Here is a 115,343-nt window from a genome sequence, read left to right as displayed (position 1 = left end):
ACGTTCGTCTTTTGAAACGGCATTTTTGAGTTTTTTTTCGATGAAAAAATGAATATTGTAAAGTAGCTGAGCAGAGAACTTTTTTTGCTCTATATATGTTTGAAAATCAATAATATAAAATCTTTGATAAAATTTTATCCACTAAATATTTTGTACATTAAAACAGACTCCTTACCTTTGTTCAATCAAACGAACGTTTTTTGAAACAACACCTATATCTTAAGATAAATAACTAATAACAAGATCCTTACACTTTAAGATTCTCCCTTTAAGCTAAAAAAACTCCGGTATTCTTTTATATTTATATTTTTTTATACAAACTTTGCCTTTTCATAAATTCATTTAATAACTAACATTATGGAAGAAAAAAAGTAGTTATCTCATTGAATGATAACTTAGTAACCATCGAAGTAAATGGAAAAGTAATCTTTGCGGGTAAAGCCGACTTGCAATTCAGCCTCAATCAAAAGGTTAGAGAACCACTACACATCACAAAAGGCAAAGGAAAGCTAATGGAGGCACTTACCGAAAGCTTTATCAAAGGCGGAATCAACAGTATGGAAAACAGACCCATTGAAGAACTACAGGAAATAATAAAAGAATATCTCACCTTTGAATATCAGCGCAAAGGTATTGCTACAGAGCCTAATAAACGTTCTTTTCTATCAGAGCTGAAAAAATATGCCAGAGCATTCCGGAAAAAGCGAGATGAAGGCAAATAACCGATTGTTAAAATCCTGTAAAAGTCCCTTTCTAAAGTACTTTTACAGGATTAGTCTATTCAAAACTTATTACCGTACTTTGCCATGGGTAAAAATAAAAGCCCGACAATAACTCATTAATAAACTTAAAAAAATCAATTATGAAAAAGAACAGGAAAGCAGTATCGAAAAACGAAATGATGAAAGGAAAATGGAAAAGACAAATCATGCTCGAAAAGGACTACACAGAACAGTGCTCCGAATGGATGGCAGAACGACTGGAAGCCCTCATAGAATATATGCAATATGGACATGCAGCCGTAGCTTATATGAAACAGGACGGAACATTCAAACTGGTGAAAGGAACATTGGTGGGATACGAAAAAGATTTCGGAAAGCAGTATGATCCGATGGAAATAAAAAACACAGTGGTCTACCGGGATGTGGAACAACAAAGGTGGATGACCTTCAAAATAGAGAATTTCATGGAATGGAGAGCGATCGTATAGGAGAATCTTTCAGTGACCAATTAATCAGCAACATAACAACTTAACAATTATGGCAACAACATACGATGGAATAAATTACTTTCCAATAGCTGTAAATTTTATGGAAGAGAACGCAATGGAGGTAATAGAAGCAAAATATGGCATGAAAGGACTCGCGATTGTACTGAAACTCCTATGCAAGATATATAAAGAAGGATATTATATTCCGTGGGGTGAGGAACAATGCCTTATTTTCGCCAACAAGACGGGAAAAGAGGCAGACGCAGAAGAGGTGCAGGGAATTATCGAGATAATGATCGAGAAAGGAATGATGGACAGGGGAAGTTATGCGGAACATAAAGTACTGACCTCTGAAGCAATACAAAAAGTATGGATAGAGGCAACCAAGCGAAGAAAGAGGAACTGGACAGCCATGCCTTATCTACTGATAAAGCCGAAAGAGACATGTAATGAAGAAAAGACCGTCTGCACGCAAAATGTAGAGCAGGATGCAGGCTCTGATGCAAGAAATGCATGCAATACCGAACAAAGTAAAGTAAAGCAAAGTAAAGAATTTCCCCCCTCAGCTCCCCCAAGGGGGAAGGAAGAGGAAGTCAATGCTACGCCGGTCAGTATGCCCGGATACGCATTTAATACGATGACACACAACTACGTGGGATTAATGGGAAACCTGGAACGATTCGGAATAACAGACGAAAAAGAGATCGAAGCAATCCTGAGACTGTCGGATTACGGGAGAAAAGGAACCCCTGTATGGAAACTGATTTGCAGCACGAACTGGAGTAACATCGGAGCAAAAGGAAAATACATGATCGCAGCATTGAACCGGGCAAAGAAAAGAAGCGGAACCTAAAAAAGAACTTTTCTGACAAACAGTACGTTTTTATATTCTGGAAAATGCTGTTTGCTTGCAATCAATTAAAGAATGTAGCTGTTTTCCTCCGGAAACGAGCACTGATTCTCAAGGGGTTGAAAAGCGATCACAAAAGCACTAATACGAAGTTAAAATCGTGACTTCAGGAAGTTAACTTCCCAGAGATACGATTTTAACTTCATAATGTTATGATATTAACTTCGTAAACGACAAGATGTTAACTTCGTAAACGGCATCATCCGGACATCAAAGCTATCAAAAAAGATTGTCAGACTATAGTATTTCAGGCAGTTGCCAGACTTGTATGTGACGAATCCCTTCTTTGGAGGGCAATGTGGTATCGTCCATAGAAACGACCCACTTTTCATAATTGTCTTGTATCATCTCCAGCGTGTTGTACATTTGCTCTACTTGAAAATCATCATTGAGCAGAGGTGCACATTGCAAATATACAATGCGGTCTTTCTTCCTGCCAACAAAATCGACCAGTTTACCCCCACGAAGCACACCTACAAAAACGGTATATCCGGCACGCCGCAGTTCCAGATAAACCTGGTTCTCAAAGCAGGATTTTCGGGAACCGGCAAAAAAAGGATACAGATGGCGCATGAATGCCCAATCGTTAATATAGTATTTGCAGCTACCCAGAAGAATCTCTTTGCTGCGGATCTGATAACGTTCCACGCGATGAATCAGAGAGGTGTCTTCCAGATAGCAGATATAATTGGCGACCGTATCATAACTCGTCTTCCGGTTCTGGGTAGCAAAGTGACTGACCAGCTGACCGATGGTAATCAACTCAGCGAGATGGGTGCACAAATAGACGAACACATCTTCGAGCAGGCGGGCATCCTTAATCCGATATCGACGGATGATATCACGAAACAGAATCGTATCGCGAAGAGCGGAAATGGCTTTCCATCCGGCCTCCGCATCCGGAAGATTGAAAAGAATGGGTAGTGCCCCCTTACCCATATATTCCGCGTAATTTTTGCCGGTAGCCTCTACCCTCTCCAATATCCTGTGCTCGGAAAAGCTAAAGGGAAATATCTCAAAACTGACGTAATGTCTGGCCAAAAGCTTCTCGGCTTCACCCGAAAGCATATCCTGGTTGGAACCACTGATAAACAACTCGCAAGTATCTACAAAGTCCTGTGAATGGGAATGGACAAAATGTTCCCAGCCCTCCACTTTTTGTATTTCTTCAATAAAAATATAGACTTTACCTACCGGATGGATTTTCTCACGATAGATAAAAAGCAAGTCGTCCAGATCACGATAGCCGGAAAGTACGCCCGAATCTGTGAACTTCTTACTTATATATAGAATGTTCCGTGATGAAACACCATCGGCAATCAACTGATAGATGATCTGCCGCAACAGGCATCCTTTACCTACCCCTCTCTGTCCGGTCAGGACCTTTACAAGGCGGTTACCTACATACCCGAATATACGGTTTGTGTAACTTTTACGGGCAAATTCCACTTTCGGCAGTTTTCCATTCCAGTAGTTGGATGATACCAATTCATCAAATATATCATTCATATATGAATTTATTTAAAATAAAATCCATTATATAAAATAGAATAGATATTTCAATATTAAAAAGCATAATATTCATTTCTATTTTAATAAATTACAGCAAAGATAAGTTTTTTCCGTTGAAAAAAGAAAATAATTCAGCAGATAGATTGCCCGTTCTTATGAAAATACCGAATATTGCATCGTCAAAAAGATTATAAACTCAAAACAATAGACATGAAAAAAGCTCTTATTTCAGGTATTACCGGACAGGATGGTTCATTCCTCGCCGAGTTTCTTCTTCAGAAAGGTTACGAAGTACACGGCATCCTGCGCCGTTCATCTTCTTTCAATACAGGCCGGATCGAACACTTGTACTTTGATGAATGGGTGCGCGATATGAAACAGAAACGTACAGTCAACCTGCACTACGGAGATATGACCGACTCAAGTTCACTGATCCGCATCATCCAGCAAGTACAACCCGACGAGATATACAACCTGGCGGCACAAAGCCACGTAAAAGTATCGTTCGACGTACCGGAATATACCGCCGAGGCGGATGCACTCGGTACATTGCGTATGCTTGAAGCTGTCCGCATCCTGGGACTGGAAAAACAGACACGCATCTACCAGGCTTCCACTTCCGAACTCTACGGAAAAGTACAGGAAGTGCCGCAAAGCGAAACGACTCCGTTCTATCCGCGTTCTCCGTATGGAGTAGCCAAGCAATACGGTTTCTGGATCACTAAGAACTATCGTGAAAGTTACGGAATGTTTGCCGTAAACGGTATCTTATTCAATCACGAGAGTGAACGCCGTGGCGAGACTTTCGTAACCCGTAAGATCACGCTGGCAGCAGCACGCATCGCACAAGGCGAACAGGATAAATTATATTTGGGTAACCTGGATGCCAAGCGTGACTGGGGCTATGCCAAAGATTACGTAGAATGTATGTGGCTGATCCTGCAACATGACGTACCCGAAGATTTCGTAATCGCTACCGGCGAAATGCATACCGTCCGCGAATTCTGTACACTGGCATTTGCCGAAATAGGCATCAACCTGCGTTGGGAAGGCGAAGGCGTAAATGAAAAAGGAATTGACGCAGCCACCGGTAAAGTACTGGTAGAAGTCGACCCGAGATATTTCCGCCCTGCCGAAGTGGAACAATTGCTCGGTAACCCGACCAAAGCCAGAACCGTATTGGGATGGAATCCATGCAAAACACCATTCCCGGAACTGGTAAAAATCATGGTACGCCATGATATGGCCAAAGTGAAAAGAATGATTGCGACTAAACATGATTGACAGAATGGATAAAAACGCAAAAATTTATGTAGCCGGACACCACGGACTGGTGGGTTCGGCTATATGGAAAAACCTGCAGGAAAAGGGATATACGAATCTGGTGGGACGCACACATAAGGAACTGGACTTATTGGACGGTGCGGCCGTAAAGCAGTTTTTTGATGAGGAAATGCCGGAGTACGTATTTCTGGCTGCCGCTTTTGTAGGAGGGATCATGGCCAATAGTATTTACCGTGCAGATTTTATCTACAAGAACTTACAGATACAGCAGAACGTGATCGGAGAAAGTTTCCGCCATCAAGTGAAAAAGCTGCTTTTTCTGGGAAGTACCTGCATCTATCCACGGGATGCCGAACAGCCGATGAAAGAGGACGTGTTGCTCACTTCTCCGCTGGAATATACCAACGAACCTTATGCCATAGCCAAAATAGCCGGACTGAAAATGTGCGAAAGCTTCAACCTGCAATATGGAACGAATTACATCGCCGTGATGCCGACCAACCTGTATGGGCCGAACGATAACTTTGACTTGGAACGCAGTCATGTGCTGCCTGCCATGATCCGTAAAATTCACTTGGCACATTGCCTGAAAAAAGGAGATTGGGAAGCTGTGCGTAAAGACATGAACCTGCGTCCGGTGGAAGGCATCAGTGGTGCCAACTCTAACGAAGAGATCCTGCAAATCCTCCGGAAATATGGTATTACTGAAAAAGAAGTGACACTCTGGGGAACCGGGACACCGCTACGCGAGTTCCTTTGGAGTGAAGAAATGGCCGATGCCAGCGTATTCGTAATGGAACATGTAGACTTCAAGGATACCTACAAAGCCGGAACAAAAGATATCCGCAACTGCCACATCAATATAGGTACCGGAAAAGAAATAACGATCCGCGAACTGGCAGAACTAATTGTAAGCACAGTCGGCTATCAGGGTAAACTGACTTTTGACAGCAGTAAACCGGACGGAACCATGCGAAAACTTACCGACCCGTCGAAATTGCACAACCTCGGATGGCATCATAAGATCGATATTGAAGAGGGAGTACAGAGAATGTACGAGTGGTATCTAAGATAATTATTCACCACACAGAGAGCACAGAGGACACAGAGTTTTAAAATAGGAAAGAAAATAGAACTTTATGTCCTCCGTGTTATCCCGTGATGAATACAATGAAAGCTGCAAAAGAAAAATTTAAATAGCCTCTAAGTTTTCAAATCTCAATTAAATAGCTATATTTGCACAATTTATCATTAAATGTGCAAAAAACAATGGAACAAAGTTTTATAGCTTACATTGAAAATAGTATTAAGAATAATTGGGATTTGGACGCCCTGACAGATTATAAAGGTGCCACCCTACAGTATAAAGACGTAGCCCGCAAAATAGAAAAGCTCCACATCATCTTTGAAGAAAGCGGAATCCGCAAAGGAGACAAAATAGCCGTTTGCGGGAGAAATAGTTCCCACTGGGGAGTTACTTTCCTCGCGACTCTCACTTATGGAGCGGTTATCGTCCCCATCTTACACGAATTCAAAGCTGATAACGTACACAACATCGTCAATCACTCGGAAGCCAAACTCCTGTTTGTAGGAGACGTGGTCTGGGAAAACCTCAATGAGTCTGCCATGCCGTTGCTCGAGGGTATCCTGATGATGAACGATTTTACGTTACTGGTATCACGTAGCGAACGACTGACTCACGCACGTGAACACCTCAACGAAATGTTCGGGAAGAAATTCCCCAAAAATTTCCGTAAGGAACATATCGAATATCATAAGGATCAGCCTGAAGAACTGGCTGTTATCAACTATACCTCGGGAACCACCAGCTATTCAAAAGGTGTAATGCTCCCCTATCGTAGCTTATGGTCGAATACGACTTTCGCTTTCGAGGTACTTCCACTGAAAGCAGGTGATAAGATCGTATCCATGCTGCCGATGGCACACATGTACGGACTGGCCTTCGAGTTCCTGTATGAATTTGCGGTAGGGTGTCAGATCTACTTCCTCACCCGTATGCCAAGCCCAAAGATTATCTTCCAGGCGTTTGCCGAGGTAAAACCCAACCTGATTGTGGCTGTTCCGCTGATTATCGAAAAAATCATCAAGAAGAGCGTACTTCCGAAGTTGGAGACTCCTACCATGAAGCTGCTGCTTAAAGTGCCGATTATCAATGATAAGATTAAAGCAACGGTACGCGAAGAGATGATAAAAGGCTTTGGCGGCAATTTTGAAGCTGTCATTGTAGGTGGAGCCGCCTTCAACCAGGAGGTGGAACAATTCCTAAGAATGATTGACTTCCCTTATACAGTGGGCTATGGTATGACCGAGTGTGGTCCTATTATTTGTTACGAAGACTGGAAACGCTTCAAACCGGGTTCATGTGGAAAAGCTGCACTCAACATGGAAGTGAAAGTCCTTTCGCCCGACCCGGAGAATGTGGTAGGCGAAATTGTCTGCAAAGGTCCGAACGTAATGTTAGGCTACTATAAGAATGAAGAGGCTACCGCCCAGGTGATCGATAAAGACGGATGGTTGCATACCGGTGACCTTGCTTTAGAAGATGCTGAAGGCAACATCACAATTAAGGGACGCAGCAAGAATATGTTATTGAGTGCCAGCGGACAGAATATCTATCCGGAAGAAATAGAAGATAAGCTGAACAATTTGCCGTACGTCGCCGAAAGTATTATCGTACAACAAAATGACAAACTGGTAGGACTGGTTTATCCGGATTTTGACGAAGCCTTTGCGCATGGGTTGAAAAATGAAGACATGGAACGGGTGATGGAAGAAAACCGGGTTACCTTGAACGAAATGCTTCCTGCCTACAGCCAGATCTCGAAAATGAAAATCTATCCGGAAGAGTTTGAAAAGACTCCGAAAAAGAGTATCAAACGCTTCTTATATCAAGAGGCAAAAGGATAAAAGCAGTCTCTATTTTTCATAAAAAGACATCGATTACGCAGATTTGCATAGATTTTAATAGGATAATCCGTGCAAATCTGCGTAATTTGCGTTCTAAAAACTTAGCTTATGAAGAAAATAATTCTTGTAGCAGCTCTTCTTTCGGCTGCAGTCTGTCTGCCTGCACAGAATAAAGGCGGAAACAAAAGTGGGGGAATCAATCTTTCTTTATGGAAAAAAGCATGTACGCAGCCACTTGACAGTACACAGACTACGTATGTCAACCTGGGACTTTTCTCGGCAATGCATAAGTTGCACGGTGTGGGCTTCAATGCCTTCGGAAGTATGGTGCAAAGCGATATGAACGGTGTGCAGATCTCCGGATTGGCTAATCTTGCGGGAGGAAGCATGCATGGAGTGCAGATTGGAGGTATCAGTAACGTAAATGGTAACAACCTGGCAGGATTGTCCGTTTCGGGACTCGTAAATATTACGGGAAATAAAGCAAAAGGTGTACTGATTACGGGGTTAAGCAACATTGCCGGAGACAATATGCGCGGACTGATGATGAGTGGTATCATGAATATCACAGGCGATAAAGCCGCAGGTGTACAATTGGCAGGTCTTGCCAACGTAACCGGTGAGGAATATGACGGACTTATGATGTCGGGATTGCTCAACGTGGTAGGAGAAGAGATGAACGGACTGCAATTTTCCGGACTTGCCAATGTAACCGGAGGACAAATGAACGGAGTGCAATTGGGACTGTTCAATTTTGCCTCTAAGGCAAAAGGTTTGCAGATCGGACTGTTCAACTATCACAAGGAAGATATGAAAGGGCTTCAGCTGGGACTGGTCAATGCCAACCCTCAAACCAAGGTACAGTTAATGGTATTCGGAGGAAACAGAACCAAAATCAATGTAGGTGCACGTTTCAAGAATAAACTCTTCTACACTATCCTCGGTGGAGGTACACACTATCTTGATTTTGACGATAAATTCTCTGCAGCATTATTCTATCGGGCGGGTCTTGAACTTCCACTCTACAAAAACTTGTTTGTAAGCGGTGATTTAGGCTATCAGCACATCGAAACATTCCGGAATAAAAAGGTGGAAGGCATTCCGGCACGTCTTTATGCCTTGCAGGCACGCCTCAACCTGGAGTATCGGTTTACGGATAAATTCGGTTTGTTCGTCACAGGCGGATACGGTGGCAGCCGTTACTATAACAAAGCCAAGACCTATGACAAGGGACTGATCGCTGAAGCGGGAGTGGTTCTGTTCTAATTGATTCACAGCCAAACGACACAGCGTCTCACAGAGGAATAATTTTAATATAAACTCTGTGAGACGCTGTGTTATTCTGTGGTGAACCTGATCAGACCTTCTCCTTTATCAAACCGATCCGGTATGCTACCAACAACTTCTTTAAATCCAGAATTTGCGTTACGAGTTCTTTTCCCTTATCGGTATCTTTCACCATCATTCGTTGTGAATTGAACTCGATGACAAAGGTAGTCGACTTAATGTCCTGTCCCTCTTCAATGGCTTTCTGTGTGGACTGAAAAGGATCATGCTGCACCAGCTGCAAGCCATGTGAATGATATACCAGCGTATATCCGGCAATACCGGTCTCCGGCTGGTAAGCTTTCGAAAAACCACCGTCGATGACCAGCAATTTTCCACCGGCTTTCATCGGCTGCTCGCCTTTAATGGTCTTTACCGGCACATGACCGTTGATGATATGAGTATGCTGCCCTGTCACTCCGAATTCTTCAAGAATCCGGTCACAGATTTCTTCTTTGTTACGCAAAGCATAATAATATCCTTTCGTCTCTTTATGCAGGCTCTTATCCGCAATGAAATAACGTTCGAACGTAGCCATCTTGTCTTTGTCGAACGAAGGGGCATCCGGTCCGCACCACAGATACCAGATGTAATCCATGGCAAAGCGTTTCTCTTCTTCATCATCTTCATCAAAATAAGCCGTACGAATCAATTGGTCTATCTTGTCCAACAAGTTCTTCCCCCAATACTCTTTACCGCAGATATTCACGTGCTTGAAACTTCCATCCTCGTTGAGAGGCACAGAGGCATGATAAAGCAAATTGGAATTGCACACCAGATACATACCTCCATAGGTAAAGAGGCAACGCATGTGTTTTTTGAGTTTCTCGCTGTTCATAAACGAGTAATGTATCTTTTCTATCAATTCCTGCTCTTCATCAGTCAGACGATAAGGATCTGCAGGATCTACCGTAGGGAAGTTGGTATCGCGCAACGGATATTCTTTGCCTTCATAGACAAATACTCCCCGTTCAAAGTCGATTTTCTCAAGCAACTTGCGACCACCCATTCCAAACTCCGGACGACGATTAATAATGTTTGCCTCCAGCTTAAACTGAATGATGGTAATAGCTTTATGCATCTGGGTTATCAGCCTCAAGGTCTTCTCGTTATAAGTAGAGTCGGCAAAGTTGGTCTTAGGTGCAAAGATGGTACAGGGATCATCCGCATAAGTATCCATCGCAAAAGTGGCAAGGGGCAAAAGATTGATGCCATACCCATCTTCCAATGTCCCCAGATTGCCGTAACGCATCGAGAGACGGATCACGTTGGCCATACAGGCTTCATTACCCGATGCTGCACCCATCCATAGGATATCGTGATTTCCCCATTGGATATCGAAATTGTGATAATCACACAAAGTATCCATTATGATATGGGCACCCGGACCACGATCGTAGATATCGCCCACGATATGGAGTGAATCGATCGTAAGACGCTGTATCAGATTACACATGGCAATGATAAAGTCGTCAGCGCGGCGAGTGGAAATAATGGTACTGATAATCACATTGATATAAGCATGTTTATTGGGCTCGATGGTCGATTCGTGAAGTAACTCCTGGATGATATAGGAGAACTCGGCCGGCAATGATTTGCGAACCTTCGAACGGGTATATTTGGATGATACGTTCTGGCAGACCTTTACCAGCTGATTGAGAGTGATCAGGTACCAATCGTCGATATCGGTTTCGGTTGCTTTAATCAATTGGAGTTTCTCTTCCGGATAATAAATAAGCGTACAGAGCTCTTTCTTCTCGATCTCACGGAGAGTATGACCGAATATTTCGTTCACTTTCCGCTTTACCGCTCCCGAAGCATTTTTCAGTACATGCTGAAAAGCTTCATACTCGCCATGTATATCGGTCAGAAAGTGTTCGGTCCCTTTCGGAAGATTCAGGATGGCTTCAAGATTGATGATCTCTGTACTGGCGGCGGCAATGGTAGGGAAACTACGTGAAAGCAGTTGCAGATAACGCAGATCGGCAACGATACTTTCGGGGGTTATATTACTTTGAGCAGTCATATAATTTACGATTTTACGATTTACAATTTATAAATTTCGCCTGAATGGCTATAGAAGAAACATGAGCAGCACCTGGGCTATAATGACGCGAAGGAACATACTCAACGGATAGACCGTAGCATAAGCTACTGACGGATTATCTCCGGGGATGGTATCATTGGCGTAATTCAATGCCATCGGATTGGCCATACTGCCACACAACATACCGGAAACGCTGCCGAAATCGATCTTCATAATCTTAAAAGCAAAGAAACCCACAAGTACAGTAGGCACAACGGTCAGACCGAAGCCAAGGCCGATCCACAAAAGACCTTCGGGACGAAATACCGTATCGAAGAAATGGGCACCTGCATCTAAACCAAGGCAGGCAAGATAAAGGGACAGCCCCAAGGCACGGAGCATCAGATTGGCACTGCGAGTGGTATAGGTAATCATGTGCAAACGGGGGCCGAAAGTTCCGATCAGGATACCTACAATGATAGGGCCGCCTGCAAGTCCGAGCCGGACAGGAGTACTGATACCGGGAATTGAAAAAGGTACGGCTCCCAGAGCCAATCCCAGGATAATACCTACAAACACAGCCACAAGATTGGGTTCTTTCAAGCTTTTGATGGCATTTCCAAGTACCTTCTCCACATTCTGGATGGCAGCCGCTTCGCCGACCACTGTCAGACGGTCACCCAACTGCAAGGTAAGTTCGGGAGTAGCCAACAATTGTACCCCGGAACGATAGACACGACTAATATTGATTCCGTAATGATTGCGCAGACGAAGAGCTCCCAACTTCTTCCCGTTCAACTCCGGACGAGTGACAACGATGCGTTGTGAAATCAACTGGCTATCGATAGCATTCCAGTCGATATCTTCTTTATTCCAGTCCGTATTCTCTTGCTCGCCAAACAACACGGTAAGGGCCAATGCATCTTTTTCGGATGTAACAACCAATAAGCGGTCACCTTCTTTTATAATCTTTTCGGAAGTGGGAATACTGACATTGCCGTCTCTCCACAAACGGGAAATGACGAATTTAGGATAGCTCATATGAGCGATATCCTTAATACTTTTATTAAAAATAGCAGGGTTGTGTACCTGAAAAGCGGCAATATAGGTTTTGTTGGCATCGTCTTTCTCCTTTACTTCGAGATCTTCCCGACGTACCAGCAATTTACGGATAAACAGAACCGCCAGAATCACCCCGATCACTCCGAGAGGATAGGCCACGGCACATCCCAAAGCAGGTGTACTGCTTTCGAGCCCCATCTGTTTCAATGTCTGCTGGGCTGCTCCCAAAGCCGGAGTGTTGGTGGTGGCACCACATAGAATACCTACCATATTGGGTAAGGAAACCCCTGTCGTGTAGCTGCAAACAACGGTAAGAAATGTGCCCAGGATCACCACTGCAATGGCAAGCATATTCAACGTAACTCCTCCCTTACGAAATGAACTGAAAAAGCCCGGACCAACCTGTAGCCCCAAAGCATATACAAAGATAATAAGTCCGAAACTCTCGGCGTAATTCAGCATCTGCGGATCAATGGACAATCCGAAATGCCCGGCCAGAATGCCGGCAAAAAAGACAAAGGTAACACCAAGCGAAATGCCACAAACATGAATTTTGCCCAATCCGAGCCCAATGGCGGAAATCAGGGAAAGAACGACAACTGCCTGCAAAGCAGAATGTTCGATAAAGAGACTATATAACCACTCCATGTGAATAATTTACCAATGTATCCATAAGCCAATGTATCCGTAAAACGCATAAGGATGCATTAGCGTCGGCAAAGATAGCAACTATTTACGACCTCACAAAGCTTTTATTCACCCACTTCATCCCATACCAACGACGAACAAAGATAATTCCGCGAATGTTTTCATCGAGAGCAAAGGCAACCCACATACCGCAAATGCCCCAAGCCCAATAAATTCCAAATAAATAACCTATACCGACAGCCACACTCCACATCACAACCAACCCTACATAGAAAGGATAATTCACGTCGCCTGCCGCACGAAGGGCATTCGTCGCAAAAATATTAATGGGACGTCCTATCTCAAGTACCACATCAATCAGCAATACAATCACTCCCATACGGATGATTTCAGGATTGGAGGTCAGCCAGCCCAGTATAGCGTGTCCGGAAGCGGCAATAATACCGGAAAGAATCAGTGTAATCATTACAGACTTCTTCATGACGTACTTACCGAGCAGAAAGGCTGCATGAGGTTTCTTCTCCCCTATTAAATGCCCGATACAGATAGCTCCTCCCTGAGCCATGGAGATACTGAATAAATAGACGAACATGATGATGTTGACACAATAAGTACGGGTAGCCAGTGCCTCGACTCCAAGCATATTGATAAAAAAAGTAATGACCACCTGCGATGAACTGTACGAAAGCTGCTCTCCGGCAGAAGGCAGACCGACCCGCATCAGATTCTTCAATTCGATAAAAGGAAACGGACGGAAGTAGGCTAACGGGAAACGATGAATGTGTTTGCGGAACAGAATGATAAACAAAATCACCATAGATACTCCACGACTGAAAGCTGTAGAAATAGCCGCCCCTTCCACCCCGAGTTCGGGAAAGCCGAACTTACCGAAAATCAGCGAATAATTACCGATAATATTAAGAATATTGACTACTACCGTCACCAACATCGGATATACGGCTTTATTGGCACTGCGCAATGAAGCGGAAAGAGTGAGAGAAATAGCCTGAAAAAAAGCGAATGCACCCACGATACGCATGTAATCCATACCGTCGGCCATTAGTTCCGGCCCCAAGCCCATCCATTGCAGGATAGTCCGGGCCATTGTAAACAGAAAAAGACTGATTATCCCGCCGACCAACAAATTGACAAGCAACGACACCACCACTACCTGTACCACCTTCTTTTCAAGCCTTGCCCCGAGGTATTGCGAGCAAAGTACGGATGTCCCCAGATTGATCACCTCAAACACCAAAAAAGTCAGCATAATAATCTGGTTGACAACTCCGACAGCGGCTACACTATTGTCAGAGTGACGGCTCAACATAATGGTGTCCACCGCTCCCAGCATCATAATCAGTAATGTCTCAATAAAAATAGGAGCAGCCAGTTTTGCCAGACGTCTCTTTATGCTTTCCTGTTGAATTCTGTGTGTCATTTTACCTTATCCGTTTCGGGCTGCAAAGGTATCTAAAAACACTGAAAAAGCGGATTGACATATATCAAGAATATATCAATCCGCCTGCAATTATCTATATAAAAGTTTAGGTTATCTCACTCCGGTAAAGTCAACATAATTATCGTGTCCATCCAAGTACCCGCTTAGCACATTACCCCGAATCCAGACATCGTCGAGATAAGAGACATCGCCGGGACCATAGACCATCCGAAGGGAGTATTGTGAACGATCCTCCCAATTCCAGGTAAAGGAGTACACCGATTCGGAATAACGTCCGTTGGGATATTCCACCCGGATATAATCTTCTCCATGACGATCGAGATAAAAATTCAGCTCCTGATAGCAATAGTTCCCATCGACATCATAAAACGTATCCGCCCAGGCACGACTGCAAAGATCAAGGGATTTATTATAATACGAACCTCCGATGTTGTCATCATCATAAAAGTCATCTATCTCAACCTCACACGAAGTAAGATTTATCATTGCCACTGCCAGCAGAAACAATTTTAAGTACTTAAAAGCTAAAGTCTTCATATCGTATAGTTTTTTAGTTATATCAGTTTGATATGAACAAAAGTAGGGAAAGAAATGATTCGCATGAAAAGAAAAAACCTACATCTGCGGAGGGAATCACCTAAATAAAAGAGGGAAACAGGAAAAAGAAGGCAGAAAGTTCTAAAAAGGACATAGCAAATGTTAACAGAAAACAACAATTCGCTAAATAACGTTACAAAACGGAGATTTATATCCGAATAATTTGCAGATATAATCCAAATTCGTACATTTGCAATGTGTTTTTCATAGTATTAGATTTAAGGTTAACAAAGATTGGTTGCTCGTGAGAGTAGCCTTTTTTTATATCCGATAATCTGCACTCCCATCCTTTATATATAATTCCGGTTACATACATTGAGAACTATGACTCATAAATCTGATTATTATACCTAATAAAAGGTATTGAACGCAAACCTGAAACTCGCTAATTTTGCAACCATTCATACTAAACATACGAAATGGACGTGCGTAAAACCTGTATCTTATTGCTTTTAATTTCCGGAATGGCTATTGAGCTATATGCCCAACAGCCCCAAAGAGTCAGCGGACAAATATGGAGCATGGCAGCAGACGCAAAAGAAAAAGAGTCCTTACCTTACGCCAGCGTTCTCGTCATCAACGAAAAAGATTCTACGCTTGTTAAAGGCACGACAAGCAACGCAAATGGGAAGTTTGACCTCCGGTATCCTGCGTACAAAGGTAAACGCTATTTATTGAAAGTTTCTTATACAGGAATGCAACCAGTATTCCATAAGTTAACAGAAAATGTTCCTGACATTCATCTGGAAAACATTGTACTGAAAGAGGGTATCGAACTGGATGAAGTAACAGTTACCGCACAAGTACGTGAAATAGAGCAGATAGGCGATACTACCATAATCAATGCGTCTGCTTATAAAACACCGGAAGGTAGTTATCTGGAAGATCTCGTAAAACGTATTCCCGGGTTGGAATACAACAGCAAAGATAAAACTCTGGTCTATAATGGTCTGCCCATTACTGAAATCAACGTTAACGGTGAAGCCTTTTTTTCCGGAAATAACAGTCTGGCATTGGAAAATTTACCGGTAGAACTGATCAATAAAATAAAGGTATACGATAAAAAAAATGATCTGGAAAAAACGACAGGAGTCAGTAGCGGAAAAGAAAATTATGTCTTAGACCTGCAAACCAAAAAAGAATTCAACAGCACTTTGCTGGCATCGGGTAAAGCCGGACTGGGCAACTATAATAAGAAGGACCTTGAATTATTAGGTAACTACTTTAAAAAAGGCGGCGAGAACCTTTCACTGATCGTCCGTTCGGGTAACCGTAACATGACAACCAGTTACAAGGACAATATACAGGATAACATAGCACTTAACTTTGTGAAAAGATTCGGCAAAAATTTGACCATTAATGGTAATACGACTTATAATCATAACAATAACGGTAATAAATCGGCCGGATATTATGAACAATACCTGAGTACAGGAAATAAATACCAATATTCTGCCGGTGAAAGTACAAACCGAAACCATACCATAAACTCTATGCTTGCCCTGCGTTGGCAAATAAACGAAAAGACCTTTGTGAGCTTCTCCGGCAATCTGAACTCAGGCAGAGGGAACAACACCAATAACAACCGGCAAGCCGCATTCGACGAGAATCCCAATCTCGAAACGTCAGACCCTTTCGGCAATATCGGTAATATCCCCGATGATATGCGACTCAACGATATAACAATGAATTCATTATCTACAGACAAGCGCCTCCAATATACTTTCAATGCCAACATCACGCGCCAAATAAACCGAAAAGGAAGCAGCCTCAGCCTGATGGCACAATATAGTGACAGCAAAGGTAAAAATGAAAGTTTCACTATTTCGTCAACCACCTATTACCAATTGGAAAATAGCTTAGGGAATGACTCGGTTCTCTATCGGAATCAATATCAGCGAAGCCCTAACGGAAACCGGAATCAGAATATCGGACTGATATTCACTCACCCTTTTACAAAAAAAATTCAAATGCAGCTCTCTTACAATTTGAACTATAGCAAACAGCAGAGCGACCGTAACACTTATAACCTATCCGGTGTGACGGATGAAACAACAGATCCTCCCGGCTATCTGCCTCCGCAGTATGAAACCGGGTATACCGACAGCCTTAGTAACCGAAGCCACAGTCGCACACTCGGACACGAAGTCTCTTTCCATATAAACTACTCCACCCGGGTATGGAACATTGTTACCGGACTATCGATTCAGCCTGAGCAACGCAGTCTGGATCAGAAGACAGGGCTGAGACAAGCTGATACTACCATGTATTCAGTCGGATTCCGACCGACATTCACCATTCTGTGGAAAAAAGGGAAAAGTCTGATACGCTTGAACTATCGGGGAGATACCCGACAACCTTCCCTACCCGACTTGCTTTCACTGACCGACAATAGCGATCCGCTAAATATCACACGCGGCAATCCTGACCTGAAGCCCTCATATAGCCAATCAGTCCGTTTGGAAGCACAAAACATCCGAAAAGGTATATTCGCTACATTGAACTGGCAAAACGAAATAAACAGCCAGACCCGTACCATTACTTATAACCGGCAAACGGGAGGGCGAGAGAGTTATCCGGTAAACATAAATGGTAACTGGAACATCCATGGAACACTACGTTACCAGAAACGCATCCGTAGTTTTAATATTTCGGCCGTCGGAGGAGGATCTTTTATCCAAAATGTCGGTCTCATCAATGAAGGGGAAAGTGAACAACCAGACCACAGTACTACCCATAACACCGGACTGAACGCAAATTTACGACTGGGATACTTCCCTAAATGGGGAAGTATCGACCTGAATGGGAACTGGCGCTTTCAACACTCTTCCAATTCATTACGGCAGACAAATACGTACACCCGTAACTATTCTCTGGGATTCAATGCCTATGCCGATTTACCCGGCAACATACAATTAAAAACCGACGCGACCTATACTTTTCGTAATGGTACAAATATCCGGCAGGGAGAAGACGACCAGATAGTATGGAGTACAGGTATCACCTGGCGCTTCCTGAAAAAAAAGCAGGCCGAATTATCAGTCTATTGGGCAGACATGCTGAATCAAAAGAAAAACTACAGCCGAAGTACGACATCGAGTGGTTTTTCCGAACACCACACCCAACAAATAGGAAGTTATTTTATAATCTCGATGAAATACCGCTTTAACCGTCCTCTACACAAGCAGTAATAGCACGATTCTTTTTAACATAAATATCTTATATAAAAAGTCATCTTATAAAATACAAACTACAACAACCGATAAAATATATTTATATTAAAAAGTTTACTATTAAACTTCAACAGCAGAATACCCATAAATGGGTATTGTACATATTTTAAACCGCATATAACTTTGTAACCGGATTAAAACAAATATTAATTATCAAAAAACCCATCATTAAACAATGAACAAAATTCGAATGTATATTAGCACGTTTATAGCAGTTTCCGGTATATGTTTCACTTCATGTACTAACGATAACAACATTGATTGGAATGGAGTGGAAGTGACAAATACTGAACTAAGAACTGTCTTGCAACAAAAAGGATATACCTTTAATGCAGAAGGCAAACTGGTACAGGATGATAAAGTAAAAAGTACAACTTCGCTTGATCTATCGGGTACCCAAATTGCTAATCTATCGGGACTGGAAGTATTGCCTAACCTTGCTGAAATTAATCTATCGAACAATGAGTATGGCCCCGTTTTCGACTTCTCCGCATTGCCCAAAAACATTACTGCGATTGATTTATCAGGTAATAAAATATATGATTTTAAAGGTTTGGTAGATGTAAAAATGGTAAATGATGAAATGAGCACTACTGTCTTACATCCACTCACCAAATTTTATTTACCGGAAACGGCCAAATACAATATAGAGGATCTGGTTCCATTCCATGCGGCCAGTGCAGCCACCGACATGCAGATGCAAAATGCAAACGGAATCCTGCAAGCCTATACCACCTTGCGTGATATTCCCGATGAATACTTCCGCACTTATCTGAAATCGAAGTTTGCAAGCCTGTTTACAAAAGATGGAAACCAGATTGACATTAGTAAGCCAATGGCCCTGACCGAACAAGGCAGCGGCATTAACATAGATGCCTGGTATGCGGATAATGAAAATATACATTCAATTGAAGGATTAGAATATTTTATCAATAATCCTTTCTACAAACCATTCTATGTGCAAGTTGAGTGCATGAATCATTGTTCGGTTGCCTATCTTATGCCTCGTGACAACCTTAAAGCCCTTTTCATTCTGAATGCAGATACCCCTGAGGGCATTGATCTTTCACAATCTGCCAAGTTGGCAAGTTTCGGTTCAAGCAACAACAAATATTTGACAGAACTGGATCTATCAAAAACACTTGTCACCAATCAGAAAGCAACCGACTTTGATAAAACAATCTCTAATGTACTACATGTATTCGATTGTGAGAATTTAAAAGAAATCAAATTTCCGGAACAGAGCAAAGGGCTTGTCTCTCAATTAGAACTGGCCAGCCTGCCTTCATTGAAAAAAATGGATTTAAGCTTTCTCCGCGGTTTTCAGGCTGTCATATTATTGCAACTCGAGAATTGTACCATCACTTATCCCAATTTCCAGTATGTCTATAGTGCAGCGTACGAAACACTAAAGCCACTGGCTGACGCACAGAAAGCCACAATCCTTATTTCAGAAAATGAATTTAAGCAAGAGGCATGTAAAACATTCCTTAGTACTTACAAAAAAAATCTAAATGACTCCGGATACAGAGACTACAGTGATTATGGTGCTTTCCGTTGGACAAAGAAGATTTAACAGCTAACAAGCATATATATATGTGTTATTTTTTATTTTAATTTTAAAACCAATCTTATGTTGAAAAAAGTTTTTATCTGGGGAATAGCTTTATTCGGAATGACAGCTATTTCAAGTAATGTTTCTGCAAGTGCAGCAAGTGACGTATATTCAGTAGCAACTGTTGCCGAAAGTCTGGAAGGTAACTATCAGGGTAACCTGATCCGAGTTTACATGAATGGAGAAAAAAATCCGGTTTATGGAAAGGTTGCCAATGTAACCGATAATGGGGACGGAACGGTCAATATTCATATTGATTCATTCAAAATAGGTTCGATGCCGGGATCGATTACGGTCGACGCGATGGACATCACTGTCCCTGCATCCGGAGGAAACTTCAGCCAGACCTGTGAAAGTGCCGTAAAACTCAAGATCGGTATACTCCCCCTATCCTATGATGCTTTAGTGGAAGGAGAAATTACCGGAAACTACCTGAAGTTTACAGTTACCGTAAATACTCAATATTCAGGTTCACTATTCGAAGCAATTGTTACATTTGAAGGAACAAAGTGAATTTTAGTGGAGCATAGAGTTTTTTATAATATTCTCCACAAAATGAACTAATGTACCATAGGTTGTTTTCTTGTTGTTGTGACAAGAAAACAACCTTTCATTCATATAAAAAAACAATAACCGAATATTCATTATATAAACCATAAAAAACTATTTTTCAAGATGAAAACAATAAAATTATCCTATATCATTCTTTGCAGTATCTGTTTATTTTTGGCATCCTGTTCATCCGACGAAGAAATAACCAAAGGAGGAGCTTCGGAAGAGCTCGTAAAGAAAGCAAAAGATTTTCTGACCGGAGAAATCGTATTGAATACCCATGCCACCCTGAATGGTGTCAATAAAACATTGCTTGAAAAAGGATGCCCCACCAAATTTAAGTTTGACTGGAGCAATACAGATACAAATACTTTCAGTGTGTCTCTTCTTAATTTCACCGTAGGCAAAATGGGGATGATCATCAACTTTAAATGTGACGTACAAACCATGCAACTCAACACATGGGAAAAAGACGAATATCCGGGTGCAGGCTGGATCAAATTCTATGGTGAGGACGGCTCTACTTGGGGAGAAGAAAAAGATGGCACTCCGGCCAATGCTAAAGGAAGTAGTGTAAAAGGCTATTATAATACCGACACTCACCAGATTAATTTTATTGTGGACTACAACATGATGAACGTTCGCTCGGAGTGTTTCCTGCAAACAATAGACAAGACGCGCATCAACAACTATGAAAAGGAGTTCGCACAATTTGAAAAAGACTTGGAAGAGTATAAGAAGAAACATGGGTTATCATAAACTGTGAATCACACACCCTTTTAGAAAAATGAAAAAAAGAGAATTTGTAACGATCACATGCCTGCTTCTGTTTATATGTACCGCCTCTATGGCCCAAACAAAAGTGCAACTCACAATACTGGAAGCAAAGACCGAGCAACCGATAATAGCGGCAAATATAGAATTTGCAGAAAATGATAATCCGGAAAAGACGTTGTATGCCATCACTGACCTGAATGGCAATGCCATCTTGAAGCTCCCTCGTCCCGGTACATACCATTACCACATCACTTCGGTAGGCTACATACCCCTGAAAGGAAAAATAACACAAGCAACCCGAAACCTGACCCTTCACATGACGGAAGATGTAATGGGACTGAACGAAGTAGTGATAACGGGTTCACGCACGGCACGTCCCATCAAACTTTCTCCGGTGACCACGCAGGTGTTGGGAGGAAAAGCACTGGTAGACGCCGGATATGGAAACTTGCAGCAGGCTCTGCAACAGGAAACACCGGGATTGAACATACAGAAAGTAGGCTTTGGCAATGAAATAAGCATGCAGGGACTGGATGCACGCCATGTGTTATTCCTGATGGATGGAGAACGACTGACCGGAGACATGGCGGGAAACCTGGATTACGAACGTTTCAATCTGCATGCCATAGACCGCATCGAGATTGTGAAAGGTGCCAGTAGTACTCTGTATGGTTCGCGTGCGGCAGGAGCCGTTATCAATCTGATAACTAAAAAGACGAACAAACCTCTTAGTATCGATGCCGGAGTGCGTTACGGGCAAATGAACGAACGTAATTATAAAAATCCATCAAAGAGTGACTTCCTCTACATGTTCGAAAAGAATGCTGACCGGCCAAATCTGCAAAGTTGGGTCTCCGCAGGTTTTAAGCAGGGAGCATTTACCTCGCAAACAGATGTATGGTACAGCGAAAGTGATGCTTTCTATCTTTATCAAGCGGAAAATGACAAGAAGATATATACACAGGAAGCCAATCCCTTCCTACCTCACGATATCATTGTAACCAGCGCTACAGCGCGTCCTCCTATGGGAATCGAAGGTACCGAGCATATTTCAGCTTCACAAAAGGTTTATTACGATCCGAACAAAGATTTATCGGTTTTGCTCTATGGCAGCGCATTCTTCATGAATACATACGACCTGATACAAGATCTGACTTTTAGCCAGGCACGTGACTGGACGGGAGGAGTCAAAGCCACTTACCATGTGAAGGACTGGTTTTCTGTAACCGGAAGTTTACATAGCGATTTTTATGACCGCTTTAAACGACACGAACGCCGGAATGAACGGCAGAAGGTATATGAAAGCCGAATCTTGCAACCACGACTGACCATCACCAGCAATTACTTTAAAGCCCACCATCTGATCTTTGGAGTGGAACATATTTCGGATGACCTGACAAGTGACCGTTTTGTGAATCGCAAAATGACTACACGGTCACTGAAAGAAACGGAATATTTTCTGCAGGACGAATGGGAAGTGTCTAAACAATGGATGATTTCCGCCGGGTTGCGTACCAACTTTTCCCATGCTTTCGGATTCATGGGAATGCCCAAAATCGCAGCCAAGTTTTCACCCAACGACCAATGGAGTTTCCGTGCCAACTATTCAATGGGTTACCGCTCACCCAGTATCAAAGAGCTTTTCTTCAACTGGGACCATCTGGGCATGTTTCAGATAAAAGGCAACGAATACCTGCAACCGGAGAAAAACAACTACATGTCAGTTGGAGCCGAATACACCAACGACCGACTATTCTTGTCCGGTACGGTTTACGGAAACTACTTTAAAGATAAAATAGAAGGAGTCTGGAGAATCTATGACATGCAATACAATTTTGAATACACTAATCTCAGCAAACAGCGCTTACTGGGCCTGGAGGCACTGGGACGTTGGCGCATGTTTGACTTCCTGACGCTGAATGCCACCTACAGTTTTGTCAATGTGAGCAAACTTAAAGGTGTACAGGTTAACACCACCTCTCCTCACGCAGCTACAGCCAGTTTGGACTATAAGTACAATCGCAAAAACTATCGGTTGGGTGCCATATTCAGCACATCATTTATGGGTAACAAGAAATTCGATGTGCAGGATCGTGTATGGATTGAGGAGGAGAATACCAGCAAGGATGCCTACTTCCGTTGCGATCTTCCGGCATATGTGCTGTGTAATCTGTCCGTTTCACAAACCTTCTACAATAAAGTAAAAGTGACACTGGGCGTAGACAACCTTTTAAACTATAAGCCCAAAACATTGGGTTCGGGAGTGACCATGTTCAATGTACCCGCCACCCCCGGTGCCCGCGGACACGTACAGATTGAGTTTATGATAGACGACGTAATAAATGCATTAAAGAAAAAGAAATGAGAGAAATGAATGTTTTTAAAGCTTTATGCTTGTCATTCTGCTGCATTATAATAACTTCGTGTGTAAAATATGATGCCGAACCGTTTACCGGTAAGACACTGTCCCGCACATGCGGTTATTCCACCGGTGTTACGAACGATTGGATTTATTTCAACTTACGTACCGGAGAGCGGTTTAATACCCTTTCACCCAATCAGGATATTACTGAAGGAGAACAGAAAGAGCGCACAGATTGGGATCTCGCATTCTGCGGATATCGCCTGCGCACCAACAGTGGTACCAGTGGCATCGGTCAGGGTGCTGCCGCTGATCTGGGATATGGGAGCTATGACAAATGGAAAACTGTTTCGCAACTACCCGCTGATTTGAAATGGACGGTAGACAATGATACTGAAGTATACGTCACAATGTCGCAAAACGACTGGAACAAATATCTGATAGAGCATGGGCTGGATTTTAATGAGAATCCGTGGTTCGACCCCAATACCGGTCCGGCTAAAACATTGACCAGCGCCAATCCGATATTGGCTGAAGCCATGAGTTTTGCCGGCCCCCCTCCGGTTTACACGCCCTCTTATCACACCTACGTGATACGTACCGCCGATGGTAAACGATATTTCAAGATACAAATCATCAGTTGGTATAATGCCGATTCGGAGATAGGCGACAGTGGCGGACAAATCAGTTACTATTGTGATGAATTAAATTAAGTATAACCCAAAATGAGACAAACAACAATGAAAAATCAAACCAGATATTGGTGGAAAACAATTGCTTCTTTTCTTTTAGTTCTATTTACCATGCCTTTGGGACATGCCCTAATGATTATGATGGAGCATCTGATCATTCCTACTGCACTCCATTATACGGCATTTGCCATGGGAGGAGTAGGATTGCTTATGGTTATCATCGGTGTCTTCGCACGAAACGACACGAAACAAACGCTTTGGGGACTGTTCGGTGGCCTGCTTTTTTGGACAGGCTGGGTAGAGTTTTTATTTATGTACTATGCCAACCGATACGGAGTACAGCCCGAAATGCTAAATGGAGAAGTAGTAACACGACCGGAATATCTGATTATGCCGACCTCATTCGGATTCTGGGCTATGTTCATGGTGCTCTATCTATTTAGTGTAAAAACAGGCTGTAACTTTATCAATTGGTGTCAGGCGGCATTGTTCCGAAGTAAGAAAAGTGAAATCGTGGCACGCCCCATGACCCGTCATACATCTATCGTTACCTTCATGGAACTTAACATGATGTTATGGAGTTGCTACCTATTACTAATGTTCTGTTACGACAGTAACTTCCTTGGGGACCATCATCCGGTGACTATGTTGATAGGTATGGGTTGCCTGGTCGGTTCAGTGTTCATGTTTCGCCGACAGTTACGACTTGCCTCTTGGGGAGCAAACATCCGCATGGCAATAGCCACGGTAATCGTATTCTGGACACCGGTGGAAATATTGGGACGAATGGATTTCTTCAGCGAAATATGGGTTGATCCGTTAGGGCATCCAACAGAGATGATCACGATTCTGGCTGTTTTTGTCATATTGGCTATCTATTTATGGTATATAGCCTCTAAGAAAAAACAAAAAGCGGCACATCAACCCTCTCGGTAATCAACGCATCGCCAATTTATTCATAATCTTCGGGAACTGAACAGCGAAGATGGCTGTGCAACAAATAGCTGCCGTAGCATCCGATATGCCTTCGGCAGCATAAACTCCTACCACGCCCATCAGATGCGGAAGTATCAGAGCCAACGGAACCAACAAAATCACCTTACGGAGCAATGCTATGAAAATGGAAACTTTTGCCTGCCCCAGTGCGACAAACATATTCTGGCATGCCCGCTGCAATCCGAAAATCGTCATTCCTGCCAGAAATACGGGCATCACCCGCACTACGGTTTCTATCAGTTTTTCATCGGACGTAAAGGCTGAAGCAATGACAGACGGAAACAGGATCATCAACAGAATCAAAATAAAATTGAACAAGAACATAAAGGTCATCACTATCTTAAAGCATTCTTTAACCCTCTCCCGGTTTCCATGCCCGTAATTATAACTCACAATAGGTACAAATCCCAATGCAAATCCGGAAAGCGGAACGCTGACAAAAAGCATGGCACTCTGCATGATCGTCAATGCGCTCACGTAGATATCACCAAATGTTTTCAGAGACCCGTTCAAGACAAAGCCAACCAGACTTTCGGTACTCGCCATAATAAACGGTGAAGCGCCCAGTGCCAGTATAGCACCCACTACTTTCCTATCCAATTTCATATATCGGGATTCAAGTCGCAAAGAAGCACGGCCGGATGTCAGAAAAACCAATACCCAAGCAGCACTGCAAGCTTGCGAAATGATAGTAGCAAGTGCCGCCCCTTTCACTCCCCATCCAAAAACAAAAATAAACAGAGGATCGAGTAGGATATTGAGTAGCGCTCCGATAACGATCGACAACATAGCGATACCGGGACGGCCCTGAGTATTAATAAAGGTATTCAACCCTACAGAAACCTCTACAAACAGAGTACCGATCAAGTAGATCGAAAGATAATCCGTAGCATATCCGAGAGTCTGATTGGACGCACCTGTAAACAAAAGTATCGGCTCCATAAAAAAATAAGATAAGGCAGATGTCAGGAGCGTAAAAAGTAATAATAGCACAAAACCATTCCCCAATATTTTTCCTGCATGTGAGCGATTGCCCTGCCCTAAAGCTATGGCTGCAAGGGGTGCACCTCCCCCCGCCACAATAGCAGAGAAGGCGGAAATCAAAATAATTAGAGAACCTGCCACACCGATACCAGCAAGCGCCTGTGTACCAATTCCGGGAATGTGTCCGATATAGACTCGGTCTACAATATTGTAGAGTAGATTTACAATTTGTGCAATTACTGCAGGAAGTGCCATCCTGAATACAAGCGGCAACATACGGTCAGTACCAAGCCTCTCTTCATATTTATCATTCATAACCCAAAAGCAATAAAAAAGCCCTTTACGTTATCGTAAAAGGCTGATTATAATTTGTAGTGGGTACGAGAATCGAACTCGTATTACATGCGTGAGAGGCATGTGTCCTAACCGTTAGACGAACCCACCGACTGAAAATTAGATTCAAAAAGAGCCAAGCAATAAACTCGGCTCTTCCCTTGTCATCTTAAAGTTGAGATTTGGTGCGGAAGCTGGGGGATTCGAACCCCCGGTACGGTTACCCGTACGTCAGTTTAGCAAACTGGTGGTTTCAGCCACTCACCCAAACTTCCTTTTTAACCGCATTTCCTCTCAAATGCGATGCAAAGATAGAGGGAACTTTTGAACTACGCAAATCTTTCTACAACATTTTTTTCAAGGATTTTATGCGAAATAAGTTAACCGGCTAAGTTTCAAATGTTAAAGGAGAGAACTTTTTTTTCATACACTTCTTCCTCCAGCCGGACATCGGAGTAAAACGAATCTTTTTACTTTGAAAAATTGATTTATATCAACCGATTTTCGTACTTTTGCCCCGCAATCTATAATAACTTATCAATATAATAACATAATGGAAAACCTGAAAGAGACAGTGGATATTGTTGTAAACTCCAGATATCCGGAGATGAACAGAGAGGGACGAGAACTACTGGCACAGGTCTTGATACGCAAAGAGCTGGAAAAGGGTGAAATGTTGTTGAACGAAGGACAAATAAGCCGCCACATGGTTTTCGTCGGTAAAGGGATGTTGCGGCAATTTTATTATAAAAACGGAAAAGATGTCACCGAGCACTTCTCATACGAAGGATGTATCCTGATGTGCATCGAAAGCCTGTTAAAACAAGAACCTACCCACCTCATGGCTGAAGCATTGGAACCGGCGGTAGTATATATGCTCCCTTATGACGTCCTGCAAAAGTTGCTGGAACAATCCAAAGAAATCAATGCTTTCTATCGTAAGGTACTGGAATACTCACTCATCGTATCGCAAATAAAGGCCGATTCATGGCGTTTCGAAACAGCACGCGAACGCTACAACCTGCTCTTGCACCATCATCCGGAGATCATCAAACGAGCTCCGTTATCACATATTGCATCCTACCTGCTGATGACCCCGGAAACACTCAGTCGTGTTCGTTCGGGAGTACTGTAAAAAACATTTTTTGATTTATATCAAAACGTAATTCAACTACATGCTGTATTTTTGCAGCAGTTAATAAATAGGTTGTTGTTTATAGGAATAAAGATTAGTTTTTAGGTAACAATTAAAAAAACAGGCAGCGTCAAATAGTTGACGCTGCCTGTTTTTTATCAGACACTTTCCATCATTCATATAGATCATGCTGTGCCATTTCTTCAAAAAGTCCGGCGAGTTTCTCTACGATCGGTTTCACATAACGCTCTCCTTTTTCCGCTGTTGCTTTTTTCGGGTTTCCTACTCCACTGTCTACCGTTGCTTTGTCCCAATGGCGAGGTACCCAAGCTACTTTTTCGTTCAGCGAAGCAATGGCAAACGGTTTCGATTCACCATCACCGGCCTCAGCCAGATTCACCAGTTCCGGATGATAGTGCATCATCACGGAAGTTTCCGATTCTCCCGCATGGTCGTCAATCTCCGCTTCAAAATAGCCTTTGGACGACACCACTTCAAACCAGTTTGCGGCAGCAATCAGAAAGTCGGGATATTCAAAAGCAAGGTCACGAATCATCCCTTTGAAATTATTTCCTCCGTGTCCACTCAAAATCAACAGCTTACGAAATCCTTGTACATGAAGGGACGATACGATGTCTTCCAGAATAGCCTGCTGGGTGGCATATCGGGTATGGATACAGAACGGCAATTCACGCTGCCCGGGATTATGCGCTCCGAAAGGTACCGGCGGCATCACCATGCAACGGACACCCGAACGGCTAAGTGCCAGTTCGGCTGCCTCCACGGCAATATCATGGGGAAGAATGCAATCGGTAAGATACGGCAAATGTAAATTATGGGGTTCCGTAGCTCCCCACGGCAAAATAATAACATCATATTTCAGCCCTTTCACCTTACCAAGGCAGGATACTGAAAGATCTACTTCTTTATTCATGGTCTTCTGTTTTTAGAATTCAAATGTGATATCACAAAGATATGAATAAAATCAGAAACTTAATTCATAATCTTTATCCCCACAAAATAAGTCCTCGGCTGAGTCGGTCCGTAGAAGTAACCTGCATCCCGGAATTCTCCCTTATCCAGATCCTTCTGGAAGCTATTAAATATATTCTGTACTCCTCCGTTTACCTGCATTTTGATATGATCTTTCAGCACAAAAGTATAATTCAGTTTCAGGTTGAGATCCATGAATTGCGGGGTGTGCTCCATGCGTGACTTCTCGATGTATCCGGCCATGTGCGGCACAATCATCTTACCGGTATAAGTACCCGAAAGCGAGAAATCAAAATTCTTCAGCGGCGCCGAAGTAAAAGTGAAGTAACCGTAGTAGTCCGGCGTACGGGGCATGCGTTTCGTTGTCTGTTCTTCTTCTCCTTCACTGGTCCATATCTCTGCCCGGTTGTATCTGCTGCGTTGCACTGTAAATCCCAATTGCAACTGTGCCTCACGCCCGTGAGCTACCTTCGCATCCAGATTGACACCATATACTTTCGCCCCGCTACCATTCCGGCGCTCCTTTATCTTATCTCCATTCTCGTCCAGACCGATATCCTCGAGCACAAATACATGATGCAGATCAGTATAAAAACCTTCCAGAAGAATATTAGACTGCCAGTGTCCCATTGGGAACGACCAATCCACCGAACCACTAAAGCTGTTGGAACGTTCTTCACGTAACCCCTCAGCCAGTCGGATCTGCACCCCTTCACCTCCCACAGCTGTCACATGCAGGTCTTCATCGTAAGCCTGCGGGGCCCGGAAGCCGGTAGAGTATGTCAGACGTGCCTGCAAATTATCGCTCGGCTTATATAGAAAATTCACACGCGGGCTAAAGATCGGATGATCGATCAGGTTATGCTTGTCCAGACGTGCTCCCACGAGCATGGTCCAGCGGTTCAAGCGCCATTCGTTCTGTACAAATCCTCCGGCAATACGGACATCCTGCTGCATGTCACGATGATACCCGGTCATCACATCGTGCAGAGAGTTATTCTGATACTCTACACCACCTGTAAATGTAGCAGGGGCAAAAAGACAACGGTCCATATTTCCCACATACATACCTCCCACTACCCAAGTCAGATCGTTTGTTTTACCATACGCATTCATATCCTGTTGAGCACCGTAATAGCTGTTGCGATCCGTATGCTGGATAGATCCATATACAGACATCTTATGCTTCTCTCCCCAATAACGGTCATAACTTAATCCTCCGCTATTGATAATATGTTTTGTTTGTTCGGTAATATCCGATTCGTGAGGTTGTAAATTGAATTTATTGCCACCCCGGCGAAATTCATTTGTTGTGTGATACTCCACATTGATGCGGCTGAAATAGTTGGGACGATAGTATGCACGCATCCCGAAAGTATTCATATTCAATTTGCCCAGTTCCGAAAAACCATCCCCGTCCGCATCATAAGGATTACGATTTCGGTATGTCTCATACAAAGCGATACCGTACGAATTATCTTTCGCAACCAGAGAAACGTTTCCTCCCATATATTGCTCCCACGACTTACCATTCATATTAGACATCGTGCTTGCCACCTGAAAAGAATTGTTTATCGGATCTTTTGTAATAATATTGATTGTACCTCCCACAGCATTGGCCCCAAACAGAGCCGATCCACCTCCGCGCACCACTTCCACACGTTCGATCATATTTACCGGAATCTGTTCCAGCCCATACACTCCCGACAATGCGCTGATGATAGGACGGCTATTAATCAGAATTTGCGAGTAAGGACCTTCCAATCCATTGATACGTACTTGCGGAAAACCGCAGTTCTGACAATTGTTCTCTACCCGCAGCCCTGATTGAAAATTAAGCGACTTCGCCAGGTCGGTAGAATTCACCGTTTCAAAAAGCTTGGCGCTCATCACGTTCACCACCACCGGCGCCGCCTTCCGGCTCACCTCATTCCGGTTGGCCGAGACAACCACTTCATCTGTCGTAAAACTTACTTCTTCCATCTGGAAATGAACCACGGACGTAGCCTCTGCACTGACCGTAATTGTTTTTTCCTGTGTTTTATATCCCATCACCTGTACACGAAGCGTATATTTACCGGCAGCCAGTTTACGAAACTCAAATTGTCCTTCCTCATTGGATACCGCACCACGGTTGGTTCCCAAAATCATCACTGTTGCAAACGGAATACTCTCTTCAGTGCCTTTCACAATAACGTGTCCGGCAATCATATTACCTTCTTTAATCGGATTGACCGCATACGAACTCATGCCTACACAAGCAAGCACAAGCATAACTATATAATGTTTCATTATTTTTTGTTAGCCATAAAAGACGGATCAGCAGTACCACATGTAACACACTTACATGCAGCACCTGTTCTTTGGAAAGCATGACGTTCATACCCAAAGACTGATTCGCATTAATATATTAATATGTAAATGAGTAATAGAAAAAAGGGGGATTCCCCATTTTTAAGCTAACTCTGCCGGAGGAGCCCGCAGAGAAATCACCTGTAGATGTGTCCCGGCTGTCACCGGTATACTCTCCGGTATCTCCACAGTGAACAGAATCGGCCGTTCGGGTGTAAAATCATATTGCACATGGGCTTCCAGCGAATGGAATGTAGCAAAATGGGCAATAACAACAATATTAGATGTAGAATGTGAGTGAGTACCTTTATAGGGGTGAGAGTGCGCAATCATTACACCGTTTACGTAATGCACATGGGTAAACATCGTAATGCTCACCTGGTACGTCACGAACAGCGTCAACAACAGAAACGATAATAGAACTCTTTTGATGTATCCCACCTACTATACTCTTATTTTAAGGCGGCAAAGATAGTCATTATTTCGATAAATAGCCGCACATTTCTTCCAGATATTTCCGGTCGGTTTCATCAAAGAAATTCAGGAGATCACTGTCTATGTCTAACACTCCCCATACCCTACCTTCCTTTATCAGTGGAACCACAATTTCCGATCTGGAAAGCGAGCTGCAAGCAATATGTCCCGGGAAAGCTTCCACATCCGGAACCAATTGGGTTTTAGCTTCCTCCCAGGCCGTGCCGCAAACTCCTTTACCTTTTCGAATGCGCGTACAGGCCACCGGTCCCTGAAATGGTCCCAGTACCAGCCGGTCCTGCTTCACCAGATAAAAACCTACCCAGAAAAAGTCAAAAGCCTCCTTCAGGACAGCAGCTACATTAGCCAAATTGGCAACCAGGTCCTCTTCCCCCTCTATCAGAGCCTTTACCTGAGGCAACAAAGAGAGATATTGTTCCTCTTTGCTGCCCGATATAAATGTAAGTTCTTCAGCCATATTCTATTATTTAGTTCCAAACAGATATTCATAATCCCTCTCTGCAGCGGGCTTCACCCACTCTTCGGGAATAAATTTCCACTGGTTCAGCGCACGGGGATTCAGTGTGCCTTTCTTTTCGATATACTGCATTAGATAAAAACGGAGATCTTTATCCGTTGAGAATATGATACGCTCTTTCAGCTTTTCTTGTGGAATTCCCGATCCCTTTGTCAGTAGTTCTCCACCGCCGTTGCCACGGTAAGAGTTCAGTGCTACCTTATATATATGATCCATTCGGAACGGAGCACCGTCTGCCATGCTGACGATGGTCACTTTCTCTCCTTTCGGTTTAGTCACATCCACTGTATAAATGATTCCGGCAGCCGAATCGAAGTTAAAGCTGAAATTCTGGAACGAGGCCCGGTCTTCGGCACCCGCCGTACGTTTCTCCTTCAACCACAGCAAATGATCTTCCGGCGACTTCATCTGATTCGTCCACATATAATAGGATTCCTCCAGAAAATCTTTAATCTCTTTTCCCGATAGCTTCATTACATAAAGCATATTTTCATATTTATACAGGTTGAACATATCGCTCACGCAGATATCTCCTTTCTTTATCTGAGCATCAAACGATAGCGGAGCGGCAAACGAAATGTCTGCCCCCGAGATGTCGAGTTGCAGCGAATGGATAAAATCGATAAACGCCGACGAACCGAAATAGGCCGGACGAGTAGACAGGTCTTCCGTAAACACACCGATTTTCTTCGAAACAAACTTCTCTACCGCACCATATTGCACTGCAAAATGTCTCATAAAGGATTCACTTACACCATATTCTTTTGTATCCGTCAATACCCCGTCTATCTGTTTGCTCACCACTCTACCGTCTTTCAGTTTCAGTGTCACATCAATGTCCGACACTACGATCCCGTTGCTTGCCGGATCAATCACCAGCACGGAGTCACCCGCAACGTTCACTATCTTTTTGCACTCCTTGGCATGGTCATGCCCCATCAGTACCATATCGAATCCCGGCACATTCTTCGCCACATTCAACGATGCATTCTCGTTATACTTACCCGACATCACAAAAGCATCCTGCCCTGCATGAAACAGCCCGATCACCAAATCCGGTTTTTCCTTCTCACGGATCACTTTCATCCACTTCCGTGCTGTCTCCTCCATATCGTCAAATCGCAACCCCTGCCACAGGTTCTCCGACAACCAAGCGGGAATAGCCGGCGTAATCATGCCCAATATCACAATTTTCACCCCGTCACGTTCCAACACTTGATAGGGAGGAAGATGGGTCTTGCCCGTAGCCGTTTCGATAATATTAGCCCCCAGCACCGGAAAGTTACACTCACCGATCCAACGGTCGAATACAGGGCGTCCCGTTTCTACATCATGATTTCCCATGTTTCCGGCATCGTATCCCATAAAGTTCATCATTTCGGCACAGACATGTGGTGTCACTGTATCTATATAATTATAGTAGTAAGCCGAAGGCTGTCCTTGCAGAATATCTCCGTTATCCAGCAAAATAAGGTTCTCTTTATAAACTTCCCTATTCTTCTGCACCAACGCATACACGCGTGCAAGGCTTCCGCCCCACTCTTGCTGAGTGATAAAATTATAAGGGAAGTAATTACCATGTACATCGCTGGTCTGCACAATCTTGAGTTTCACCTCTCTCTCTTGTGCCGGCAATACACATACCAGGCAAAGCAAGAAAGCATAAATACAAATCAATCTTTTCATCATAATAATGTTTTAAATTTGATTCACCACAGAGTCACACAGAGTCTCACTGAGAGGATTTAAATAGAGAATAAACTCTGTGTGACCCTGTGACAGTCTCTTTTTCTTACAACGGATGCGAAACTACAAACCTCGCCCCTCTTTCATAGTCAGGATCAATCCAGATACTGCCACCCCACTTATCTACTGTCAGCTTACAGATAGAGAGTCCCAGTCCGGTACCTTGTGCATACTCGTTCAGCTTCTCAAACCGTTCGAACACCTGTTTCTGTTTCTCCTTCGGAATGCCGCATCCGGTATCCGCCACCGCAAACAACACCCGGTTCTTCTCCTTCTCCACCTCAAACTGCAATGTAATCGTACCATTTTTGGTAAACTTCGCTGCATTCGTCAGCAGATTGATAAGTACCTGCTGCAAACGCTGGATATCCACCTGTAAAACAAAAGATTCGGTTTGGGTTTCAAAAACAAACCGATTACCCGATTCCCGACGCGACATCTCTACCGATGACAACGCCTGCCTGCACAGTTGAACCACGTCACAGTCTTCCGGAGTCAATGTCACTTTGTCCGCCTCAAGCCTCGAAAGGTCAAGTATATCATTAATCAGCCGTAACAACAAATCGGAGTTCGACTGGATAATTCTGAAATAATTCCGCTGATCCTCTTCTGAACTTCCGCCCGAAGCCAGTACATCCGAAAAGCCCACAATCGCGTTCAGTGGTGTCCGTATCTCATGACTCATATTAGCGAGGAAAGCACTTTTCAACCGATTCGATTCTTCCGCCCGATCCTTCGCCTCATACAAATCCGCCTGCGAACGCTCCAGATCGTCTTTCAACCGCTTTGTCCGCAGATAGAAATAGATAGAAACCAGCAATCCCATAACCAAAAGGCACAGAACACCCACTCCACCCCAAATCTGATACCGATATTGCTGATAAAAAGAAGGTGATTCATTGACCAATTTCACTTTCATCGGCAAAGCAGCCACATCAATCTTCTGCTCCTTCACTTTTTTACTATCCAGAAGTGCTTCCGTGCCTACCAACTCCACCTGTAGCGTCGTATCTCCGGGGTTTTCCAAAAACTTGACCGTTTCCCCTGCCAGTTCTTTCCCAAATGTCCGGAAAGCAGGAACTACCCCTCCGACAGCCCAATAGCCCAAACCGATCGAACTTGCTGTAAATGCCGGTATGTCCGGAACTGCTTCCATCATCGAGTACGTGGCATTCCGCATAAAATAACCTTCGTTCTTATCCACCCTCCACGTACCTATCAGTACAACTGTGTGTTTAGGCAGTTTCCGAAGTTCGTCCACAATGGTATAAATAGTGTGTTCGCGTCCATCCAGTAGAATCAGATTTATATCAGGAAACTTTTTCATCTCCCTCCGCACATGCGCCTGCAAAGTGACGCCTCCATAAGTATTGTCCGATATAAAAGCGATATTCTTTGTGTCCGGATAAATGGCCCGGATCATGCGGATATTCGACGCGATATCATAATCATACATAAATCCACCACGAACCTGCCGTTTCAGGTTATCTTCATAAAAATCGGATGATTCCGGCATCCAGTGCACCAGATCTTTTTCATCATCCGGCAGTAACACCACATTCCGGCTGGTCAGTGCGCACATAACGGGTGCCTCTCCTGTTACCGAGTCGTTCAGAGACAAATAAGATGCCCATGCCTCTTGTCCGAACAGAATAATTAGCGCCGGTTCCTGATCTCCCCGATATTTATTTAAAATATCCTTCATCACTCCCTTCCAACGAGGAAAATCGGAGAAGCTTTTACAGTTCATATTTTCAATGACCACTCCCCTTTTACCCCCCAGCCTATCATATTCATCCATAAAGTCGGAAACATTGGCCGAAGTTGGATACGCTCCCGGATTGTATGAACAGATCATAAGGATTGGTTTCTCTCCGGTAGCGGCATATCCCGTCAAGGGACGGCAACAGCTAATAACTATCAGGAGCAAAAAAAGAGTATATTTAAATGATACCGGCATATTCATCTGTTTTAGAGTGTGTGTATCCGTTTTTTATGCCTGCAAAGATACTAAAAGTTGATGGTTATAGTAGATTTATTGCGTACATTTGTCGCTCAATGTCCTAAAAATAGTTTATGGAAATCTTTCACAAAATGATTTCGGCAGCACTCAACCTGCCGGAAAAGCAAATCAGCAATACCCTCAGGTTATTGACCGAGGGGGCTACAATCCCTTTCATCAGCCGCTACCGTAAGGAAATCACCGGCGGACTGGACGAAGTGCAGATAGAAGCCATCAAAACACAGTATGATAAACTCTCCGATCTCGCCAAGCGTAAAGAAACCATTCTTGGCACCATCGGCGAACAGGGCAAACTGACACCCGAATTACAGCAACGCATCGATGCGACCTGGGATGCCACCGCCCTTGAAGACATCTATCTGCCCTACAAGCCTAAACGCAAGACCCGTGCGGAAGCTGCCCGTCAGAAGGGGCTCGAACCCCTTGCCCTACTGATAATGATGCAGCGGGAGAACAACCTCAATACCCGGGTTTCCGCCTTCGTGAAAGGCGATGTCAAAGATGCCGATGATGCCCTGAAAGGCGCCCGCGACATCATTGCCGAGCAGGTTAGCGAAGACGAACGTGCCCGCAATACCGTGCGTAACCTCTTTGCCCGCCAGGCAGTTATCACCGCCAAAGTAGTAAAGGGAAAAGACGAAGAGGCTGCCAAATACCGCGACTATTTCGACTTCTCTTCTCTCTTGAAACGCTGTACTTCACATCGCCTGCTTGCCATCCGCCGTGCCGAAGCCGAAGGACTACTGAAGGTCAGCATTACTCCCGATGACGATGAATGCCTCGAACGGCTTGAACGTCAGTTTGTCCGCAACGCCAACGAATGCGGACGCCATGTATCCGAAGCCGTGCAGGATGCCTACCGCCGCCTGCTGAAACCTTCTATAGAAACCGAGTTTGCCGGTATCAGCAAAGAGCGGGCAGACGATGAGGCCATCCGTGTCTTTGCCGAAAACCTGCGCCAACTGCTTCTTGCTCCACCCTTGGGACAAAAGCGTGTCATGGGTATCGACCCCGGATTCCGTACCGGCTGCAAAGTGGTCTGCCTCGATGCGCAAGGTAATCTGGTACACAACGAAAATATCTACCCGCATCCCCCGGTAGACAAAAAAGCCGAAGCCGCATCCAAACTCCGGAAAATGATAGAAGCCTACAAGATAGAAGCTATCGCCATCGGCAATGGGACTGCCAGCCGTGAGACAGAAGCCTTTGTCACCCACCAGCAGTTCGACCGCCCCGTACAGGTATTTGTTGTCAGCGAGCAGGGTGCTTCCATCTACTCCGCTTCCAAGATAGCCCGCGACGAGTTCCCCGATTATGATGTCACCGTCCGCGGCGCCGTATCCATTGCCCGCCGCCTGATGGACCCGTTGGCAGAATTGGTCAAAATCGATCCCAAATCCATCGGTGTAGGTCAGTACCAACACGACGTAGACCAGACGAAACTAAAGAAATCGCTCGACCAGACTGTGGAGAACTGTGTCAACCAGGTAGGTGTCAACCTCAATACCGCCAGTAGCCATCTGCTCACTTACATCTCCGGACTGGGTCCGCAACTGGCACAAAACATCGTCTCCTACCGTGCCGCCAACGGCGCTTTCTCTTCTCGCAAAGAGCTGATGAAAGTACCCCGGATGGGAGCCAAAGCCTTTGAACAGTGTGCAGGATTTCTTCGCATCGCCGGTGGCGAGAACCCACTGGACAACACTGCGGTACACCCCGAAAGTTATGGTATTGTCAATCAGATGGCAAAGGATCTATCATGTACCGTACCCCAATTAATTGCCGACAAAGCCCTGCGCAACCGTATCGAAATAGAAAAGTATATCACCCCCACCGTAGGGCTCCCCACTCTGAAAGATATTCTCCAAGAGCTCGATAAACCGGGACGTGACCCGCGTGACACAATACAGGTTTTTGAATTCGACCGGAATGTCCGCACCATCAATGACCTCCGCGAAGGCATGGTGCTTCCCGGTATCGTCAGCAATATCACCAATTTCGGCGCTTTCGTGGACATAGGTATCAAGGAAAACGGGCTTGTCCATCTCTCCCAGCTTGCCGACCGATTCATCACCGATCCCACCGAAGTGGTCTCCATCCATCAACATGTCACGGTGAAAGTACTGAGCATTGACTTCGAGCGGAAACGGATACAGTTGACGATGAATATCGAATAATGGCTTCAAATAAAGATTTCACCACAGAGATCACAGAGGACACGGAGTAAATTTAATTCTAACTCTGTGAACACTTTGTCCTCTGTGATGAATAAAACCCCGGTACCTCCTCCAATTAGTTCCTAACAAGAATAAACGACAACCACTGTTGTACATGCCCCTATAGGAAGAGGTAACCGGGGTCAGACAAATTTTCAATATCCTTATTTCTTCTTTTCGTCCCGTGTTGCCAGATAACCGACCAACTGGTCCATCGATGCATCTTTCAGAATCACCCGCTTCCGATGATCCAGCAGATAAAGGCTCGGTGTGGCACGAATATCATAGAGCTGCCGATTACGAATATCCCCCACCTTGTTCCAGCCCACAATCCATCCTTGCGGCATGTGCGATGCCCCAACCAGCCACTCTTCCTCGTTCTCGTCCGGATAAACAGCCAGCACGCACAGCGTACCCTGCTTTACCATTTCCACAAAAGCGGGCATCTCTGCGAGGAGCTTCTCATACTCCTGACAGTTCGAACAGTCCGGATCATAGAAGAATAGTAATGTATACTCCGCCTTCAATCCACTCATCCGCCCGCCCTTGCCCTTCGGGGTAACGTATGCAAAGTCCGCCGCCTTCATCCCCGGACGGTTTTTGTGCGCCTGTTTCAATCGGTCCGCCGGGCGAGCTTTCTCTAACTCGGTCAATTGTCCGGACCCCACCATCTGCTTCAGCACAGCAATGTAATAATCTTCATTGCGCATCGGCGAGTTCGGCTCATAGAGGTACTTCTCACCCAGCAAGCAGAAACGCCGGTACGCTGTGCTATCGGCCTCCATCCTCACCATCATGGCATGCAACGCTCCCAAACTCGCCTCCGGCGCAGCATACTTCAGCGCATCGATGAAGTCGACATATAGTTGCTCCGTATCCTCGCTGTTCACCCATGTCGTGTCACCCGTCAGGTAGCTGTCCCAATAATGCTTCACGTAATAAGCCGCCCGATCCGCCGGCTCAGTCATCATCTGCGGTATCTCCGGTCGCGTGTAATGTATCGTATGCACTGAGTCCTTCACCGCAGATCCGATTACAGACTCTATTCTCGCCTCTTCCTGTTCTTCCGTCTCCGAGCAAGCTTTCACCAACACCACGCCAAGACAAACCACCACCAGCGCCATCAGCACCACCGTCGAGACAAACGCCGCCAGATTCTTCCTTATATTCATTTTGCTTATGTTTATCGTTCTTCATTTTTTCCATCTTCCCCTCACCATCCACAGCGCAGGCAGCACATACACCTCTCCTTTGCCCTCCTTCAGCCGCACCGCAGGCCGATACTTCCCCGGCTTTAGTTCCGGGATGGCCACAATCACCTTCTTATCCGAATATGTATACACAAGTTTGATTTCGATCACCTCCACCGGTTTCTTCTGCGCCACCAGGCACAATCTGCAATCCTCCTGATAGCGACTGAAATTAGATCCCAAAACCACCACCGGTGCCATCGGTGTGATCGTTCCGTCTCTCTTCCCGCTCAGCGGATCATATATCGCTGTAATCTCCGGAATATCCACGCCCCTCCGTATCTCTTCAATCTTCCTTATTTCTATCATACTCTTCAAAGTTTATCATTAATCATTCATCGTTCATCATTGAAAATGCTTCTCACCGGAAACCCATACTTCTTCATATCGTGCATCAAGTACATCTGCCGGCTGGGTTCTACGCAAAGCGAATAGCCATATACCGGACTTTGACTACTCCCCGTCCAGTAACGATGACCGTGCGGAACCACAATCCGGCAGCCGTTGATATGGCTCCGGTGTCCGCACAGCGGCAGGTATACTGGTACTCCGTCGTCACTTAGAAGGCAGATATTCGTCCGGTCCTCCTCCCGTTGAAGCTCCATCGGAGCAGCGGGACTGTTCATCAGTGCCTCCATTTCAATACGCGATGGTAGCCTCCACCCCTCAGGTGAAGGGTCCAACTCATTAATCCGTGCAGGACTCTCTGCCGTGCCATCGTACCAACTGCCGCGACAGGGCATAAAATTCTCATCCCATCGATCGGTAGGACAGCCAAACTGAAAATACGTACCCTGATTAAGTGTGGTATCCACTTCCAACCCCAACGGGATGGCTACCTGTGCTAATTTCCCGCCTGCCGCCAGATTACGGTCCAGCCAATATTTACCCCGAATACGTACGTATCCACCTTGATAAATAAGGATATCGCGTACCACGCCCGTATCATTCACCAACGAGAGCACCGTGTGACGCGCTGCCGGAAATCCACCACGTACCCGGTATCCTGCATTAGAATGTACCTTCACCGTGAACCGTCCGTCATAATGTCCCTGCAACAGTTCAGGTTCGCTCACCTCCACCCAGGCCGCCGCCTCATCGCTCACGATACGCCACGACTGGTTACTGTCCACACACACACTATATGTCCTCACCTCCTCCCTGTAACCCGGTGGCATCTCTATCACCCCGCTATGTCGTGCACAAGGATCTTCCGGCGGATACTCTATATAATAATCAAAGCAGACACCCTGCATCAATAACAGATCTGTCGTCTGGCTGAAAGGATATGTCCCCGTCTCGAGTGTCAGTACCAGCGAGCGCGAACGCACACTGGCAGGTTTCGCTTCAAGGTGCACTTTCAAGTTCTGGCTTCCTTTCTGTTGCAGGCCTACGGGCGGATAGACCGAATACCAACATCCACCGTCGTTAGCGTTAACACTCTTCACGCACCAGCATGCCTGTTCGTTGTCAGGGATAACGGTTAGTGTCACCGCCTCGTTCTTCCGCCCGGTACTGACGTAGAGCCGGCGGCTGACCGTCAACGTGGGATGAATGCCCATCACTTGCTGACGCACCTTGAGCAAATGTACTCTCTCATCGTTCCCTATCTCAATGGCTGCCTCCCGTTCCACGGCAGAAAAGTTTGTACGAAACTGCATCAACAGCCGGTCCCCCTCACGGCGCACGGCAAGCCAGTTGTCCGGTTCACCTTCTGCATAATGCACGCTTCCCGTATGCCATGGTTCGCTACACCCCTTCAACTCCACCGGGAGATCCTTTGCCATTGCGTCCGTAATCACTTCTGCCGGAAGCAATGCATTCAGTGTGGCAGAATCGACCTTTTCATTTTCCTCGTCTGTTTCCGTACCGGCAACTATCAACTCCAACGATGCGCCATGAATAATCTCCTGCAGTCCCGTTTCAGCAATACAGATGCCGGCATGACCGGCAAACAGGCGGGACACATCATCACGATGATGTATTCCGCTCAGACAGAGCGCATGGGGTGTAAACAGCACACAGAAGTTCAGCATTCCTTCCTGTACAGTGCAACGCAGCCGCCATCTTTTTCTCCGTTTCAGTACATCCGCCTCAGGATACTTGCGCACCAGATATCCTCGTCGGTCAAAGACCAACAAGACCGCTCTCCGAGACTCTTCCGACAAATAATCCATTCGCTTCAGAATCAGATTCACCGGCCATTCACGAGCGAGATGCACTTTTCGGTTCACCCGCCAATACTTCACGGCATTGTATGTCATCCCCGAAGCGATAAACGCCATTGTTGCTATTTCCGCTATATCCATAACTTTCGTCAGTTTGTGTTTTCCATTTTTCTTTTCACCACAGATTACACAGATTTTCATAGATTCTTTATTCATACTTTACTAAACGAAACCACACGAAGAGAAAAAAACGACTCCGTGTGAATCTGTATATTCTGTGGTGAGCCTTTACTTACTTTGCACGAAGCGCAGTGCCCTCCCTGCCGACACGCTTCCTCCTGCCTGTGCCAGGCTCAGGTAAACTTCCGCCTTTCCCCGGTCACCTTCAAGCAGACAAAGAATACCCATGTTACACCCGGCTTCAGGCAGGGTGGCAAAGCGTTGCAGATATCTCCGGGCACGCTCCGTATCGCGACGCAACAAGGCTACTCCGGCAGCGTTGATGCACGCCACCGGACTGTCCGGATAAAGACGTCCCGCCAAGTCCATCAAGTCATTGAATTCAGCCGAACCTACGGCATGTGCTTCTGCCAAGCGGCAGAAGTCCGCCACCGAGAATGCTTCCGGTTTGCCCGAAGTAACAACCGACACCCCTTCTGTCATGCCTATCAATGGCTGTGCCGCCAAACTTCTGTCTACGTAGCTTACCTCGTAGTCGATGCGACGTAACTTCCCGAAGAAAGCTGACGACAAATAGTGATAGGCAGTCCCACCCGCCAAATCCATCAGCATTCGTTCGCGCCCGTCCACCACATCCACTGTACGGATAATGTCGAGTACAGACTCTTTGAATGCCATCTCCGACCCAACTATCAGATCGGTCAGTCCTTTCCAATCCTCCGCTATCCAGTTCACCTCAAAAGGCACTGTTCCGAAGCTTTTCTCCCGCCGTATATAATCTTTCAATGCCAGTGCGCGTTGTAAGCCCAGACGTTCGTTTGCCCGATAGTCACCGTCCGGAGCCGTATAACCTGTCAAACGAATACCTTCCAGACTCACACCCGGTGTTTCTTTAAGCGGACGTGTCACAGCCAAAAGTTTGTAAACAGCTTCTACAAAGTTACGCTCATCATACTTCGTCTTCTGCCCACGACTGTAATCCAGCACGATGCTGCCACGCACTGTCTGCCGTACCTCCTCAACCTTCGGTGCCTCCGTAGCCGAAGGCGACAAAAAGCCTACCCACGAGAGCAGCATGCTGTCCGTAGGCAGATCAACCTTCACCTCGCATACGGACAAAGGGCGTACCGAGGTGGACTTTCGAGTACCTACCGGGGTTATTTTCTGTCGTACCTTTTGTTTGTTATTCACTGCCGACACCGTTTTTTTTTCCGGCGAGTCGGCACCGGCCTTCGCTCCTGCCATTCCCGGAAGCAACAGCAGACACAAGACCATGCTCAGTTCTCTTTTCATCTTATCTATCTAAAATCAATTTATTAAAAGGTGTGGATAGCCCGTATAAACCTCACACTTAGCGAGCCTCTCCCATCATTTATTATCAGTCATTTTAAACCACACTTGGAGTATTATTCTGAATGGTAGTATTATCCGTCGCATACCCATTGTCGATTACATTCGCACTCGGAACAATCTGCACATCATTGATTGTCAATGTAACATGATAGTATCCTCCTGCATTCAATGCACTGCCAAACGCAGTAACCGTAACCGTACGGACTTCACCATCTACCGTTACCGAAATGGTCAATTTACTATCGGTCAAAGGTTGCGGAGGAAGTAAATATTCATAAACCCGGTTCCCGGATGCAATTTCTACATTCGGATTGTATACATATCCCCCCACCACAGGAGTCCCTCCGGTAATCGCGCCGGTAGTTATATCGACTTGCCGCTGAAGATAAAAATTGGTTGAATTATTCTTCAACACTATGTTTTCGATTTTACATTTACGGCCTGACATCACATTCGTCCCTCGGACAAACGTAAGTTTCAACCGGGCATACGCATGTTTCATATTAATAAATTGCACTGCTTTATGATCATTATTTATCACCGATGATCCATCAATAGCCGCAGCGGTACCGTAACACACATCTTTAGCTACGTCATAAATCTGGGTAACCAAAGTCGCAGTCGTCGTGTTATCGACAAATGATACAGACTGATAAGGATAATATGCGTACAGCCCCACCGGACGGTGATCCACCAGTATCTCTGTGAATGCGGTCCAACCAGCCGCACTGTAAGTATAGGGGGCATCATACTGAGGTGGATATCCGTTAGCGTTCGTACGGAAAAGACCCAATTTATAAGTAGCAGTACTGATGACTCCGCGTGTGGACACTCTCGTACTCAAAGAAGCTTCCGTGACCCCGATAGGCACTTGTCTATCGGTTGGGATAGGTCCTTCTTCCTCCTTCCCGCAGGAGAAAAAGAGAAATAGACTCAATGAAAGCAAACAACATTCTAATACTTGTTTCATAGAACATACAATTTATCGTTTAACACATCTTACACACAATCCGCACATGGCAATAAAAAACATATTATTAATTTTCATGACCAAAAACAGTTTAAAACAGAATTTGTATGTATAGTAGCCTCACCTATCAAGTCTCCCGAAGCAGTGGTTGGCGCAGCAGGCCAGTCAACAGTAGAAACTCCATTCGCCCCAATGACGATTCCATGCGCCCCCTGTACGGTGATCTCAATCGAGTATTTTTTCCCGGCTTCCAATCGAGACAAATTAGTAAGCGGAATCCCCAATGTATATACGTCACCATCTACTGTAAGGTCTACTTTCATGCCACAGTCAGCTACTCCCAGAATGGTTCCGATCGATTTTAATGTGCAAGGCGCGATAAGAAAGCCCACCTCTACATAATTAGTTTCCAGTTCCGGAATCGTTTCGTTCACCTTCTCAGCGATTCCCGGCTCCGGAGTGGCTTCAGAGGCGGCATAAGTTCCGTTTGTAATATTCAGAGTAGTGTATGTCAACACATTGGATACTTTTATTTTAGACAGCTTAGCATCTTTGGTGTACTTATGTCTGTTGACCCGAAAAACGACCCAACTATAAGCATGCTCCATATTTAAAAAAGAAATATCTACAGGAGTTTTACTTCCTACAGGCTGTGCAAAACTGGTCTCATTGATTGTCCCGGTTCCCCGCCCATAGCACAAATCTTTCTCAGCCGAATACAGTTTTGACTTTAGAGGGATGGCTGTCCGATCCGTATAGTCCAATCCGTTTTCCTTATCGGCATGATAAGGATAGATTGCCCAAAGATTTGCATATACTCCTTCAGCCAGTGACACTGTGTTTTCATCGTCAATCGGGGTCCACGTTCCTGATCGCTTGGTATATTTACAATTATTCCTATCCGAATATTTCCGGCTGTTACCTGCATTCTTCACCACATCATCGGTCAGAAAAACCCCGATGGAGTCTCCGTCACTTAATGCGGCACGAGTATTGACCTTATGCGGTTCGACTACACTCACGCTATTGATAGTGCAAGATACGGTGGCATCATCGGGTATACCATCCATACTGTCATCCTGGCTGCAGGCGACCAAAACCAGTAGCAAACACCAAATCCTGATCAGATCATTTAAATTATCCATTATTCTTTTTTTTACAACATTACACTTCAGCATTTTCTAAATTTTCATCTTTTGACGCATCTTATCGGGAACGCATCCCAATACCAATAATAGTTATTCTTAACAGCATAGCTCTGATTAAACTCCAGATAATAGCAACGCTGATTATTGGCACCCGTACTGCTTCTGTAATACCCCGTTTCAGTCCAATAGTTTACATTATTTTTACCTCTGTTTCCCATTGCAGGCAGAAAAACCTTATCACCGCCAAAAAATCCTCCCTTCTTACCATCCATATTTCCAGACCTATATCCACTATTTCCCAGATTCTGTAACTGGTTGGCAGTCGGAGTACACCATGTTCCTCGGGGAGCTACCTGATAGCAAGGATCATTATTGGAAGAAAAAGAGCTTCCTCCATACGTATTATTACTGGAAGAGAGAGTATTCCAGCCAAAAAAAGATCCACCTTCTGTACCACCGTGATAACCACTTTGTGAAGACTCAAAATAAAAATTACTCCCACTCCTGTAAACATTCCCTTTCGCCCACGTAGCTCCTCCCACAGTAATACCGTTACCGGTTATCCTAACAGTTATCTTATAATTACCTCCTGCCGCAAATTGACGCCCGGAGACATTAACCGTCACTCGGTTGTTGTATTGTATATTACCAATTCTCAAAGTCGTGAGCTTAATGGTTAACGTACGGCTGCTCTGAGGCAGCACCTTATATACATTGCTATGAACCGTAGCCGCATTCAAGCTGCTCCACGAAAAGTTTACAGCCCCCCCTGTACCGCCTGTTGAAAGGGCTGTCTGACCGGCATTCCAGGTTATGTTATTGCTATTCAGGTTGGATACAGTAGCTGCACATTGTTGAACCGTATTATTAGAAAAGTCATTGGCCGTGACAGCCAGTTGGAGCAAAGCGCACTGACGCGTAAAGTTGATTCCTCCCAATGTAAACTCTCCTTTATTATCGGGAGCTACTACAACTCCTTCTTTCCGCCAAAGCATAAAATCCTGATTGTGCGAAACGGTTGTAGACCAATTACCGGACAGCATCGCCGGTGCACTATTCAGTCCATAAGAATAGCACACAAAAGTATATGTGCCCGGCCCCAATATCCATTGTCCGGCACTATTGACAGGAGTAGCTGTCTTGGCTACAATAGCCGCGACTCCCGAACCATTTGTCTTGTAAACAGCTGTCCCCGCATAATTAGCGGCAGACGAAGCATTTGTTCTGTAAGCCACTACACGAAACTGTACATTACCCAAGTTGGCACGGGTCGACACAATATTCTCTAATGGAATTGATTCCACTGTTGTCTCCACATCATATCCGGTATCATAAGTAGAATCCAAAGGCTGTACCAAGCGAGCAACAGTTTCTCCTGAACGCGTCACCACCCCTCCGTAAAATTGATCAACCCCGTCCACACTCAACTGTATCGGAATCATCCGGCTTTCATCCACAGCGGGTTGTTCTTCATCCGGAACCGATGGATAAAACGTATCACTATCCTGGCTGCACCCCATTGCGAAAATAGAAAGCGACAGGCTCAAACAAACCGTTTCCATGTACCGTCTTGTTCCGCCATTTACTTTTAGTTTATCTTTCAGTTGTATCATCTTTATTCTCCGTTTATGTTATAATTCCGTATCTACCTCAGTATTTCCTTGTCCGCCAAAATCATTGACAGTAACAGCCGCCGATGACAAGATGATTCCCACATCCGTAAATGTCAGTGATACTCCATAATATTTCCCCGAATCCAAAGAACTGCCTAACGTTGAAATGTCACAACTCCGAGTCACCCCGTCGACAGTGACAAGAATAGTCAATTTACTACCGGCAAGTGGTTGCGGAGGAAACATATACTCGTATGTCACGCTTTTACCGGCGGCAATATTAACGTTAGGATCATAAACATATCCGGCAGCCACAGCGCTTCCTCCGGTAGCTCCGGCAGCTGAAGCAATATCGAGGCTACGTGTCAGGTAAAAATTAGCATTATTCGATTTGAAAGTAATATTCCGTATATTACATTTCTTAGTCTTATCAAATTTTTCCCCGCGGGTCAGTGTCAACCTCAATCTGGCATACGCATGTTTCATATTCAGAAACTCAACAAACGGATTGTATACACTAACCGGACCTCCCTTCAAGGCTTCACCCGCTCCATAGCAAATATCCTCTCCGGCATTGAACAGCTGCGCTTGCAGGGTCAAGGTAGTGCCACTTGCCAGTCCGGCATAATTTCCGGTTGCTGTATGATAAGGATAATAGGCAAAAAAAGAGGCATTCCGATAATCTACCTTGATTACATTATCAGATCCCCACTCTCCTCCTGAATAAATATGCTTCACATTGAATAAAGGCGTATAAGTACCGGCAGTGGTCCGAAAAACCCCTAAAGCGTATGTATCATCGTTTATAATTCCGCGTGTTGAGGGCCTATCGTCAGAAGAAGCGGACACTACAGCCAGTGCCTTTTCTCCGGATACCTTGTCTTCTTGTTCACAAGAGACTAATGCAAATAGGATGCAAATAAAAAATAATAGGTTTGTCTTCATACGTTTAATATTAAATTACAGTGCCCCTGATCCATTTTGTGTAGGATCCGATGCCCAATCTTCTGTTCCCACTTTACCACCATCAATAATGATCTCTGTTTCATCTTTAATAGTAGTGGCATCACCACCGTCAAAGCTTATTGGTTGCCAGTCTTTCGTGGTAACCTCCACTATATTAATCGGTATTCCCCCTCTGATATCCAACCGGACTACGTGGCGCTTTCCTGCTACCAGTCCGGCAAGATCCGCCTGTGGCACAATCACACTGAAATCACGTTCATCGATGGTCAAAGTCAGTTTCAAGTCAGACGCAAAAGTCTGCGGAACAAACAGATAGTTACAAGTGGTATCTCTCGCCGCTTCTCCTACCCCCAATCCCGTGTCATGCATAGGTCCGGAGGTTGGATATGAATAAGAAGCAACATTTGTTGTGTTTTGCAGACTCCCGTCTTTTATATCGAACGTCCCGGTGTCAACCATCGGGTCTCCGTTGTCCAATTCTATACGTACATTGGTTATTTTACACTGCAACGGATACCTTCCGTTACGAATCATCTCCAAAGAGAGTTGAGAATAAGGTTTCTCCAATAAAAAATTGATCTGTGGTGACAGATTATTGACTGTGACATCCGCATTGTCTTTGGCATACCACCAATCCGCATCCTCCGTGTAAGCCTGGGTCTTTAATGTGGTCTGTGTAACTGCAGAAAAAGCAACTTTTCCATATGGATAATAAGCACACAGACCGGCTCTTGCCCCGCCCACCCAAACAGAGGTCTCTGACGTCCATTCGTCATCAGGCTGGTAAGTGTATTTCACATTACTCTGAGGGGTAACATAGTTAGCATCCGCTATCAAAAAAACTCCGATACTGCTCCCTTCAGGCAACGGTTGAGCGGTAGCTCTTGTAGTCACATCCGCCTTGAACGAAGTGAATACGCTTAAAGGCACACTGTCCGTTTTTTCTGTCGGAAATAAATTCCTTTCCTGCGAACAGGCAACCAATAATAACATCATTGCATATATGGCAGCCACAGAAGTATTTATATTCATATTGAGTTTCATAATCATGCTGTTCATTTTTGTATAATCATTAAGGTTGGGGAAGCGGTTCGTAATCTATACCTTCATTCAGTATTTTCTCATCCCAGTCAGTAGTGGTTACGGTCACCGATTTAATTGCGATCCCTCTCAATTTCAAAGAGACAACGTATTTTTTACCACTCTCGAAATCAGAGAGATCGCTTATCGGAATGATCACCGTTGCCGGAAATCCGCTTACATTCACTATAATGCTAAGCCCTTTAGTCGGTTCAAAAGGGTCAGGCAATAATTTTGTAGGAATCATAAGCAGATCAGCCTGGTATTTTTTAGTAGGACCGTCCAAAACATAAGGAAGGTCTTTTGTGATGTTATATCCTCCTCTGAATTGTTTCTGCGTATCATCCGGATGGATGCCAACAGTACCACTCGTAATATCTATCACCGCTTTTCGAAACAATGAGTCGTTTGCCAAAGCCACCGAATTAATACTACATGTAGCCGGATAAGCATCTTCGACCCCTATATTCAATACTAAACGTGAATAAGCATGCTTAAAACGCATATTTACAAAATATTCCTTAGCATCAACTACCTGGTTAGTCACATAATACAGTTCTTTTAAAACGTCATAGTTTTGTGTCTCCATAGGAATTTTAGTACGGTCCTTATAAAGCTTATCCACTGTTTCTTCCGTATAGGGATAATACCCGCACACATCCGCCTTCTCGCTACCTAAATAAATGGTACTCGCCTCCGACTCGGCTGTCCATTGACTCTCACCGGCATTTAGCGTATATTTTCTGTTATTCACAGGCGTATAACTCGTTTCGGCAGCCTGCCCATGACAAAACAAAGCAATGGAACTTCCGGGCGTAAAAACTGCATCGGCACGGGTCTGTAGATTGCCTTCCACAATGGAAGCAGACGCTATTTCCAACTCAGTACGGGCTGTTTTGTCTTTTTCCCAATCCGGTAAGCTATCACCATCGCTGCACCCCAGTAACATGCAAACTAAAAAACTTATGTATAGTACTCCTTTCATAGTAGCTCATTTTTTAATATGATTTTATTCAACAGGATATTTATTCCCGCCATTAACCTTATCATCTTCCCATTCCAATGCGCTAACGGTAGGCACGATTTCTGTTCCTTTGATCTTTAATCCGATAACATACTTCTCTCCCTGCCTGAACTCTCCAAGTTCGGAATACGGGATCTCCACGAGCATCTGTTGTCCATCTACCACAAGGCTGACAGACAGCCCGAATTGTCCTCCTTCCGCATCTGTCCGCTCAATGTTAAGCGGAACCGGAATCATCAGTACACGGCGTACATAAGATTCGCCAACAGCCAATGTATGAGGTGAAGTCGCAGTTACTGTTGTCAAATCATAATTCCCTGTTTCCAAGTCCTGTATACTTCCGTCAACGGCAATGTTAATAGTGCCTTTTTTTATTAAAGCAGAATTCATCAAGGTTATTTGACTAATTTTACAAGGCATAAAGTAGTTCTCACGACTGATCTTTAACTCCACTAAAGAATAAGCATGCACCATACTAAAAGTAATCGCAGGAGTAAAACCATTTATCATTGTATTCAATGCATAATAGATATCTTCAGTTTCCACATAATCCTGTGATTGCAATGGAATGACCGTCTTGTCCGTATACGCATCTTTATAAGGATAGTAAGCGCAGACATCAGCATCGTTACCCACTAAATAAATTGTATCATTAGCCGTCGGAGGCCCCCAATCACTGCCGTTATAAACATATTTACGATTGTCAATAACTTTATATCCGCTTCCAGCTTCTGTACCCGACAGAAAAATCCCTATGGCCCCTTTCGTCAAAGCTACCGGATCGGGAGCTAGACGTGTAACCACCTCCTGCTTAATGACTGCCGAAGATACCTCGAGCGGTACTCGAAATGCAGATGCTTTCCATCTCCCGTCATCCATCTCACGGTCATCAGAACAGCTACTCAATAAAATACCTCCCACCAAGATCCATAATAAATGTTTCATAATCTTCATACGCTAATTAAAACTGGTATCATAATCATCGCCACTGCCTCCGGTTCCTGTCTGCACCTCTGCCCAATCCTTGTCAATCAGGATTTTATCACTCATCAAAGTTAACTTTCCACCTTTGACAGCCAATGACACAATATATTTAGTACCTCTTACAAATGTACTCAGTTTATCGGCCGGAATGGTGACGGAATAATCCATGCCGTCTACCGTAAGTGTCAAGACTACGCCTCCGGAAAAAGTTTGTTGGGGCAGCAGCCAGTCAAAACTCGTATCATCTGGAACCCCTATTGCAAATCCGTCTTTTAAACCGGTCGTCACAGTATGAATATATTGAGGTGTTTGTGTTCCGCTTCCTTCGGTTCCGGTACTGATGTCAACCGTATTGGCTGTGATTATATTTCCGGTAGAGGCCTCTATTTTTGCTTTCGTTATCTTACACGTGTTCGGATACGTGGCATCCCGTACCACAGACAATACCAAACGGGCATAAGCACGCTTCAACTCAAAATTCGCAGTAGGAGTCTTTTTCCAGACCTCATCCCCTCCACTGACAGCAAAACGCATATCTTTCTCCTCCGCATAGGTCTGCATTGTCAGGCCGGCTTCTGTTTTCAACGAACTATTTTTAAATTCTACAGAGTTATAGGGAGCATAAGCACATAGCCTGGCGTAAGTGCCGCCTACATATATCACAGTAGAAGCCGGCTTCCAGTTTTCTCCCGCAACACGGTTATAACGAATATTTTCCAATGCCGTATAATCCGTCTCGGGTAAACGGAAAATTCCTAATGTTCCTTCAGTCATTTCTACAGCAGTAACAGCACGAGTGTCGACCTCTGCACCGGTTGTAGCCCGGATTTCAAGAGGTATCTCTCCGTTCTCACCCCCTACAGAGTCTGCAACCTCTACTTGTGAACAAGAGCTCCAGCCTACTATTAAAAGCCACATCAGCCACAAGCGTCTTGCCAAGTGAGAATCCAGATTATGCGTATAAGTTCGTTTCATGATTCATCCTTCCTTTTTATGGTTCCGGATTATATTCACCATCTACCTGTTGATTATCCCACGGAGTATCTTTCACACTCAGTTCAAGTGCAGTACCTTTCAGTTTCAGGCTGACCTGATGAATAACACCTTTGGTCAACGCACCCAGTTTGGCATACGTAATCGGAACTGTCATCAGTTTACCGTCCACTGTCAGTTCCAGTGTCACTCCCGTACTGCCACTGTTGGCCAATGTACAGGGAATCATCAACACATTACTTTTCACAGTCCCCGATTTAGGAACCACAATACCATCCGCCTGCTTTGTCGCATTTGTCCAGTAACTGAAAGCAGCATTGATCTTAGTTGATGTATAAACTGCCGTTGCCAGGTTCAGTGTAGCATTCTCAATTATATTTGCGTTCTTTATGGCGATTTTAGTTACTCTACATGTATTAGGATAATCCTCCTGGCTAAAGACAAATTCGATTTGCGAATAAGCATGTCCCATGATAAACTCAACGCTCTTACCGGCAGAAGTACCATTCACTATTTTCTTACCTGCATATACCAGATCAAGTTCGGTGTCAAAAATCTGAGAAGTCAAAGGGACAGCCTCTTTAGTTGACAGATTTAATTTCGTTGTTTTCTTATAAGCACACACACCGGCATTCTCTCCACCCAGATAGATTGTTTCCGTGTTGGGTTTCCAGCCGGAGCTATAGTCATACTGTATATTGTCTTTTTTTACATAACTGGTTCCGGATTCGCCTTCCAGAAAAACTCCGATCGAACCAGATGTGAGCAATTGTGGCGTGACGGCACGTGTCTGCACGTCACCTGTTACAAACGCAGAAGCAATCTCTAAAGGAACTTTTTGTTCTTCTTCCGGAAAATCATCATTACCACAGCCCGCCAGTAAAATCAGCGATAAAGTGGCTATTATAAATGGTTTCATATCAGACTTGGTTTTCATTACTATCCTTTCTGTTACAATCAGTTATTAATCTAAAGTCGCATCGTTATCACCGGGTACAACAGAGGTATCCCATGGATATACTTTCACTCCCGAAATATCTACTCCCGTACCCTTGACCTCCAGGAAAATGGTAGATAAATACCCGGCTTTCAGAGCTTTCAAAGTCCCATACGGAATCGTTACCGAATACTCACTTCCATCAATTGTCAATATCAGTTGGGTATCGTCCTCAAAATCCTGCGGAGGAAACAATTTGCTGATACTTACATCCGTACTCCCCTTGGCTATCCCTGTTGTCCCCATAACAAGCGCAGATGTATCCAGCGTCCAACCGGAAGCTGTGCTCCCTCCCAACTGCCCCGCATCCCCGGCGGATTTACTGATATCCATGCTACGTTCCACATAAAACGTCTTTCCGCTCGTTGCGGGTTTCATCACAATCTTGGTTAACTTGCACTTCAACGGATAAGTCGAATGACAAGCAATGCTGAACTTCACACCGGCATAAGCATGCTTCAGCAAAAAGGAAGCAACCGGATTGCAATTATTGACTGCCGCAATAGGAGCATCGGCATAACAAAAATCATTATCCGCCGTATTATCTTTCACTGTCAAAACAGTAACCGTACTATTATCACCATTAAAAGTGACCTTACCATACGGATAATAGACATGCAAAGAGGCATTCGTACCGCCAACATATAATTTATCTGCCAAACTCCATCCGGTTCCGTCGTGAGTGCACCGCACATTATACTGCTGCGGAAACGTAGCAGTGTAAGGTGCCGTGCGAAATATTCCTATGCTGGCATTTGACAAAGTAACCGCACGTGTTTCAACGCCATTGTCCGCAACAGTTTCCACTCTGACAGGAACATACTCGTCTTCCCCGCCGGCATCCACCGGATCCATCCCTCCGTTGCTACAGGCAATCAATACTATTGCCATCCCGGTATTTGCCAGAATGTGTTTCATCTTTCTCTGCTTTCTTAAAAACATATTTATTCCTTTCTGTCTCTTTATTGCGGCACAAACGGATTACCGGAGTCTTTGACTGCCTCATCTACCCATTCTTCCACATCCACAGTTCCTATCTCTACTTCAGTGGGACGAATAATGACATCTATCTCATACTTTGTCCCTTCCACCATTTTCTTGTTCGTACCACAAAGCTCGGCAGCGCCAATCTTACCTTTCATCTCCTTTCCATCTATCATTAGTGTAAAAGAAAGATCCCCGGTAAAGTCAGCAGGCACTACCATATAATCCAGAACGGCAGGAACAGCAGCGGTTCCGATAGTAATCGGAGCGGAATAGCTGAACATTACCCCCTGCACTCCTCCTTCAACGATCCCGGTAAACAGATCCAAAGTTCCGGTAATCCGTAATGTCGCAGAAAATGTAAATAAACTGATCTCACCGTTCCCGGTATACTCTCCTTTGTTCAGAGCCCCATCCGTTATTCCTCTGATAAAGTTGAATCTCAGGAGCGAATATGCTCTACGCAAATTCAGCGTTACGGCACCTGTTGTATTCGAAGCCTCAAAAGGACAATAATAGATCTCTTTTGAAGCCTCATAGAGCTCACTGTTCATCAGTACACTACTTGTCCGATCCTCTTTATAAGGATAGTAAGCCGTCAGTTTCGCCGGTCCATCGATCAATACCAATTCCTCCCCATCCGTCTTCCAGTATGGAGTTCCATATGTATATTTTCTGTTATGAATGGCCTCGTAGCCATTCGTGATATCTTTTTTCTGAAAAACCCCGATGGCATCGGTCGCTGTAGTAAGCTCAGCAGCCGAACGCGTAAGTACCTCTAACCGTCCTGTTGAAACTCCGCCTATGCATAAAGAAGTGCGCTCTCCTTCTCCTGTCTTTCCGTCACCCGGAACAACGCAGTCATACTGCGAACAGGAGAAGAGCGCAACACACAGAAGAATGCAGGACTTCTGAAAACAATCTATTTTACACTTCCTTATTATCATCGTTCTTATTATATTTTATGAAATCATTCAATTCACTTCTACATCCGGTGGAGTTATCCCATCGGGGACTTTCCAATCGGTAGGTATAGTGACCGTTTTTATACCAAAACTACCCGCTCCGTATGCCTCATCGGGAGTATCGGCTCCCTGGCTCAAAACATCTTTAATAACCACTGTATAAGCATTATTGCGTCGTAAATACTGCACATCATTTTTATCGATATTGATATTCACCCGATACCATCCCTTATAAGGAGACTTTTCACATTGCAACAGCAGACACACCGCCTGCGTTTGTAGCAGATAGGGAGTATGGAGAGTACGCAACACCTCAGTGGCATACAAACCGCCTATGATACTGAATTGCTCCGGCGCATTTTTTTCATTTGCATAAGTCAACGGCAGGAAAGCCATATCCTGCGGATCATTAAATACAGGTATTACCGGTGAAACATTACGAAGCATAGCCGATTTCAAGAGAACCGTTCCTCTTTTATCCTCAACCACCCGAACATCTATGCGTACGGCGGCACGCAGTAGCTGTACACTCATATCTTTCCCTGCTTCCTTGAATGTTGTTCCGCTCATAAGTAAACTGTTATCCGTAACGGTATATGTTCTGTCCGTTATTGACTGCAACGGCATATCTCCCCGAAGTTGCACCCGCACCGCGTTTTCAGTCTGTCCGGAACAATAAGCATCAAAATCCATTCCGGGAAAATAAGCAGAAGCATTGGCAAGCACCAATACATTATAATCCGTATGATTGTCGATGCTTCCGCCTTCCGGTATAATTACCGATATTTTCCCTGTCTTAGCCAGATGATTGCCATCGACGGTTCCCTGCAGGGAACCGGCATACAACCCGTTGCCATGTTCATCGTAAATGAAAAATAAGAGCTTTACATCATTTATCACACTTTCCTCCGGACGGGCCACAGGTATTTTCCCTCCTGTATCGGATGCCCTTGTTTCCGGATTATCAGCATCGGGGATGGTATAGTTCAGCGTGAAAGCGACAGGCTTGACAGGTTGCACATCACGTCCCTCTTCACCCGAACAGGCTGTAACCCCCATCAAGCAAAATACGCTTAGAAGCATACATCCTTGCCGTATATTTCTTTTAAATCGTTTCATAAGCCAACTAATCTATGTTTAATTATGCAGTTCATCTTCCTGGCTTCCTCCGTTTCCCCAGTCATCGGGAGAACGGTCTACCTGAGTCAGTTTATAATGCACTGTCAAATTCTTTACTTTTATATAAAAGTCATCGTCATAAGCCTCACCGGCGGCAAGGTCCCCATAAGACTTTTTGGCCTTTACGGTAAGCGTACCAGCAGTAACGGTTATCTCATAGCGTTCATTAGAGATTACGGCCGACACTGCACCGTCAGATACCTTTACAGGTGCAACCGTCGCATTACCGTTAACCGGGCTCGACGCATCAAAACTCAACTGCCAGAAAGGACCGAACGCAACATCACTTTCTATGGGAATGGATTTCAGCGAACCTGCGTAGCCGGATAAAACGAGCTTCTTTGTACCCGAAGAGAACCAGTTCTCACGGTCAAAATCAATTTCCGTATTCACGTCTATCCAGTCAATCACTTTCACATAGATATTCATCGGTACCCCCGTAGCCGCATCGTCAGGATTGTCATACCCCGAACCCGAGACATTCATTATTTGAAAAGTGTACTTATGATTCCGCAATAGTTCAACCAGTTTTTTCGGATCGTCCGGATCCGTCAGATCAATCCGGTAATAAGTGACATCCGCGTCGTCTCCATAAATTCCGCCTACCACCAAACGAGTGGTAGCCACTTTGTCATTGCCGGCAATATATCCGGGCTGATCAAAGCCGTTATCCGAGTAATAAGTGTTTTCGTATAGATAGAGCGGTCCGACAAGGGGCAAAGAAGACTCACTCTTCTGAAAAAGCTTGTCACCTATCGGGCGAACCCCTAATTTGGCGGGTAAAGTCGTTTTAACCACATTACGGGTCTTTTTCTCGTCTTCTGAACCTGCGGTAACCACTTCATAGGCCTCCTTCACCGGAGCCAACCTACCGCTATCCGCCGGGAAATAAGCATAAAACTCACGCAACTTAAAAATCACCTTACCGTCGCTATCTAACAACTCACCCGGATTTCCCGTATGCGCGTCATCCACTTTTGCCTGTACAGCGGCTACCGAACGCAGCACCGGTACACTAAGCGTTTGTCCTACCGACTCTTTCGAGACAGTCACTCCTGACAAAAAACCATGCATAGGCAAACAATCTATCCCGGACGGATTATTCTCCACCTTGGATACCATTTTTTCCAATAATGCATTCATCTCCATCCCTAAACCTTTATAGGCACCGCTACGCACCAACTCTGCATGGCAATTCGTAAATACATGCACTTCCAATCCTTCTCCCACAGGCATAGTCACCTGAAACGTATTTTTACCGGCAACCGGAGTTCCTTCGGATGCTGATTTCAGATACAGCCGGTTCCGGTCGGACACTCCCGGAGCAAATACCAATACGTCAATGCCATTGATCACCGTCTCTTTGTTATCCGTCCCATCGGCTCCGGAAGCATACGTGCGGGGAACATTCACACGGAGGTACATGTCTTTATCCGGGTTCTGAGGGATACTTTCGGAAGTATCATCCGAACACGAAACCAAGACCACGGCCAGAAATACCATCAGTTGACATATCAGAATTCTTTTCATGCTATACTCTCCTTTTATCAGCTTACTTACATATTACTTTCTATTGCCGCCACTTTCCATCCATTGACACGAACTTGCATAACGGGCTTCACATAATGTCCGTCAATCACCAAGTCAATATAGTTGCCCGGAACAGAAGTCAACTCAATAGGAGCACAATCAAACGAAGCGACCTTTTCATCACGAATAAACACATCTACCTTCAGGAACTTTCCTTCCGATGAAAAAGAACCGAACCAGGGAGTCAGTACATTTCCGGTACTTTCTTCGTAATAACATTCAGGTTCAAGTATCACTTCGTCCGCATTTGCTTTATTATTATAATCGACACCGCTACGCGTACCGTAAAGGTGGAATTTAAAATCTTCGGGGGAAGGAATAATACTGCTCGCGGCACGTGTTGTTCCTCCTTCTTCAACGACCTTATCCTCTACTGTCTGAGGAATCATTGTTATACGCGTACGGCATACGGCACGAACAAACGGAATGGTCACAATATTGCGGTTTTCACGCAGACCGGCATCTATGGCAATGCGTCCGTACAACAGATCGTCTACAGGCCGGCAGATTCCGCTGCCGTCGGTAATTTCTTTTAATTTCACATACCCCTCTCCTATGGGAGTATCAGGAGTATCTACATAATCAATTGCCTCATCATGTGTCCAGGCTATCAGTTCCAGACTGTCTATATCATCAAAGGTTTTCAAGAATCGATAAGGTTCGGTCAATCCTACTTCATCCAAACCGATTTCCAGTTCCCGATATTTATGCTTCTGTTTATAAAAATGAAGTTGCGTAGGAGTAGAAACCGTTTCAAAAAAACGATTGGCTCCACCATAAATATAGCTGAAATAGATGTGCATATATCCGGCACAAGCATCCATATCATCTTTAATACATGAATTCAGCAATAGGGCAACACCCAGAAGTATCGGTAGCAGTTTCTTCATTTTAGTTTTGTATTCTTCTCTTTCCGAAAAAGAAAGGGATATAAACCGGAGCGGATTTTCTGCCCGCCCCGGATCATATAAAAAAGAGATTCTGATTACATATTTATATTGTTAACAACATATTTCCATGGCTTAACAACTACCTGTACAAGCATGTCAATATTATCCGAATTGATAGCATCTTCAATAGTCTTGGCACCCAAAGTGGTAATAGTACCCGTTATATGATAGAATGTGTTGCGTTCGGTAATCTTCATTGAGGTTGTTTCGTCATCGCTATAGTTGGCAACATCAGCACGATAGTAACGTTTGTCGTTAGGTTTAATCGTAATAGCAGCTTCTTTCTTAGCTGGGTCTGTTTCACCTCTCAACGCAAGTTTATATGTATCATTATTTTCCAGGAACGTAACCAATGCTGTTACATTCGTAGGAGTATTCCAAAAATCAGCAGCCAATTTATCATAGGTGGTACCTGCAGGAACAGAAGTAGCAGTTTTGAAATCGGTATCTTCCAAAGCCTTTTTCAGCATTTCTTCCGTAATAGTCGGTTCAAGCAGGGTATTTGCACCGATATAAGTAGCCTGAGTAACTACGACAGTAGCACAACCGGCATTATTAGCATAGTTAGGAGTTACATAAAAATAAGGAGAATATAACTTGTCACTCTTAACGTATACCATCGTACCAGATGTAGGAGTCTGTCCATCAGTCAGCGCCTTCTCACCAACAACCCATGTCAGACGATATTCTTTCGCGTCCGCATTGTATTCTCCCTTATTCAATGCAGGAGTCGTTCCAACAACTTCTGCAGTACCGGGTGCAGATTCTTTCTCACCTGCAAATGCTTTCAACCAGCCTTCCACATCCCAGTCTTTAGCAGTTGCATCCGCACTCTGCGGGAAATACCAGTCACGAGTCTGTGCTGTGAACGGAGAAACACGTCTCGGGATACGTACTACGACAATACCATCGGGGTCTTTAGTACTTACCGGATTTTCCCACTCTGAATCTTTGATTGCCATCTTACCACAAGCCTCGTATACGGGATTGGTAGTAACGGAAGCATTAAAGAACACTTTCGCTAATTCACGATTCAGAGGAATCGAAACTTTAACGGTAGATCCGTTCGGGATATTCGGGTTGGTAGGAATAGCCGATACACCTGCCATGATATACTTCTTACTCTGCGCTCCGTCTTTAGCAACGATCAGATCATTCAGATAGCTCTTAGACAGATTAGAAATATAGGCACGGATAGCGGCTTCCGATTTATCGGCCTGGTGTGCCAGTGTCTGAGCGGTAGCAAGGGTCATCTGAGGATCATTCACAATGACATAAACGCTATCTCCCTGACGTACGCCGTTAAACGTACACATATTTTTCTTCGTTCCGGGAGTCGCAACATCGCCCTCACCGATTGGGGTTGCCACATTAGCGTCTTCCGCCTGACTCTCACCTGCCACACGCTTCACAGTCCAGTCACCTACTTTCGCGCCTTCATGCTGCGGATCATTTTCTTTGGCAAACAGATAGGCCACATACACGCTATTTTCAGTGCCTACTCCTTCTATTTCACCTTTATCCGCACGGGTAGCAGGAGCTGTAGAATTGGTAAAAGCAATGTTGATGGCATCAATAATCTCACCTTTTTGGCCGCCACCGCCAATTCCCGGTTCATCATCATTACTACATGCAGCCATTGCAAGGGCCGCCAATGTAAATGTAAATAATTTGTTTAATTTCATGTTACTAAAAAATTTAATTATAAATATGAGTTTGAAATATTTAATGTGCTCATCCGCTTTGGTTATTCCTTTCTCCCTTCCAGGCTGCGAAGGGTGAAAGGCAGAGAGAAAAATACGGATACTCCCTGTTCCATCGTTCTGTTAACTGTCACTGTCTGTTTCGTTAATCAAAGATTCCTTTCCATCACTTTTTTAATTCTATTATTGCCATTCACTAATTAATTTGAACTATGTATATTATTGCATTAACTTCAATTTCTTTCTTTCGGTCAGCAATGCGGGAGCGGTGGCATCAGGTATATACAGCGTCATACCACAATGATCGCTAATCGAAAATCCGCCCCGGCTCTGTGACATAAAGTTCTCCGTAGCCGCTTTATAGATTATCGCTTTCTCCAAAGCCTCATCAAAAGCGGCAGATTCTTCAACGCTCCCAATCCTTTCTACATAGGCCGAAGCGTCATAAAAGAGATGTTGTCCATCCGGCAAACGATCAAAACTCTGTAAGCCGCTACGGTCTATCCACTCCCAACGTTCCACCCGACTCTCGGCTGCACGAAGTTGCGACTTCAACATTTCCAAACCGTTAGTCCGGATCACACTGATGGTAGCCGAACGATAATCCCCTTCCAGATCGTTATAATAATCATAATAGGCGGCAGCCACTGCCGACAGATCCGCTTCCTTTTTATAAAGCAACGGAAACATTTGTTTGTATACCGGAGTGAAGCCCGGTGAAAGCATCTCGGCCGATGACCCGACCACATATTGTGTTTTATCTTTCAGTTCGTATGCTACCTCAAGTCCGGCCATGAAACAACCTTCGAAAAGGATGAAATTGAACTGGCCGTCCGGGATGGCTGATGCAAAATCCTGTAAAGTCATTTCAGAATGATTATCCTTGACAACCGAACGGGTCGTACCGGCCGGAACCACTGTCGTACCTACCGGCAGCCATCCGCTGGTATGAGAGAACACGATCAATCCCGGATCAACGGAAGGATACCGGGCCATAGCCTCATTGACAACCCGTGCAAATACGGAGGCACTGGCTGAATTCTCCTGTTTATACTTAGCCAATATTTTTGTTACCTTTTCTCCCTGTTCATCAAAACAAACCTCTAACAAGCGGGTACTATCCGCTCCTTTTTTATCCTGATAAATCAATAAATGCCCCGGAAACCTGTCCCACGCCTCTGTTAACGCTGACAATTTTTCGTCGGTCTCGTCGGCTAAATCATTATCCCCTCCCATATAAACCAAAAGGGTACGATCAGACAGACGTTGCTCCAACAGGCCGTCCGCTTTCTCACCGACTACACAACCGGCAAGCAACAAGCAGAGCATATATCCTATGTAATACATTCTTTTCATATTCTTATTTTACGTATCTAATACGACATGACACTCGCCGGAGCTTCGGAAAATATTCCCGCAGCAAGACTTCGAATGTTTTCCCTTTATTCAGCGTTTTCAAAGATTTTTTCCGCTGATTGTTATCTTTCACGGTACGCAGGATTGAAAGAATTTCATCACGCTCCGGAAGGTCGGAAAGTTCTATATCTTTCTCAAACTGTTCCCAATCTTCGCCTACCCACTCAACCGCGATCTCCATGCGTTCGCCATATTTATTTTCAAGAAACTCCTGAAGAGCTTTGGCACGCTTCTCGGCCAGACGTTCGTTATTCAAGGCATATCCTTCGGGAGAAGAGTAGCCGGTAACAGTAACTCCTGATATGGAATTCCGGTTATCCCGCTCAATAGAATCCACCTGATTAACGAAATGCATCCAAGAGGCACGGTTCAACTCATGATCGGGAAGAATGCGCATTTCGTTAGTAGGAAAATAAATATCAGCTTCATAGCCCGCCTGAATAGGGACCGCCTTCCTATAGGAAGAGGCATCCGCAACCACAGGTAGCCGCTCAGATACATCCGGAACTACCCGGACGGTGTCACGAATCACAATAGTATCCACCCGTTCTACAATCAATGGCGGTATCTGCTCTGTCTGCATGGCAAAAGGTACCAGGCGGGCATCGCAATTGCAATTGGTATCCCGCATCCACACTTTCACATCTTCCATCCATGCCGCATAAGGAACTTCGATTCGATAATGAATGTGGGGCAAGGCATGATCTCCCTCACGAAGCACAGTATAAGGAGGAATCTTCTCCAATCCAGAAGTAGTGCCCAAGGCCCGGCGACGGCGATACATCAAATCGCTTTGAGGACCATTGAGCACAATGGGAGGCAGCGACAATGAATCGACGGCATTGCCCGAAGAGAGTAGCGGAAACAGATAGACCGTGCAGTCCGGCGCCAGACGGACGCTGGTCAGGTCGACAGCCAGATCGACCAACAAGACAGAGTCCCGGCGTTCCAAACGATACACCTCTGTACGGACAGGCTGCGTAGATCTATCTGCCGCTAACACTGATAGAGAGATGAAAAATGAGAAACTTATGAAAAAAACTTGCCTGATATTCATGTTTTATCCCTCCCCTACTTTAAAAGATAGATAATGGACACACCAACCTTGGTAGGGCCTACGTAACCGGTCCGGTAATGATCGACACGCTCACCGCAGGTAGGACAATAAAACTTATCATAATCAACTTGAAGGTATCCCAAACCGATATCGACTCCAATATTCACCCGGTTGCTGATAATCCACTGATAACCATAAGTAAGCCCCCCACCGTACAACTGGCCTTCAAGCCGATAGTCCTTCAGAATGCCAAAAGGAAGGTTACCGAAGTTGAAGATACCTCCCGTGGCATGCACACCCAGATAATGACCTTTGAAAACATCACTCAGCCAGTAACGGTATTCTACCTGCCCGACCAAATGTTTCATTTTCCGGTTTTTAGCGTACGTAAAAGGATTATATTGAATAAGACCGGCTACACTCATCTTTGAACTAAAAGCATATTCGACTCCTACATTCGGAGTAGCCGTGGCCCAGTAAAGACCATTGGCAGTCAAGCCCCACTGCTGAGCGCTCCCCATACAAGGAAACGATAAAAGTAAAGCAACAATCACCCCCAATGTGCATAGTACCTTTTTCATATTTATGGTTTGTTTGATAATTAGGGACTCTTTCTTATAATGAAAGGGGAAGCCTCAGAATTACCAACATAACCACCTGTAAGACAGAAAAATAAAAGAGTACCGATCCGGAAATGTTTCTGATTTTTTTTATTTTCAGAAACAATTGCAGGAAGTATGAAAGTAAAACACTGATTCATAGAATATTGCTTGATGTTGACTCAGAAACGATTTCAGAAACATGGACGGAATGGGCCGTAAAAGAGCGACACAAAGGATGGCATACGACCTGCATACATCTGATTATAAACAGATTAATCATCCTTGTGAATAGATAACGGCATGTGCCTGAAGCAGTGGGGACGGGCAGATGAAAACCGTTGGAAAAGAAATAGCGAGAAACCGGTGTATGCTTTCTTAGAAGAGTCTGTAGACAAAAAGAAGGTGTATAGGAGGATGTTTTTTTCTATATGGAAAGAGAAAATAAATAATTGACAGCAAAAACAAAAAAAACTAAAAAAAGATTTGCTTTATTAATAATTTAATATGTATCTTTGCAAAAGTTATTTGAGATCAGAGAGTATCTCACGGTTGGCTCTTTCATTATAAGAAAGAGTTTTTTTTGCCCTTTTCCCCCCTCTTTACCGAAGACAGTTTATCACTAACCGATTGGCCTTGTCGAGCCGTGTAGTATCTATACGATCCAAATAGATGCGCGTGGTCTTCTCCGATGTGTGTCCCATGCAGTCACTGATGACCGAGACAGGCACATCATTCGCATGAGCAAGGGTCGCCCAGGAGTGACGAGCCACATAAAACGTGAGCGGCACCTCCAACCGAAGCCTGTCACCCAATTCGCGGATCTGTTTATTAAGTTTGCGTTGCTGTCGCCGGTAATCCTGATAGCTGTCACCACGGCGGAGCATCGGGAGCAGATAATCCGATGAAGAATCGGCATAGCGGTCAATCAACTCACTCAAACCGTTTTCAATTCGTATCCGCAACTCTTGTCCCGTCTTCTGCCGTTTGTAGCAAAGGTAGTCTCCTTGCAGATTTTCCTTATTTATATAGCACATATCTACAAAAGACATTCCACGCGTATAGAAACTGAACAGGAACAGATCACGAGCCAACTGCATATCGGCACGGGAAGCAGTCAAATCGACTTGCTCGATCCGTGCAATCTTCTCGCGGGAAATGGCACGCTTGGCAGTCACCTCTTCTTTAAGGTTCAGCCTCCGGAAAGGTTTCTGATCAGTATAAACCACGTGGTCGACACAGGCACGATTGTAGATGGCACGCCACTGGCGGAGGTAAAAAGAAATGGTGTTTGGCTGATTGCCCCGGTTGCGGAGGAAATCGGCAAAGCGGTCGATCACTTCGGGGGTCAGTTCTTCGAACGAGAAAGGACGGTCACCTACAAACAACTCGAACGCCCGGCGGGCACTACGGTAATTGGCGGCGGTACCCTGGCGCCCTTTGTTTTCTAGACCGGCTATCACGGAGTCGGCGTAGACCAGCACCTGGGTCAAATCATTGTGATAGTTGTAGACGCGTACAATGTCGTCCACCGTATAAGCACTCCCCTTCTCCGCCTCCAGCGATTCGCAAATAGCCGTCAACTCTTTCCTTATATATATAAGGTATTCGTTGGCTTCGCGAACAGTGAGCAGGCGACGGCGATTGCCACCGGTATTCTCTACCATTTCTAAACGGGTGTTGAACTCTGCCTCCCAAAATCGGTAAGGCGTATAAATCTCTCTTTTCTTTCGATGGCGTATGATCTGTATCACGAGTGGATAGCTGCCATCACGACCCTCGCGCGAGCGATTGAGCCGTGGAGTGATGGAGGTCATCTTCTTTTTTACTTTTGAAAATTTTGCAAAAGTATAACAACGTCCACTATCAATATGTTGGCAGCTTTTTGACTTCACTATCTTAAAAAATCTTATACATTTTGTTTGTACCCCCTCCATAAAGAGAGGAGCAAATGTAGCCCACCCCCCGGAAACGACCTAAAAATAGCCGTTGCATTTTTGCAACACCTCTCTTTTTCAAGGTGTCGCAAATATGCAACACCGGATTTCCATCGATGAAATGGGCTATTTTTGAACTACCATCCCCTCTTTCTTTTCTCTCGTCAAAGGCAAAAACGCCCTATTCGGCCCCCTCAAGGAGGCATGGATACCATTGAATATCGTATAACCAAGTCTCTGAATAGCCCGAACAGTATGAAAAACGCCCCTATGCCTCACGTGACATCTAAAAAAAATATATACATATCAGGGAAACATGAAAAGAACGCGGACTTATGCTTTCTCAAGAATATAAGAGTACACAATCAAAAAGGGATTGATTTGTGCTTTCGATAAACGAACGTCCGGAGCAAGAATCCGACAATTGTCAAATTGTATATCTTACGTGCGATAGAATTTGTTTTTTCCGTCCGACCGGCAAGAGAGTGGAAAAAAGACCCGTAAATCAGCGTTAGGAAAATACAGAAAGAAATAAAAACAAAGCATATACCACAACAAAGACAGTAAAAAAATGTACAACAAAGACAACACGAAAGAAATTAGCACAAAAAACAAACATTTTCACAGATTTACAACAATCAAAATCGAGAAGTAATCAGAGAAAATCCGGTACTTTCAGCCGCTTTTTCGAGAGAAAAAAGACTGTTACCGATCATCTGCCGCCTTGGCTTTGGCAAGAAGTTAACTTCGTATAAACAAAGAATTAACTTTCTGCCAACAAAGAACGAACTCTTTGTAACTACGTTATTAACTTCCTATAGACAGAAAAGTGAATAACGTATCACTCGGACCCTCGAAAACATTTTTCTTTTGCATATATATACAATAAGTAGCTTCTATTACAAAAGAAAAAAACAGGGTATGCGTCACGAAAAAGAAAGTTTTGTGAGCAAATAGAAAGCAATATCAAGTAGAGACTATCCATCCTGATCAGACACACTTATCATCAACAGAAAGGCATATTGTTATTTAATCTTAATTTCGATGGTTATAGTACTACGTCGATGATACCAAGACGTTTGAAAACAGGGGCTATTACTTTGTTGCGTGCATCGCTCTGACGGCTTTCCATTGCAGCATAGTCGATTGATGGTGGTAGAAGTCCCGGACTGGTTATCTCTACCATATCATCATAGATCGCAATCTTAACGTCTTTTCCTGTGAGAGAATAATCCCGATGAACCACCGCATTACGAATCGCCTCACGAATTTCCTTAACAGGATACTCCCAACGAGAGACTGTATACACTCCCTCAACCGAAGCACCTTTATTGATATGGCGTAACACAAAGTTGTATGCTTCCTCTGCTTGTGTGGCAATATTGGTCGTAATACTCTTTTGGTCTATGAAATCATCGATACTAACACCTTTAAAACGAGCACACTCCACCTTCGCATAGTGAAACAACGAGTTTCGCAACGGGTCGTCCGAGAATAGAATCAACGCATTGGTCGGATATTCTGCTCCTTGCATATCTTTAACCAAGTCTAATTTCCTTAATGCTTGGTCGGATAATTCTTCCCCCGTTTTCTCCTTGAATATAGCCTTAAAACCATCTATGCTCAAATCATTTACAGGCTTATCTGGTATAACTTCGCTATCAAAAGAGATGTTTCGTCTCCGACGTTCCAATTCCGAGATGATAGCTTCATCCGCAAGTCGATTGGTCGAGCCTACACGAATAAATGTCCCTTGTAACTTACCTTTCTCTTTGAGATAATAAGGTGGCGTGCTACCTCTGAAAACAGTCACCTGAATCAAGTGTTTGTTTTCTTCGCTTATAAATTTTATCTCCGGCAATATCGCAGGATAGCAACGGTCAAAAATAATATTACTTATTTTCTCCTCGATAGTCATCAACTTGTCCTCATCCAATCCTACCACTTCACGAGGATCATCTGCCACACCAATATACAGGTCTCCACCTGCATCATTGGCAAATGCCACAACCGTCTTAGCCAAATCGGAATGCTCCGGCAACTCTGCCTTAAATTCCAATCTACGCCCTTCGGGTTGGTTTAAATACTGCCTTAAAATACTGTATTCCAAGTCCGAGTACAGTTCTTTCATGGAAGAGATTATATGATATTTCTGGCAGTGCCGGACTATACAGTAATCATAAAATGTGGAGTGAAACTATGTAAACAATTAAAACCAAGCAAAAAAATGAAAAACAAAAAGAGGCATCGTCTGTGCAAAATAAGAGTCTTCAGAAGGAGATCGAATACCTTAGAGCCTGTTTAAATTTTATTCACTAACATCCTAATAGATGCGATTTTTACCATTTCCTCTGCCGAATCGAATGTCAATTCATAGTTTCGGCAGAGTCTTCTATAATTATCAAACCACGCAAATGTCCTTTCTACACCCCATCTTTTTCCAATTGGTTTAAAGCCATTTACCTTATCTTTACTGACCACAACTTCAAGAATATATCCAAAAGCGTTTTTTATCTTGTCCGCTATTTCCCCACGATAACCAGCGTCAGCTAATATGATTTTGATGTTGCAACAAAGTTCCCTAAGGTGCCTTGTTAATAAATAAGCCGCTTTACTATCGTGTACGCAAGCAATTGTTACCATCACAGCCAGTAGGAAACCATTCTTATCAACTACCACATGACGCTTAACTCCTTTTACTTTCTTATTCCCATCAATGCCATTGAGAGAACGATTATTACCCCAACGTACACTTTGACTATCCATAATCCCCAGGCCAGCTTCTGATTTTTGTCCCATTTTGACACGTACTTTTTCTCGTAAGTTATTCAATAACAAATCAAATTCACCCAAAGAGCACCATTTGCGATAATAATAGTAGACCAACTCCCAAGGAGCAAAATTGGAAGGAAGCATACGCTACTGGCACCCTGTTCTCACCAGGTAGAAGATAGCATTCCATATTTCACGCAAATCATATTTTCGTTTCCTTTCTTGCAAGTTCAAGATTTTCTTGATAACTTGCCACTGTGTTTCTTCTAAATCCGTACAATACATAATTATTTGAAGCTGGGTAACTAAAAATAATCGTTTTGTAGGAAAGAGGAAACACTCTTTTTATTTCAAGCTACAAAATTTAAACAGGCTCTAAAATAAATTTCGATTTGATTGATAGAAATAATGGTTTCGAATTAATAAGTGAACAGGACGAATCATTGTTTGCAGATGCTTTTAGAATTTTTGCAGAATTGTCGTGGGCTGATATTTATAATTCTGAAGGATTAGACTATAAGGAATATACTAATAAACAGAAAGATTCATTCGCCATCTTTCGGTCTAAAAAGATATTTAAGTTCAGGATTACTCAGAAATATCGTTGTTTTGGAGAAGTTGTAAATGGAGTATTTCATGTCTTGATGTTTGATTTAACGCATAAGTTAAGTGATTGATCATCCGATAAAGCAGGTATATGATGAGCCTTGATGACACGTATGACGAACTCAGTACATTTTTTCAAGATCTTCACCCTCCCTCCGTTATATTTTCATTCATATTTATATTTATTATGGGATAAAAAAGCCGTTTCGAAAGTCTTTCCGTCAGAGTATATACCCCCTACATGGGTTCGTTTTATAAATATTACATATTAAAACCTAAAAGAAATATGAATTCAAAACACCTGTCTTTGCCAAGAATCAAAAAGTACATCCAAAAGAAATATCTACAGTTCAAAGAAATAAGAAGTCCGAAGCGACAAACAATTTATTTCGTCTATTACGGCACAGTGGGCTGCTTTAGTATCGGAATCATCGCAGACCTTTGCGTCTACCTCATCAGAAAAAATCTGTTACTGGCTTTATGTAACATATTATCCCTGGGATTATTCTTACTGTTCACTTACCTGCTGATTCGAAAAAAGAAACAGATAACTTTCTTGTTGAAATGCACTTTTTATACCATACAAAGCAATATCCTAATATCAATGTACAGCCGTATCTATTTCCCACCGGAAGAGACCGGCTTCTTTTTGTCACAAGATTTGATGATCGGTATGGTTACTTGTGGTCTGGCTTCTATCTCTGTGAGTCGACACACCGTAGTGATATTATCTTTCGCCCCGATTCTTTTGTATATGTTCATCGGGGTCTATACATCATCCGAACTTTATTTGATGAGTCTGCCCAGCTTGGCAGTGGCATATATCTTTCCTCCCATAATGCTTGCAAGATTGCAGGAAATACTACGAACCATGCAACGACAAAAGGCAAAAATGACATCCGAACTAAAACTATGGGCAGCTTTCAATGCTTTGCACCTGCAAGCCAGCTGCAAGGAGATACAATTCTGCTGCCTGATATTGGAAAACAAAACAACCGAAGAGATAGCAGAACTTCAATACATAGCCCCTTCGACCGTGAGAAGCAACCGGAGCCGGCTCCGACAAAAATTACAGATAGGGCAAGAGACTGATTTACAGGAATATTTATTGGAACTTATAAAAAAAGATTTCGATTAGTTGAAAAATGTAAATTAAAACCTCTATATTTGCAACCAACAAGAATAAACGACAGCACGCTTTAGACAGAAGTGAGCGCGTTTATGAATACATTTAATTTAAAACTAAATTTCCCCAACTTGTTGTGGGAGATAGCCGGATATAATTTCCCGTCTCTATTCGGGAAACGGGCTATACTTTTTATTTTCATAGCAATATCTTTTCAAGTATCCGCCCAACGTATGGCCATCAAGACTAATACGCTGGAATGGTTAGCGGCATCTCCCAATCTGGGAGTGGAATTCCCGCTAAACGATTGGATGACAGCCGAAATTTCGGCATCGGCTAATCCCTGGAAGATTACAGATAAACTTTTCTACCGTCATGGGCGCGTACAAGCTGAAGCTAAATATTGGCTTCGGAACCTGCTGGCGCGCCATTACATCGGTATCACAGGATTCTATTCCATGTTCGACGTAGGAATAACCCCCAGAGCATATTATGGAGATGCCGTAGCTGCAGGTGTCACGTATGGATACAACTGGATTCTGTCACGCCGCTGGAACCTTGAGGTTTCAGGCGGTGTGGGTGTGGCACGCTACAGGTTGGTGCGCTACCAACCTGGAAGCACTCACGGTGAACCGAATGAATCGGGATGGGCCCCCATACCGGTTAAACTAAGTGTATCTTTTATCTATATAGCCAAATAAAATAACCCTAATGAATATCAAAAGATTTTTGCTATTGGGGATAGTGGCCCTATACGCCATTATTCCGGCATGGGGACAAGCCCAGAAAGTAGAAATACGCGGAAGCGTAATCGATGATGAGGGAGAACCTGCCATCTCTATCGTAATCAGAGACCAGAATGAAAAGGGAGATGTATACGGCATCACAGACCTGGACGGAAAGTTCAAGATCATGGCAGATCCCAGTACGACCCTTCATTTCTCGGGCTTTGCCTACGCATCAAAAACAGTAAAACTTAAAGGAAAGACAACGATAAACGTAGTGATCTCGTACGAAGCATCGATGATTGACGAAGTGGTGATCACCGCCAAAAAAGTGGTGGACAAACTGCTACCTGAACCAACCGACATCGAGATCGTCGGAAATCAATACATCATCCACCCTAAAGTAAAAATTCCCAAAGAAATGTATAAGCCGAATACACGTATCGTAGTGCAACCGATGTTGGTGAATATTACCCGTAAAACACAGAGCCTGTTCCGCCCGGCAGTGGTGACCGGAAAGGAGTATGCCATCACATTGGAACGAATGATGGAATTCGACCTGAGTAGAGACCCGTTAGCACCTTTTCAGGAGAAAACGCAAAAGATTGATAAAAATGAAGTGATTGCCTACGTAGACTCCCTCTATATGGATAACCCGGACGATGAATGCCGGTGTGACATCTACATGTATCTGGTAGAATATAAAAAACTGGCATACAAAGATACAGTAGTGATAGCCAAAGGTACGGTAAATCCGATGCGTTTCTTTACGTACCAGGCGGATGGCATGAAAATCAGAGATGAAAAATACATCCCTAAACCTCAAAAACAACAAAGAGGCGACAGAGGAGAAGTGAAGCTGAACTTCCTGATCAACTCGGCAACGATAGACGAAAAGGATCCGAACAACCAAAGAGAACTGGAGAAAATGCGCTTGCGCCTGCAGGAAATAGAAAACGATCCGAACTCGGAATTCCTGTCGTTTTCGGTCAAAGGAGTATCGTCGCCAGAAGGTCCGTATCAATCGAATCTGAAACTGGCACAAAAACGCACGGACAGTACGCTGAAACGTATCTTTGGTTTTCTGAACGGAGGCACTATAAACGCAATAAAAGACAGTACATATACAGAAGGAGTGGTAGCCTCTTGGGAAGAGGTAGCAGAATTGATGGAACACGACTCACTGCCTACAGACAAGTTACGGGAAATCATCAATTGCTATCCGGACAACATGGCCTCGCAATACAGCCGGATCCTACGACTACCGGAATACCGGAATGTCATTCTAACGACTTACTTACCACGGCTGCGCCGGGTGGAATATAGTTTCAACTATTCGGTGATGAGATTGCTGAACGATGAAGAAATACGCATAATGTATAAACAGGACTATAAAAAATTGGTACCCTATGAATTTTGGCGGATATACCTGAATGCCGATAATGACTCTACACGCGAAGTGATCTGCCGACAGGCACTGGAACAATATCCTAAATTTATGATTATGGCCAACGAATTGGCTGCGTTGCTGATAGAACAAAAGAAAGCGGACAGCAAATTGCTGGAACCGTTTGTCAGCAGATCGGCTCCTACAGAACTACTCTGTAATCAGGTAATCGCCTTAATGGACGAAAGAGCTTATAACCGGGCGGACTCGATTATAGACTTTTTGCCGGACAACGACATGACACAAGACGTAAGAGCCATCGTTGGAGCTTATAACGGGCATTTTGAGGATGCTTATGAACGGTTCGGAACGCAAGGCGGTATAAATGAAGTGGTATTATTAATGGCCATGAAGCAGAATGAAGAAGCGTGGGAAAAGGCACAAGAACTACCGGATGAACCACTCAGCTATTATCTAAGGGCGGCATGTGCCAACAGGTTGGACAAAGTGAGCGAAGCATACGCTTTCATTAAACGGGCCCTGAACGAAGATCCGTCACTGAAAGAGATCGCGCAGATAGACGGAGACGTAACCGACCTGCTGCAACAGTTGGAAGAGGAAAAGAAAGAACTGAAGGAAAAAGCGGAGAAAACAAAAGAAAAAACCGAAACAGAAGAAACTGCAACGGAAGACACCGAAACGGAAGAGAGCGGCTTGAATGAAGAAAGAACGATAAAGCAATGAAGAATATGAGAAAGAGTTATAAAAGAATCCTGCTGTTAGGAGTCGGTTTCGGCTTATGCGGAACTCTGACAGCACAAGAGCAAAAGCAAGATTCAACAGCAGGAAAAAACAATATAAAGGCCTCAGAATATTTGATACCCCAAAGAAAGGGAGCGGAAAAGTTCCATTCGAAGAGAGGATCGGAACATCTGTTTTTCTCTGTCGGATCGGGTATCGGTTATCTGTTTAACGTAGGAGGCGGACAAACCGCTCACGGACCACGGGCATCATTCATGGCAGGCAATTGGCTGACCCCCGTCATAGGATTACGGGCCGGAGGGGAATATACACAATGGAAACAGGGAAATACGGATATGCACCTGGCAGGAGCCAATGTAGACTACCTGATCAATATCAGTGCATTTGCCGCCAGATACAATCCGAAGCGGGTATTTGAGGTGATCGGTGTCCTCGGACTCAGCTATCAGGCCACTATCGTAAAAGATCAAAAAGCGATCCATTCATACGGATTGAGGGCAGGATTACAAGGAAAACTGAATGTATCGTCTGCTTTTAACCTGTTTATCGAGCCGCAACTGGCACTTTATCCGGACCGGGTGGACAACCAGCCATCGTGGAAAAGATATAACCTGGCAGGATCACTAATGGCAGGTATTACTTACAAACCGGCAGGATACACTACCCTGACCTTCCTTAAAGGAGGTTTTGCCTCGCTGGCAGCCGGTACCGGAAATACCGGAAATGTATTGTTCGACACGGAATTCGCTTTAGGTAAATGGTTCGACAAATTTAACGGGATGCGGATCAGTGCCGGTAGTAGTACCGCCTTTTTGGATAATGAAGATAGCGGTAGCAACCGCGATTTTAATATCAGCCTCAACATTGACTATCTGTGCAGCCTCACAAGGCTTTTTTCCGATCGGGACAGCCACGTGTTCAACCTGATCGTGGCAGGTGGCATCGGGAGCTATTTTCCCGGAGCGGAATCATCGTCTTCAATCATTTTGAACGGACGCATCGGACTACAGGGAGAAATCAGGCTGTCAGCCCATACCGGGCTTTGGCTGGAACCCCGGATCAATATATTTAAAGACAGAAGTTATCGGGCTGACCTTCAGGAACCCATACGGGGAACAGTGGGGTTAATGGTGGGAACGACGTATAAATTTTAGAATAAGATTCACCCCCACATACTTTATGCCCCTTGTTATGGAAAAATCAATATAAACATACATTGATGCAAGTGTTATAATGGCTGTTGTACAGCTTTTATTTTGTTTTGTTTGTGTTTAAATAGTGCGCAACGAACTTACTGCGAAGTAAATGCGTTCTTGCTTTTCCACTCTAACTTACTGTGAAGTAAATGTGGTGTTTGTTTTATCAATGTCCCAGAGTTCAGCGGAACATGGGACATTTTTGTGTTATTCGAACCACCAGATAATGAACAGTGTAAAGAGCGTTGCCAATACGGTACAAACCAGCGAACCTTCAAACCCAAATGCCCCTCCATTAATCAGATTATTTGCAGGCAGGCGAAGTGAAAACAAAGTTTCACAGAAGCGATTGCCACTGACTTCATAGCCAAGCACGGGCCCTTGAATCCAGTTCCAAAAGAAATGAAGCGAAATAGGAAACCAAAGATTACGGGTGTAAAGATAGGAAGCTCCCAGTAATAACCCTCCTAACACCAGATTGAGCATGGGTAAAAAAGCCACATTGGGATTCATCAGATGGAGCAACGCAAACAAAAGGGAAGAGATGAAAAGAGAAATAAATTTATTGAGTCGCGTACGCAACAAACGTCCCAAAACATATCCGCGCATCATAGTTTCTTCGACAATGGCAACCATGGCGAAAAACAACCCGCTTAAGAGCAAATCGCTCCAATGCAAATGGACACCGACAACCTCAATCTGCCCGGTCAGCAGGCAAACACCAAAACCAATGGCATAAATGAGCACTGCCATCAAGAAACCGTAGAGAATATCTTTGCCACGCCCTTTCAGGCTGAATCCTAAATCGGAGAAGGGACGGCGATCCAGAAATCGCATCATCAGAAAGGTTACAATAAATACGCTCAACAACATAATCCCCTCTCCAATAAAGAAATAACCCATTCCGTACCCTCTTACTTCCGAAAAAAGATTCAGAACGGAACGGAATAGGGACATGACGATAAAGAAGCTTACCAAAAAGATAATAATACTTGCAAATGCCGGAATCCCTTTCGGAGAAAAGAATGATTCGTGATCCTGTTGTTCCATTTTGTTAATTTATTGGTTGAAGGACAAAAATAACTATATTTTTCTAAAACTCTGGACGAGATAAAGTATGATTCGCTATATTTGTCTAAACATTTATCATAAATATGAAAATAAAACATCTGTTTATAGGAATAGCCCTTACTGCCAATCTATTTGCAGCTACGGCACAAGAAGTTAAGAAAACGTATTTCGTCAGCAAACCGGGAACATTGATTTCGATGATGACGGAAGAGGAAGCGAACCAGGTCACCCACTTGACCCTGACCGGAAAGATCAATGCAGTGGACTTCAGACATCTGCGCGATGAATTTAAAAACTTACAAGTGCTCGACATAGCTAATGCGAGCATCAGCATGTACTCGGGTAAAGAAGGTACCTATCCGGATAAGTTCTATATTTATATGCCGAATTTTGTTCCGGCATACGCTTTCTGTAAGAAGGAAAACGGCACTGCCAAAGGAAAATCCACTCTGAAAAAGATCATTCTTTCGGAAAAGATCAAAAACATTGAAGATGCGGCTTTTATGGGCTGCGAAAATCTGAATATATGCCAGATTAAAAAGAAAACTCCTCCTAACCTACTGCCGGAAGCATTGGCAGACAGCATCACTGCTATCTTTGTACCACTGGGAGCAAGTGATGAATACCGGCTGAAAAACCGTTGGGATAACTTTGCATTCATCGAAGGCGAACCACTGGAAGCTAAAATAGAGGTAGGAGCACTGAGCACGCTGGAAAGTGAAATACAAAAAGCAGGGCTACAACCGAAAGAGATCAACTTCCTGACCATCGAAGGCAAACTGGATGCGGCCGATTTTAAACTGATACGGGATTATATGCCGAATCTGGTTGCCGTAGACATCGAAAAGACCAATGCGACAGCTATTCCGGACTTTACTTTCTCACAAAAAAAATACCTGCTCCGCATTCGTTTACCTCATGGACTGAAAAGCATCGGACAGCGGGCTTTCAGCAATTGCGGACGTCTGTGTGGAACCGTAGAATTGCCGGAAAGCATTACAGCCATCGAATATGGTGCTTTCATGGGATGTGACAGGCTGCGCTACGTAGTTGCCAAAGGAGATAAAATCACAACCATAGGAGACAATTTATTCGGGGAAGGGAAAAATAAGTTGATTTATAAACGATAAAAAACGGGAGCATATCAAAAAACTCACCACAGAGGGCACAGAGGAACACAGAAGGAATTTTAACGACACGAATAATCTGTGGAAATCAGCGCAATCTGTGGTGAGAGGCCCTTTGACACAACTTCACTCCTTCTTGCTCATCGCTTTTTTATCCAATAACCTATACCCAAAAGAATTAGCAAGCCGGTGAGGATAAAGGCCCAGATGTTGGGTATGCGCGACTCGGCAGTCAAAAGATATTCGCCTGCCAAAAGACGATAGGCATCTACTTTCCAGACCCAATGATCATCCTCCCTAAAGGTTGTATTTGCCGAAAGCATTTGTCCGGGCATATTGAGCTCATATTGAATCACCACTCCAAATAACTCAACGGAACGTGTTTCCTCATCAAATTTTTTATCCACTTCCTGCTGTTTTTCTTTATAGAGAAGCGAAAAACAATCAGTATGAAAGTGAGTATCGAGTAATTGACAAACGAGTGCCGGAGAGAAGTCCGGATCATCATTCTGAGGCCTATATGCCTGATACAATGAATCCTTAGCCGCATTCAGGCGTGAAAGATAGTCGCCCTGCTTCAGGTCAGCTATAAAAGGCCGCATCACTTCAATACTTAATTCATAGAGACTCCGGTTGTACCATTGAACAAATTGTCCTTCCAAACGATCGAGCACTTCTTTCATCTCCAATCCGTTCATTCCCCGATACGCAGTGTCGTCGCCCTGAAACCAAAGTTTCTGTTCCGACTCGTTCAGATAGTTTTTCAGAGGTACAGGTCCTTTTTCTGTCAGTTCGGGATAAACACCGTTATAGGTATAATACGTATAGAACCAACGGAAATGTTTGGTCAGTGTTTCCCGCGGAGTCACCAAAGGACGAAACATCGGATCTTTAGGCCGGACCTGCTCCGAAAATAATTCGACAGAAGCCTGCTCCCTGCTGGCACACACGTTTATCTTTTCCTTCTCTCCAAAATAATTATGCATCCGGACAGAATCAAAACGCGTCACCGTCCAACCGGAATCCAATGAGAACATAAAAGGATTTTGTGCCCGATTTCCGGCCATGAATGCAGAATCGCCAAAGGCATAAACTTCCCTACGAGCCGATCCATCAGGAAAAATCTGGGTTTTCACTTGATAATAGGTGGTGCAGGACACCATTGAAACGGCCAGCAACAATATCGGTAAAAGATTTTTTGTTTTCATACGCATCTATTTTTTAAAGATCACTCACTCTTCATTATCTGTTTATACTGAGTATAAAGCCGTTCTCGTTTAAGCATTTCCCTTTTCCGATTACGGGATGCGGTAAAGAAAAGTTCCTGCTTCTCTCCTATCGTCAAACCTCTATGCTCCCGACTGTCTGTGAAAGTATTCGATTGATAGGGCTCCGGTATGATGATTACTTCAGACAAGGGAGACGAATCGACAGACATCGTTTCCGCTATCCATATCGCCAAGAGCAAAGTTGCAGCAATGCCCGAACACCAGGCAACACGATTCGGTCTGCGCTTGGCCGGACTTCTGAAAGAAGCCGCCTTGACAGCACGCATAATATCTTCGGTCAATGCCTCCGGATTTTCCAGAATGGGGGGTGTCTTTTTTAACTGTCCCAACCACCTTTCATAATTAATTTCTTCCTTTTTCATCTTTCTTTATTTATTTCATTCAACTTCTTACGGATACTCTTCCGGGCGAGATAGAGGTTTGTTTTGATCTGGATCGATGTGAGTCCGGTAATAATCTCGATCTCTTTGATTTCCAACTCTTCTATATCGCGCAATGTAAATACCAGCTTCTGCTTAGGAGTCAGTTGTTGCATAAAGTACAGGATATGTGCTTTCAACTCCCGGTTGACTAACACTGCTTCGACGTTATCATCGGAAAGAATGGGCAACTCGGAAAACGCAATATCGGAAAGCGCTCCGGCCGGCGAGTGTTGTAAAACCCGCAAACGATCATAACAGATATTACACGCAACCCTGTAAAGCCAGGTCGCAAAGCGAAATTCAGGACGGTATTTGTCCAACGAAAGCCAGACACGCAGGAAAGTCTCCTGTACCATATCCCGCGCTTCCTCTTCATTACACAACAAACGGAATGCCAGGCGAAAAACAAAAGTCTGATACTCTGCCACAAGCAAAGCAAATGCACTTGCATCTTGCTTTCTGCTCTTTTCTACTAATGCCTGTATTTCCTTTTGTTCCATAAGCCACGGTATATGTTGTTTATATATGATACGTAATAAATGGAGAAAGGTAAAATAACGATGAATGATAAACTATGAACGATGAACAACAGTAAACGATAAATAAAGTGAATGCGAACAAAAAAAACGATGAACAGGTTGCGCATGAATGGGCACCTGTTCATCGTTAATCGTTAATCGTTCATCGTCCAAAACCGTACATCATTACTTGTACATCTTGGCTCTCAGCTCTTTGATGTGATCGGAAGTAATGTATTCATCGTATTCCATCATCTTATCTATAATACCGTTCGGAGTCAGCTCAATCACGCGATTGGCAACGGTCTGAATAAATTCGTGGTCATGTGAAGAGAAAAGGATATTGCCTTTATAGGTTTTCAAGTTGTTGTTGAATGCCTGAATAGACTCCAAGTCGAGATGATTGGTCGGAGTATCGAGAATCAGACAGTTGGCATTGCGCAACTGCATACGGGCAATCATACAACGCATTTTCTCACCTCCCGAAAGTACACTCACTTTCTTCAGTACTTCTTCACCAGAGAAAAGCATACGTCCCAGAAAACCTTTCATATAAACTTCATTGCCCTCGCCATATTGGCTCAACCAGTCGACCAGATTTAAATCAGTATTGAAATATTCGGTATTATCCAAAGGAAGATAAGCAGTTGTAATTGTTACCCCCCAGTTGAAATGTCCTGCATCAGGCTTCATATGACCGTTGATGATCTCAAAGAAAGCAGTCATCGCACGCGGATTACGGGAAATGAACACAATCTTGTCACCTTTCTCCACATTGAAGTTCACGTCGTTGAACAATACAACCCCTTCTTCGGTCTTCTTGCTCAAACCGGAAACTTCCAATATCTGATTGCCCGGCTCACGCTCCGGAGTAAAGATGATACCCGGATATTTACGGGAAGACGGTTTGATTTCTTCAACATTCAACTTTTCGAGCATTTTCTTACGACTGGTAGTCTGCTTACTCTTGGCAACATTGGCACTGAAACGGCGGATAAATTCTTCCAGTTCTTTCTTTTTCTCCTCAGCTTTGGCCTTCTGGTTCTGTTGCTGACGGAGGGCCAATTGACTGGATTCATACCAGAAACTGTAGTTACCGGCAAAAAGATTGATTTTTCCGTAATCGATATCGACCGTATGTGTACAGACAGAATCGAGGAAGTGACGGTCGTGACTTACAACCAACACGGTATGTTCGAAATTAGAGAGATACTCTTCCAACCAGGTAACAGTCTCCATATCCAGGTCATTGGTAGGCTCGTCAAGCAACAGGTTATCCGGATTTCCGTATAATGCCTGTGCCAGCATCACACGCACTTTTTCCTTACCGCTCAATTCACCCATCAATGTATAATGTTTATCTTCTTTCACACCTAAACCGCTCAGCAACATAGCTGCGTCACTTTCAGCATTCCATCCGTCAAGTTCGGCAAACTTCTCTTCCAGTTCGGAAACCTTCAGACCGTCTTCATCGGTAAAATCTTCTTTGGCATAAAGGGCTTCGCGCTGCTTCATAATGTCCCACAACACGGTGTGCCCCATCATTACGGTATCCATTACCGTATAAGCGTCCCACTTAAAGTGGTCCTGGCTCAATACCGAAAGGCGTTCGCCCGGACCTAACGTAATGTTTCCGGTAGTCGGGTCGAGGTCACCGTATATCGTACGGAGAAAAGTTGACTTGCCGGCGCCATTGGCACCGATAATACCATAACAATTTCCACTTGTAAACTTCAGATTTACATCATTAAACAATACCCTTTTACCAAACTGTACCGAAACGTTTGAAACTGTAATCATTCTATTATTATTCCTTAATTTATTTATTATCAAATAATGCGGTGACAAAGGTAGACATTTTTAGTGAATAACGAACTATCAGTAATGTGTCAATCTGACATAAAAGTATTACCTTTGCTGCGTTTTTTGGCAAAACGAACAAACTGGCAAAGTTTTTGCTGCAAAGCCAATACATTAAAATGCCGTATTGACATGAAACTAAATCCGTTTAACAAGAATAAAAACAGAATAGATATGGACCCAAAAGAAAAAAAAACCAAGAAAGAAGAAGAGTTGACAGTAGACGATATTCAAGATACCGTTGAAGGACAGTCGCAAAACGAAGAAGCCACTGAGGAAAGTACACCGCTGACCGCAGAGGAGAAATTGGAAAAAGAACTGGAAGAAGCCCATAGCCAGATCGAAGATCAGAAGGACAAATACCTCCGTCTTTCGGCTGAATTCGATAACTACCGTAAACGGACCATCAAAGAAAAAGCAGAGTTGATTCTGAACGGTGGTGAGAAGAGCATCAAAAGTATTCTGCCGGTAATCGACGACATGGAACGTGCACTGACAACTATGGAAACGGCTACAGACGTAGCTGCCGTAAAAGAGGGTGTTGAGTTGATATATAATAAGTTCCTGTCTATTCTGTCGCAGGATGGAGTGAAGGTTATCGAAACCAAAGACCAACCGCTGGATACGGATTATCACGAAGCCATCGCTGTGATCCCTGCTCCGACAGAAGAACAGAAAGGTAAAATACTGGATTGTGTACAAACCGGATATACCCTTAACGGCAAAGTAATCCGCCATGCAAAAGTTGTTGTGGGTGAATAACCGGAACACGACAAACTTGCTAACATAATTAAAATCAACGAAACTAAAATATGGCAGAAAAAAGAGATTATTACGAAGTGCTGGAAGTCACGAAAGAGGCAACAGTCGAAGAAATAAAGAAAGCATACCGGAAAAAAGCCATCCAATATCACCCGGACAAAAATCCGGGTGATAAGGAAGCAGAAGAAAAGTTTAAAGAAGCAGCCGAAGCGTATGACGTACTGAGTAATCCGGATAAACGTGCCCGCTACGACCAGTTTGGTCATGCAGGAATGAGTGGAGCAGCCGGAAACGGCGGACCGTTCGGAGGATTCGGTGGCGGAATGTCCATGGACGACATCTTCTCTATGTTCGGTGATATTTTCGGCGGCCATAGCGGCGGCGGATTCGGTGGTGGTTTCGGAGGCTTCGGCGGATTTGGAGGCGGAGGTTCTCAACAGAGAAAATTCCGTGGCTCAGACCTCCGGGTGAAGGTGAAGCTGAATTTGAAAGAGATCTCTACAGGAGTTGAAAAGAAATTCAAACTAAAAAAATATGTACCTTGTTCGCACTGTCACGGAACAGGGGCAGAAGGTAATGGCGGTTCTGAAACTTGTCCGACCTGTAAAGGCAGTGGTTCGGTAATCCGTAACCAGCAAACCATCTTAGGAACCATGCAGACACGTACTACGTGTCCTACTTGTAATGGCGAGGGAAAAATCATTAAAGACAAGTGTAAGGTTTGTGGTGGAGAAGGTATCGAATACGGTGAGGAAGTAGTAACAGTAAAAATTCCCGCCGGAGTAGCAGAAGGCATGCAACTCTCTATGGGCGGCAAAGGAAATGCCGGAAAACATAACGGTATCCCGGGCGACCTATTGATTTTGGTGGAAGAAGAGCCACATCCGGAGCTGATTCGTGATGAAAACGATCTGGTATACAACTTATTGCTGAGTTTCCCTACAGCAGCTATCGGAGGTGCGGTAGAAATTCCAACCATCGACGGAAAAGTGAAGGTAAAAATCGAAGCAGGTACACAACCGGGAAAAGTGCTCCGACTCCGCGGTAAAGGGTTGCCAAGCGTAAACGGTTACGGCACAGGGGATCTGCTGGTCAACGTAAGCGTATATGTGCCGGAGACACTGAGTAAAGACGAAAAAAGTACTTTGGAAAAACTGGAAGAATCGAAGAACTTCAAACCAAGTACTTCAATTAAAGAAAAGATATTCAAGAAGTTCAGAAGTCTTTTCGACTAAGAAGTTTCACCACCGATCACACTGATCTACACAGAGAATATTTCATAAAATTTGCCCGGGTATACGTCGAAAGATGTAAACCCGGGCAAATTTATATAAAACAGAATATTCTATTTATCAGAGACTAATTGCTGCACTTGCTCTGCCTGTACAGATACGACCGGAGAGAAAGCCGGACTTGCCATATACTTTTTCAAGCTATACAATAATTGGCGTGCCTCGACACGCTTATCCATGTTTTGCCAGAAATCAACGCCCGATACCAACAATTTTCCATTACCTACTTTTATCTCAAATAGCAAGGCGAGAGGACGATTTGTAAACCAATCGTCGATGACACGCACTATCGGAGCTATTTCAGGGGAAAGTTCGGCCACTTTAATGGCACCGGAATGGCTCATGGCATCCCACCATTGATAATCACTGTAATATTCTGTGGGGAATTGACTCAAAGCCGGATGTTTCGGATTACACAAAATACCCAATGTATGAGGAGCTTGTCCTCCTGTCCAAGCAGTATTCCAGAAAATACTGGAAAATCCGACCTGAATATCACCTCCCATTTGACGGGTCAGTGTCCCTTTCTTTAAAGATAACAATACAGAAGCACCTCCTTCAAGAGCCTTTAGGGTAGTGGCATCCAAACAGTCAACCATCCGGATACTCTCTTCTCCCTCTACTTTGAGTGGCAAAGCGGGATAAACCCAAACATTCCAACTGTTCTTCCACTCACCGACTGCCACCTCCAACACCAAACGCCGGGGAGTTTCCATCTGAGCTAAAGAAGCGGAAATATCTCCTAATGGAAAGTTATTGCCTATGGGAAGTAAATCTATTTTCCACTGTCCGGACTGCAGTACATTCCCTGCCGTATCGGACAAAGTCCATCCGGCTGCCACATTCTTTAGTGGAGTTTCGCCATAATGAGCCACTTCTACCCGGGCGTTCAACAGTTCGTCATTTTTATAAATAAGTTTAGGCAAACGTGCCAAAGGGACGGTTGGAGCACAGAAACGGCGGTACTCTTCGGGAGAAATATAACCTTTTTCTTCCCAGAAAGCATCCAGTACACCGACCAATGCTGTACCTTGTCCCGGAAAGTCATTGAGTCCCAGTAACTGGAATCCACCGAAATTCCTGGTACGTAAAGCAGCCTCAACATCTGCTTTATAGCAGAGTGCCTGTAATTTGCCGGACGCAAGCAAGAAACTGTCTGCAAGATGTATCATACCATTATTTTGCAGAATATCCCTGAAAATTTCCATATTTGCAGGACGCATGACACCGTCATATTTGCTGATCTCTTTAAAATTAGGATAAACACACCATTGCCCGATTTCGTGACTTACAACAGGTTGGCTGAAGCGACTGACATATTCCGACCAATCATAATCGGTACGGGGAGGTTCTGCGTTGATAATACTCCGAAGTCCCTGTCCCCATCCCTGAATGCGGGGAGCAGGATCACTTAAAAAATCATTGACCGCCAACATGGGCCATCCTGCACCGCTACAATACAAGCGGCGATTATCCCGATCCTTCCATGTTGTGACAAAGTTGGCCAGATAAGTACTACTCCCCACACCTGCCGGTTCATTGCCATACATCATCATACAAAACGAAGGATGATTGCCAAACGTGTTGACAATCCGTTCACTTTCGTCCCAAATGAACCGATCGAGCGGACGACCGTCACCAATCGTCGTAGACTGATTGGCCCAAGAGGAACATTCTATTTCCAGATAAAGTCCCATTTCATCAGCCGCACAAAATGCAGCCTCAGGAGGACACCATGAATGAAAACGAACATGGTTCAGCCCATGTGCCTGAAAAGCTGTGAATATCCTTCTCCAAGTTTCTTTGTCAGTGGGCGGATAGCCTGTTTTAGGAAAAGCGGCACAATCCAACGCACCACGCAAAAAGACAGGACGGTTGTTAATCGTGATACAACCATTGATTACTTTAAAATCACGCATACCAAAAGACTCTTCACTAAAATCAGTGGTCTTTTGCTGCTTATCAGTCAGACTTACTTTCAATCGATATAAATTCGGATGAAATTCATCCCACAAACGGATATCATCTCCCAAAGCCAGAACAGCCTCCACTTCATTAGTCCCCGGCTGAAGATTGACCTCCTTTTGCAAAAGTTTGCCATCAGCCTCCAAAGCGAGCAAAGCTGTCACTTCATTCTTCTTACGGTTACGGAGGAATGTTTTCACACGAATGCTTTTAGCTGATATATCCGGGAAAATAGTCGTACGTGCAATGTTCACCTGAGGACGCACCTGAAGAAACATATCCCCGATAACCCCGTTCCAATTGCCCTGGGTATGATCGGAAATACTGTGGGAATTTTCACCCGGATCGATATCCTTTACACGATTATCGATACGTAAAGTTAATGTGTGTTTTCCGGGAGTCAGGACATCCGATAAGTCGTACTGATGTGGAGCACCCAATGCATTCTGCATACCGACCTCTTTATCATCTACCCACAAACGAGTTTCCCAATGACAACGTTCCAGAAATAAACTGATATCCTGTTGCCACCAGCCTTCCGGAACAGTCACCTCTTTTTTATACCAGGCTGCCCCCTTGTAATACTTCACAGGCTGCAACCAAAAGGGGATTTTAACATGACCCGGTTCACGATAACGGGCATAGGCATCACTCCGGAAATAGGCTGAATCAACGATACCTCCGGTCCACGGAGTATTGGCAGTAATGTCTTCTCCCAAGCCATTGGAAGCCATGGATCCGGGTAACAGGACCGTACTGTCCCAAAGAGTAGAATCGGTCGTAAACTGCCAACTACCCGACAAGTCGATCTTAGTAACCTGCTGCGAACAGGAAGCCAATAAAAACGAGAAAAGTGTTAGTGTTTTGATCTTCATTATTTCATATTATCTATAAGGTTGAAAACAATGTTACTTCACTGATTTTGTATCAATACGCAAAAGTAGCAAGAACGATTTACCTTATAAATAGATATTTCTAATATAATGATGGATTATTTTATGATTTACAATAATCATCTCCACATAATATTTTGCAATTTCAATATCCCGGATTCTGTGTCAGGTTGGGATTCATCAAACGGATTTTCTCCGGAATAGGAAATACTGTGGTATAGCCACTTTCCTCACCCGGAAGCCGGGGCCTGCTTGTATAAGCACGGGTATATTGGCGAAAACGAACCAAATCTTGCCTGCGCCAACCCTCCCAGGCAAACTCTAATTGACGTTCCGAAAGTAAGCTTTCTAATGTGGCTGTCCGGAAAGGAGCATTCACACGGGCACGAACAAGATTCAGTTCTACATCTCCATTTTCTCCGTTACGGACTTTCGCCTCACTCTTCATTAATAAAACATCGGCATAACGATAGAGTACAATATCATTTTCCATCAGTTTACCATCTTTTGTGGCGGTTTCATCAATCTCATACTTTTTCATCCGTGCGCCTGCGGTCTTTTCATAGGAGGTATTAGAGATATCGACATCCACCTTCCAAGGAAAATACTCCAGCAAAGTACCGTCATCGAGTGTGATGACCTTTCCCTTCAAATCGTAAACAACACCTGCAAAATAACATTTATCAAAACGGGGATCGACAGTTTGGGTATCATACCCAAAGGTTCGAAGTACTTCCACAGTAGCGCTTGAACCATTCTCTCCTCCCAATCCGTAGGCCTTGGCATGATTATAGTGACGGGAACGGAAAAGATATTGCATCTGGTTAGTATATAAAGTCTTACTCATTGGAATGGTAAAAATATTCTCGGCAGAAGATTCATTGTAAACAGCAAAGTTTGCTTCATAGTTATCTTCCAGACGATATCCCGCCGCAGTAATGGAATCGCAATATGCCTCCACCGTTTGCCAGGCATTGAGCCGGTTGCCATCTACTTCAAAATAGATGTCTCTTCCATCGGGATATTGTGTATCGGTCCAGTTATCATCCGCATATATCTCAGCATTCAAGGCAAGTTTGGCAAGCAAGAAATGGACCACGGGACGGGTAATTCGCCCATAATAACTGCCGGAACGATTGCTATATGTTTGCGCCAATAAAGGGGCAGACTCCTGTAACTCCTTTACAATAAAATCAAAAACTTCTTTACGACTGTTTTGTTTCACCTCTTTCAAAGGTATAGCAGATGAGAGAATTAGAGGAACACGTCCGAACAAATCCATTAAATGATAGTAATACAAAGCACGGAAAGCACGAACTTCTGCCCGGTAAGCAGGAAGTTCCGTGTCGTGATGAGTCTCCTGATAAGTATCGATTCGTTCAAGTGACTGATTGCAAAGACCTATAACCTTATATAAATACTCCCACGTAGCCTGAATAGCATCATTATCGACTCCCCAACGATGAAGAAAAAGTCCCTGCCAGAATCCTCCATCATACCAGTCACCTCCACGGGTAGGCATAATAGCCTCATCGGTGGTAAAGGTATTCAGATCGTAAATTCCCCTGCCGGTGCCCTGCAACCCCTGACTATCACTATAACCTCCTATGTTATTGTATAAGGAAGCCACTGCATTATAATACAAATCGGTGAGACTCTTGTAAGCATCCTCTTCGGGAATCTTGTCTTTAGGATTTTCATTCAGAAAGTCATCACATGAAAACAGCAGACTAAACATCAGGATACAGATAAAGGAATATATATAGTGCCTTTTCATAATTAATCCTCCAAATTAAAAGTTAATACTCAAACCAAGCGTATAGGTACGTGCTAAAGGATATCCCCGTTTGTCATCCACTCCCAAAGTAGAATTAACGGTAGAACTGTTGATCATAGGTGACAGACCGGAATATCCGGTAATAGTAGCCAGATTATTGACAGTCAATGCGAGACGGAGGGACTGGACGTATTTTTTCCACTTCGACACCGGAACATTCCAGCCTATCGTAACATAATCGAAGTTTACATAATCGCCTTTCTCCAGCCAATAGTCCGTAGCGGTCTGGTCTTTGATATTACGTCCGGGAGCTTTCTTCATTACATTGTAATCAGGAAAAATATTCATATTCATGTAGGTCAGTGAAGTACCGTTATAGATTTTATGACCGAACGCCCCGTTTATCTGTACTGAGAGATCGAAACGCTTATAGCGAAAGCTGATATTGGAGCCAAGCAAAGTCTTGGGCACCGCCTGACCTGCCACATAGCGGTCTTCTCCATCTTCAAGGCTCACCCCTCCTCCGTTCAAATCGGCAATGTCATACGTATACCCACCATTGCCATCGGAAATAAGCCCTTTGCAATGAGGCAGGTAGAATACCCCTAAGGGTTGTCCTATCATCTGATACACAATATGATTATATCCGCCATGAAATCCGGCTCCGTCCAGACTTGCCAGGCTTTTATACTCAGGTGCCGAAATATTCTCTCCACCATACATTCCACTTAATGAAAGCAATTTATTTTGCTGGAAAGTGACATTAACATTAATGTTCAATTCCATGTCACGGGTCTTCAAAGGAGTGATGCCGACAGCAATCTCCGTACCGCTGTTACGCATGGAACCTATATTTGCCAAAAGAGTGTTATAGGTAAAAGGCGGTACACTGACATTATAAAGATAAAGCATATCAGAGGTCTTGGAATTATAGTAGTTCAAAGAAAAGAGTAACCGGTTGCCAAACATACCAAGATCCGCACCTGCATTAAAAGTACGCTTTACTTCCCATTTCAAATCGGGATTGGTATTACGCATATTACCCAAAGTAACCACCTGTGAACTCCCAACAGGAACAACTCCGTTAGGCTTTACCAGATTAAGCGTTGTATAAGAGTCGATGCCACTCTGATTGCCGGCCAGCCCGTAACCGATACGGAATTTCAGATTATCCACCAATGAAATACGCTTCATAAACTTCTCTTCACTGACAACCCAGGCAGCCGACACGGATGGAAAAAAGCCCCATTTATGATTGGCACCAAACTTGGAAGAAGCATCGGTACGGGCATTCACCGTAAGGATATACCTATCGTCAAATGTATAATTGAAGCGACCGAGAAAAGATGCCAACCGCGGCTGTTCAAAATAAGAGTTCGTTCCTTCCCAAAGGCGAATGGCACCTGCCTGAAGGTTGTTATAACCAAACTGATCGGAATTGAAATTGGTCACAGTGGTGTAAAAACCGCTATAAGTCTCTTTTTGAAGTTCCGCCAAGGCCAGCACATCAAAATAATGTTTATTCCGGTTCTTTTTATAGGTCAACATCAGATTGCCAAGCAGTGATTCCATTTTCCGGATACCTTTATATGCTTGTCCGTGTGCCCATACAGATGTAGGCAGATACTGGGAATTTTCAACAATATTATAAGTATAAGAACCAAAAAGAATCAGTTTAAGCTCGCGCAGTAAGTTAAAGGTCAGCCGGGCATGAGTACTGATATGTGAAGTCGCATCATGATCTTTCACTTCCATCCAGGCCAAAGGGTTAGTGATCTGGCTGGCATTGGTAATCTGATCCCAGGAACTGGTTTCCGGATTACGGTGATCGGGATATGTAGGATTAAAAGTTGCAGCCGAATAGAATGTTTTTTGAAGGTCAAACAAATTATGGTTCTTTTGGATAGAGCCAAACATACCTAACTCGCACACCAGAAAATCATCAAAAACATGCTGGGTCATGTTCATATTCGAAGTGAAATTCTTCATATCCTCGTTCAATATAATGCCCTGACGATCCATAAAACCCAACGAAACACGATAGCTTGAAGCATCCGTCCCACCATAAAATGCAACATGATGATTCTGTTGCAGACCTGTTTGCTCTATCTCTTTCAAAAAATTGGTTTCATTCCCTTTATCAAGTATTGAAATGCCCTGTTGCTGCGCCAGATTGCGAAACTCACTGCCGGAAAGCATCTCCAGATTTTTGTATACGGAAGATATGCCGAAACTACCGTTATAGCTGACTCTGGTTTTGCCCCGAATTCCTTTCTTGGTAGTGATCTCGATAACACCTGAAGCACCACGGGAACCATATTGTGCTGTCTCCGAAGCATCTTTCAAGATAGTAAAGCTTTCTATATCGGTAGGATATATAGAAGTCAACATACTGAGATCACCAAACACACCGTCAACAATAATCAGAGGGTCGTTACCACTGGTCAGTGAAGTGGTTCCCCGCAAACGTACGGCATCCAAAGCAGCCGGACCATTGGTTCCTTTTTCTATAGTGAGTCCGGGAACACGTCCACGGATAGCCTCCAAGGGATTGGTAATCTGATCTTTATTCATTCCTAACTCCGTGATTTTTTCCACCGAACCGGAAATATTCTTTTTATTCCCGGTAGCGTATCCCACAGTAATAAGAGAATCTGCCGGCCAAACAGGCTTATCCTGTGCTCGCAAAACAGAGGTGGTAAACATCAAAAACAAAGCTAAGACGAATGTTGGTATGTGAATGATCCGGTGTTGTTTCATACTATCATCATTTAAGGTTTGCATATAAAATATAACAAAAAAAGAGGGTATCTGGTTGCCCGGATCCCCTCTTTTCTTATCTTTATCTGAACGGATTATTTACTCTCGATCACCAATGTACGTTTTTTCAGGCCCTTCCCGGTAGCCTCGAGTGTAATCTTTCCTGCTTTCTCTGTAGACTGCACAATGGCTGTCATCATGCCACTGAACACTTTCATCTTCGGAGTCTGGAATGACTCGAGTGAAGCCGGATTACCATTGGCTCCTGCGCGATAGGTACCTGCCCCTTTCACCTTGAAGCTGATTTCATTGTCGGCCAACGGGCAAAGATTACCATCTTTATCAACCACCTTCACCGTTACAAACGAGAGGTCCTTACCATTAGCATCGATCACACTGCGGTCTGCCACCAACTCAATATGATCGGGTTTGCCGGCAGTATGAATTTCTTTTTCCGCAACGGCTTTACCATCCTTGTCATAAGCGACTACTTTCACGGTACCCGGTTCATACTTCGTATCCATCCACATCAAACGATAACGTTGCTGACGTTTGAAATTGGCAATAGAAGCAGAATCACCACTATTATGTACTGTAACCGAAAGGTCTTTTGTGCGTTTACCCTGGCTCTTACCGTTGATAAACAGCTCGGCCGAAGGATAATTGGTATATACAAATACAGGGGTCACTTCACCTTCACGTCCTTCCCAATTCCAGTGAGGCAGGATGTGCAAGGTTTCCGCATCTTTATTCCAGTGGCTGCGGTAGAGGTAATAACGGTCTTTCGGAAGTCCGGCAAGGTCGATAATTCCAAACAATGAAGAGTGACTGGGCCAATCGGTATAATACGGAGTAGGCTCACCTAAATAATCGAATCCGGTCCATACAAATTCACCAATGCAATAAGGCAGATCTTCATGCTGGATAAAATCGTCTTCAGGAAGATTGGACCAACCACAGTGTTCTACATCATACGATGAAGACTGGTGGTCGTCATATTTCTGCATGGCACGACGTACCACCGGGAACTTGTAAACCCCACGTGAACTGACAGTAGAAGCAGTTTCGCTACCCAAAATAATCTGTTGCGGAAGTTTCTTGTAATTTTCCTGATATTTGTGAGGGCGGTAATTGAAACCGGCTACATCCATTACGGCAGCCATGTTGTTATTAACCACAGCATCAGGCGCATCCATACCCTGAGTAACGGGACGTGTAGGATCTTCACGATGGCAGATGTCTTGCAGGAAACGTGAAAGTTTCGGTCCACGATCGCCGTTCCACTGATCCGGTACTTCATTACCGATACACCACATAACCACACTTGGATTATTGCGATACTGATGAATCAGATTCACCAGATCTTTTTCTGCCCATTCATCAAAAACTTTATGATAACCGTTCTGCACTTTGGCCGCTTTCCATTCATCGAATGATTCCGCCATAATCATCATACCCATCTCATCACAAGCCTTAATCAACTCAGGAGCGGGCATATTGTGTGAAGTGCGGATGGCGTTACACCCCATATCCTTCAAGATACGGATCTGACGACGAATACCGGCTTCGTTGGCGATACCTCCCAACGGACCAAGATCGTGATGATTGCAGACACCCTTGAACATGGTTTTCTTTCCATTGAGGAAAAAGCCTTTGTTCGGAATGATCTCAATGGAACGGATACCGAACGGGGTAGTATATTCATCCTTCAAAGTGTTGCCTTCGTACACTTTCGAAACCGCATTGTAAAGGTTAGGAGTATCGGGAGTCCACAAAGCCGGAGCAGTAACAACAAAATCCTGCTCAAAAACATTGCCGTCGAACTTACTGCCCTGCTTCTCATTAGTTGCCACAACCTTACCATTCTTATCCTTCAATTCGGTGACAATACGGTATCCTTCAAATGTTTTGCCTGCAGGTATATCGAGCTTTGTCTTCAGATTGACCTTAGCAAAGTCGTCCTTCACTACCGGAGTGGTCAACTGAGTACCCCAAGTAGGAATATGAGCATCTTCATTCACTACCAGATGTACATTGCGATACAATCCCGCACCGGGATACCAACGTGAAGATTCGTTTTCGTTTTCAAGACGAACAGCCAGTGTATTCTTTTCACCCGGCTTCAAATAAGGGGTGGCATCCACATAAAAACTATTGTAACCGTAAGGCCAGTAACCGGCCTCTTGTCCGTTGATATAGACATGAGCATGGCTCATAGCACCATCAAAAACCAAAGTAGCCTTCTTACCTTTACTGAATGAAGGGGCCTCAAAATCGAGACGATACCACCCTACACCTACAAAAGGAAGCCCACCGGTACGTCCGGCATGCTCCATCGCCTCTTTTTGTCCATCTTGCGAAATAGCCACATTCTGCTTATCGTTATTGATACTGAATGGACCATAAATAGCCCAATCATGGGGTACCGTTACCGATTGCCACTTTGCATCATCATAAGTGGAGTTACTGAAGTCTTTATTGTCTTCACGGGTAAACTTCCACCCTTTTTCAAAGGTTTGTTCCGTACGGACCTGTGCACATACCAACAGCGGCACAGCGAGCATCGAAGCAAATGCAATTTTGATTTTCTTGTTCATGATTGATTTGTTTTTATTTTAATATAAATTCCATTGTTCCGGCATGCACCAACTCCTCATGGCTGATACGATAGCCTGCATGTTTCTTTCCGTTCAACCTCACCTCTTTGATCAGATCGGCATCATTTCCGGGACGAACAGCCGTAATAACCAATTCTTTTTCTTTGTAATACTTCGGATCAAGCCGAATAGTCACTTTGTCGAAAGTAGGTGTAGTCAGTGTATAGTCGGGCATTCCCGGACAATCGGGATAGAGACCTATCATACTGAAAATGGCCCATGCCGACATGGTTCCGGTATCATCATTACCGGGAATACCATTAGGCTGGTCGGTGAAATATTCGGCAAGCAAACGTTTTACCTGTTTCTGAGTACGCCACTCTTCTCCTTTGAAGTAGCTGAACAAATAAGGATAGGCAATATCCGGTTCATTAGCCGGATCATACAGCCCCTCATCAAAAACTTTCTGCAATTTATCCACAAACTTCTTTTTACCTCCCATCAGACGGGTTAAACCTGCAATGTCATGGGGAACATAAAAAGTGTAGTTCCAGGAATTGCCTTCATGAAAACCGGGACTGGGAGCAAAATTGGCACCCTCCATCGGGTCGAACGGAGAGTAAAATGTTCCATCGGGTAAAATAGGACGCAATGTACCAAATTCTTTGCTGTAATAATGTTTATAACCCAATGAACGGTCATAGAACAATTTTGCATCTTCTTTCTTTCCTAAAGCCTGAGCAAAACGAGACAAGGCATAATCGGCAATATAATATTCAAGTGCATGCGAAACAGAATTGTCATACTGCTCTGTCAAAGGCACATATCCTTTAGCAATGTAATCATCGATATCGGGACGCATCAGATTATCTTTACCCGGAGTCGTAGCGGACTTATACATGGCTTCATAAGCTGCCTGTACATCAAAGTCACGTAAGCCTTTCATCCAGGTATCTACGATAACGGGAATACTCGGATCACCCTCCATAGTAAGCGTTTCACGGCCGTAAAGTTCCCATTTGGGCAGCCAGCCATGTTCTTTATACATATCGACCATCGTGCGAACCATGTCCAGTTGGCGATCAGGGAAAAGCAGGGTCATCAGCTGATGTACGTTACGATAGGTATCCCAGAGAGAAAACACGGTATAGCGATTTCCCTTCGTTGTAAGGATCTCACTGCCTTCCATAGCCGGATATTGTCCGTTCACATCCTGCAAAATATTCGGATGGATCAGCAAGTGATACATAGCGGTATAGAACACTGTCTTCTGCTCTTTCGTGCCACCTTCAACGAGGATACGCGAAAGATCGTCCTCCCACATGGAACGTGCTTCGGCACGAATCTGATCAAATCCTTTACCAGCCTGTTCCTTATCCAGATTAAGACGGGCATTGGCTATGCTGACAAAGGACACTCCCATGCTTACCTCGATGGTTTCGCCTTCTTCGGTATCGAAAGTAAACCATGTACCAATGTCATCGCCACTCATCTCCTTGGTATAAGCAGTATACAATTTATTCTTGCCGGACGTATTGTCCCATTGGGCTTCTACTGTCATCGGACGCATCTTTTTCCAGTAGCCACGGGCACGAGGGACTTTATTGATACGCATTACAAAATAAATGGGAAACACAGCTTGCGGATTATAGCAAAAAGTACCCAGCAGTTTAGTCCCCTCTATCTCACGCTCATTGACAAAACGAACGGTAGCTCCCGTTTCATTAGTCAACCCTTCACCAAGATTCAGCAAAATATTACTTTCCCCTTTAGGAAAAGTGAAACGAGTGATTCCGGTACGTAAGGTGGCCGAAACCTCATTCTTAATTCCGTATTTAGTCAGGATATTCGAGTAATAACCGGGCGTGGCCTTTTCGTCTTTATAAGCACTTCCGTACTGTAAATAATCGACGTTCAACTTTCCGGTTGTAGGCATCAACAGTAGAGAGCCTAACTCCGGACATCCTACTCCACTCAGATTGACGTGTGAAAATCCAGTAAAATAAGCATTGGTATGTTCATAAGGAGTAGACCACCATTGGCTGTCTTTATCTATTTTATTACCAACGGACTTTCCTCCCATCACATTGAAAGGGACAACTGACATCATGCCTTGCGGACAGATGGCTCCGGGATTCGTTGTTCCGTAATTCGTTGTTCCGATAAACGGATTCACATAATCCACTGGACTCTCTTGTGCAGAAGCTACTGCTATGGACAGCCAAACGGCTGCAAGTGATACTAAATAAGGTAGTTTCTTCATTCTTTCAATACTCTATATTTATCTAATTTATACGTTTGGTTTTACCGGATCTGCGGAAAGAGTTACTTTACAACGATTTCGTCTGTAAACACCCATCCCCCGAATTCCTCTCCGGCACGAGCCTGGTAACGGACATAACGTCCTTTGGCATTTCCGTTCCATGCATAATTCTTAAATACTACAGCGTCCGATTTAACCACTTCATGCGTCTGACGGCTCAATTCAGTGAAGTTTTCTCCATCTTCCGAGACAGAAATTATCACTTCGACAGGCAGAAATACTTCAGGACCCACTACCTGCATAAAGTCAGCACCAATCGAATGTAAATCAGTCGATTTGCCCATATCAATAGTTACGTCCAAACGATCACGGGAAATAAAGCCCTGCCACGCCCCGTCACTATAGGTCCAACTCCCACGGATTCCATCAGTCAGGGTTTTATCACCTTGTGCCGGATAAGACGAGTTGTAGGGAGCATTGTATTTTACGGTCTTGCCCAATGCAAGATGCTGAACCGGTTGCGCTGCTTCCGGCCGATTGCCGATCTCCTTTTTCAAATCAAACGGGTGATATCCCTTGAACTGTAGATATGCTACGGCTTTCAAGGCACGAGGGCGAAAATCAGTCCATGATTTTCGTTCGGGTGCCGACCACGCAACTTCTGCCAGAGCAAGGATACGGGGATAAATCATATATTCACAATGTTCGTCAGTCTCGATATATTCGGTCCAAAGATTGGCTTGGACGCCATAAATCAATTTCGCTTCATCAGAAGTAAGTGAAGCAGGAACCGGATTATAAGAATATACCTTCTCCAAAGGCAGATATCCACCGATAGCTTCGGGCTGAGAATAGGGAGCATCCTGATAACTATCTATATAGCAGTATGAACCGGGAGTCATAATAGCCTGATGCCCTGATTTTACAGCATCAATCCCTCCTTGTTCACCACGCCATGACATTACAGTGGCATTAGGTGCCAATCCACCTTGCAGAATTTCATCCCACCCCAGCAATTTACGGCCATGAGCATTAAGAAATACTTCCACACGATGAATCAAGTAACTCTGCAGCTCATCTACATTATTCAAATGCTCATCCTTCATGCGTTTTTGGCATTTAGGACAGGTTTTCCAAGCAGCTTTTCCAGCCTCATCACCTCCAACATGAATGTATTGGGAAGGAAAAAGCTCCATAACTTCCGTCAGCACATCTTCAAGGAAAGTAAAGGTTTTCTCGTTTCCGACACAAAAATCGGCATTCTTATAAGGCTCTCCTGAACAAGACAGTTCCGGATATGCAGTCAGGACCTCTTCTGAATGTGCAGGCATTTCGATCTCAGGAATAATGGTAACATGACGCTCGCGTGCATAGTCGACCAATTCACGAATATCATCCTGAGTATAATAGCCACCGGAAGCACCTGGAGCATCGAAACGACAATATTTCCGGCCACCTTCATTCCACCATCTTTTCCAGTTGGCTTCCGGACGCCAGGCAGCAAGTTCTGTTAATAAAGGATATTTCTTAATCTCGATACGCCAACCGGCAGCATCGGTAAGATGCAAATGCAGGCGATTGAGTTTATAATAGGCTAAAGCGTCTATCTGCTTTTTCACAAACTCCTTAGAGCGAAAATGCCGTGAAACATCGAGCATCAGCCCACGATATTCGAAGCGTGGCGAATCCTGAATCGCTGTAGCCTGAACTGACCAGGCACCCTCCATTGCGGGTTGAGCCATTTGCAAAAGAGTCTGGACACCATAGAATAATCCGGCACCGGAAGTAGCCTGCACTGTTATTTTATGCGGAGTTACCTCCAGCGTATAGCTCTCGGGAGAAGATAACTGAGGATTAGCCTTCGTTATCATAAGAGAGACCACGTTCTCTTTCGTTTGCTTTTTACCGTTTTTGAAATGGATAGGTAATGTCTCCAGATAATCCATCAACATTTTCTTCTCTTCACCTTTCAGGTTGGTATACAGCTTAGTGTCACCGGTAAATAGAAAAGTACCGCTACCTTGCTCCATCCGGAGAGGAATAGGAATGACAGACTGCGCTTTCACACCAGCTGTTGCTATCATCAAACCGGCTGCAAGCAAGAAAGTACAAATTTTCATTGTAGGTTTTATCATGATATGATTGGTTTTAGTTTTTTGTTTTCAATGTACAAATATAAGTAAAATGTCAGATTATCTGCAATCAGTCAATCATTATCTTAACTATTTCCGGAGTACGGATTCCCGGCTTCAGCTCACCATTGATATTAAAGAAGGTCTGTCCCTGCCCTGTCAATGTAGCACCGGCACGGGCAACATCTTCACTCCGAACAGCCTCTTCCCACTTATCCCGACGTGTATTATAAATCAAAATCCGGTCATTAAAACGATACCATCCTGCCGGATGCAACATATACTTTTTTGCTTCCAACTTCAGACTGTCTACAACAGTTTGTTTGCCATTGGCCACGGCTGTCTTCATCATTTCCTCGCGCTGAAGAGCAGAAAAGAAAATATCTTTGTTGACTCCACCGGTACAAAGTATCAGACTGTCCGTCAGTGCTATACCGGCTCCACCACCCAAAGCGACAGGCACAGAATCATTGCCAACCGGAACAGATACCGACTGCCATTGTTGCAAAGATGGAGAATAGCAATATCCGTCAGTAGAAAGGCTTGCAGACCGTCCATCGGATGCACCGGCAAAACCTCCCCATAAATATAGAAGGGTTTCCCCCTCTTTACGTTGTCCTACACATACCGGTTGTACACGGGGAGAACCCGGAAAATCGGGAAGCCTCTGCCATCCGGTCTCCGGGCTACTCAGACTGAGGCAATAAAGTGCATTCGAAGGTTTACCATCCACATTGCCTCCGGCTACGAAAAGTGTATAATCCACTACTGAACCGCTCATATTATCCATTGTACAAGGTAAAGAAGGGAGTGTATCTACAATCACAGTCTGTTTATCGTCAGTCAAAAAAAGGCGGTAAACAGCAGATAAAGATCCATTTTCGTTCGATCCACCCACACAAACGACCCCTTGAGGAGTCGAAACCGAAACTCCATAAGCAGCAGCAACAGGTAACTGACCGACCTGTCTCCATATGAAAACTGAATCTGCAGAAGCGTCAGCAGCATAAATACCTTGGTAGAATTTCTTCTTCCCTCCTTCGGCTGCCGGAGTTTCCGGAAAATTACATCCGCCGGCAATCAATAACTCTCCCTGATAGATGCCGGCATAACATGCCGATACACCCAAAGAAAAACCGGGTTCTCCTTCGGGGAATCCGGTCATTTTCTGCACGCTAATCCCTTCTTCATTAGGCGCAACTTGCCGGGAGTCGCACGAAGCAACCATCCCGGCAAGTAAACATCCAATGATAGAAAGAAAACGAATCGTTTTAGTTTCTGTCATTTCTATTTTTTCAATTCAACGTAATTTCATCTACAAATAAGAAGCCCGGATTACCTTTACCACCATGCCATGCCGGAATGGAGTGTTCCGACGTTGCAACCACTTTCACATAACGGGTTTTCACCGGATCAAAAGTCAATTTGTGCTCATAAAGCCCATTGCGATCTGTCTCTTTCATCTCGGGATATGCTTCAGAAGCAACTTTAGTAAAAGTCTTATCATCATCTGAAACCTCAATTGAAAAAGAACGTGCATCGAATACCCAGTCCCCCTTTTCAACACAAGTAGTGATAGCTACACTTGAAATTTCGGTAGGTTGCTGCAAGTCAATTGTTACATCCATATCATTCTTATAGAATGCGATCCAACGGCCGGTTTTATAATTGCCATTTCCTTTCAGTCCGTCTACTAATGTAGAAACACCACCAAATTCATATTGCTTGTTTACAGGCTGATTAGCTTTAATAGGCTTTGAAGTAGATTTACTGAAAGCAATCTTTTCAGTCAGCATTTTGCTGTTTCCGGTAGGACGAACAGCAACCGCCTTTAAAGTACAACTTTCCTTAATCGTAAGAATACTGTCACATATGGGAGAAGCTGCCGTAGGCTCAGTTCCATCTAATGTATAATGGATGGGAGCACCGTCAATAGTAGTCATCACTACATCTACTGCTCCTGTGGCCGAATTAGCAACAAACTCGGATTTCACATCAAATACATGTTTGGCATAATTATATCCTTCAGCTTCATATATATTAATCAATTGTGGCAAACGGGTCAGGAAGTTTTCATAATTCTTCTTTTCAGGATTAGACCATTGCACCTCTGCTAAAGCAGCCCAACGCGGCAACACCATATACTGAGCCTGAGAGAAAGTAGGAATGTATTCCGTCCAAAGATTAGCTTGCACACCAATAATATATTTTTGCTCTTCCGGAGTCAATGAAGAGGGCATTGGCTCATAACTATACACTCTCTCCAAAGGTAAATAACCACCAATAGCCAAAGGTTCATTCTCAGTATCTTTGGTCTGATAGTAGTCAAAGTAAAGATAAGTGTTCGGAGTCATGATAACATCATGTTTCTGCTTGGCAGCCTCGATACCGCCACCTTCACCACGCCATGACATCACGGTTGCATTCGGAGCGAGTCCACCTTCCAAAATTTCATCCCAGCCGATAATCTGACGTCCGTGCTCGTTCAGGAATTTTTCTGCATGGTTGATAACAAAACTTTGCAAATACTCTTCTTTTGAATGCTTGGCATCACTCTTGATTCCCAAAGCTTTGATACGAGCCTGACACTTCGGACATTTCGCCCATTCACTCTTCGGACATTCATCACCACCAACATGAATATATTCAGATGGGAAGATATCCATAACTTCTGTCAGTACATCATCGATAAAGGTCAGCACACTGTCGTTACCGGCACATAATACCTGATCAGATACTCCCCATATCTTCCAAACTTCATACGGACCACCGGTACATCCCAAATGGGGATAAGCAGCCAATGCTCCCTGCATATGTCCCGGAAGGTCAATTTCCGGAATAACAGTGATATAACGATCGGCAGCATAAGCTACGATTTCTTTTGCTTCTTCCTGAGTGTAGAAACCACCATAAGGTTTTCCATCATATTCTCCTGAATTACGTCCGATTACAGTTTCCGATCTCTTTGAACCGATTTCTGTCAACTTAGGGTATTTCTTGATCTCAAGTCTCCAACCCTGGTCCTCTGTCAAATGCCAATGCAAACGATTCATGTTATGCAAAGCCATCATATCGATATATGTCTTTACTTCATCTACCGTGAAGAAATGACGTCCCACATCAAAATGGGCACCACGATAGCTGAAACGAGGATAGTCGTTGATTTCTACAGCCGGCAATGAAGGAGTTGTACCAATGGCAACCGGAATAGACTTGCGTAACGTCTGGATACCATAGAATACACCGGCTTCAGTGGGAGCAGCAATGGTTACACCATCTGCATTCACACTCAACTGATAAGCTTCAGGGTTCTCTGATTCCATACCCAATTTAAGCAGAATAGCACCTTTACCTTCAGTTCCAGCTTCAACTGCATAATCCTTACCTGTAGCTTTCTTCAGATAATTCGCCAGGAATTGGGCATTACGTTGCATCTTTTCATTTCCTTCCGGATAGATGATTTTCACACTACCATTCAATGTAAATGGTTGGCTTTGAGCAGTAGTAATTTCCTGAGGTAAAGGAATTACCTGGTAATTAGCTGTAGTCTCTTTGTCGTTACACGAAGAAATAAATCCCGTGAGCGCCAGTAAACCGGCAATTTTAAAAAGATTTCTCATACAAATTATTTAATAGGTGTTAGTTATAGGTATCTCGTACATGTTTCACTGTAATATTTTGCTGTTCTCCTTTCTTAATATCCGGAGACGTAATCGTTATCTTCTTGTTTTCCCCCGGCAACAGATCAAAGAAATTATCACTGAAACGGGCGCCCTGAACAGGAATCTGGATAAATACATCTTTAGCCAGCTTAGAAGACGATAAGGTCACTTCACACTTACCATCGGATTGCTTTACTTTCATAGAAACATTTGTTCGGGGCAACTCCAGATCCTTAGTCTTATTAAAGAAATAAACCTCTTCAGCTATTTTCTTACCGGTTTTATCTCTCAAAGCAAGTAGTAAGAAACTGTTTTTACGCTGTTCCGGTGACACCCACTCACTCAACGGTTTACGAAAGACACAAGAAGAAACATTCGCCGGAATCTCGACTGCCCTGACAACTTCCTTATCTAATGTCTTGCCATTAAAGTCAGTCACTTTCATTTCAAGTGTAAGCTGACTCTGTTCTTCCAGCAAATCAGATATCAGATAAACACTCAAACTATCACCTTCTTGTATTGCGTTGACCAGCAGTGGTGCAAAAGCACGCTTTGCCTGATAGTGCAATGCCTTCCAGTTGCCATAATAGTCTATACTTGACCAGGAAACGACAGGCCAACTATCATTAAGCTGCCAATACAGTGTCCCCATACAATAAGGCCGGTTGCGACGATGTGCTTCCATACCATGGCGCATACCATGCCCCTGAAGTACAAGTCCGATATATACAAAGTCTTCAAACTTCTCAGGAACGATATAATCACGCTCCATATAAGTTCGTATCAAATCGTTACCGATACTGCTTTTCTGGTGTCCGTTCATTACCTCCGATTCAATCTGATAGTCTTTCGGAGACGCAAAAGTAGCAATCGTCTTCATTTCAGGAAACGACTGAAAACCGAATTCGCTCATGAAACGCGGCAAATCGGTATCTAATGACTCAAAAGGCTTCTTGCCATACCACACCCCCCAGTTATGACTATCGCCTATCCCCCAAGACTCCGGACGTCCCCAATTTGCGAAATAAGGAGAAGAATGTTTGTAGAAACGCCCTTCATCAAGTTCTTTCACCTTTGCAGGCAGCAATCCCCGGAATAACTTATCATATCCCCGGAACATGTTTTCATATACTTCCGGAGTATAATTCTTTTGCCATCCCCAGTATTTTAATCCTTCCAGAATTTCATTATTCCCACACCACATGGCGAGTGAAGCGTGGTTTCGCAGACGTTTGATATTATATTCCGCCTCCTCTTCCACTCGCTTCAAGAAAGTAGGATCACTCGGATAGGAAGTACATGCAAACATAAAATCCTGCCAGACAAGAATACCATTTTCATCTGCCAGATCATAGAAACAATCGTCTTCATAAGTTCCCCCACCCCATATACGAACCATATTCATATTAGCCTCTTTCATATCCCGGAACAGAGTTTTATAACGTTCGGTAGTTATATTGGGGAGCAACGCATCATCAGGAATATAGTTTGCTCCTTTTGCGAACATCGGGATGCCATTCACCTCAAAATAAAAAGATTCTCCATCTTTGTCTTTTTCGTTCACTACGCGTATCGTGCGAAGTCCGATTCGATGCTGCCGTGCGGCGACCGTTTTGCCATCACACACCACCTGCACTGAGAAATCATACAAATGAGGTTTCCCCCACCCATTGGGCATCCAACGCACGGGGTTCTGAATATCCAATGGAATTTGGACTTGATTTAAACCCGGTTTTAATGTTATATTTTTCTTTACCGTCACTTCCTCTCCTCCTTCCAATGAATAAGAGATCCAAACCTCAGCAGGCTTTTCTTTCTCAGAAATACTATTAATTTCCAATTCATTAGAGAGTTTTGCAACCTGATCTGTCAGACTGAGCTGCTTCACATGAAAATCTGCAATAGTAGCAACATCATAAAAACGAAGAGTAACAGGACGCCAGATACCGCTTGTAACCATACGGATTCCCCAATCCCATCCATAACTATAAGGAGCTTTCCTGGTAAATACGCTAAGACGTTTTTCGTGGTGATCATTATCTGCCGGATAATTAAATCCATTGGAGGACCACTGTGGAAGAGTTTGTTTTATCGGAGAATGAAAATAAACATGCAGTAGATTCTCCCCTTTACGTAATACTTGTTTTACAGGAACTGCATAACCCACAAACATATTATCTGATTTCAGAATCAGAGAGCCGTTCAAATAAACATCCGCATAGGTATCCAGTCCCTCAAAGGAAAGCTGGGCGGCCTCTCTCTTCAATTGCTCTTCTGTAACGACAAAACAGGTTTTATATTCCCAATCCTCGTTTTCCACCCACTGAATCTTCTTTTCATTGGTGCCATAAAACGGATCGGGTAACAGTTTATGATGAATCAAATCCTGATGGACAGTGCCCGGGACAGTAGCCGGTAGCCATTTTTCTGTCCCCACTTGTGAGAATGACCAATCGTCATTCAACATTAACACATCTGAAGTGTCTCTGTTTTGCCCATAAGCTAAACCACAACAACATACAAGTCCATACAATAATTTTTTCATCATAAACTGCTCTCCTTTTCAGGTTTATCTTCCCCAGTCCGTACGGAACGTAGATGCCGGTAAGCCATCACCATTGACCAGATTGGCCCGAGTGAAAGGTTGCCAACCGTAACGTACATGAAGAGGATTCTTCACTTCTTTACTATATACTTTTATTTGATTTCCTACAACTTCGGCTGTAGCCGGATAATAAATATCTTCTGTTTCAGCCACTTCGAATGTGCGCAACGGTTTCCCATCCGATGAATGCATACCTTCAGCACAATCAAATGACACGTAAGCCGCACCATCACGGAACTCTACATTGCGGAACATTGGCCCTGAAGGCGTTACATCCTTCTTTCCATAAGTCTGATTCAAAGCCCAATGTGCCAAACGCTCCCCAACCGGCTGTTTGTGTTTGGGGTGCACATCAAGCGAATCACCCAGGTCACTCGATACCGCCATACCCGTATTAGGAATCTCATACATCATTCTGCGCTGGCTATCACGGAACCATGGCCATGACGGACGGTCGATACTTGACAACTGTACATAATAAAAAGGTAAATTCTCATTTTCCCAATTTTTACGCCAGCTCTCAACCAAGAGCTTAAACAATTTCTCGTGTGCCTCACGATTATGTGCATTCGATTCACCTTGATACCAAATAATACCTTTAATAGGATACTGTTCTAAAGGGCGGATACCGGCTTCATACAAATAACAAGGTTCGTAAGGATGGCGTTGCTGTTTACTAGCCGCCTTTTTAACATTAAGGGCGGCACGACCGCGTACCCAGTCTTGGATAAAGTCATTTTGAGTCCAGTTACGTAATATAGCCGGAAATTTATATTCCAATGTATTACGGTCTACCCATGCTTCGGTAGGCGAACCACCGATCGCATTACAAATCAATCCTACAGGCACTTTCAGGCTATCCTGCAACATTTTGCCAAAATAATAGGCCACAGCAGAAAAAGAACCTGCTGTGGCAGGTGAACAAACTGTCCATTCGGTATCTTTATAATACTGCAAATGATTCAACGAATCCAATACGGATGCATCCCACTTCACTGCGTCTGTACGCCAGCGTGCCTTCATATCGAACAAACGAATCTGATCATTAGTAGCCTGCGGAATATCTCTTTTGGCCGTTTTACTCCAACTCAAATAAAATTCCATGTTAGATTGTCCGGAACAAAGCCACACTTCTCCGGCCAAAACATTATTGAATGTTTGTTTCTGTTTTCCAGCAGAGACAGTCAGTGTATATGGGCCACCGGCCTTTAATGGTCGAATGGTGACAGCCCAGTCCCCATTGGAGGCAGCCTTTGTAATCAACTTCTGTTTAGCTATTGAAACAGTCACTTTTTCACCCGCATTTGCTTTACCACGAATAGTCAGAGGCTGCCCATGTTGAAGCACCATGTTGTCAGTGTACAACTCAGATAAATGTAACCCTCCAAAATCTCCTGTAATCGCAGAATATACTGTTTCTGCAAGAATACCTGCTCCCTCTACGTTAGGATGTACGGCATCCGGAAGAAGATATGGGTAAGGATAAAGCGGTTCATGGAAATCCATTAACTGGACTCCCGCATATTTAGCTATCGTCTCAATACTTTGTTGAATTTCTCCATGCCAATCACGGGTACCTGACTCAAAACGAGGATGACGGTCAGCAATCGGTGTCAAACGAGCAATAATAATATGACATTTAGGATTGGCAACTCTGAAAGAATCAATCAACGCCAGATAATCTTTCACGAAACTGTCACGATAGTTCGGCCAGTCACGAGGATCCGTATCATTGATTCCCAAATGAATAACAACAATATCGCCAGCAAAAGCAAGCGCTTTTTTAAATTCTTCCTGCTGCATGTAAGGGCGATGTCCTTTATTTAATAAAGTGGCCCCTGATTTTCCGAAATTTCCAACTTCATAAGTATCGCCCAAAAGTTGTTGCAACTGTGAAGGATAAGAATCCGTTGCCGGATTTGGAAGAGTATACCCATACGTAATACTATTCCCTACGCAAGCAACTTTTATCCGCTTCTGTGCGGATAAAACTGCGCAAATCATCAAAAATAGAGATAAGAATAGTATCTTTTTCATTTCTTGTTTATATAAGGTTTAACAATATTCACCCATTTAAGGTAGCCTTTACCCAGTAAGTGTAAACCATCATTTGTATACTCAACATTCATCTTACCGGTCTTCCCGTCAACAAAATGAGAATAGAGATCAATATAGGTCACGTGTTCTCTGTCAGCCAGCCGAAGCAGCCCTTCATTAATCTTTTTCACCTCTTGCCAACGTGATGTATGTCCACCAAACATCTTATAATGATCGGTTACCGGAAGTACACTTTGCAAATATAGCTTTGTTTTTGGAGATTCTTGTTTAATTTTTTGAGTAATCATACCAATATGGTTAACAATTGTATCCGCAGAAGTACCCCGGCTTACATCATTTATGCCGATCAACAAGAATATTTTAGCCGGTTTTCCTTTCAGAATCGCATCCAGACGATCATAAACTCCCATACAGATGTCTCCACTGATTCCCCGGTTCTTGACATGCTTGTTTTCAAATAACTCACTCCATTCTCCCCCATTAGTAATACTATTACCAAGGAAGATGATATCTTTTGGAGTCACAGGCAACTCCTCAAACAGAGTTGCACGTTGATAATAGAACGTAGAATATTTGCGTTCCTGCGCATTGCCCGCCATTGAGGCGAGCAATAACATCATTAATAAAATTTTCTTCATTCGTTTTTATTTTTCTCGATCACTTCGTTTTGTCAGGCGAGTAAATAAGTCCGTCAACTGCATTTTCTCCATCAGGAGTCACAAAAACCGCAGTAAACATCCATTTAAGTAAACGCACTTCAGGTATACTAAATTTGCCAACCGGTAATTTCAGGAAAACCTTATTCCAGCCTTTATTCAAATGTACAAGGATAGGTGGGCGTGCCACACAGTTTTCATTGCCAAGCGCAACCTCATTGCTTTTCGTACGATGGGTGGCCGACCATACGGGAGGTTGTATTTCTTCATCATTAATCCAGATGCGGCTTCCTTTATAATCCCATTTTCCCTGTAATGGGGCCAAATCCATTTCCGAACGGCTATAGTTCTGAAATTCAGCCCACAGCCCTACTTCCTGATCTTTAGGAGAATAAACCCACGTATAAGCATAAGCCGTATGGTTTTCCTGTGGGGTCTTATAAAAGGTAGGTACCATACTTCCCCATACATGACGAAGATAAATACCTGCACCAATTGCAGGACGTACTCCATACTCTTTGCCTTCATAAGAATAGGAGTTCTTCAATTCCTGTTCCGGAGGGAAGACCTTATTCAAATCTCCACCATTAGGGAATGCGTCAGTTATATTCCATTTTATATTCGTCTGTTTTACATAAGCGAACGGATAATCCTTAAATGTATGCTCTTTATACCAAAGCATACGATTCTCAAAATCAGCAAATTCTTTAAATTCCGGAGAATCTTCGGAAGGCAAGATAGTACCATTCTTATCAAAATACTCTGTACCTCCTCCTCTCCATGCACGTTCAGCTATAGCCAGCATATTAGGATAGAAGTTATTTTCAAGTATAATATTACGTTCGTCAGCTATGTAACGGTCATTCCAGATAGCAAGAATCGTACCCGCAATATCCTCGCTTCCTTGTTCAACATTATAAATGCGGCTATTATACAATGCAATTATATCACCGAAAGTATCAAAATGATTGAGATAGTGAAACTTAGAATCAATTGCCGGAATGCCTTTCTGAGCTTTCCCACGATAGCTCCACAAATGTGTCATATCTATTTCACCCGGTTTATAATGCCATCCGGGATTCCAAGAGATTACCTTCTTCCCTTTAGCACGGACATGCGCAACCATTTCAGGAACAAACTCCGGATTGGTAAACCGAACTTCATCCGTACCAATATGAAGATAAGGTACATCAAAAGTCTCACAAACTTCATCGACCAATAGTTTAAGAATTTTCATTCCTTCCGGGCTCTGCATATCATGACGGAATGTACGGACAAAAGCCTCACTATGCCCCGGCATATCAAATTCCGGGATTAAAAGTATATTATGCGCTTTACAAAAAGTGACTAAATCTTTCGCTTCTTCCAATGTATAGTATTTACCCGGCATACGAGTCGTATTCACACTGTCATTCAGCATCGGAAAAATTTTACTTTCCAGCCTCCACGATTGATTTTCAGTCAGGTGCCAATGAAAGACATTAATTTTAAAACGTGAAAGAATAGCAATTTCACGTTTCAATTCTTCAATCGACATATACGTACGCCCTACATCCTGCATAAAGCCACGTATTCGGAAAGCAGGCCAGTCAACAATTGAACAACCGTTGAATGTTGCCTTTTTCTTTCGCACATCCTGTAGCTGGGCCAAAGTTTGCATAGCCCAATACACACCATGCTCCGTCACAGCCTCAACCGTAACTTTACCATTATTTACCACCAGGCGATAAGCTTCGTCTGCGTTCAAAGGTACCTCTTCTAATGAAGGTACCAGTTTCACTTCAATACTTGCACGAGCTTTGTCATCAATGACTCCACCCCTATCGACAACAAAAGCTTCCCACTCTTGCCGAAGCACCGGAGTAGAAAGCTTTGTTCTGCCCAGTACAAAACTGGAACTTAAAGGAGTAAACTTTTGCGGCTCCGGAAGCAGGTGATATTCACCTGCCCGAACCGTAGAAATTGTGCATAAGTAAATAATGAAACTGATTAAGAAAATTTGTTTATTTCTCATCGGTGTTTATTTAGTTTATAGGGGAAAATTTCTCATTTAATAATGTCTTTCAACTTCACTGCCTGGAATGTCATATGTGCCACACTGCTTTCATAAAGAATACCAACCGTTTCTTTATCAATCATAGTAAGACAAGAATAACCCCAGTTATTGCCTTCATCCAATAAAAGCTGGTGTTCGGGTGACCAAGTCACACCACCATCCAGACTGATTTTAATAGTAGTATTATAACGTCCTTTCGTCGTATTAGGATTAGAGAATATCAATAAATCCTTGCCCAAAACATTATCTTTGGCTTTCACACTTATCAAACTAGCCATGCAAACCGATTCCGGCAATGCCTTGCGAGAAGATTCATGTTCTGTCCATGTTTTACCCAAGTCTTTTGTAATAGCTACAGCACGACTTCCACCACGATTATCACGCATATTCAACATCAAAACTCCGGGCTCGACCTCGGCAACCTGAGCCTCTGTAGTATTCGTGCGTGCATAATTGTGCATTTTCCAGTTTTTACCACCATCTTTGCTATACATGATACCTGCATTGGGTACACGTGTCGAATCAATAAACTGAGTAGGGAATACCAAAGTACCGTCATTCATAGTGATGCCTCGACCCGGACCTTGCAACAGAAAATACCAAGACGGATCTTTTACCTGTTCTGTGATATTAATAGGTGCAGACCACGTTTTACCGTCATCCGTACTTTTGGCAAGAACAAGTTGCGCAGTATGATTCATATCCATACCCGGATGTGAACTCCACCATGCACGTTGGTTACCCATACCATGTGTCCAGGCAGCAACCACCCAAACATTATTTGTTTTTGTATCAACAAGGATAGAAGGGTCTCCTACTCCATTCTGACCGGCAGGCAGACCACCGAACTCCCCAAATGCCAAAGGCAAACGCATTTTTTCCCAGGTTTTTCCGCCATCTGTACTGCGGCTTAAACCAACATCAACATGCTCTTGCAAGTCAACACTACTGTTATAACGTACATCATAAACTCCCAGTAATGTACCTTTATTAGTAGTCACCAATCCCGGAATACGGAATGCGGCAGAATTATCATCTCCGGCATGGCGCACTCCTACTCCCATACGGTGCTCTATTCCATTTTCTGAAACAACATCCAATAGGGCTTTTTTACCATCCAAAGTAATTGAAGCAATATCTGCAGTCACCTTGCTGGTAAGCGAAGTACCAGGCTTCATTTGCAGGCTAATCCAGAAATAGTTGATTCCCGGAAACAGTTCTTGATCTCCTTTCAAAACCACCTGATTGCGAGGATTGCTCACCTCCGACTTTTTAATTGAATAAGACGGATTGGCGGCAAGCGTCTTTCCCGGGGTATTACTGGAGATGTATCCCACGGGAGCAAAACGTTTCTTATCTCTGTCCTGCAATGCCTCTGTACCGCCATAATAAAGTTTTATAGACTGAATTTCAGACAGGTCCACTCCTTTACCAAGATTTAACACTACATCATTAAGGGTCTGGCTCTCTTTAGCATCCAAACGAAGATAGAACAAGACATTATCTTGCCTTTCTATCAAAATAGGAATACGGGTCTCACGAACAAAAATTGTATCTGCGGCTCGAACTACCGGTATAGCACACAGAAAACAGAAAAGCGAAAATAGAATTACGGCTTTTTTCATGGTATCGACTAATTAATATTTATGTTATCGGGAGCAAAGATAGTATTTTTTATTATACAACGCTTATGTTAATTAAATATTTTATTATATATAGTCGAATTAATAAACAACACACTACTCGGTACAAAACACTAAAGTATCGGAAATAAACTTCTCTCAAGCGGTCATTAAAGATTATCTTTTCAATTAGGGTTATATCTAAAAATAAAGAGAGGGGTGTTATTGTTTGTAACACCCCTCCACTTTATCTTATTTCGGTAACCTATTGAAAACTCAATTATTCTTCAGCCACTTCTCCAATCTTAGTTGACCAATAAGGATTCTGATACAATACAGATGTCTCTGCTTTTTCATCCGGAGACAGCAATTCCATCTCGCGAACCGGCACAGGGTTGAGATAATGGGCCTTCTGCCAAGTATACCCATCGTATACGTCATTATTGGTTTTCAAAATAGCATACGGACGCAGATATTTAAAGGAACGTGAAGATATATTGGAACCTTCTTCACCAGAATCTTTAAATGTGACCTCAGCACCATTTTCATCTTTATTAGCCGACTTATACATTTCATCCCAGAAATTACATCCTTCAGGAATATAATTTTTCGTCAGCAGATGATCCATCGAACGCCAGCGAATCAAATCATCCCAACGCATGCCTTCACCAATAAATTCACAACGGCGTTCGCGGCGAATATTCAATAAAGTAGCATCTACGACTTGCCCACCTGAATATTTACCCCAATCTGTTTCCAGACTCAAATCAGTAGCATTGATAGTCTTTGTAAAATCGGGATCTACACCAGCACGTTCACGAACGGCTCTCCAATATTGAGCTGCCTTACCTGTAACGTTACCATTCTTCATATAATAAGCTTCCAAATAGTTCAGATAAGCCTCTACACCACGGTAAATAATACATCCGGTAGTTGACTCAGCTTTTCCCCATACATTCTGTGCCATATCAAAGCTGGCGTATTTACGAACACGATATCCTGTCTGGTCTCTCATCTCTTCACGGTTAGATACAGGATGCGGAGCAAACATTTTCACCGTACCCGCTTCTTCGGTTGAATATACAGGCACAAAATTACTTTCACCAAACATAAACAACTGAAGACGGTTATCACGATTTGCTTTCACATTATCCAATGTAGCATCACCTTTATAAGGAGCCGCACTGCTTGCCGCATACCAAGGTAAACCATCCTGCATCAAGAAACTTTCAACATAGCTTTTCAACAAGCCATGATTAGAACCGGACGCAATCCATGCCGGAGTACCATGCATGATAGAGAAACTACCGGTTTTTGCATACTGACGCCAGAACAACACTTCGTCATAGCCGCTTAAATCAACATTGGCATACATTTCAAAATAAGGATTCCATCCGGATGTAATAGAAGGACTGGCAGGATCTTCAACCTTTGTATTAGGGGTCAAAGTAATTTTATCTGCCACTTCTTCCGCTGCTTTCATGGCTTCTGTCAAGAAGAAATCTACTTCTGCTTCCACATCCAACGAAAAATTAGGATGCACTTTCTTTCCCGGCCAGTTATCATCTCCCGGTACACGTCCTGTACCCTTATGGTATCTTTCAAAAGAGGCTTCATACAGTGCCACCCGGGATTTAATCAGCAAAGCTGTCTCACGATTCAAACGGGTATTATTTTTAAATCCCTTACTGTACATCATATTGGCAGCATCATCCAAATCTTTCAGGATAAAGCGGGCAACCAGATTACGAGGTTGGCGGACACCTTTTTCCATCAGCACCGTTTTGTCATCGGGCAAAACCTCTGTTACGATCGGAAAGTCACCATAAGTACGCAATAAATTATAGTACACAAGAGCACGCATCAGATGCATTTCTCCAATATAATGACGAATATCGGCATCTGCTCCGGCAACCTCACCCGCTTCATACTTAGGCACAGCATTCTCAAAGAAATAGTTACAATAACGGATATTACTAAAACTCCAGTTACCATCACTCGAAGGAACCTTCCAAAGCCCCTTCACATAGCGGCTACTACGTCCTCCGGCCACCATATTATCTGTCCCGCCATCGTTATTCGCTATCCCTGCTCCATAACCACCATGCGAAGGAAAATAGTTTTGATACCTCGCTATAGAATAAGCAGCGAAATGGTCTACTGTCTGAAAATAGACTTCCGGTGTGACAGAAGAAAGCGGTTCTCTGTCAAGAAAGTCATTACAGGATGTGAGTGTCAATGCCCCTCCTGCAATAAAACATGCTTGTATAAACAGATCTTTTATCTTAAGTTTCATAATGCTTCAATTTAAAAATTAATGTTAACACCCACAGATATTACTCTTTGCAAAGGATACAATTTACCGGATCCTGTTCCAGCCAAACTTCCGGTAGCCTCCGGATCGAAAATTTTAGAAAGGCTGGTGATTGTCGCCAGGTTATCTCCTGAAAGATATACACGTACAGAAGATATTCCGGCTTTTCCTGTCCATACTTTAGGTAATGTATAACCTACCTGAACATTTTTCAAGCGCAGATATGCACCATTCTGCAAGTAGCGAGTCTGAGTCTGAGTATTACGCCCACCACTAAAGTTAACACGTGGATAATATGCATTTAAATTAGCGCCCAATGGATCACCCTCAGGACGGAAGAAATCCCAATGTTCAGTAAAACCAGTAGATTGCCACTCATTTCCTTGTCCGTTAGCTCCCCAGAAATAACATCCGTCCAGCCATAGGTCACGTTTTCCGATTCCTTGCATGAAAATGCTGAAATCGAATCCTTTCCACGCAGCATCCAATGTAATACCATATTTAAGTCGAGGGGTCGAATTACCAATAATGCGATAGTCGCCGGTATCTCCTAACTTATTAGTACCATTACTTATTTTTCCATCACCATCCAGATCCGCATACATGATATCACCAGCTCCCCAATTAGTTCCTACAGAAGACTGATCAACTTTTGCCAAATGGGCATCCATCTCTTCTTGTGATTTCGCAATGCCAATTGTTGTCAATCCCCAAATATCATTCAAGTGTCTGCCTTTATAGTACGAACCTACATCATATGAGTCATTCGGATAACGCAAAATCTTCTGTTGGTCATCAGAAAGCACTAATTTAGCCCCATAAGAAACTTCACCAATCCGGTCTCTCCAATTCAACTCCAGCTCAAAACCATATGATTTCATATCCGAGTTGTTGATTTTAGGAACTGAAGTTCCCAACAGGCTTGAAAGTTCAGGAGCCGGCCCAATCATATCATAAGTATAACGTACGAAATAGTCGAATGAACCTGACAAACGGTTATTAAAGAAAGACCAATCCAAACCGACATCCCAAGTTTCTACTGTCTCCCAAGTTTTTTTAGAGCTGACAATGCCCGGATTTGTAGCATAGTTAGGACGTTCGCCATTTACTAACCAACCATAATTAGACCCCACAGGCATAGTCTGATAAAATGGATACCAAGCATCATTGGTATTCGTATTACCCAACTGCCCCCATGAAGCTCTCAATTTTAAACTCCCCATATTGATCTTCTCAGCAAAACTTTCCATGAATGGTTCGCGAGCAATATTCCAACCGGCAGAGAAAGATGGGAAGAATCCCCAACGTTCTTTTCCGACAAAACGGGAAGAGCCATCATATCGGCCATTGGCCTCAAACATATAGCGATCTTTATAACTCCAGTTGACACGTGCAAAGAAACCGGCTACAGAATTGTCAGCATAACCACCATAAGCCTGTGGGTCATCAGTTGCCGTATTAATAGTCGGTACCCCCGGAGTAATCAATGTATTTTTCTCAGCTGTAATGTTTCTGGTTTTATATAATTCTGCATTAAAACCAGCCATCACTTTAAAATAATGTCCGTTATCAAACTGCTTGAAATAGTCTGAATAAATATTTGTAGTATAGTAATTTTCCTTCCAGCTATATTCATTCACACGAGAAGAACCTGCTGCATAAGAACCGTATCCCATATCCCACACTGTATAATAGGGATCTCCATCTACATTGTAGGCATAAACAGGCAATACTTCCCAATGCTGGTATTGAGTCGTAGTACGTATACTACCTTCAAGATTGATTTTCCAGTTTTTAATAGGCTCGAAAACCAGTTGCAACTGATTCGTATAAAAATCTTTCTGGCTATTTTGCTTTCCGCCATTTTCCATCTGTTCCACTTCACCTTCGTCCATAGGGAATCCGTTAGGATCATAAGCCGGATGCACAGGCCATTTACGAGCTAAGTTATGGAAAAAGCTTCCTGTCAAGTAAGTAGGACGTTCAAAATCCTCACGGGTCCATTTAGTAGAATACGTCACCTTGAACCAATCAGTGACAGCCGTTGTGATTTTACCATTCAGTGTGTAACGTTGAAACTTATCTGATCCATGACGCATTAAACCTTTCTGATCCAGAAAACTTCCACTAATCAAGTACTGGGTTTTGTCCGTACCACCATTAATACTAAGGTTATGTTCCTGAGATGGCGCCCAATGATCATAGAATTCTTCAAACCAATCCGTGTTTCCATTCGCATTAGCCCATTTTTGCCAAATACCTGCTCCATTATCAACAGTAGTAGCTTTCAGCGTTCCTTCTTGATAGGCTTTGATACGCTCCATTACGGCAGGTGCAAAAATATCACCGCCACCTTTATTAGCAGAAGCACGATTGAAGTACTGAGCAAAAGTGTAAGAATCCATAATGTCCGGAATGCCAATAGCATCAGAAAAACGTGCGCTACCGCTATATGACACATTGGTCTTACCGCTCTTACCACTCTTTGTAGTTACAAGAATCACACCGAACGAAGCTCTTGCACCATAGATAGAAGCCGATGCAGCATCTTTTAATACCGAAACAGATTCGATATCGTTAGGATTGACAGTATTCAGATCACCCTCAATGCCATCAATCAAAACCAATGGAGAAGAACCCGATCCATCACCGATCGTTCCGGCTCCACGAATATTCATGTTCAATGTTCCATCCAGAGAACCACCGTTATTGCCAACAGTAAGATTCAAACCGGGAACAACCCCCTGTAACGCTTGTGAAGCATTTGCTACCGGCCGTGCTTCCAATGCTTCAGCACTAACCATACCTACAGCTCCCGTAACGTTCACCTTCTTTTGTGAACCATAACCTACCACAACAACCTCATCCAGAACTTCCGAATCTTCTTTCAGCACAATATTATAAGTGCTTTCAGAACCAACTTTAATTGTTTGAGGTTTGTAACCAATATAACTCACCAAGAACTGTGAATCAGGTGCCACTTTTAACGAGAATTTACCATTCAAGTCAGTAATTACTCCATTAGTGGTTCCCACTTCAACAACACTTGCCCCAATAACGGGTTCTCCGGTAACATCCGTTACCACCCCCGAAATCGCCTTCACCTGTGCCATCACATTAAACGATAGCAAACAGCCCAACAAAATAAAAAGGACTTTTTTCATAAATTGATTTTTAGTTAATAAAAAGGAAAATTATCTCTTCTAAATCTCTTAAATATAAATACCTGAAAATGAGTACAGTCCTATCGGTACTTAGCTATATGGCATAACAAAGCAGAAATGGTGTAAATATAATAATGTAAAGGCCAGCACCTTAGCACACAAATACAAACTCAAAAAAGAAAGTAATTTGATATAGAGACTTACAATCAAATTTATTATGGTGAAAAGGAGTGAATCATCAGAGTATAGTTTTCATTTTCTCTTGTGCTCGGAACCCACATTTTATATAAGTAAAATGAAGTTGTCTATTTCAACACAAAGAAACATCTCATAACATATAATAAGGTTCATAGCTATAATCATTGGGACATTTCGGGCTAATAAGATAGTGTTGAGAAATAATAATTTGTTACATATACTCATTCTCGCTACAATGGTCTCATATATAATATAAGAAATCAATATTATATATATACCACTCTTCCATAAACAATCTTTTATGAGAAGTTGGAGCCGATTATCTTAGTTTTTCAATATTATTTCGGTTATATAAAAAATATATTTAAAATATGCTTGTGAGTTTTTAATATAATATATATATTTGCAACGGTTTGATAATATATAAATGAAAAGAAATAATAAATTTAACCTTTTTCGTTTATTATTTAAGTAGTAAAAATACCAAGTACCGATAGAACTTAGTAAAAGCAATTATAATTATCTTTATTATTAACTAAAAAGCAATACTTATGAAGAAAACCATCTTCTTGATTTTGTGCTTATTATGCTCTATAGGGGCTATAGCTCAAACAAAA

General features: G+C 43.7%; 81 protein-coding genes, 2 tRNA genes and 1 pseudogene. 24 read left to right on the top strand and 60 right to left on the bottom strand.

Features of this window, described 5'->3' with window-relative positions:
• Nucleotides 1–383 precede the first annotated feature (383 nt).
• The 3 genes from FDF36_RS00415 (at nucleotide 384) to FDF36_RS00405 (ending at nucleotide 2,063) form a co-directional block, all read left to right on the top strand.
• Nucleotides 384–722, top strand: a complete 339-nt coding sequence (locus tag FDF36_RS00415) for a hypothetical protein (protein WP_005819644.1) — start codon at nucleotides 384–386, stop codon at nucleotides 720–722.
• 140 nt (nucleotides 723–862) lie between these two features.
• Nucleotides 863–1,210 carry an SH3 beta-barrel fold-containing protein gene (locus tag FDF36_RS00410; RefSeq protein ID WP_005786809.1) on the top strand — a complete coding sequence of 116 codons (348 nt, stop codon included), beginning with the start codon at nucleotides 863–865 and terminating at the stop codon, nucleotides 1,208–1,210.
• Nucleotides 1,211–1,259: 49 nt separating this feature from the next.
• The gene (locus tag FDF36_RS00405) at nucleotides 1,260–2,063 is read left to right on the top strand and encodes a DUF4373 domain-containing protein (RefSeq protein ID WP_220389914.1); all 804 of its coding nucleotides are present in this window, start codon (nucleotides 1,260–1,262) and stop codon (nucleotides 2,061–2,063) included.
• A gap of 294 nt (nucleotides 2,064–2,357) precedes the next feature.
• Here the strand turns inward: FDF36_RS00405 and FDF36_RS00400 are convergent, their stop codons facing one another.
• Complete coding sequence (locus tag FDF36_RS00400) at nucleotides 2,358–3,629, bottom strand: ATP-binding protein (protein ID WP_220389913.1); 1,272 nt, start codon at nucleotides 3,627–3,629, stop codon at nucleotides 2,358–2,360.
• Between the two features lie 213 nt (nucleotides 3,630–3,842).
• On the opposite strand from FDF36_RS00400, the gene gmd reads away from it, so the two are divergent.
• The 4 genes from gmd (at nucleotide 3,843) to FDF36_RS00380 (ending at nucleotide 9,110) form a co-directional block, all read left to right on the top strand.
• Nucleotides 3,843–4,916 carry a GDP-mannose 4,6-dehydratase gene (gene gmd / locus FDF36_RS00395; RefSeq protein ID WP_005776600.1) on the top strand — a complete coding sequence of 358 codons (1,074 nt, stop codon included), beginning with the start codon at nucleotides 3,843–3,845 and terminating at the stop codon, nucleotides 4,914–4,916.
• 4 nt (nucleotides 4,917–4,920) lie between these two features.
• Nucleotides 4,921–5,991 carry a GDP-L-fucose synthase family protein gene (locus FDF36_RS00390; protein ID WP_220389912.1) on the top strand — a complete coding sequence of 357 codons (1,071 nt, stop codon included), beginning with the start codon at nucleotides 4,921–4,923 and terminating at the stop codon, nucleotides 5,989–5,991.
• 194 nt (nucleotides 5,992–6,185) lie between these two features.
• A complete protein-coding gene (locus FDF36_RS00385; protein ID WP_220389911.1) occupies nucleotides 6,186–7,844 on the top strand; it encodes an AMP-binding protein in 1,659 nt (552 codons plus the stop codon).
• A 108-nt stretch (nucleotides 7,845–7,952) separates the two neighbouring features.
• Nucleotides 7,953–9,110, top strand: coding sequence for an LA_2272 family surface repeat-containing protein (locus tag FDF36_RS00380; protein WP_220389910.1), 1,158 nt, complete (start codon nucleotides 7,953–7,955; stop codon nucleotides 9,108–9,110).
• Nucleotides 9,111–9,201: 91 nt separating this feature from the next.
• Here the strand turns inward: FDF36_RS00380 and FDF36_RS00375 are convergent, their stop codons facing one another.
• From FDF36_RS00375 to FDF36_RS00360, 4 genes are all read right to left on the bottom strand, one after another.
• Complete coding sequence (locus tag FDF36_RS00375; protein WP_005794862.1) at nucleotides 9,202–11,196, bottom strand: fructose-1,6-bisphosphatase; 1,995 nt, start codon at nucleotides 11,194–11,196, stop codon at nucleotides 9,202–9,204.
• A gap of 48 nt (nucleotides 11,197–11,244) precedes the next feature.
• Nucleotides 11,245–12,906: a putative transporter gene (locus tag FDF36_RS00370; protein WP_032539394.1), complete on the bottom strand. Its 1,662-nt coding sequence runs from the start codon at nucleotides 12,904–12,906 to the stop codon at nucleotides 11,245–11,247.
• An 85-nt stretch (nucleotides 12,907–12,991) separates the two neighbouring features.
• Nucleotides 12,992–14,344 carry an MATE family efflux transporter gene (locus FDF36_RS00365; RefSeq protein WP_220389909.1) on the bottom strand — a complete coding sequence of 451 codons (1,353 nt, stop codon included), beginning with the start codon at nucleotides 14,342–14,344 and terminating at the stop codon, nucleotides 12,992–12,994.
• 111 nt (nucleotides 14,345–14,455) lie between these two features.
• A complete protein-coding gene (locus FDF36_RS00360) occupies nucleotides 14,456–14,902 on the bottom strand; it encodes a hypothetical protein (protein ID WP_005819635.1) in 447 nt (148 codons plus the stop codon).
• Nucleotides 14,903–15,381: 479 nt separating this feature from the next.
• Between FDF36_RS00360 and FDF36_RS00355 the strand changes: the two genes are divergently transcribed.
• From FDF36_RS00355 to FDF36_RS00325, 7 genes are all read left to right on the top strand, one after another.
• A complete protein-coding gene (locus tag FDF36_RS00355; RefSeq protein ID WP_220389908.1) occupies nucleotides 15,382–18,153 on the top strand; it encodes an outer membrane beta-barrel protein in 2,772 nt (923 codons plus the stop codon).
• Nucleotides 18,154–18,370: 217 nt separating this feature from the next.
• Nucleotides 18,371–19,771 (top strand): leucine-rich repeat domain-containing protein, encoded by a 1,401-nt coding sequence (locus FDF36_RS00350; RefSeq protein ID WP_220389907.1) that lies wholly within the window; start codon nucleotides 18,371–18,373, stop codon nucleotides 19,769–19,771.
• Nucleotides 19,772–19,828: 57 nt separating this feature from the next.
• On the top strand, nucleotides 19,829–20,323 hold the full coding sequence (locus FDF36_RS00345; RefSeq protein WP_005776588.1) for a calycin-like domain-containing protein: 495 nt from the start codon (nucleotides 19,829–19,831) through the stop codon (nucleotides 20,321–20,323).
• A 162-nt stretch (nucleotides 20,324–20,485) separates the two neighbouring features.
• A complete protein-coding gene (locus FDF36_RS00340) occupies nucleotides 20,486–21,121 on the top strand; it encodes a DUF4903 domain-containing protein (RefSeq protein ID WP_005808896.1) in 636 nt (211 codons plus the stop codon).
• Between the two features lie 28 nt (nucleotides 21,122–21,149).
• Complete coding sequence (locus FDF36_RS00335) at nucleotides 21,150–23,504, top strand: TonB-dependent receptor (protein ID WP_220389906.1); 2,355 nt, start codon at nucleotides 21,150–21,152, stop codon at nucleotides 23,502–23,504.
• Nucleotides 23,501–24,214: an HmuY family protein gene (locus tag FDF36_RS00330; protein ID WP_220389905.1), complete on the top strand. Its 714-nt coding sequence runs from the start codon at nucleotides 23,501–23,503 to the stop codon at nucleotides 24,212–24,214. Before FDF36_RS00335 ends, FDF36_RS00330 begins: the two co-directional genes overlap by 4 nt.
• A 27-nt stretch (nucleotides 24,215–24,241) precedes the next feature.
• Complete coding sequence (locus tag FDF36_RS00325; protein WP_234070473.1) at nucleotides 24,242–25,129, top strand: hypothetical protein; 888 nt, start codon at nucleotides 24,242–24,244, stop codon at nucleotides 25,127–25,129.
• On the opposite strand, the gene FDF36_RS00320 is transcribed toward FDF36_RS00325, so the two are convergent.
• The 3 genes from FDF36_RS00320 to FDF36_RS00310 all read right to left on the bottom strand — a co-directional run bounded on the left by FDF36_RS00320 (nucleotide 25,130) and on the right by FDF36_RS00310 (nucleotide 26,781).
• On the bottom strand, nucleotides 25,130–26,488 hold the full coding sequence (locus FDF36_RS00320; RefSeq protein ID WP_220389903.1) for an MATE family efflux transporter: 1,359 nt from the start codon (nucleotides 26,486–26,488) through the stop codon (nucleotides 25,130–25,132).
• 57 nt (nucleotides 26,489–26,545) lie between these two features.
• Nucleotides 26,546–26,617, bottom strand: a tRNA-Glu gene (locus FDF36_RS00315).
• A 77-nt stretch (nucleotides 26,618–26,694) separates the two neighbouring features.
• Nucleotides 26,695–26,781 (bottom strand) — tRNA-Ser (locus FDF36_RS00310).
• Between the two features lie 278 nt (nucleotides 26,782–27,059).
• On the opposite strand from FDF36_RS00310, the gene FDF36_RS00305 reads away from it, so the two are divergent.
• A complete protein-coding gene (locus FDF36_RS00305; RefSeq protein ID WP_005786786.1) occupies nucleotides 27,060–27,641 on the top strand; it encodes a Crp/Fnr family transcriptional regulator in 582 nt (193 codons plus the stop codon).
• 172 nt (nucleotides 27,642–27,813) lie between these two features.
• Here the strand turns inward: FDF36_RS00305 and FDF36_RS00300 are convergent, their stop codons facing one another.
• The 6 genes from FDF36_RS00300 to FDF36_RS00275 form a co-directional block, all read right to left on the bottom strand.
• Nucleotides 27,814–28,575 (bottom strand): creatininase family protein, encoded by a 762-nt coding sequence (locus FDF36_RS00300; protein ID WP_220389902.1) that lies wholly within the window; start codon nucleotides 28,573–28,575, stop codon nucleotides 27,814–27,816.
• A gap of 59 nt (nucleotides 28,576–28,634) precedes the next feature.
• Nucleotides 28,635–30,926 carry a TonB-dependent receptor gene (locus tag FDF36_RS00295; protein WP_220389901.1) on the bottom strand — a complete coding sequence of 764 codons (2,292 nt, stop codon included), beginning with the start codon at nucleotides 30,924–30,926 and terminating at the stop codon, nucleotides 28,635–28,637.
• A gap of 162 nt (nucleotides 30,927–31,088) precedes the next feature.
• Entirely contained in the window at nucleotides 31,089–31,427 is a 339-nt protein-coding gene (locus FDF36_RS00290; protein WP_220389900.1) for a hypothetical protein, read from the bottom strand.
• 37 nt (nucleotides 31,428–31,464) lie between these two features.
• Complete coding sequence (locus FDF36_RS00285) at nucleotides 31,465–31,938, bottom strand: GAF domain-containing protein (RefSeq protein ID WP_220389899.1); 474 nt, start codon at nucleotides 31,936–31,938, stop codon at nucleotides 31,465–31,467.
• Nucleotides 31,939–31,944: 6 nt separating this feature from the next.
• Nucleotides 31,945–33,684: a bifunctional metallophosphatase/5'-nucleotidase gene (locus tag FDF36_RS00280; protein WP_220390455.1), complete on the bottom strand. Its 1,740-nt coding sequence runs from the start codon at nucleotides 33,682–33,684 to the stop codon at nucleotides 31,945–31,947.
• A gap of 106 nt (nucleotides 33,685–33,790) precedes the next feature.
• On the bottom strand, nucleotides 33,791–35,704 hold the full coding sequence (locus FDF36_RS00275) for a sensor histidine kinase (protein ID WP_220390454.1): 1,914 nt from the start codon (nucleotides 35,702–35,704) through the stop codon (nucleotides 33,791–33,793).
• 116 nt (nucleotides 35,705–35,820) lie between these two features.
• Here FDF36_RS00275 and FDF36_RS00270 point away from each other — a divergent pair, with 116 nt between their 5' ends.
• Nucleotides 35,821–37,944 carry a Tex family protein gene (locus tag FDF36_RS00270; RefSeq protein WP_032539407.1) on the top strand — a complete coding sequence of 708 codons (2,124 nt, stop codon included), beginning with the start codon at nucleotides 35,821–35,823 and terminating at the stop codon, nucleotides 37,942–37,944.
• 203 nt (nucleotides 37,945–38,147) lie between these two features.
• On the opposite strand, the gene FDF36_RS00265 is transcribed toward FDF36_RS00270, so the two are convergent.
• The 26 genes and pseudogenes from FDF36_RS00265 to FDF36_RS21095 all read right to left on the bottom strand — a co-directional run bounded on the left by FDF36_RS00265 (nucleotide 38,148) and on the right by FDF36_RS21095 (nucleotide 68,146).
• On the bottom strand, nucleotides 38,148–39,155 hold the full coding sequence (locus FDF36_RS00265; RefSeq protein ID WP_220389898.1) for a DUF5106 domain-containing protein: 1,008 nt from the start codon (nucleotides 39,153–39,155) through the stop codon (nucleotides 38,148–38,150).
• 21 nt (nucleotides 39,156–39,176) lie between these two features.
• Nucleotides 39,177–39,542 carry a DUF4469 domain-containing protein gene (locus FDF36_RS00260; RefSeq protein ID WP_220389897.1) on the bottom strand — a complete coding sequence of 122 codons (366 nt, stop codon included), beginning with the start codon at nucleotides 39,540–39,542 and terminating at the stop codon, nucleotides 39,177–39,179.
• A 26-nt stretch (nucleotides 39,543–39,568) separates the two neighbouring features.
• The gene (locus tag FDF36_RS00255) at nucleotides 39,569–41,542 is read right to left on the bottom strand and encodes a hypothetical protein (protein ID WP_220390453.1); all 1,974 of its coding nucleotides are present in this window, start codon (nucleotides 41,540–41,542) and stop codon (nucleotides 39,569–39,571) included.
• A 147-nt stretch (nucleotides 41,543–41,689) separates the two neighbouring features.
• Entirely contained in the window at nucleotides 41,690–42,874 is a 1,185-nt protein-coding gene (locus tag FDF36_RS00250) for an OmpA family protein (RefSeq protein ID WP_259281340.1), read from the bottom strand.
• A 94-nt stretch (nucleotides 42,875–42,968) separates the two neighbouring features.
• Nucleotides 42,969–43,904: a fimbrillin family protein gene (locus FDF36_RS00245; RefSeq protein ID WP_220389896.1), complete on the bottom strand. Its 936-nt coding sequence runs from the start codon at nucleotides 43,902–43,904 to the stop codon at nucleotides 42,969–42,971.
• A 74-nt stretch (nucleotides 43,905–43,978) separates the two neighbouring features.
• Nucleotides 43,979–45,049, bottom strand: a complete 1,071-nt coding sequence (locus tag FDF36_RS00240; protein ID WP_220389895.1) for a fimbrillin family protein — start codon at nucleotides 45,047–45,049, stop codon at nucleotides 43,979–43,981.
• A gap of 44 nt (nucleotides 45,050–45,093) precedes the next feature.
• Nucleotides 45,094–46,665 (bottom strand): fimbrillin family protein, encoded by a 1,572-nt coding sequence (locus FDF36_RS00235; protein WP_220389894.1) that lies wholly within the window; start codon nucleotides 46,663–46,665, stop codon nucleotides 45,094–45,096.
• An 18-nt stretch (nucleotides 46,666–46,683) separates the two neighbouring features.
• Entirely contained in the window at nucleotides 46,684–47,610 is a 927-nt protein-coding gene (locus tag FDF36_RS00230) for a fimbrillin family protein (RefSeq protein ID WP_220389893.1), read from the bottom strand.
• Between the two features lie 15 nt (nucleotides 47,611–47,625).
• A complete protein-coding gene (locus tag FDF36_RS00225; RefSeq protein WP_220389892.1) occupies nucleotides 47,626–48,681 on the bottom strand; it encodes a fimbrillin family protein in 1,056 nt (351 codons plus the stop codon).
• 22 nt (nucleotides 48,682–48,703) lie between these two features.
• Nucleotides 48,704–49,696 (bottom strand): fimbrillin family protein, encoded by a 993-nt coding sequence (locus FDF36_RS00220; protein ID WP_220389891.1) that lies wholly within the window; start codon nucleotides 49,694–49,696, stop codon nucleotides 48,704–48,706.
• A gap of 24 nt (nucleotides 49,697–49,720) precedes the next feature.
• The gene (locus FDF36_RS00215) at nucleotides 49,721–50,680 is read right to left on the bottom strand and encodes a fimbrillin family protein (protein WP_220389890.1); all 960 of its coding nucleotides are present in this window, start codon (nucleotides 50,678–50,680) and stop codon (nucleotides 49,721–49,723) included.
• Between the two features lie 12 nt (nucleotides 50,681–50,692).
• Nucleotides 50,693–51,694 (bottom strand): fimbrillin family protein, encoded by a 1,002-nt coding sequence (locus FDF36_RS00210; protein ID WP_220389889.1) that lies wholly within the window; start codon nucleotides 51,692–51,694, stop codon nucleotides 50,693–50,695.
• Nucleotides 51,695–51,710: 16 nt separating this feature from the next.
• A complete protein-coding gene (locus FDF36_RS00205; protein ID WP_220389888.1) occupies nucleotides 51,711–52,649 on the bottom strand; it encodes a fimbrillin family protein in 939 nt (312 codons plus the stop codon).
• Between the two features lie 27 nt (nucleotides 52,650–52,676).
• Nucleotides 52,677–53,651, bottom strand: coding sequence for a fimbrillin family protein (locus tag FDF36_RS00200; RefSeq protein WP_220389887.1), 975 nt, complete (start codon nucleotides 53,649–53,651; stop codon nucleotides 52,677–52,679).
• Nucleotides 53,652–53,671: 20 nt separating this feature from the next.
• Nucleotides 53,672–54,640 (bottom strand): fimbrillin family protein, encoded by a 969-nt coding sequence (locus FDF36_RS00195; protein ID WP_220389886.1) that lies wholly within the window; start codon nucleotides 54,638–54,640, stop codon nucleotides 53,672–53,674.
• A gap of 27 nt (nucleotides 54,641–54,667) precedes the next feature.
• Complete coding sequence (locus tag FDF36_RS00190) at nucleotides 54,668–55,777, bottom strand: hypothetical protein (RefSeq protein WP_220389885.1); 1,110 nt, start codon at nucleotides 55,775–55,777, stop codon at nucleotides 54,668–54,670.
• An 18-nt stretch (nucleotides 55,778–55,795) separates the two neighbouring features.
• On the bottom strand, nucleotides 55,796–57,367 hold the full coding sequence (locus tag FDF36_RS00185; protein ID WP_220389884.1) for a fimbrial protein: 1,572 nt from the start codon (nucleotides 57,365–57,367) through the stop codon (nucleotides 55,796–55,798).
• A gap of 26 nt (nucleotides 57,368–57,393) precedes the next feature.
• The gene (locus FDF36_RS00180) at nucleotides 57,394–58,317 is read right to left on the bottom strand and encodes a FimB/Mfa2 family fimbrial subunit (RefSeq protein ID WP_220389883.1); all 924 of its coding nucleotides are present in this window, start codon (nucleotides 58,315–58,317) and stop codon (nucleotides 57,394–57,396) included.
• A 95-nt stretch (nucleotides 58,318–58,412) separates the two neighbouring features.
• A complete protein-coding gene (locus FDF36_RS00175; RefSeq protein ID WP_220389882.1) occupies nucleotides 58,413–60,062 on the bottom strand; it encodes a DUF5029 domain-containing protein in 1,650 nt (549 codons plus the stop codon).
• Nucleotides 60,063–60,299: 237 nt separating this feature from the next.
• A complete protein-coding gene (locus FDF36_RS00170; RefSeq protein WP_220389881.1) occupies nucleotides 60,300–61,436 on the bottom strand; it encodes a clostripain-related cysteine peptidase in 1,137 nt (378 codons plus the stop codon).
• Nucleotides 61,437–61,440: 4 nt separating this feature from the next.
• Nucleotides 61,441–62,553 (bottom strand): DUF3868 domain-containing protein, encoded by a 1,113-nt coding sequence (locus FDF36_RS00165; RefSeq protein ID WP_220389880.1) that lies wholly within the window; start codon nucleotides 62,551–62,553, stop codon nucleotides 61,441–61,443.
• Between the two features lie 14 nt (nucleotides 62,554–62,567).
• Nucleotides 62,568–63,134, bottom strand: a complete 567-nt coding sequence (locus tag FDF36_RS00160) for a DUF3575 domain-containing protein (protein ID WP_220389879.1) — start codon at nucleotides 63,132–63,134, stop codon at nucleotides 62,568–62,570.
• A 620-nt stretch (nucleotides 63,135–63,754) separates the two neighbouring features.
• Complete coding sequence (locus FDF36_RS00155) at nucleotides 63,755–64,969, bottom strand: site-specific integrase (protein ID WP_220389878.1); 1,215 nt, start codon at nucleotides 64,967–64,969, stop codon at nucleotides 63,755–63,757.
• A gap of 1,180 nt (nucleotides 64,970–66,149) precedes the next feature.
• Nucleotides 66,150–67,220: pseudogene (locus FDF36_RS00150) on the bottom strand (RNA-binding domain-containing protein); the annotation flags it as partial.
• Nucleotides 67,221–67,390: 170 nt separating this feature from the next.
• Nucleotides 67,391–68,005: an IS5 family transposase gene (locus tag FDF36_RS00145; protein WP_259281337.1), complete on the bottom strand. Its 615-nt coding sequence runs from the start codon at nucleotides 68,003–68,005 to the stop codon at nucleotides 67,391–67,393.
• A gap of 3 nt (nucleotides 68,006–68,008) precedes the next feature.
• A complete protein-coding gene (locus FDF36_RS21095; RefSeq protein WP_259281336.1) occupies nucleotides 68,009–68,146 on the bottom strand; it encodes a transposase in 138 nt (45 codons plus the stop codon).
• Between the two features lie 107 nt (nucleotides 68,147–68,253).
• Here FDF36_RS21095 and FDF36_RS00140 point away from each other — a divergent pair, with 107 nt between their 5' ends.
• The 5 genes from FDF36_RS00140 (at nucleotide 68,254) to FDF36_RS00120 (ending at nucleotide 73,621) form a co-directional block, all read left to right on the top strand.
• Nucleotides 68,254–68,538: a hypothetical protein gene (locus FDF36_RS00140; protein WP_233481137.1), complete on the top strand. Its 285-nt coding sequence runs from the start codon at nucleotides 68,254–68,256 to the stop codon at nucleotides 68,536–68,538.
• 215 nt (nucleotides 68,539–68,753) lie between these two features.
• Nucleotides 68,754–69,605 carry a helix-turn-helix transcriptional regulator gene (locus tag FDF36_RS00135; RefSeq protein WP_220389877.1) on the top strand — a complete coding sequence of 284 codons (852 nt, stop codon included), beginning with the start codon at nucleotides 68,754–68,756 and terminating at the stop codon, nucleotides 69,603–69,605.
• Between the two features lie 83 nt (nucleotides 69,606–69,688).
• A complete protein-coding gene (locus FDF36_RS00130; protein WP_005808963.1) occupies nucleotides 69,689–70,294 on the top strand; it encodes a DUF3575 domain-containing protein in 606 nt (201 codons plus the stop codon).
• 10 nt (nucleotides 70,295–70,304) lie between these two features.
• Nucleotides 70,305–72,449: a tetratricopeptide repeat protein gene (locus FDF36_RS00125; protein ID WP_220389876.1), complete on the top strand. Its 2,145-nt coding sequence runs from the start codon at nucleotides 70,305–70,307 to the stop codon at nucleotides 72,447–72,449.
• 5 nt (nucleotides 72,450–72,454) lie between these two features.
• Nucleotides 72,455–73,621: a hypothetical protein gene (locus FDF36_RS00120; RefSeq protein ID WP_220389875.1), complete on the top strand. Its 1,167-nt coding sequence runs from the start codon at nucleotides 72,455–72,457 to the stop codon at nucleotides 73,619–73,621.
• Between the two features lie 249 nt (nucleotides 73,622–73,870).
• On the opposite strand, the gene FDF36_RS00115 is transcribed toward FDF36_RS00120, so the two are convergent.
• A complete protein-coding gene (locus FDF36_RS00115; RefSeq protein WP_220389874.1) occupies nucleotides 73,871–74,713 on the bottom strand; it encodes a CPBP family intramembrane glutamic endopeptidase in 843 nt (280 codons plus the stop codon).
• A 104-nt stretch (nucleotides 74,714–74,817) separates the two neighbouring features.
• Here FDF36_RS00115 and FDF36_RS00110 point away from each other — a divergent pair, with 104 nt between their 5' ends.
• Nucleotides 74,818–75,864: a leucine-rich repeat protein gene (locus FDF36_RS00110; RefSeq protein WP_220389873.1), complete on the top strand. Its 1,047-nt coding sequence runs from the start codon at nucleotides 74,818–74,820 to the stop codon at nucleotides 75,862–75,864.
• Nucleotides 75,865–76,001: 137 nt separating this feature from the next.
• On the opposite strand, the gene FDF36_RS00105 is transcribed toward FDF36_RS00110, so the two are convergent.
• The 4 genes from FDF36_RS00105 to FDF36_RS00090 all read right to left on the bottom strand — a co-directional run bounded on the left by FDF36_RS00105 (nucleotide 76,002) and on the right by FDF36_RS00090 (nucleotide 79,890).
• Nucleotides 76,002–77,069 (bottom strand): hypothetical protein, encoded by a 1,068-nt coding sequence (locus tag FDF36_RS00105; RefSeq protein ID WP_220389872.1) that lies wholly within the window; start codon nucleotides 77,067–77,069, stop codon nucleotides 76,002–76,004.
• A 20-nt stretch (nucleotides 77,070–77,089) separates the two neighbouring features.
• Nucleotides 77,090–77,512 carry a hypothetical protein gene (locus FDF36_RS00100; protein WP_220389871.1) on the bottom strand — a complete coding sequence of 141 codons (423 nt, stop codon included), beginning with the start codon at nucleotides 77,510–77,512 and terminating at the stop codon, nucleotides 77,090–77,092.
• Nucleotides 77,509–78,072 carry an RNA polymerase sigma factor gene (locus FDF36_RS00095; protein WP_220389870.1) on the bottom strand — a complete coding sequence of 188 codons (564 nt, stop codon included), beginning with the start codon at nucleotides 78,070–78,072 and terminating at the stop codon, nucleotides 77,509–77,511. The genes FDF36_RS00100 and FDF36_RS00095 overlap by 4 nt, the downstream gene beginning before the upstream one ends.
• 204 nt (nucleotides 78,073–78,276) lie before the next feature.
• A complete protein-coding gene (locus FDF36_RS00090; RefSeq protein WP_005776533.1) occupies nucleotides 78,277–79,890 on the bottom strand; it encodes an ABC-F family ATP-binding cassette domain-containing protein in 1,614 nt (537 codons plus the stop codon).
• Between the two features lie 234 nt (nucleotides 79,891–80,124).
• On the opposite strand from FDF36_RS00090, the gene FDF36_RS00085 reads away from it, so the two are divergent.
• Both FDF36_RS00085 and dnaJ read left to right on the top strand, forming a co-directional pair.
• Nucleotides 80,125–80,712 (top strand): nucleotide exchange factor GrpE, encoded by a 588-nt coding sequence (locus tag FDF36_RS00085; RefSeq protein ID WP_122330296.1) that lies wholly within the window; start codon nucleotides 80,125–80,127, stop codon nucleotides 80,710–80,712.
• A gap of 50 nt (nucleotides 80,713–80,762) precedes the next feature.
• Nucleotides 80,763–81,947 carry a molecular chaperone DnaJ gene (gene dnaJ, locus FDF36_RS00080; protein ID WP_005776531.1) on the top strand — a complete coding sequence of 395 codons (1,185 nt, stop codon included), beginning with the start codon at nucleotides 80,763–80,765 and terminating at the stop codon, nucleotides 81,945–81,947.
• 110 nt (nucleotides 81,948–82,057) lie between these two features.
• Here dnaJ and FDF36_RS00075 read toward each other — a convergent pair whose 3' ends face one another.
• The 15 genes from FDF36_RS00075 to FDF36_RS00005 form a co-directional block, all read right to left on the bottom strand.
• Nucleotides 82,058–84,844, bottom strand: coding sequence for a sugar-binding domain-containing protein (locus tag FDF36_RS00075; protein WP_220389869.1), 2,787 nt, complete (start codon nucleotides 84,842–84,844; stop codon nucleotides 82,058–82,060).
• A gap of 163 nt (nucleotides 84,845–85,007) precedes the next feature.
• A complete protein-coding gene (locus FDF36_RS00070) occupies nucleotides 85,008–86,639 on the bottom strand; it encodes a RagB/SusD family nutrient uptake outer membrane protein (protein ID WP_220389868.1) in 1,632 nt (543 codons plus the stop codon).
• 15 nt (nucleotides 86,640–86,654) lie between these two features.
• Entirely contained in the window at nucleotides 86,655–89,399 is a 2,745-nt protein-coding gene (locus tag FDF36_RS00065) for a SusC/RagA family TonB-linked outer membrane protein (protein ID WP_220389867.1), read from the bottom strand.
• A gap of 95 nt (nucleotides 89,400–89,494) precedes the next feature.
• Complete coding sequence (galB, locus tag FDF36_RS00060; protein ID WP_220389866.1) at nucleotides 89,495–91,996, bottom strand: beta-galactosidase GalB; 2,502 nt, start codon at nucleotides 91,994–91,996, stop codon at nucleotides 89,495–89,497.
• Nucleotides 91,997–92,009: 13 nt separating this feature from the next.
• Nucleotides 92,010–94,259 (bottom strand): GH92 family glycosyl hydrolase, encoded by a 2,250-nt coding sequence (locus FDF36_RS00055; protein ID WP_005808986.1) that lies wholly within the window; start codon nucleotides 94,257–94,259, stop codon nucleotides 92,010–92,012.
• A 62-nt stretch (nucleotides 94,260–94,321) separates the two neighbouring features.
• On the bottom strand, nucleotides 94,322–96,394 hold the full coding sequence (locus FDF36_RS00050; RefSeq protein WP_220389865.1) for a glycoside hydrolase family 20 protein: 2,073 nt from the start codon (nucleotides 96,392–96,394) through the stop codon (nucleotides 94,322–94,324).
• A gap of 67 nt (nucleotides 96,395–96,461) precedes the next feature.
• Complete coding sequence (locus tag FDF36_RS00045; RefSeq protein ID WP_220389864.1) at nucleotides 96,462–97,676, bottom strand: cyclically-permuted mutarotase family protein; 1,215 nt, start codon at nucleotides 97,674–97,676, stop codon at nucleotides 96,462–96,464.
• Nucleotides 97,677–97,686: 10 nt separating this feature from the next.
• A complete protein-coding gene (locus tag FDF36_RS00040) occupies nucleotides 97,687–100,011 on the bottom strand; it encodes a glycoside hydrolase family 20 protein (RefSeq protein ID WP_220389863.1) in 2,325 nt (774 codons plus the stop codon).
• A gap of 19 nt (nucleotides 100,012–100,030) precedes the next feature.
• Complete coding sequence (locus FDF36_RS00035; protein ID WP_220389862.1) at nucleotides 100,031–102,601, bottom strand: beta-mannosidase; 2,571 nt, start codon at nucleotides 102,599–102,601, stop codon at nucleotides 100,031–100,033.
• A gap of 21 nt (nucleotides 102,602–102,622) precedes the next feature.
• Nucleotides 102,623–104,695: a GDSL-type esterase/lipase family protein gene (locus FDF36_RS00030; RefSeq protein ID WP_220389861.1), complete on the bottom strand. Its 2,073-nt coding sequence runs from the start codon at nucleotides 104,693–104,695 to the stop codon at nucleotides 102,623–102,625.
• Nucleotides 104,692–105,354: an SGNH/GDSL hydrolase family protein gene (locus FDF36_RS00025; protein ID WP_220389860.1), complete on the bottom strand. Its 663-nt coding sequence runs from the start codon at nucleotides 105,352–105,354 to the stop codon at nucleotides 104,692–104,694. The genes FDF36_RS00030 and FDF36_RS00025 overlap by 4 nt, the downstream gene beginning before the upstream one ends.
• Nucleotides 105,355–105,373: 19 nt before the next feature.
• Complete coding sequence (locus FDF36_RS00020; protein ID WP_220389859.1) at nucleotides 105,374–107,386, bottom strand: family 20 glycosylhydrolase; 2,013 nt, start codon at nucleotides 107,384–107,386, stop codon at nucleotides 105,374–105,376.
• 32 nt (nucleotides 107,387–107,418) lie between these two features.
• The gene (locus tag FDF36_RS00015; RefSeq protein ID WP_220389858.1) at nucleotides 107,419–109,053 is read right to left on the bottom strand and encodes a sialidase family protein; all 1,635 of its coding nucleotides are present in this window, start codon (nucleotides 109,051–109,053) and stop codon (nucleotides 107,419–107,421) included.
• Between the two features lie 277 nt (nucleotides 109,054–109,330).
• The gene (locus FDF36_RS00010; RefSeq protein ID WP_220389857.1) at nucleotides 109,331–111,346 is read right to left on the bottom strand and encodes a RagB/SusD family nutrient uptake outer membrane protein; all 2,016 of its coding nucleotides are present in this window, start codon (nucleotides 111,344–111,346) and stop codon (nucleotides 109,331–109,333) included.
• Between the two features lie 11 nt (nucleotides 111,347–111,357).
• Nucleotides 111,358–114,528 (bottom strand): SusC/RagA family TonB-linked outer membrane protein, encoded by a 3,171-nt coding sequence (locus tag FDF36_RS00005; protein WP_220389856.1) that lies wholly within the window; start codon nucleotides 114,526–114,528, stop codon nucleotides 111,358–111,360.
• Between the last annotated feature and the right edge of the window lie 815 nt (nucleotides 114,529–115,343).

Origin of the sequence: Bacteroides fragilis, from assembly GCF_019583405.1 — a bacterium.
Taxonomy (GTDB): Bacteria; Bacteroidota; Bacteroidia; order Bacteroidales; family Bacteroidaceae; genus Bacteroides; species Bacteroides fragilis_B.
Note: the sequence above shows the minus strand (reverse complement) of the source record. Positions and strands in the feature narration are given on the sequence as shown.

Excerpts from the sequence above, each read along its gene's own strand:
- FDF36_RS00410 (WP_005786809.1), top strand. The coding sequence starts at position 863 with ATGAAAAAGAACAGGAAAGCAGTATCGAAAAACGAAATGATGAAAGGA.
- FDF36_RS00405 (WP_220389914.1), top strand. The coding sequence starts at position 1,260 with ATGGCAACAACATACGATGGAATAAATTACTTTCCAATAGCTGTAAAT.
- FDF36_RS00400 (WP_220389913.1), bottom strand. The coding sequence starts at position 3,629 with ATGAATGATATATTTGATGAATTGGTATCATCCAACTACTGGAATGGA.
- gmd (WP_005776600.1), top strand. The coding sequence starts at position 3,843 with ATGAAAAAAGCTCTTATTTCAGGTATTACCGGACAGGATGGTTCATTC.
- FDF36_RS00390 (WP_220389912.1), top strand. The coding sequence starts at position 4,921 with ATGGATAAAAACGCAAAAATTTATGTAGCCGGACACCACGGACTGGTG.
- FDF36_RS00385 (WP_220389911.1), top strand. The coding sequence starts at position 6,186 with ATGGAACAAAGTTTTATAGCTTACATTGAAAATAGTATTAAGAATAAT.
- FDF36_RS00380 (WP_220389910.1), top strand. The coding sequence starts at position 7,953 with ATGAAGAAAATAATTCTTGTAGCAGCTCTTCTTTCGGCTGCAGTCTGT.
- FDF36_RS00375 (WP_005794862.1), bottom strand. The coding sequence starts at position 11,196 with ATGACTGCTCAAAGTAATATAACCCCCGAAAGTATCGTTGCCGATCTG.
- FDF36_RS00370 (WP_032539394.1), bottom strand. The coding sequence starts at position 12,906 with ATGGAGTGGTTATATAGTCTCTTTATCGAACATTCTGCTTTGCAGGCA.
- FDF36_RS00365 (WP_220389909.1), bottom strand. The coding sequence starts at position 14,344 with ATGACACACAGAATTCAACAGGAAAGCATAAAGAGACGTCTGGCAAAA.
- FDF36_RS00360 (WP_005819635.1), bottom strand. The coding sequence starts at position 14,902 with ATGAAGACTTTAGCTTTTAAGTACTTAAAATTGTTTCTGCTGGCAGTG.
- FDF36_RS00355 (WP_220389908.1), top strand. The coding sequence starts at position 15,382 with ATGGACGTGCGTAAAACCTGTATCTTATTGCTTTTAATTTCCGGAATG.
- FDF36_RS00350 (WP_220389907.1), top strand. The coding sequence starts at position 18,371 with ATGAACAAAATTCGAATGTATATTAGCACGTTTATAGCAGTTTCCGGT.
- FDF36_RS00345 (WP_005776588.1), top strand. The coding sequence starts at position 19,829 with ATGTTGAAAAAAGTTTTTATCTGGGGAATAGCTTTATTCGGAATGACA.
- FDF36_RS00340 (WP_005808896.1), top strand. The coding sequence starts at position 20,486 with ATGAAAACAATAAAATTATCCTATATCATTCTTTGCAGTATCTGTTTA.
- FDF36_RS00335 (WP_220389906.1), top strand. The coding sequence starts at position 21,150 with ATGAAAAAAAGAGAATTTGTAACGATCACATGCCTGCTTCTGTTTATA.
- FDF36_RS00330 (WP_220389905.1), top strand. The coding sequence starts at position 23,501 with ATGAGAGAAATGAATGTTTTTAAAGCTTTATGCTTGTCATTCTGCTGC.
- FDF36_RS00325 (WP_234070473.1), top strand. The coding sequence starts at position 24,242 with ATGAAAAATCAAACCAGATATTGGTGGAAAACAATTGCTTCTTTTCTT.
- FDF36_RS00320 (WP_220389903.1), bottom strand. The coding sequence starts at position 26,488 with ATGAATGATAAATATGAAGAGAGGCTTGGTACTGACCGTATGTTGCCG.
- FDF36_RS00305 (WP_005786786.1), top strand. The coding sequence starts at position 27,060 with ATGGAAAACCTGAAAGAGACAGTGGATATTGTTGTAAACTCCAGATAT.
- FDF36_RS00300 (WP_220389902.1), bottom strand. The coding sequence starts at position 28,575 with ATGAATAAAGAAGTAGATCTTTCAGTATCCTGCCTTGGTAAGGTGAAA.
- FDF36_RS00295 (WP_220389901.1), bottom strand. The coding sequence starts at position 30,926 with ATGAAACATTATATAGTTATGCTTGTGCTTGCTTGTGTAGGCATGAGT.
- FDF36_RS00285 (WP_220389899.1), bottom strand. The coding sequence starts at position 31,938 with ATGGCTGAAGAACTTACATTTATATCGGGCAGCAAAGAGGAACAATAT.
- FDF36_RS00280 (WP_220390455.1), bottom strand. The coding sequence starts at position 33,684 with ATGAAAAGATTGATTTGTATTTATGCTTTCTTGCTTTGCCTGGTATGT.
- FDF36_RS00275 (WP_220390454.1), bottom strand. The coding sequence starts at position 35,704 with ATGCCGGTATCATTTAAATATACTCTTTTTTTGCTCCTGATAGTTATT.
- FDF36_RS00270 (WP_032539407.1), top strand. The coding sequence starts at position 35,821 with ATGGAAATCTTTCACAAAATGATTTCGGCAGCACTCAACCTGCCGGAA.
- FDF36_RS00265 (WP_220389898.1), bottom strand. The coding sequence starts at position 39,155 with ATGAATATAAGGAAGAATCTGGCGGCGTTTGTCTCGACGGTGGTGCTG.
- FDF36_RS00260 (WP_220389897.1), bottom strand. The coding sequence starts at position 39,542 with ATGATAGAAATAAGGAAGATTGAAGAGATACGGAGGGGCGTGGATATT.
- FDF36_RS00255 (WP_220390453.1), bottom strand. The coding sequence starts at position 41,542 with ATGGATATAGCGGAAATAGCAACAATGGCGTTTATCGCTTCGGGGATG.
- FDF36_RS00250 (WP_259281340.1), bottom strand. The coding sequence starts at position 42,874 with ATGAAAAGAGAACTGAGCATGGTCTTGTGTCTGCTGTTGCTTCCGGGA.
- FDF36_RS00245 (WP_220389896.1), bottom strand. The coding sequence starts at position 43,904 with ATGAAACAAGTATTAGAATGTTGTTTGCTTTCATTGAGTCTATTTCTC.
- FDF36_RS00240 (WP_220389895.1), bottom strand. The coding sequence starts at position 45,049 with ATGGATAATTTAAATGATCTGATCAGGATTTGGTGTTTGCTACTGGTT.
- FDF36_RS00235 (WP_220389894.1), bottom strand. The coding sequence starts at position 46,665 with ATGATACAACTGAAAGATAAACTAAAAGTAAATGGCGGAACAAGACGG.
- FDF36_RS00230 (WP_220389893.1), bottom strand. The coding sequence starts at position 47,610 with ATGAAGACAAACCTATTATTTTTTATTTGCATCCTATTTGCATTAGTC.
- FDF36_RS00225 (WP_220389892.1), bottom strand. The coding sequence starts at position 48,681 with ATGATTATGAAACTCAATATGAATATAAATACTTCTGTGGCTGCCATA.
- FDF36_RS00220 (WP_220389891.1), bottom strand. The coding sequence starts at position 49,696 with ATGAAAGGAGTACTATACATAAGTTTTTTAGTTTGCATGTTACTGGGG.
- FDF36_RS00215 (WP_220389890.1), bottom strand. The coding sequence starts at position 50,680 with ATGAAACATTTATTATGGATCTTGGTGGGAGGTATTTTATTGAGTAGC.
- FDF36_RS00210 (WP_220389889.1), bottom strand. The coding sequence starts at position 51,694 with ATGAAACGAACTTATACGCATAATCTGGATTCTCACTTGGCAAGACGC.
- FDF36_RS00205 (WP_220389888.1), bottom strand. The coding sequence starts at position 52,649 with ATGAAAACCAAGTCTGATATGAAACCATTTATAATAGCCACTTTATCG.
- FDF36_RS00200 (WP_220389887.1), bottom strand. The coding sequence starts at position 53,651 with ATGTTTTTAAGAAAGCAGAGAAAGATGAAACACATTCTGGCAAATACC.
- FDF36_RS00195 (WP_220389886.1), bottom strand. The coding sequence starts at position 54,640 with ATGATAATAAGGAAGTGTAAAATAGATTGTTTTCAGAAGTCCTGCATT.
- FDF36_RS00190 (WP_220389885.1), bottom strand. The coding sequence starts at position 55,777 with ATGAAACGATTTAAAAGAAATATACGGCAAGGATGTATGCTTCTAAGC.
- FDF36_RS00185 (WP_220389884.1), bottom strand. The coding sequence starts at position 57,367 with ATGAAAAGAATTCTGATATGTCAACTGATGGTATTTCTGGCCGTGGTC.
- FDF36_RS00180 (WP_220389883.1), bottom strand. The coding sequence starts at position 58,317 with ATGAAGAAACTGCTACCGATACTTCTGGGTGTTGCCCTATTGCTGAAT.
- FDF36_RS00175 (WP_220389882.1), bottom strand. The coding sequence starts at position 60,062 with ATGAAATTAAACAAATTATTTACATTTACATTGGCGGCCCTTGCAATG.
- FDF36_RS00170 (WP_220389881.1), bottom strand. The coding sequence starts at position 61,436 with ATGAAAAGAATGTATTACATAGGATATATGCTCTGCTTGTTGCTTGCC.
- FDF36_RS00165 (WP_220389880.1), bottom strand. The coding sequence starts at position 62,553 with ATGAATATCAGGCAAGTTTTTTTCATAAGTTTCTCATTTTTCATCTCT.
- FDF36_RS00160 (WP_220389879.1), bottom strand. The coding sequence starts at position 63,134 with ATGAAAAAGGTACTATGCACATTGGGGGTGATTGTTGCTTTACTTTTA.
- FDF36_RS00155 (WP_220389878.1), bottom strand. The coding sequence starts at position 64,969 with ATGACCTCCATCACTCCACGGCTCAATCGCTCGCGCGAGGGTCGTGAT.
- FDF36_RS00145 (WP_259281337.1), bottom strand. The coding sequence starts at position 68,005 with ATGCTTCCTTCCAATTTTGCTCCTTGGGAGTTGGTCTACTATTATTAT.
- FDF36_RS21095 (WP_259281336.1), bottom strand. The coding sequence starts at position 68,146 with ATGTATTGTACGGATTTAGAAGAAACACAGTGGCAAGTTATCAAGAAA.
- FDF36_RS00135 (WP_220389877.1), top strand. The coding sequence starts at position 68,754 with ATGAATTCAAAACACCTGTCTTTGCCAAGAATCAAAAAGTACATCCAA.
- FDF36_RS00130 (WP_005808963.1), top strand. The coding sequence starts at position 69,689 with ATGAATACATTTAATTTAAAACTAAATTTCCCCAACTTGTTGTGGGAG.
- FDF36_RS00125 (WP_220389876.1), top strand. The coding sequence starts at position 70,305 with ATGAATATCAAAAGATTTTTGCTATTGGGGATAGTGGCCCTATACGCC.
- FDF36_RS00120 (WP_220389875.1), top strand. The coding sequence starts at position 72,455 with ATGAGAAAGAGTTATAAAAGAATCCTGCTGTTAGGAGTCGGTTTCGGC.
- FDF36_RS00115 (WP_220389874.1), bottom strand. The coding sequence starts at position 74,713 with ATGGAACAACAGGATCACGAATCATTCTTTTCTCCGAAAGGGATTCCG.
- FDF36_RS00110 (WP_220389873.1), top strand. The coding sequence starts at position 74,818 with ATGAAAATAAAACATCTGTTTATAGGAATAGCCCTTACTGCCAATCTA.
- FDF36_RS00105 (WP_220389872.1), bottom strand. The coding sequence starts at position 77,069 with ATGAAAACAAAAAATCTTTTACCGATATTGTTGCTGGCCGTTTCAATG.
- FDF36_RS00100 (WP_220389871.1), bottom strand. The coding sequence starts at position 77,512 with ATGAAAAAGGAAGAAATTAATTATGAAAGGTGGTTGGGACAGTTAAAA.
- FDF36_RS00095 (WP_220389870.1), bottom strand. The coding sequence starts at position 78,072 with ATGGAACAAAAGGAAATACAGGCATTAGTAGAAAAGAGCAGAAAGCAA.
- FDF36_RS00090 (WP_005776533.1), bottom strand. The coding sequence starts at position 79,890 with ATGATTACAGTTTCAAACGTTTCGGTACAGTTTGGTAAAAGGGTATTG.
- FDF36_RS00085 (WP_122330296.1), top strand. The coding sequence starts at position 80,125 with ATGGACCCAAAAGAAAAAAAAACCAAGAAAGAAGAAGAGTTGACAGTA.
- dnaJ (WP_005776531.1), top strand. The coding sequence starts at position 80,763 with ATGGCAGAAAAAAGAGATTATTACGAAGTGCTGGAAGTCACGAAAGAG.
- FDF36_RS00075 (WP_220389869.1), bottom strand. The coding sequence starts at position 84,844 with ATGAAGATCAAAACACTAACACTTTTCTCGTTTTTATTGGCTTCCTGT.
- FDF36_RS00070 (WP_220389868.1), bottom strand. The coding sequence starts at position 86,639 with ATGAAAAGGCACTATATATATTCCTTTATCTGTATCCTGATGTTTAGT.
- FDF36_RS00065 (WP_220389867.1), bottom strand. The coding sequence starts at position 89,399 with ATGAAACAACACCGGATCATTCACATACCAACATTCGTCTTAGCTTTG.
- galB (WP_220389866.1), bottom strand. The coding sequence starts at position 91,996 with ATGAACAAGAAAATCAAAATTGCATTTGCTTCGATGCTCGCTGTGCCG.
- FDF36_RS00055 (WP_005808986.1), bottom strand. The coding sequence starts at position 94,259 with ATGAAGAAACTACCTTATTTAGTATCACTTGCAGCCGTTTGGCTGTCC.
- FDF36_RS00050 (WP_220389865.1), bottom strand. The coding sequence starts at position 96,394 with ATGATAAAACCTACAATGAAAATTTGTACTTTCTTGCTTGCAGCCGGT.
- FDF36_RS00045 (WP_220389864.1), bottom strand. The coding sequence starts at position 97,676 with ATGACAGAAACTAAAACGATTCGTTTTCTTTCTATCATTGGATGTTTA.
- FDF36_RS00040 (WP_220389863.1), bottom strand. The coding sequence starts at position 100,011 with ATGAGAAATCTTTTTAAAATTGCCGGTTTACTGGCGCTCACGGGATTT.
- FDF36_RS00035 (WP_220389862.1), bottom strand. The coding sequence starts at position 102,601 with ATGATGAAAAAATTATTGTATGGACTTGTATGTTGTTGTGGTTTAGCT.
- FDF36_RS00030 (WP_220389861.1), bottom strand. The coding sequence starts at position 104,695 with ATGAAAAAGATACTATTCTTATCTCTATTTTTGATGATTTGCGCAGTT.
- FDF36_RS00025 (WP_220389860.1), bottom strand. The coding sequence starts at position 105,354 with ATGAAGAAAATTTTATTAATGATGTTATTGCTCGCCTCAATGGCGGGC.
- FDF36_RS00020 (WP_220389859.1), bottom strand. The coding sequence starts at position 107,386 with ATGAGAAATAAACAAATTTTCTTAATCAGTTTCATTATTTACTTATGC.
- FDF36_RS00015 (WP_220389858.1), bottom strand. The coding sequence starts at position 109,053 with ATGAAAAAAGCCGTAATTCTATTTTCGCTTTTCTGTTTTCTGTGTGCT.
- FDF36_RS00010 (WP_220389857.1), bottom strand. The coding sequence starts at position 111,346 with ATGAAACTTAAGATAAAAGATCTGTTTATACAAGCATGTTTTATTGCA.
- FDF36_RS00005 (WP_220389856.1), bottom strand. The coding sequence starts at position 114,528 with ATGAAAAAAGTCCTTTTTATTTTGTTGGGCTGTTTGCTATCGTTTAAT.